Below are 115,343 nucleotides of genomic sequence, written 5' to 3' on the forward strand. Positions count from 1 at the left end.
AAGATTGGCTCTTTTTGACGCGCTTTGCAAACCAAAATCAACGAATTAGTCAAGCTAACCAACGAGATTGGCAACTGATGTGGTTACCTTGTCAGAAAAAAATCAAATACTATTTAATTTACCAAGGCTTGGTGGTAGCAACACGTGTTGTAACTAAACAAACGTTTCAAAAATATTCATCGCTTGAACTAGCAAAAAAAATCATGCCCAAAAAACCACCGAAAACAATTGAGCATTACTCGAAGCAACAAGTTGATTTTTTAAACATTTTATATGGCTATATCAGCCGCCATCCAGAATGTCACCTAGAAAATTTAACCATCGAAAAAGCCTGAAGAACGCATTTTATGCTACGTTCTTCAGGCTTTTTTTATTCATATTTAGATAAATTGTGATCCGTAACGATCGTATTGACAATTGACATAATTACAGCCATTAGCACCGCTGCCCAAAAACTTGAGAAGCCAAAGTTCATTTCCCCCACAAAAAACGAGGTCATTTGTAAAATCGCTGCATTGACAACAAAGCTAAATAGACCAAACGTTAATAAAGTAAATGGGAGCGACAAGATTGTTAAGACTGGTTTCACCAACATATTTAGGATTGAGAGAACAAAGGCGGCAATAATTGCAGGCATTATGCCTCTCACATGAATCATGCCAGGAAAAACAACTGATAAAGAAATGAATGTCAGTGTATTAACAACCAATCGCTGAAAATATGTCATTAAAAGTCACTCCATTCGTCATCATCAATTTTTTCCGCTTCTTTACGTTGCTTTTTATTGGCAGCATAAGGATTTTCATTGCGAACATTTCTATTATAAGGATTTTGATGGCCGTAGCCGCGATCGCTTCCTGTTCTTCCAGAAGGGATCAAGACTGCTAAGGCAATGTATAAGAGAATGCCTGGAAATCCTGCTGAGAAAAAGCTGAGCAAGACATAAACGACACGAATAATTGTTGGGTCAATTCCTAGCCAATCAGCAATCCCAGCTAAGCTTCCTGTTAAAACCACGTTATTCGGAGATTTTGTTAGTTTTCTTTTCATATGTTTTCACCTCGTCTACTAAATTTTACACTAGAAAGGCTGATTCGTCAGCCCATCTAGCTTAAAATTATTAATTATTTATCCGTATCTTTTAGGAAAATACTTCCCGTTGTTGTAGAAGCATTAATTTGAGCCATTGATTCTTCCAGTACACGTCTAAAATGTAATTGTTGATTGCCGCGATCTTTCTTTTCACGAACAACTTCAATATCTGTTAAACGGCTGTTAATACTACCTAAATTCGTTTTCACTTGCCCTTCAACGCCTAAGTTATTTGGCAAGGCCAACTTGATATTCCCATTTGCAGAGCTTGCTTCAACACGGCGAAGCGTTTTTTCTTTAGCTGTAATGCGGATATCTCCATTAATCAGAGAAACACTTAGACTTTCTGGTGCCGCGGAAATAGACACATCACCATTGACTGTTTCAATAATGTTATCTAAAATCGTTCCTTCTAGGACTTTAATTTCACCATTCACGCCTTCAATTTCTAACATAGTTGCATCAATTTTTTTAAACGTAATCGTCCCATTCGTTGATTTTGTGTAAACATCTTTCGCTGTTAACTCTTCTACTAAGACATTTCCGTTTAATAATTTAACAGATACATGATCGTAAGTGCGTTTTGGTAAATAGAACGTTAAATCTGCTTTCACCCGTTTGTTTGGCACTTGGAAAGAAATTGTTTCATCATCCACATCAATGTCACTTCGTTCTAAGAAAGCTTCCATTGGTGAATCTCCTGCCATTTTACCATATAATTTGATTTTTGCTTCGACTTTCACATCTTCTTGATCCCAAGTTTTGAAAACCACGGTACCATTTGCTACCTTGACATCAATTAAACTTGCTTGTGGATTTGGATAGTTAAACTCATGTTCAAACTTAGTTGTTGCCACACCAGGAACTTTCATTTTAATGTCTTTCCATTCCACATTATCATTCATGGTATCACTGAAAGAATTAAATGTTTTTTTCAAGAATTCTCCCACTTGGCCGCCAACTTCGGCAACTTTACCGCCGACTTGGTTAAAGGTGTCTGTGGCTTGATCTTTCCACTCTTCAGAGAATTGAGAAGAAACTTTTTCTTTTGTATCATTCCATTGACCTTTCCATTGTTCTTTGCGAATATTTTTTAGTTCTTCTTCCAGTGCTGTTTTTTCAGTACTTTGAGTCGCTAATTTTTCTTCTAATTGTGCAAGTAAAACGTGCAAGTCTTTTCGTTGAACTTGTTCATCTTCTGTTAATGCATCTAATTCTTCTTTTGTATCTAATGTTCCAATTTCTTCAGCGACTTCTTTAATTTCTTCTTTGATGCCGGCAATTTCTGCGTTGACTTCGTCCAATTCAGCCGAAGCGCGATTGGCTTTTGTTGCTAACTCATCAAGAATTCTTTCTAAGTTTTCACGATCTTTTTCTGCACTGTCCTGTGTATTTTCTTCAAACGAATCAACAGTAGGTCCTTCTGCTTCGCCTTTTTCTAATGCATCCATTAAATCTGCGACTTGATCTTCTTTATTTGTTGTTCCAATATTTTGTGTATCGACTTTTTCAGCAGCTTTTTCGATTTGTTTTTCATCTTTTTCAGTTGCCATATTTTCTAATAAAATTAACGCTTCTTCTGACGTTAGAATACCTTTTTTCACTAATTCTAATACGCGTTCTCTTTCTTTCATGGATATTGCCTCCTTAGCAAATTTTTCACTCAATAGTGTTTTCCTTACATGCATTATTATGCCTTGTTTTTGATCATTTGTCATAGGACTTAAGAACGATTTCTTCTCATTAGTAAGGACTAGTTTTATAAAATCAGTTCATTTTATGCTAAAAAAACTAGGAATTGGTCTAAAAAAGGCCGTCTCCTAGTTTTTTTTATTTGTTTTTCTTAAAATTGTTCGTCACGATTACTATTCAATTCGGTAATTTTACCAGTTGCCAAGTAAACAATCCACTCACAAATATTTGTGACATAGTCGCCAATTCTTTCCAAGTATTGTGCCACATGTAGATAATCAGTTCCGCTAATGACCGTTTCTGGATTAGCTTTCATTGCTTCTACGGCATGTTTGTAAATACTATCGAAATATTCATTAGTACGATCATCCATTTGTGCAATCATTCGTGCATCTTTTTGATCCGTTTTAACATAGGCGATTAAAACATTATCCACCATTTTTTTCACATAATCAGACATATCTGAAATTTCTTTTTCGATTTCAGGAATACGTGTTTCTCCTTTTAAGCGAATCGTTGATTTAGCAATCGAAACGGCATGGTCCGCCATTCTTTCTAAATCCGAACTAGCTTTCATAACAGTGATAATCATACGTAAGTCTGTTGTCACTGGTTGTTGTAACGCAATCATTTCAAAACTCTTTTTCTCAAGTTTGACTTCCATATCATTGATTTCAATATCGCGATCAATCACTTCTTGAGCTAATTTTTTATCATGATTAATATATGCCTTCACGGATTTATGGACGGCACTACTAACCATCATACCCATTTCATAAAATTGATTGTGCAGATTCAATAGTTCTTCTTCAAATTGTGTCCGTAACATTCTTTTTCCCCCTTTTAACCAAATTTACCAGAAATGTAATCTTCTGTTTGTTTTTCTTTTGGATTTAAAAATACTTTTTTCGTGTCATTAAATTCAATTAAATCACCTTGTAAAAAGAAGGCCGTTTTATCAGAAATCCGTGATGCTTGTGACATATTATGTGTCACCATAATCATGGTATATTTCTCTTTTAATGTTAACAGCATGTTTTCAATTTTACCACTAGAAACTGGGTCCAAGGCGCTAGTTGGTTCATCTAATAAAATAATATCCGGTTCCACAGCTAAAACACGAGCGATACAAACCCGCTGTTGTTGTCCACCAGAAAGTGAAAGTGCACTTTTGTGAAGTTTATCTTTGACATCCTCCCAAACGGCAGCAGCTTTCAAACTGGTTTCAACTGCTTCATCTAAGACTTGCTTGTCTTTGACTCCTTTTAGGCGCAAGCCATAAATCACATTTTCATAAACTGAAAACGGAAATGGATTAGGTTGTTGGAAAACCATCCCAATTTCTTTACGTAATTCAACGTTATCTGTTTTCGGTCCATAAATATCTTTTCCTTTATAGACGACACTTCCAGTAATAGTTACGTCTGGGATTAAATCATTCATACGATTCAAGCAACGTAAATACGTTGACTTCCCGCAACCAGAAGGACCAATCATGGCAGTTAATTCTCCTTGATTAAAAGTTAAATCAATGCCTTTCAATGCTTCTTTTTTCCCGTAATATAAATGTAAATCTTTTGATGAAATAATTTCTTTGCCCATCTTGCTCCTCCTAACCAAAATGTCCTGAAACGTAGTCTTCCGTTGCTTGAATTTTTGGTCGTGTAAAGATTTTTCTTGTATGGTCGTATTCAATGACTTTACCCATATAGAAGAAAGCTGTATAGTCACTAATCCGCGCCGCTTGTTGCATGTTATGTGTCACAATGATGATCGTGTAATCATCTTTTAAATTCACTAACGTTTCTTCAACCGTTCCTGTTGAAATCGGATCTAACGCGCTTGCCGGTTCATCTAACAACAGAATATCTGGTTTCATCGCAATTGCCCGAGCGATACACAAACGTTGTTGTTGCCCACCAGACAGAGCTAAGGCGCTTTTGTTTAAGTTATCTTTCACTTGATCCCAAAGTGCGGCTTGCTTCAAACTTGTTTCAACGATTTCATCTAATTTTTTCTTATCCTTTTCACCATGCTGTTTCAATGCGAATGTGATATTTTCATAGATAGATTTACTAAATGGATTGGGCCGCTGAAAAACCATGCCAATGCGTTTTCTCATTTCGTAGACGTCAACTTCTTTCGTATTGACATCGACATCTTTATACATGATTTTTCCAGTAACACGTGAATTGGCAATGCCATCGTTCATACGATTTAGCGAACGTAAATACGTGGATTTACCGCAACCAGAAGGTCCAATTAAGGCGGTTATTTTGTTCTTTTCAAATTGCAAATCAACACCTTTGATAGCCTCATTGTCCCCGTAAAAGACATGTAAGTCTTCCGTGTGTAACGCAATCGGGTCTTTTTGGCTATCTAGTTGAAGTAAATGGGTATCATTTAAATTGTATTCTTTCATGCTAATTCCCCTAACATTAAGCTGATGTCATTCTCTTATAAAGACGGTTGCCGATAAAACGAGCGCCGAAATTGAAAAGTAAAACTACTAAAATTAACACAGCGGAGGCACCTGCTGAGACCGCAGCGCCATCTGGCATCGTTCCTTCGGTATTAATTTTCCAAATATGCACAGCCAACGTTTCCGCTTGACGGAAAATACTAATCGGACTTGAAACGCTCAACGGATTCCAATTACTGAAATCTAAGGCAGGTGCGCTTTGTCCTGCTGTATAAATTAACGCAGCGGCTTCACCGAAAATCCGACCAGAACTCAAAATAACACCTGTCAAAATTCCTGGTAACGCTTCTGGCAAAATAACTTTTTTAACTGTTTCCCAACGTGAAAGACCTAAGGCTAACCCCGCTTCACGCTGTGTATAATGAATGGCTTTCAAAGATTCCTCAACATTTCTAGTCAATAATGGTAAGTTAAAAAATGTTAATGCTAACGCACCTGATAAGATTGAAAAGCCATATCCGATTTGTACAACGAAAATCAAGAAGCCGAACAGCCCGACAACAACGGAAGGCAATGAACTTAAAATTTCAATCGAGGTACGAATTAAATCAGTTAACCAATTCTTTTTCGCATATTCCGATAAGTAAATTCCAGCACCCAATGAAATTGGAATACTAATAATCATTGTAATCAATAGTAAATATAGTGAGTTAAAAAGCTGAATACCAATCCCACCACCAACTTGATAGGCTCTGGATGGTTGTGTTAAAAATTCCCACGAAATATGTGGAATTCCTCTAGCTAAAATGTAAATCAGTAAGGCCGCCAAAATTAAAACAATGACGCCAGATACGGCATATAAGATACCTGTTGCGATTTTATCTGCTTTTTTTGCATTCATTATTTTAAGGCTCCTCTCTTACCGATAATTCGGATAACAATGTTGAATAGTAAAGACATCAACAATAGAATCAAGGCTAAAGACCAAAGAACGTTGTTTTCAACTGTTCCCATAATTGTATTCCCAATCCCCATTGTCAAAATACTTGTTAGTGTCGAAGCTGGTGTTGTCAAACTAGTTGGCATCACAGCTGCATTTCCGATTACCATTTGGATTGCTAAGGCTTCACCAAACGCACGAGCCATACCAAAGACAACCGCAGTTAAAATACCAGGCACAGCTGCCCGCAAGACAACTTTATAAATCGTTTGCCAACGCGTAGCACCAAGCGCCAACGACGCTTCACGATAATGTCGAGGCACAGCTTTTAATGCATCTACGGTCATCGTAGTAACCGTTGGTAAAATCATGACAAATAGCACAAACGTACCAGCTAAAATACCGAAGCCAGTTCCGCCAAAGATTGAACGGACAAAAGGAACAATGACAGATAAACCAATAAATCCATAAACAACAGAGGGGATCCCTACAAGTAATTCAATAACTGGTTGTAAAAATTTTGCTCCTTTTTTAGGTGAAATTTCTGTCATAAAAACAGCCGCTCCAATCGCAAATGGTGTCGCAACAATCGCTGACAAAAACGTTACAATAAAGGAACCCGCAATCATCGGTAAAGCCCCAACCATGGGTTTACCGTCTGCGCCGATATCACTTGGGTTCCAGTTTGTTCCAAATAAGAAATCAAACACGTTAATCTTATCTTTAAAGAATGTAGCAAGTCCTTTACTTGCAACAAAATAGAAAATTGAAACAACCACTGCTACAATTAAGGCAATACATAGGAAACTAATAAATTTCCCTCGTTGCTCCATCTTGGCTCTTTTCGATTTTGTTAATAATTTTTTCTGTACATCTTCCAAGAATATTTCCTCCTCAAACAATCCAACTTTTACAGATAAAAATAGTGTACCTTTTTTACATCAATTTGTTTTTAATAACATGTAAATTTTATGTTAAGTTTGTAAATTTTGTGTTAAGAGAATTATTTAATGACATTTCCTTGCCAATCCCGTTCAATTTCCATTTTCGAAACAGGAATATACCCTAATTGACCAATCACACGTTCTTGGATATCATCTGACAACATAAAGTCTAAAAACTCTTTGGTTAAATCACTTGGATTTTTACGAGTGTACATGTGTTCATAAGACCAAATAATCCATTTATTGTTCATTACATTTTCATCTGTTGGCTGAACACCATCAATACTTAACGTAGCTACTTCATCAGTAACATATGAAAATGCGGTATAACTAATCGCTCCTGGTGTATCAGAAACAATGGAACGAACCATGCCGCTGGAATCTTGTTCTTGCGCACGAATGGCTGTTTTATCTCCCAAGACCCATTTTTCAAAAGTCGCACGCGTACCACTACCGGCCGCTCTATTCAAAATAACAATTTTTTGGTCTTTCCCGCCAAGTTCTTTCCAGTTTGTTACTTCACCTAAAAAGATTTTCTTTAAATTTTCCATTGAGATATCTTTGACACCGACATTTTTGTTAACGATTGGTGTAATCCCAACGACAGCAACTTTATGATCAATTAAGTCTTCCGCTTTGATGCCCTTTTTCTCTTCTGCAAATAAATCAGAATTACCAATGTCTACCGCGCCAGATTGGACTTGACTCAGACCTGTTCCGCTTCCGCCACCTTGGACATTAATAAATCTTCCCGGATTTTGGCTTTGATATTCCTCACTCGCTGTCTCTACTAATGGTTGTAAAGCTGATGAGCCTACCGCTGTGATGGATTCACCACGATCAATCCATTTTGCACATCCTGTCAAAGTAAGTATACTTGCCAAACCAATAAATAATAGCAATCTTTTTTTCATCGATTCATTATTCCTCCAATTAATTTCAATCTATTCTATTTTACCATTATATGTAGGACTTGAAAATTATAAGTTATCAATTTGTTGGTACAACTGAGAAAACTCTTAAATTAAATAACAAAAAGTATCTGAAGAAGCCAATTTGGCTGTTGCTTCAGATACAAATAATTATGCTAGAAAGATGACTATATTTAAACATTTAGTGGGGATGGCTTTTTTGAAAATTATTTGGGGTATAAAAGCGAGTTTGTACATCCAACCTACTTCCTTATTGTTTTACTGGTAAGAAATTATTGAGAGTACAAAAACTCAAGCCTTGGCTTAGGATTGCCATCTTTAGTTTTACTGATAAGAAATTATTGAGAGTACAAAAACTCGTTGAATAGATAGCAGCGGGCATTTTGCGTTTTACTGATAAGAAATTATTGAGAGTACAAAAACCAACCAACCGATTGACGTCGTTCTAGGTGCGTTTTACTGATAAGAAATTATTGAGAGTACAAAAACTAGCAGGGTTTAAACCACTCTCATGTTCCAGTTTTACTGATAAGAAATTATTGAGAGTACAAAAACAACTGATTACCCACGTCTTTTACTTGTTTTGTTTTACTGATAAGAAATTATTGAGAGTACAAAAACAACTGATTACCCACGTCTTTTACTTGTTTTGTTTTACTGATAAGAAATTATTGAGAGTACAAAAACGGTCTGTGCCATGATGGGAATAAGCGAACTGTTTTACTGATAAGAAATTATTGAGAGTACAAAAACCTTCCGATACTAGTTTAAAGCAATGGAACGGTTTTACTGATAAGAAATTATTGAGAGTACAAAAACCATTATATTCAATGGTATAAGGTATCGTTTGTTTTACTGATAAGAAATTATTGAGAGTACAAAAACCCAGAGCTAACAACCGAAAAAGAGAAAAAGTTTTACTGATAAGAAATTATTGAGAGTACAAAAACTCTCTAAGAAGCCGTTCTTTCTCGTGATTTGTTTTACTGATAAGAAATTATTGAGAGTACAAAAACTATCTTTAATAGTTTCTAAATTTGGTTTTTGTTTTACTGATAAGAAATTATTGAGAGTACAAAAACTGGTTAAAAAGGAAGCCATCAAAGAGACAGTTTTACTGATAAGAAATTATTGAGAGTACAAAAACTGGTTGCCGTCAGCACCATCAAGAGGAACAGTTTTACTGATAAGAAATTATTGAGAGTACAAAAACTTTGAAAGACCAAGAATAACTGGTACATCCGTTTTACTGATAAGAAATTATTGAGAGTACAAAAACTAATAACTCGTTTAGAAGGTATATGAAGTGGTTTTACTGATAAGAAATTATTGAGAGTACAAAAACTTAATTTGGCGAGAAACCGCAGAATAAACAGTTTTACTGATAAGAAATTATTGAGAGTATAAAAACCAAAAAGCGGTTAATGATTATGTGTTTCAAGTTTTACTGATAAGAAATTATTGAGAGTACAAAAACCTCAAATTTAAAATTTGAAATCTCATTAATAATCCTTTTGATAAAAAATATAACTTTACGCGGTTAAAATTCCAGACTCACTCTTTCCGCAATAACCGTTCGCGAAAATATTGTTCTTCCAATACAGTGAGCTTTTCCATCGACGTCTCGACACACTCACTATTGTCGTCTAACAATTCCTTCAACAATTTTAATAATATCATATCTTTAGGTAAAAGATAATTTTTTGTATACTGATCACCAACAAAATGACAGACTCGATAAAAAGCATCAATTAGTTGTTGATTTGTCCAAGAGAGTTGATCTGGATAATGTCGCTCAATACTTTGACGAAAAACATCAAAAACTGGCAACTGCTGATACTTATCATATAACAAAATCGTTTTCTCAACATCTTCCTCCGTATACGGTAAAGGCAAGCTTCTATTACTAAAAATAAAAAACTTCAACTGCTTTGTTTCTTGAGCCAATTTCTTTAGCTGCTGAAAGAGATAATAAATTGATTCCGTCTCCAAAAAACTTTCTGGATTTGTAATAACAAGCCAGACAGGCTGTTCTCTTCGGCTGATACTCCGTTGCAAGAGATAAATAAATTCAGCCAACAATTCCCTTGTATCCATCATTTCTAAAGGCAACGATTGGCCATTTTCTAAATAGTTTAATGACAACGAATACTTCAAAATATCCTGAAAATTCATTTCTAAAAAATGCGGTTCAATATTCGTTAAATAGTTATTTAATTTATCATTCATTAAATTTTCTAGTTTTAACAACTGATCATTTAAATTGCTCATTTGATTTGTAATATCAAAATCATCTTGTAAATAAAGTAATTCCTGGTGAAGTAACGTACCTTTGATAAAATTCATTTGTTGAAAAATACTTGTATTGTCCTCTAAAAAGTAAAAATCAATACTCTTTGCCTTTAACTTTTTTTCTTCTAAAAAAATTTCAATACCGTTATCTCCATAGACTGATTCTTCTAAGTCACTTAACGCTTTTTGTTTCGCAAACCGTTTTAATGTTCGTAATATTTTACGACGCCATTGGTTTTCTCCTCCATAAAAAAATACATAATCTTCCAAAGAGAATTCAATAAATTGTTGATACTGATATTCTAAACGAATTTGTTTCATTAAATCACCACCAATCGGTGAACGCCAACTACTTCTTCTTGATGACTACGACTGCCCGCCAATAATAGCATATCTTGAAACTGAATTTCTGAAACATACAACAATCGAACGTTCCCTGAACGTGGTACTTTTCTCTTTAGAATTGTTTCATATTTTTTTAACGCACTACGATTGGGCAAACTCCGATAATAAATAGAATACTGCAACATAATAAATCCGTTTTCCAGTAAATGTTTTCTAAAAATTCGGTATTCTTTTTGCTCCTGTTTCGTTTCAAAGGGTAAATCAAATAAACACATTAATCGCACGACTCCTAAACTCACTTCCCCTCACACTCCAACATATTGACCAAATGAATTTTCTGAACGTTTTCAAAATCACCTGTTTCCATTGCTTTCACAAAAGCAGCTACATATTCAGACATTGCTTGGTTCATATAAATTTTTTTGTTTTTCACCTTAATCTTTTGATGTAAAAATTCCACTAAGGTTAAACGACTATGATAGGTTAAATACTTTTCATTCTTTTTCAATATCGTTTGATGAATATACCAATCCATTAATGGACGAAAAGGTTCCATTAAGTCATCAATTAGGTTAAACGAATTATATTCATTTTTATGGAAAATCCCTAACATCGGTAATAATCCTAACGCTACCACGCAACGGGCCATTTGTGCACGAATAACTGCATAGCCATAATTCATACAGGCATTTGGTAAGCACTCTTCTTCACGGGTAAAACCCACACCATACAATGAATGAAAATATACTTTTGCAACATGTCCTTCACGATTCGTTGTATCCCCTGGTAAAATTCCTTCACTAAGTTTTTCTAATACTTCCACTCGTTCGGAATCTGTTCCTAAATATTTCGCAACTGCGATTTGATTCTGAATTTTTTGTGTTACAATTTCGCACCACGCTACTTGTTTATGTTCTTCTGTCCAATTACTTTGCCAGATTGCTCGTTTCGCACTGCGATGATACTGTCCAATACCAAGAAAAACACCTACAGGCATGAACGTATTATCACAAATCACGGTATCAATATGATGTTGTGCGAACTTCGCTAGTAACCGTGTAGTGATGAATGTCTGGTCGCCTTCTAAAATTACACTTTCAATATCTGTCAAAGGAATGACATATGTATTCCCTTCTTTTATCACTTCTAAATTATCTAACTTTACTTTTAATTTCTCGCCATTTTTTACGAAAACTGTTCGAAATCCCAACAACATTTCCTCCTTTTTAATAAAAAAACCGCCCTACATATGTAGGGCGGTAAATTCGGCAAAATGCCTTATTTTTGTAGATTCTCAATAATTTCTTATCAGTAAAATTATTAAAGACACGTTTCGTCAAACGCGGTAGTCCGTCGACTACAATTAAAGATTACTACAAAAACGCTAATCATGCAACCCTTTTCTTTTCGTTTCTTCTTTTTTATTTAATAATATTCTTTGGTTCTTTTTCATAATACAGATAATGTTTCTTTCCTAAAATATCTGTATTGAATTTTCGTAACTTTTTGCCTTCTTTGCCATATTTAGCGATATTTAAATTGATGGCTCCATTATTATAAGGTTTTTGCTTAAATTGATTTTCTGCTGGCATCATTTCTTGTTCTAACCCTTTAAAGTTAATACTATTAGCACTTTGGAAATTATAAAAACGCACATCATAGCGTTGGCTATCTTTCCATTCAATTTCCAAACCATCATTTTTTTGTAAAGAAAAACAGAAACGCACCACTTGTCCCTTTGTCTGTTCGGCGACTTTTTTCATGTATTCTTTTTCTGTGATTCCATACTTACCTTCCACAAAACGTAAGTCAGAATAATATAGTTGTACTGTATAATAAGCCTTAGTTTCTAAATCTTGATAAATATCGTAGCGATATGGTTTTAAACTTTGTAGTGTAACTTTGCGACCATTTTTAGTTTTTTCAACAGGTCGTCCTTGTGAATCCTTGGTGATATTAATATGTTTATTCAATTTACCGTCATAATACTTCAAACTACGAATAAGTGGTCCATTGTTTTTTTTCGCATATTTCCGAATCGCTGGAATATCATTTTCTTCACAGTAAACAGCAAACGGTGAACGTTTAACACGCTTTACCTTACCATTTTTTTCTTCCACTTCTTGAAAATCAGGAGTTGTTTCTGCAATAGACAACAATCGTTCATAGGTCTTTTCGTCAAGATCTTTCATTAAAAGTTTATCTTGTTTTTTCTTGAAGGCTTCCCAACCATCTACCGTGTAAATGTCTTTGATTTTACCGATTGTGTACTCGTCAGTCGTTATTTTTTGTTTACCACTTTTCAGCGTTTTGACTTCCGTTTTCTCTCGAACAGAATAAATAGTGGCATCACTGAGTTTGCGGTTAGCTTTACGATCCACTTGGTGAGAAAATTTAATTCTTGGATGGAGGTTTACTGGCTTCAATTGCTCACGAAAATTAGGCCATTTTACCTGATAGGTTTTTCGTTCATACTTCTTTGATTTTTTGAATTCCTGGTAAGACATTTCATCGACAATTTCACCAGTTTCGAAATCGATTTCACGCATGACTTTTTCACCAGTTTCTTCCTTCACTGCATAGTGATAACGACTAACCTTGACAAACGGAGTGACTGCACACAATGTTGCATCAACGGCATGATGATGATGTGTTTCACGAGTTTTATCTAAGTCGGCACCCCATTTTTTACGTAAAGTATGAGTAAAACTGCCGTTCACTACTCGAACTTTCGTTTCCTGATTCGCAAAAAAACTCTGTAAGGTATTTAAAACTAAACGACTGGCATAACGCGTATCATTCAGATTTCTAGCTAAAAATTTTTCGACTTGCTCACTGTCAAAAATATTCCGCGTTTCCAATAAATTATTTTCTTTTTTATGACTAAAATGGCGACTTTCCACCCATTTTTGATAGTCATCCCAGTTGCTAAATTTCCCGTTAGTTTTTTTGAAAGAACCGTCCATCCATGCATCATATGGTGTTTGTTGTCCTTTGACTTGATTAGCTTTACTTAAAACCAGTACTTTATTATTAATAGAATCATCTAAGCTAATCGAAATTGGAATAATATGATCAATTTCTGTTGAATCACTAACCAATAATTCAGGAGAAATAGACAGTCCTGTATAGGCACATATGCCATCTTGTTCGTAATAGTATAATAACTTAGCTAAAAAACGACGATTTTTTTGAATGGTCGTTTGAAATTTTTCTTGGCTCCATCCAGACTTTTGCATAAAATAACTTTGGCTGTCATTCTTTCGTTGACTATTCTTTGCATGTAATTCTTTTATTCGTTTTTTTTCATCTTCTTCGTTATCGTCCCTAGGCATTTCAATAGTGATGTAACGAATTTGCTCTTTGCCATATTTTTCCAACAAAGCATCCATAACTTTGAAGGCTTGACTCACTGTTTTGTTCACCGTTGGATTATAAATTTCTGCCAAGACATCTTTTGTTGGTAATTTATTATATTCACTATACCGTGTTCTAACACCTGACTTTAACTGAAACTGTTCTAAGAGTGTATTTTGTTCTGAGGTAGCGTTCATTAGTTCTGGAATTAATAAGTGTAATGTTTTTAAAGAAAAACGATGCCACGCTTGCGTGCTAATGCTTTGGCTTAATTCTTTGTAATGATCTAAAACTAGTGACTTTACTGGTTCTGCTAACTTAGGCAGTTCAAAAGCTAATGTATTTTCAATCCCTTCGCGTTCGGTATTTAAGGTTAAAACTTTCGCTAAACAGTCAATCGTTTCTGTTGGTAACGTAGCCAAATCGATCCCTGCTTCAGCAAAAATTTTCCGCCAATTGCGATAGGCTTTTAATGTATGAATTTCTGGTTTACCTTTTTTATCCAAACGCCAACCACTTAATCGTTCTTTTTTTACACCCAGCAATTTAACCACATCATTAACGCCAAAACGAGTAAATTCTTTGGTCATTAATTCTGCTAAAATGTATTCTTTTTGTTCTAGCGAAAGTGGTATTTCTCCATCAATTTTTAAATTGGTTAAATCATTGAGTAAATTATATTGTTGTGCAGATAGACTTAAGCCGCTTGCTCGTAGTTCACCTTGAAAGTCTTTGCCAATCAATTTATCAAAAATATTTGTTGCTGGTTGGCCTGTTTTTTTAAAATCAGACCAACGACCATAAGGACTGTTATTGGCTTCATTTCCTGGTCCATGATAATACGGTCGTTTGCGATAAATTAATCCAGCTTCCTCTGCAATACCAGGCTGTACAAATAATGCAATCCAATCATCTGTCAATTCGTTAGGATAAAAGGCTTGTTGGGTTTTAAGAATGGTTGCCAATTCATTTGCATAAGCAGAAACTTTAAAAACATTTAACTGATAATTACCTTGAGCATTGATTCCTGTTTTCACTCGATTATTTTCTTTCAGCCGCTGTAATTGGATTTGACCCGGCGTATATTTTGTTAACAACTGAGCATTTTCCCTAACTTGTTCCTTATAATCTTGACTTTCTTTCGCTGCTTCCGTATCATCTTCGTCTAAGTAACTAATTCCACGTTTTTTTAAAATGTGAAGAGTCACTTTATAAATTTCTCCTTTGCTTAATGGTTCTGTCAATCCTTTTACTCTTAATTGGTACGGGCAACTATTTTTTAATGATTTATCTTCATAAAATCCAACAGCCGCAAGTATTTTTTTTGCATCTTTTAAGCGATTCGTTTTCCGTCTAATTAAACGACGTCCACCTCGATTTGTGCGTCGTTCTAAATTTTTTTCACTATTTTTCGCACTAAATAAACGGACACCTAAATCAATAACATTGCCTGTCCGTTCATCAATTACTGACCAACCAACACTACTAATCCCTAAATCTAAACCTATACTGTACATGAGAACCTCCTTTAAGCAATGACAATTAATAATTTAATTATACAATATTTTTTGTAAAGGGATACAATTTTCAATAAATAATTTTCAGAAATTTATGATAACTATTACCCCTTTAATTTATCATGATTTAGAAAGAAAAAATAACAATTTCCACAATTTTAATCTACGGTTATCTGCTTATGCTTAAATAATATATACGTTTTAAGCATATGGCAATAAATTTTACCATCAGATAGGTCCTCCCGTATACAAAATCTACTACAGATTTTCCGATGGATTGGTGTGTTGATTATTAACTAAAAAATGACACATAAGTCGAGTCAACTTATGTGTCATTTTTTAACTTTTAAGATAGCCTACTGAACAAAAACATTTCTCTCATCTTAGCAATCTCTATGTGATAAATCACTTAGATGGCAAGGTTTTTGTCCGCAAAATTATACTTTTTTAAATTTTCAAGAAACGACGCATTGAAATAACTGAACCTAGTGATCCAATAATCATTCCTGTTGCAATCATTAATAGATTAACTTTCCAGATAAAATCTTCTGGACGAATTAATGAATAATTCGAACGCAATAACTGCGGGTTAAACATGTTATAAACTTGATGGTAGCCTAACGTCATAATGATGACTGGCACGATTGCGCCAATCAACCCAATCCAAGCACCTTCTAAGAAGAACGGCCAACGAATGAAACTGTTTTTCGCTCCTACAAGACGCATAATTTGGATTTCTTTTTGACGAGATAAAATCGTAATCCGAATGGTGTTGGAAATTAAGAACACTGCAACGAATAAAAGTAATGCAGCAGCTGCTAAGCCCCAAGTTCGAACGGTTTGAGCGATTTTAAAGATTTTGTCTGAGTTTACACCACCATAATCGGCTTTAAAAACACTTGGGAATTTAGCTGCTTGTTTCGCAATATCTTTCGTGTCTTCTGGTGTTTTCGCACGGACATAATACACATCGTATAATGGGTTACTATCGCCTTCGAAAAGATTCCAGGCATCCCCCATTTGTTCTTGGATTTTTTTCAATTGTTGATCTTTGTTTGAATAAGAAATATCTTCAACATTGTCTAATCCTTTAAGTTGTTTTTCTAATGTTTTCATTTCATTTTGTTTTGTACCAATATCGACAAAAACAGACACTGTCACGTTTTTTTCGACATCATCAGCAAGTTTCGTTGCATTAAAAATAACGCCCATAAAAATACCAACTAAAACTAATGTAATTGTAACCGCACTTGCTGAGGCAACAGTCATCCAACCGTTCCGTTTTAAACTTTTGATACTTTCAAATAAATGAGAAAAGAATGTTCTAATCATCGTAGCCGTATTCTCCTTCCACTTGGTCACGGATAATGCGACCATTTTCAATGGCAATAACACGGTGACGAATCGTATTTACAATTGTACTATTATGCGTTGCCATCACGACTGTTGTTCCTTGTGCGTTAATCCGGTCCAACAATTTCATGATTTCCCATGAATTCTCTGGATCTAAGTTCCCAGTTGGTTCATCGGCAATTAAAACTTTCGGTGTATTTACGATTGCTCGTGCAATGGATACCCGTTGCTGTTCCCCACCAGAAAGTTCGCTTGGAAAAACACGTACCTTATGTTTTAGACCGACTAAATCTAAAACTTCCATCACGCGTTTTTTGATTTCGCGAGGACGTCGTCCGATAACTTGCATCGCATAGGCCACGTTCTCATACACAGTTTTCTTTGGTAATAGTTTATAGTCTTGGAAAACGATGCCGATTTCACGACGTAAATAAGGAACTTCTTTATTTTTTATTTTCATTAAATCATGACCTGCAACTGTCAAATTACCTTTTGTTGCTTTTTCTTCACGATACATTAATCTAATAAAGGTTGATTTCCCTGCACCTGAGGGACCAACCACATAGACGAACTCGCCTTGGTCAATCTCTACTGAAATATTTCGAATCGCTGTTGTACCATTCGAATATTTCTTCATTACATCTTTCATTTCAATCATGGCGTTCTCTCCATCTCTTTTTTCTTCAATCCTACTTATTATAACATGTGAATATTGCAAACTTCTTGCATTAAGTTACATTTTTATTTCAATTTAATGAAGAGCTTAACTTAAGCGCTGTTTTAAGTAGGCATCAATGAAACCATCAAGGTCTCCATCCATCACAGCTTGTACATTGCCGGTTTCGTAATTTGTCCGATGGTCTTTGACCATTGAATACGGATGGAACACGTAAGAACGGATTTGTGAGCCCCAGCCAATTTCCATTTGTTCACCACGTAAACTTGCTGCTTCTTGAGCTTTCTTTTCCATTTCCAATTGATATAATTTGGCTTTTAACATACTCATTGCTTGCTCACGGTTTTTTAATTGAGAACGTTGTGCTTGGCTTGCGACAACGGTACCTGTTGGAATATGTGTGATTCGAACAGCCGATTCTGTTTTATTAATATGCTGACCACCAGCACCACTTGCTCGATAGGTATCAATTTTTAAGTCATCTGGATTGATCGCAATTTCTATTGTGTCGTCTAATTCAGGCATTACATCAACTGAACAAAACGAAGTATGACGGCGTTTAGCGGAATCAAAGGGCGAAATCCGCACAAGACGATGGACACCTTTTTCTGATTTTAGGTAGCCATAAGCATTGTAGCCTTTGATTAATAAGGTGACACTTTTAATCCCTGCTTCATCTCCAGCTTGGTAATCCAACGTTTCAACTTGGAAACCGTGACTTTCTGCCCAACGTGTATACATTCGTAAAAGCATACTTCCCCAATCTTGTGATTCAGTACCACCGGCACCAGGGTGTAATTCAATTAGGGCGTTATTATGATCATATGGCTCATTTAGTAGTAAGGATAGCTCATACGTTGTTAAACGTTCTTGCAAGAGATGAATTCTTTCTTCTAATTCTTCTTGAATCTCTGCATCATATTCTTCTTGTTGTAATTCAAACATCACCGTTAATTCGTCAAGTTCCTCAGAGAGCTGATGAAATTGTTGATATTTTTCTTTCAAACTATTGGTTTCGTTAATTAGCTTTTGAGCCGTTTCTGTGTTGTCCCAAAAACCAGGTTCTCCCATCCGATTTTCCGCCTCGGCAATGTCTTCTTCTAACTGGTCTAAGTCAAAGAGACCTCCTGAAGCTAGTAATTTTTTGTGTCATTTCGTCTAATAATGTACGAATTTCTGGGTTTTCCAAAATGATTCCTTCTTTCTCTTTATTGTAAAAAGAGCAAAGGCGGGACAAATTGCCCCACCCTGCGTTTTTTCTTTAATTAAGCGTTTCTTCCATGACAATTTTTGAATTTTTTGCCACTTCCGCATGGGCATAAATCATTACGGCCCACTTTTTTATCTACACGCACAGGTTGACGCTTCGCACTTGTGTTGCTTTGTGCAGCTGCATCTTGTTCTGTTTCTGGATGTTCCGCTTGTCCTTGAGCTACTTGCTCACGTTGGACATTTTGGCGAATTTCCGATTTCATGAATAAACGTGTTACTTCATATTCGATTGAACCCACCATATTGTTATACATAGAATAACCTTCTGTTTGATATTCTACTAATGGGTTGTTTTGACCGTACGCACGTAAGCCGACAGATTGGCGTAATTGATCCATTGCATCAATGTGATCTGTCCATTTAGTATCGACAACACGCAAGATGACTACTTTTTCAAATTCTAGCAATTGTTCTTGGCCATTCAATTGTTGAGATTTTTCTTCAAATACTTCTTGCGCACGTGCCACTAAGTAGTCTTTGATTTCTTCAGCTGATTTATTTTCTAAATCTTTTTTAGAAATCGTATCTTCATGGACAAGTGTTGAGGCTGCAAAATCGACAATCCCATCTAAATTCCATTCTTCTTTTTCTAATTGTGTATGGCTATCCACCACTCGGCCAATCGTCCGTTTTACCATGCCCATCAATACATCAGACAAGTCATTTTCTTCCATAATTACTTCTTGTCGTTGCGCATAAATAACTTCACGTTGCTCGCGCATCACGTCATCGTATTGTAAGACATTTTTACGTGTGTCATAGTTATTTCCTTCCACACGTTTTTGAGCAGACTCTACTTGGCGAGTAAACATTTTACTTTGAATAACTGCATCTTCTTCTTGCACATTCATTCGTTCTAAGAATGTTTTAATTCGTTCTGAACCAAAGCGTTTCATTAAGTCATCTTCTAAAGATAAATAAAATTGTGAAACCCCTGGATCCCCTTGACGTCCTGCACGTCCACGCAACTGATTATCAATACGACGTGACTCATGACGTTCTGTCCCGATAACTGCTAGACCACCTAGTTCAAGTACACCTAAACCAAGTTTAATATCCGTTCCACGACCAGCCATATTTGTTGCAATTGTAACTGCGCCTTTTTGACCGGCATTCATAATGATTTCGGCTTCTTTAAAGTGATTTTTCGCATTTAATACTTCATGAGGAATTTTAGCTGCGTTTAATTTATCAGAAAGTAATTCTGACGTTTCTACCGCAACAGTCCCCACCAACACTGGTTGCCCTTTGTGGTAACGTTCTTTAATATCTTCCACCACTGCATTAAATTTACTTTCTAAGGTTGGATAAAGTAAATCTGGACGATCGTCACGGATAATTGGACGATTGGTTGGGATTTGAATGACTTGAATATTGTAAATTTCACGGAATTCTTCTTCTTCTGTTTTAGCAGTACCAGTCATCCCGGCTAGTTTTTTGTACATCCGGAAGTAGTTTTGGAACGTAATCGTCGCCATTGTTTTTGTTTCATCTTCAATTTCGACGCCTTCTTTTGCTTCAATCGCTTGATGCAAGCCATCAGAATAACGACGACCATCCATGATACGACCAGTAAATTGGTCAACAATTAAGACTTTATTGTCTTGAACCACGTAATCAATGTCTAATAACATGATATAGTTTGCCCGTAACGCTTGATCTAAATGGTGCGTTAATGCTGTATTTTCAATATCGTAAAGGTTATCCAATCCGAAAGTTTGTTCAGCTTTTTCAATACCTGCTTCTGTTAAACCAATTGTTTTAGACTGAATATCAATTTTGTAATCTTCGTCTTCTTTTAAGCGTTTGACAAAATTATCGGCACGCGTATAGAGTGCTGTCGATTTTTCAGCTTGTCCAGAAATAATTAATGGGGTTCTTGCTTCATCAATTAAGATTGAATCCACTTCATCGACAATTGCATAGTTTAATGGACGTTGAACCATTTGGCTGCGATAAACAACCATGTTATCACGCAAATAGTCAAATCCTAATTCGTTATTTGTACTATAAGTGATATCACAGTTATACGCTTCACGTTTTTCATCAGAAGATTTAGAGTTAATGTTTAAGCCAACGCTTAAGCCTAAGAAATTATATAATTCTCCCATTTCGTTAGAGTCACGGGTTGCTAAGTATTCATTAACTGTAACAACGTGTACTCCTTCGCCAGATAGTGCATTCAAGTATACAGGCATTGTGGCAGTCAAGGTTTTCCCTTCACCTGTTCTCATTTCAGGGATGTTCCCGTCATGAAGCACAATCCCACCCATTAATTGGACACGGTATGGGAATAAACCTAGTACTCGTTTAGCAGCTTCACGGACAACCGCAAACGCTTCTGGTAATAGTTCGTCTAAGGTTTCCCCTTTTTGATAACGGGCTTTAAATTCATCTGTTTTTTCACGTAATTGTTCATCGCTTAGTTGTTCCATTGCACTTGCATGTGCATCAATTTTATCGGCGATTTTTTCTAATCGTCTTAATTCTTTTTTATCGTTTTCAATCATTTTTTTCAAAAAATTTGCCATTGGTATCTGTGTTCCTTTCAATTACCTCTTTTTATTTTTGTATCCTTTTTGTACAAGAAGCACAATCTATCCGTTTTATTTTATCATTACTTGACGAGAAAGAAAACCATTTCTCTCTATTTTACAGACATTTTCCTTTAAAAGAGGAACTTTTAAAGTTATTTTATGTATTTCTTTATTTTTTCTTTACTCCGTGCTTTAAAGATGTTTAAAGAGCTGAAATGCACGAAGGCATTTCAGCTCTTATTTTAAGCTTTAGTCTGTTTCAATCAAGCCATATTTGCCATCTTTACGACGGTAAACAATGCTTGTTCCATTTGTTTCAGCATCTTCAAAAATGAAGAAGTTGTGTCCTAACATGTTCATTTGTAAAACAGCTTCTTCACTGTCCATCGGTTTTAATGATAGACGTTTTGTACGAACGATGTCTAATTCTGAAGGTGTTTCTTCTGTTTCTTCACCAACTAAGAAGACAGCGGCTTTTGTATTGTTACGTCCTGTTTCACGAGATTTTCTGTTGATTTTTGTTTTAAATTTACGAATTTGTCGTTCTAATTTATCGACAACCAAATCAATACTTGCGTATAAATCAGGTGACGTTTCTTCAGCTCGTAAAACTAGATAAGGAAGAGGAATAGTAACCTCGACTTTGGCTGTTTTTTCAGTGTACACTTTCAAATTCACGTGAACCGTTGCTTCAGGTGAATCGCTGAAATATCTTTCTAATTTACCGACTTTTTTCTCAACATAGTCTCGAATCGCTTCGGTTACCTCGATATTTTCTCCACGTACATTATATCTAAACATAACAATTACCCCTTTCATCTACCAGTAAAGAAAAGATTAAAGGACCACTCTTTAATTCCCTTCTTCTTAATTTCATTATATCGAATAATCTGGGTTTTGCCAACAAAATAGTCATCAAATTTATGAATTCTTTTCTTTTTACCGCGCGAGAGTAAACGTATTCAAACTTTTAGGATAACAGTCATTGATAACAGCAGCTGCGTGGAAAAGAGTTCGTCCAGTGGTATAGATGTCATCCACCAAAATAACAGAACAATTTTTTAATTTTTTTTGGTTTTCTTTTTGGATGGCAAATGGTTGTTGCAACTGCATCCTTTCCTTTCTAGTTTTCTTAGATTGCGGAACATTTTCCTCTTTTCTAATTAAAAAAGGGCTGTACGGAACATCAGCCGCTTCTAGTAAGCCAATTACTTGGTTGAAGCCTCGTTCTTGCATTCGCTTTTCGGATAAGGGCACCGGAATAATATAGTCCGCAGATTGTTGCTGAAAGTAAAAGTTGATTTCCTCGTTAAAACACATTCTTAAGCGATAGTCTCCTTGAAATTTATAGCGTTCCATCCACTCTTGCATTCCTTCATCATAATGAAACAACGCTGCATTATGAAAAGAATACTCTGGATAAAGCAGCTGCCACCTTTGACAATCAAAACAATAATGCTCTTGGCTGACGCGACTACAACCAAAACAAGTGCCTGTCATTGGCAGTTTCTGGAACTTTGCTTGGCAGTGCTGGCAAAGTGAAGGGCTCATCCATTTGTTAAAACGTAAGAGCATTTTTAATGTTATCTCCAAACGAATGGGGCTTGCGCAATTTTTACAATCCATCTAACATCCCTCGTTTGCTAGCCAAGCGATTCATTTGCTTTATTTGCCGAATTGCCTCTTTCATGTCTCTTGTTTCCCCATCATGTAAAAATAAAACTTCGCCGTAATTGAATTCTTGTCTTCGATCGACTCGGCCCGCAATTTGGACAAGTGTTGAAGAAGTGAAGACTCGATGATTGGCACCATAAACAATAACTGAGACTGCATCAAAAGTCACACCACGTTCTAAAATGGTTGTAGTGATCAAAATATCCGTTTTCTGCTGACGCATTGCTTGAACTTTTTCCAGGCGAAGCTCATCACTACCATAAACGGCGACAACTTCTTTGTCGGAAAATCGCTCAGCTATTAATGCATGCAATTGGTGAATTAATGAAATGCTTGGGCAAAATAGTAAAACTGAATTACGCACCAATAAACGTTTCAAATGATGTGCAATGATTTTAATATTTTTGCTAGAAAGACGTTGCCACGACTGAACCCAAAATCGGCGTGGCACAGGTAATGGCCTACGGTGATATCTTGCTGGCAAAATACTGGCTGCTAACTTCTTTTGCTGTAAAAGCTTCCGCAATTCTTTCGTAGGCGTTGCTGTTAAGTACACCAAGCTACTTCTTTTTTTTCGTGCGTTACGCACTCCATAATAAAGATGCTCGTTATTAACAAAAGGAAAAGAGTCGACTTCATCAACGATAAGTAAATCAAATGCTTGATGGAATTTCAATAATTGATGGGTGGTGCAAATCACTAGTTTCGTATAACGATACGGTTCTTGACTGTTTCCATGAAGTAAAGCAATTGCTTCATGAGGAAAAACCGCTTGGATTCTGGGAAACAGTTCTAAGCAAACATCGACACGCGGCGAAGCCAGCGCAATCCGCCCCCCTTCTTGTAAGGTTTGGTGTAAAACAGCAAATAACATTTCTGTTTTGCCTGCACCTGTAACTGCCCACACTAAGCGATTCTCTCTTATTTTTGCTGTCTCACAAAGTTCAACCGAGATCGCTTGCTGTCCCTTTGTTAATTGTCCAGACCACTCAAAAAAGACAGTTCTTGGGCTATTGGGCCTTTCTGGTAAATGACAAAATTTTTGACAAGAAGTCACACGGCCTAATTGAATGCATGCATGACAGTAGTATACATTTGTCGCCAGTCTGTTTTCTTTTTTGGATACGACTTCCCCGCACCGCTGACATTGAATTGTTAGGGGTGAACGCTCTAACATTGTTGGTAAATAAACCAGTTTTGTCTGTATTGAACGTTCTGTTTCTTCAATAATTATTTTACGTCCATGCAAATCTTCCATGTTAACCACCTCATTTATAAAATACGCATTTCTCTAGCTTTTTTGCGAAAAAGGAAATCTCCCACCGTTATCTTTCTATTCTTATCTAGTCGTTACCTACTAAACAAACTCTTGATACGCTTTATTGTTTACACGAATCTTCCACTTTCGACTTACCTATATGCAGATTTTTTATAACAAATTTATCTACCTTTAAAGAAAAATTAATGTTAAAGTATATCTAGTAATTCAAGCTTTAATTTGAAAAGACTAGAGAGGAGCAAGCTTTATCATGGAAAATATTTTTTTAAAAAGACTAGAACTCAAAGCTTTTGAAGAAGATTCTGTTTTTTCAAAAATTGAAGGGCTGAATAAATTTAATTCACTAAATTTTAAAAAACCTATTACTTTTTTTTCAGGTGAAAATGGAACTGGAAAATCCACTTTATTAGAAGCAATCGCAGTCAATTGGGGATTTAATCCTGAAGGCGGTAGTATTAATTTTAATTTCTCTACAAACGATACTCACTTGGATTTACATAATTATTTAACTGTTGGAAAAAGTGTAAAGCGTGCTACGGATGGCTTCTTTTTAAGAGCTGAAAGTTTCTACAATGTTGCTACATATGCAGAAAATATAGACTTAGATTTTTCTGAATATGGCGATAAATCCCTACATCATCAATCACACGGCGAAAGTTTTTTGAATCTGGTGAACCATCGGTTTAGAGGAAATGGTCTGTACCTGTTAGATGAACCTGAAGCGGCTCTCTCACCTCAACGCCAACTAGCCTTAATGATATCTATAAAAAAACTAATTGATGAGGGGTCTCAGTTTATTATTGTCTCTCATTCACCTATATTACTTGCAATGCCTGACTCACAAATTATTTCTTTTGATAAAGATAGTCCTTTAGAAATCACGTATGAAGAAAGTATGCCTTATGAAATAACCTCATTATTTTTAAACAACAAAAACAGAATTCTCTCTCATTTATTTGCTGAATAAGTCTGTTATTCGAATTGCTTATGCCATACTGTAATGACTTGTATATAATAATATTGTTAATCATTCTTTGAATTACTACTTTCAGACTACGGAAAAAGGCGTTCATTATTCAGAAAATAGATTGTTAAGTATGTTTTTTTAGTATCTAGATTAAAGTAAAAAATTAAAGACAGTTGTCTTTCTCTAGCTCACAGGACTAATTTCGGCTCTATAATTTATGGAACTGATAAACCAGAATGACTGCTTCAGCTCAATTCCAATTAACTAAAGTCATAAAAAAAGACAAGTTGCTTTTTCGAAGATTCTCGAAAAAACAACTTGTTTTTACTCTTTTTTATCTGCTTGTGCTAACAAATCCAAGGCTTGTTCCAACACTTTTTCCCCGTTCATTAAGCCGTAATCAGACATGCTAATGACATCTGTTGGGATACCTTTTGGTGATAGACGCTTTTCAAAATCACTCTTCATATAACGAACTTGTGGACCTAACAATAACACATCGACTGGATTATTTTCTAAATTTGTGTCTGCTTCCGATGCAGAAGCCGCAAATATATGGGCATCTAAGCCTTGATTAAATGCTGCTTTTTGCATTTTTGTAACAAGTAAACTAGTACTCATTCCTGCGGAGCAAACTAACATAATTGTTTTTTTTGACATTTTAACAGCCCCTTTTACCATTGCCTTTTTCAATTTTCAACATTATCTATTAAAAATATTATAGTGTAAAGTTAATTTTTGTCAATCATTCTTGTTTTTTAAAGCGGATACAATCTTGGTTTAAACGTACCATGCTGATTTCAGTAATTTATTAAATACCACATATTCTTTTTCCAAATTCACTTGAACTACTTGATAACTCGCATTCAACCAACCATAAGCGCCCTTTTCTGGATGCTTATAATCGTTTGCCCACCAATCGACATCTGTCTTAGCAGTTTTTGGTAAACCAGAATGAGGGAATAACAATTCATCAAACTGAGTAAAGGTCAAAGTAACTTGGGAACCGCCATTCGTTTTCAAATAATGAGTAATTGTATCATATTTTTTCTGTCGTGTATGTACCATTTTCCAGCGCCTCCCTTTTCTCTATCATACCTTATTATAACGTTTTTTTCCAAAAATCTCACAAAAAAGATGAGAGAAAAAGTTGCTATTCAGTTGATTCTTTTTTATACTGACTTTATTACGAGAGAAAAGGATACCCATATGTTAGAAAGCTATATTACAGTCAAACAAGATGGTTTCAGCGAGATTGAAATCAAGAAATCGCGGTTTATCTGTTCTGTAAAGCGCGTAACATCAGAAGAAGAAGCAAAAGCCTTTATCGCCGCAATAAAAAAAGAACATTGGAAAGCCAATCATAATTGTAGTGCTTTTGTGATCGGCGAAAAAAATGACATTCAGCGGAGCAGCGATGACGGCGAACCTAGTGGCACTGCTGGTGTTCCAATGCTGGAAGTCTTAAAGAAAAAAGAGTTAATCAACGTAGTGGCTGTTGTCACTCGTTATTTTGGCGGAATAAAATTAGGCACTGGTGGTTTAATCCGAGCATATAGTCATGCTCTTTCCCACACTTTAGATGAAATTGGTTTAGTCATTGGCAAATTACAACAAGAACTATTGATTACGATCGCCTATCCTTTATTAGGAAAAGTCCAAGCCTTTTTGGAACATAGTCCCTACACGCTTAAAGAAACTATTTACACAGAGTCTATTCAGTTAATTTGTTTAGTAGATGAACAAGCAACAGAAACATTTATAGCTGAAATGACGGATCTACTTAACGGCCAGTTGACAATTGAAAAAGGCGCAACAAGCTATCACGAACTACCATTTAACGAAAAAGGAGCACAAGCAAATGACATTTGAAGAAGTATTGCCACAGATTAAAGCAGGAAAAAAAGCCGTACGTAAAGGCTGGAGCGGTTTTGAACTTTTTATTGAATTACGTGATGAAATTGGCACCTCCGAAGGTGAATTTTTACAAGTTACCCCGTATTTTTTAATCAAAACTTCTGATGAAGGCTACAGCATGTTTTCACCAACACCTTGTGATGTCTTAGCAGAAGATTGGGTGATTGTTGAAGCATAACTACACACATAAGGTCTGGCAGATTACGGCGATTGCTCGTTCTTCCAGACCTTAATTTTTAAATGTTTAAAGGAGTTTTTCTTATGCCAAAAGAATTTGAAACAAAACGGGTGCTTGTAACCGGTGCAGCTTCAGGGATTGGCCAAGCACAAGCAATTGCCTTTGCTGAGCAAGGTGCTGAAGTTATTGGCATCGACCTAGACGAAACGGGGTTAAAGCAGACAGCCGCACTGGTTAACCTAGATTCTACTAAGCCATTTACTTATTTTGTCGGTGATGTGTCTTCTCCCTCATTTGTGCAAGCCACGATGAAACAAATTGTGAAAGACAACGGCCAAATTGATATTTTATTAAATACGGCAGGTATTTTAGATGATTATCGTCCTTCTCTAGAAACTTCGGAAGCTTTATGGGATCAAATTTTAGCAACCAATTTAAAAAGTGTCTTTTTAGTGACCAATGCTCTATTACCTTATTTCCTCCAACAAAAAAAAGGAGTAATCGTTAACATGGCATCTATCGCTGGCTTAGTAGCTGGGGGCGGCGGCGCAGCGTACACTGCCTCTAAACACGCAATCATCGGGTATACAAAACAACTTTCCTACGATTATGCCAAATTAGGCATTCGAGCAAATGCGATTGCGCCAGGTGCCATCCAAACACCCATGAACGCAGCTGATTTTGCAGGAGAAGGTGAAATGGCTACTTGGGTAGCACGTGAAACACCCGCGGGCCGTTGGGCACAGCCACAAGAGGTAGCAAAACTTTCATTATTTCTAGCTAGTGATGACGCTGATTATATCCATGGCACAGTTATGACCATTGATGGTGGTTGGACCATGAAATAAAAAGACTTTACAGAGTGTCTGTTCTTCAGTAACATGTAACACAGTGAGGCAACTCACACCATAACACTTCAGTTGGCTTTGCTGCCCTTCCTTTGGTTATGGTTATCACTAAAACACGTCGTTGTTTTATAAAGGAGAATCTTAAATGAATCATTCATCAAATCCACAAACCAGTACGTGGTCAGCTACGGCTTTGGCTAAAATGGCGCTGGTTACCGCTTTGTATGTCGTTGTCACTGTACTTCTCGCTCCGCTTAGTTTTGGTCCGATACAGCTTCGTCTTGCCGAATTATTTAATTATTTAGGCGTTTTTAACAAGCGATATATCTGGTCCATTACGTTAGGGGTTGCGATTGCCAACGCCGCTTCGCCTCTTGGTATCATCGATATAGTCATCGGTAGCGCTGGAACGTGCGCAGTCTTATGGATTGCCTATTTTGCGACAAAAAATCAGCAAAATTTATTGATTAAACTAATGCTGACGGCCATTCTTTTTGCTTTGTCCATGTTCACTGTCGCCGGACCCTTAACGTTCTTTTATCAGTTACCTTTTTGGTACACATGGTTGACCGTTGGACTTGGTGAACTTCTTTCAATGACCGTCGGCGGTATTCTGATTTACGTATTAAATAAAAAAATACAGCTTGTAAAACGCATCGAAGAATAAAAAAGCGCTTGGGGTTTAAACCCCAAGCGCTTTTTAGCACTATCCTTTAGGTTGAATGAAGTCTGCTTGCCATTTTCCAAGAGATGGATTGTAATCAAAATACCAAAGTTGTGAAAAATATTGTTTTTGATGCTTGTATCCCGATAAAACACGACCGCTTTGAGTATCTTCCTCGTAGTCAATACAAGAAAAATGAAGCATCAGTGAAAAACTGGTTTCACTAATAGGATGATAATTCGAAGCTGGCGCTACTTTCACTTTTTTTACATGATTTCTGATGCCCGCTTGTTGATTTGCTTGTAATACTGCAAGATGTTTTTGATAAAGTTTTTCTGTATAGTTATCTTTGACTACAGACAAATTTTCTTGATCCCACGCTTGTTGTATTTCTTTTAAGAGTGCCTTTTTTTCTTTTGATGTTCCAGGTAATGCTGCCCACATTTCTTGAAAAGCACCTTCATCGACTGGTTGATTTCTACGGCGTCTTTGCCAAATCATCGCGCCCCCAAAAAGAACAAAAAACACTGTTGAAATTAAGCCTTCCAGTGGCGTTGTGTTGCTGGTCCCGGTCTCGTTATGATGAACATAACTTCTTGATCCATCACCGCTTGGCGAAAAACCATTCGAGGGATTACCTCCGCTAGGACTTTCTACACGTCCGCCGCCATAGCCACCAGCTACAGCCGCCGCTTGATTAGGCCATAAACAAAAGGCCATGGCACAGCCCACAAAAACCAAAATTAACTTTCTCATTCTCTCACCTTTCGACCCCTTCAAACCAACAAATGAATAAATAGACGCAGAATACTAAACAAAGCGCCAAGATTAACAATGATTAATAATACCTTCAGCCATCTGCCATATGGTTGTACTGATTGATAACTTCGTTGATAAATACTCAAGCCAAACAGGACCGCTGGCCACATAAATATACTAGATCTTGGGCCAAACGAATTACCCTCGCCCAAAAAATTCACATGAATGGGCACATGAGCTGGTAAATCAGGATAAACCACCACACTTAATAACAGTAAACTGACTGCCAAGACACTTGTAACAATAAACAACCGTTGACTAACTTTTTCAATCTGCTTGTTTCTCATTATCTTAGTTTTCTCCTCTATTTAATGATAGATATACTTTCAGTTTATGCCTCCCTATCTGAATTTGCAATAAAAAAAAGACAAGGAAACATTCGATTAAATGTCCTTGCCTCTGTTTTTAAAAACCTTAAATCAAGCCTTTCACACCTATATCTTTTCGATAGTACATTCCAGGAAATGAGTAATTATCCAATGTTTGATAAACTTTTTTGCGGGCTTCTTCAAGAGTCGAAGCAGTTGCTTCTGCTAAAAAGATTCGTCCGCCAGCCGAAACCAGAGCCTGTTCTGAACGAGTTACCCCTGCATAATAGATGGTTTCACCAGACATTTCTGGCAATGGTAGATTTGTCTTGTATTGATTAGGATAGCCTTCTGCTGCTACAACAACACCAACACTCGCTAACTCATTCCATGCAATCGTTGGTTGCTCTTTCACCAGCAATGAAGAAATTATTTCTGAAAGGGGACTCTCTAAACGTGCCAACACAACTTGTGTTTCTGGATCCCCAAATCGAGCATTAAATTCAATAACCTTGGGGCCAGTTGCTGTTTGGATTAAACCAGCATATAAAATCCCTTGAAACGGACGTTTTTCAGCCACCATTCCTTTAGCAGTCGGTTTCAGGACTTGGCTAATGGCTTGCTGAACCGCTTCTTCTGGGATCTGAGGCACTGGTGTGTAAGCACCCATCCCCCCTGTATTCGGACCAGCATCCCCATCGAAAATCCGCTTATGATCTTGAGCAATCACCATCGGATATACCTTCTCATTAGAAACAAAAGCCATTAAGGAAAATTCTTCTCCTTGCAAAAATTCTTCGATTACAACCGTTTGACCGCTTACTCCAAATTGTTGATCCTCCATCATCGCAACTAGCGCCCGTTTTGCGGCTGTTTTTGTTTCGGCAACTACTACTCCTTTTCCAGCTGCCAAACCATCCGCCTTAATAACAATTGGTACTCCTTGCTGTTCAATATATTCTAAGGCAGGTGCCAAACGTCGAAAGACCCGATATTCCGCCGTTGGAATCTGGTATTTTTGCATAAAATCTTTCGCAAAACTTTTTGAACCTTCAATTATTGCAGCTGCTTTTGTCGGGCCAAAAATCAGTAATCCCGCTGCTTGAAAGGCATCTACAATCCCTTCAATTAATGGCGTTTCTGGTCCGACGAATGTCCAATCAATCTGATTATCCTTCGCAAATTGAATTAGTTCCGTTTGCTGCTCTTCACTGATAGGTACGGTCCGAATATTATCACCACTCATACCAGGATTACCTGGTGCACAATAAACAGTCTTGACTTTGTCTTCTCGCTGTAATTTTTTGGCGATTGCATGTTCACGACCACCACGCCCAATCACTAATATATTCATCGGTTTCTCCTTTAAAAATTAATGTTTGAAATGACGAGTCCCAGTAAAAATCATCGCAATACCATAATGATTCGCTAGATCAATTGATGCTTGGTCTTTAATGCTCCCGCCTGGCTGAATAATTGCTTGAATGCCATGTTGTGCAGCATATTCCACGCTATCTGCCATGGGGAAAAAGGCATCACTTGCTAAGACGGCCCCTTGTAATTTTCCAGCTGCTTGGGCTTGATCAACTGCAATTTTTACTGACCCAATTCGATTCATTTGACCAGCACCAATCCCCACCGTTTGGCTTTCATTGGCTAAAACAATAGCGTTTGATTTTACATGCTTGACTGCTTTCCAAGCAAAGTTCAATGCGTCTCTTTCAGCTGGTGTGGGTTGGCGCTCTGTAACAACTTGCCATGCTTGGTCATTTTCAACAACTGTATCCTGTTCTTGAATTAATAACCCGCCCATAACAGAAACTAATTCCACCGCTTTTTTTTCTTGAGCATGAAAATCTAACGTTAACAAACGAAGATTCTTTTTCTGAGATAACAGTGCCAAAGCTTCTTCCTCAAAACTAGGCGCAATAATTATCTCTAAAAAGATTTGATGCATTTCAGCCGCAGTCGCTTGGTCCACTGGACGATTCAAAACAACAATGCCACCAAAAATTGAAACTGGATCTGCTTCAAATGCCTGACGATAGGCTGCCAAAATCGTTTTTCCTGTTCCAATTCCACATGGGTTCATATGTTTAACAGCGACGACCGTAGGTTCTGTAAACTCGCTAGCAATCCGGAGTGCTGCATCAGCATCTCGAATATTGTTATATGACAGTTCTTTGCCATGAAGTTGTCGAGCGGAAGCAACGGATAATGATACAGGTACAACGGATTGATAAAAGGTGGCCTGTTGATGGCTATTTTCGCCATAGCGCAATGTTTGCTTACGTTCATAAGTAAGCGTCTGTTTCTCTGGTTCAGATTCACCCACTTGCGTCGTTAAATAGTCAGCGATAAGCGCGTCATAAGCAGCGGTATGACGAAAGACTTTTGCTGCTAATCTTTTTCTAGTGGCTAACTGGCTAGTTCCAGTGCTGCTAATTTCACTTAATACCTGTTCATAATCACTAGGATCAACCACTGCTGTTACGTCTTGATAATTTTTTGCCGCTGAACGTAACATGCTAGGACCGCCAATATCAATCATTTCAATCGCTTCTGCTTCAGAGATCGCTGGTTTTAAAATTGTTTCTTTAAATGGATAAAGATTCACTACTACAAGGTCAATAAATTGAATGCCTTGTTCAGTCAGTGCTTTTTGATGCGCTTGGTTTCCCCTTTTTGCCAAAAGTCCGCCATGGATATTCGGATGTAACGTTTTGACACGACCATCTAACATTTCTGGAAAGCCAGTGATGTCGTCAATAGCAAGTGTCGGTACCCCCGCTTCTTCTAAGACACCCCTTGTACCCCCAGTGGAGATAATTTCAAAGCCATTTGCAACTAAGCCTGCTGCAAATGTTGTCACTCCTGTTTTGTCTGAAACGCTAATCAATGCTCTTTTGGTCATTTCATTGTCTCCTTTACAATTTGTGAAATTATTTTTGGGTACCATTCGTGCTCAAGAGCATGAATTTTCTCTGCTAATGTGTCCAATGTATCTTCAGTATCAATCTTGGTGGTTGTTTGGAAAATAATCGGTCCTGTATCAACCCCAGAGTCAACATAATGGATAGTGATTCCTGTTATTTTCACTCCATAATGAAATGCCTCTTCAATTCCGTGAAGACCTGGAAAACTAGGTAACAGAGAAGGATGAATATTGACGATTCTCTTTGGATAAGCCTCCAGTAAAGTCTTGCCGATAATTCTCAAATAACCAGCTAACACGATTAAATCGATCTGATGCTCTTTTAAATGTTTCAATACTTGTTCTTCATACTGCCCACGAGATGGAAAATCAGATGGTGAAAAGCAAACAACGGGAATCTTGCGTTTTTTGGCACGGGTCAATACATAGGCTTCAGGCTGGTCACAAAAGACTAAGCTCAACTGCCCTGCGATTTTTTTCTGGGAAAAAGCTGCAGCAATCGCCTCAAAATTGCTACCATTGCCAGATGCAAAAACAGCTATCTTCATAAGGCTTCCTTAAAAATAACGGCTTTCGTTTTCCTAGGTACCAAACGACCAATTTCAAAAGCTTCTGGCAAAAGCTCCTGAACTTTTTCAACATGCTCTGGACTCACCGCTAAAATCATCCCTAAGCCCATATTGAAAATTTCATACATTTCTTCAGGTGGAATTTCACCGTATTTTTGAATCAATTTAAAAATTGGTAGCACTGGCCAACTATTTAATTGAATCTCTGCAGCTAATGAGGAAGAAAACATTCTTGGTAGATTTTCTAAAAACCCGCCGCCAGTAATATGCGCAGCCCCATGCACGAGTCCTGCTTTTAACAATGGCAATAATTCCTTCACATAAATTTTTGTTGGTGTTAATAATTCTTCCCCTAACGTTTTGGGTGCCAATTCTGGAAGCTTGTCCGTTGTTTTAAACGAATGTTTCTTAAAAAAAACATTTCTTACTAAAGAGTAACCATTAGAATGAAGACCACTTGAAGGAAGACCAATCAAGAAATCGCCTTCTTTTACGTTACTTGGAGTCAAGAGTTGACTTTTCTCAGCAATACCCACGGCAAAACCAGCCACGTCATAAGCATCTGCTTCATACATATCAGGCATTTCAGCTGTTTCGCCCCCAATTAAGGCTGCATTCGCCTCACAACAGCCAGTCGCAACACCCGCAACAATTGCTTCAACTTTAGCTGGATTAACGGTCCCTAACGCTAAATAATCTAAAAAATATAACGGTTCGGCGCCTTGTGCGACGACATCATTGACACACATTGCTACACAATCAATTCCGATTGTCTCGTGTTTCTGTTCTTCAATTGCCAAGAGTAACTTTGTGCCTACGCCATCCGTTCCTGATACCAAAACTGGTTCTTTAAGCTTGTAACTACTTAAATCAAAACAACCACCAAAACCACCAAGCATGCCCAACGTTCCCGTCCGTTGTGTCTTTTGGCTATGCTTTTGAATTCGTTCCACTACTTCGTATCCTGCCTCAACATTTACGCCAGCTTTTGAATAGGCATTTTCCATGTCAATTCCTCCTAGTTTCTTTTTTCAAGGATGCTTGATATTGTTCTTCATAATCATACAAAGGCGTTGGATAGTCTCCATTAAAGTAAGCCATACACAGCCCAGAATAAGGAGCATCGTAATTTAATTGAATCCCATCAATCAGCCCTGCTTCACTCAAAAAAGCCAGCGAATCTGCGCCAATCTGCTCTTTGATTTCTTCAATTGAATAGTTTGCCGCAATTAGTTCGTCCCGCGTCTGTATATCAATGCCATAAAAACACGGATATTTTAATGGTGGTGAAGCAATTCTGACATGAACTTCTTGCGCTTCTGCTTCTTTTAATAAATGGATAATGCGCCGAATAGTGGTCCCGCGAACAATCGAATCATCTACTAAAACGACTTTTTTTCCTTTGACCACGCCACGAACTGCTGATAGTTTCATACGGACACCTTGTTCTCTTAATTCTTGTGTCGGCTGGATGAACGTTCGAGCGACATATTGATTTTTTACTAAACCTAGTTCGTAAGGTATCTGTGCTTCTTCTGCATAGCCGCTAGCTGCAGACAATGACGAGTTCGGTACCCCAATTACCATATCAGCTGCGACTGGACTTTCGATTGCCAAGTTCTTCCCCATCCTTTTACGAGCTGTATGCACATTAACTCCAGCAATATTTGAATCTGGCCGTGCAAAATAAATATATTCCATTGCACAAATTGCCGGTTGGACTTCCGTAGTGAAAACCTCTATTTTCAAGCCTTCATCAGAAATGATGACTACTTCACCAGGCGCCACATCTTGAATAAAGCGAGCCCCAACTGTTTCTAATGCACACGTTTCGGATGCCACAACGTACGCCCCATTGTTCATTTGTCCGATGGAGAGAGGGCGAAAGCCGTTGGGATCCAGTGCAGCAATCATCATCGTTTCTGTTAATAAAAGATAAGCAAAGCCACCCTTAACCAAATTCAAGCTCTCTTTTAGTTTATCGAGAAACGAGGCAGCAGTGCTTTTTCGAATCAAGTGCATTAAAATTTCAGTGTCTGAATTGGAATGAAAAATAGCGCCTTCTCTTTCTAGTTGTTTTCGTAAACGCTTGGCATTTGTCAAATTGCCATTGTGTGCTAACCCAATTTGACTATCATAAAATTTAAATAAAAATGGCTGAATATTATCCACGCTACCCGTACCAGCGGTTGCATAGCGTACATGACCAATAGCCGCCGTTCCTTCTAACGCATTCAGTTGTTCTTGCTTTTGGAATACTTCTGCTAACAAACCTAAATCACGGTGGCCATCTAATTTCCCAGAATTGTTCGCCACAATTCCCGCGCCTTCTTGGCCTCGATGCTGCAAGCTGTGTAAGCCAAAATAGGTCACTTGTGCCGCATCAGGATGACCCCAAATACCGAAAATACCACACTCTTCATTTAAGCTTTTTGCTTCATAAGACATGGAATCGCATCCTCCCATAAGGCTTTGGCTTCTTTTGTTGAGCAATTGATCACATCATCTAACGCATGAATGACCAAACCAGTTTCAGTCACTTTCCCAATATGTTGAGCTTTTCTTCCGATAAGTGTTTCAAATGCTTCTTGATGCTGGGGACTAACTGAAAGAATAAAACGGGATTGCGTCTCCGCAAATAGATATTCTTTTTTTAATGGCAGTGTCACCTGTAACCCCAGTTCGTTAGCAAAAGCCGACTCGGCTAAAGCAACGGCAACGCCGCCTTCAGCGCAATCATGCGCGCTAGCAACTAGGCCTGCTTGAATTGCTTTTAAAACTAATTCTTGGTTTGCTTTTTCCTCTTTTAAATCAAATGAGCGTAATTGCCCTTCAATTCGACCCAGTTGCATTTTTTGAATTTCTGAGCCGTTAAAATCTGCGTGGGTTTCACCGATGAGATAAATTAAGTCATCCACTTGTTTAAACGCTTGTGTGGTAATTTGTGAAACATCTTCAATCACGCCCACCATGCCGATCATTGGCGTTGGATAAATGGCTTGACCATCTGTTTCATTGTAAAGAGAGACGTTCCCTGAAATCACGGGTGTTCCTAGCTGACGGCAGGCTGCGGCGATTCCATCCGCTGACGTCCATAATTCCCAAAAACTTTCTGGTTTATCAGGGGAACCATAATTCAAACAATCAGTGATAGCCAAAGGTTGTGCTCCACTTGCTACAATATTACGGGCTGCTTCTGCAACCGCAATTTGCCCACCTATTTCAGGATTTAAATACAAATAACGGCTATTACAATCTGTCGTCATCGCTAAGGCTTTATTGGTGCCCCGCACTCTTAAAACAGCTGCATCACTTCCTGGTTGCACCACTGTATTCGTTTGTACTTGACTATCATAGGTTTCGTAAACTGATTTTTTTGATGCAATCGTTGGCTGTTGCAATAGGCGTTTTAATAATTCCGTACTATTCGTAATTTCTGGAATGAAGGGCGCTAATTTTTTAAAAGTACGCATCCGTTCTGGTTCTTGATAGGCTTTCTGGTAGACAGGGGCTTCTTCTGCCAAAGCATCTACTGGTACATCTGCGACTATTTTGCCACCGTGAAAGACACGATACTGTCCATCATCCGTTACGGATCCAATCGCTACCGCTTCTAAGTCATACGTTTGAAACAATTCACAAACTTGCTGTTCTGCTCCTTTTTCCACACAGATTAACATCCGCTCTTGGGACTCAGACAAGAGCATTTCATAGGGGCTCATCTGCGTCTCTCTCTGTGGAACTTTATCCAGCTCTAGAATCAAGCCTGAACCTGCTTTTGATGCCATTTCAGCACTTGAAGAAACCAAGCCAGCCGCCCCCATATCTTGGATGCCGATTAAAATATCTTGATGATTTTTAATTAAATCAAGACAAGCTTCCAATAATAATTTTTCCATAAACGGATCACCTACTTGTACCGCAGATCGTTGCTGTTCTTCACCTTCACTAAATTCTTCTGAAGCAAAGGTCGCACCATGAATTCCATCTCGTCCTGTTTTCGCACCTACGTAAAGAATACTATTTCCGACGCCTTTTGCTTGGCCTTTTTGAATCTCATCATGACGAATCAATCCCACACACATAGCATTGACAAGTGGGTTTCCTTGATAACATGGCTCAAAAGCAATTTCGCCGCCAACGGTTGGAATACCAATACAATTTCCATAACCGCTAATCCCCGCCACAACTTCTTGAAACAAATAACGTGTTCGTGCATCCGTCAGTTCGCCAAATCTTAGCGAATCCAGTAAAGCAATCGGCCGCGCCCCCATACTGAAAATATCGCGAATAATTCCACCAACGCCTGTAGCTGCTCCTTCGTAAGGTTCTACTGCAGAAGGATGATTATGGCTCTCTGCTTTAAAAACAACAGCTAATCCGTCACCAATATCGACAATCCCAGCTCCTTCACCAGGGCCTTGAAGCACTTGTGGCCCTTCCGTCGGAAACTTTTTTAAAACGGGCTTGGAATTTTTGTAAGAGCAATGTTCACTCCACATCACGGAGAATAAGCCAGTTTCTGTATAATTAGGTTCTCTTTGCAAAATGGTCTCAATCTGATGATATTCTTCATCTGTTAGTCCCCATTCTGCATACAACCGTGTCTCCTTGATTTCTTTTGGTGTTGGTTCATTCATCATTGGCTTAATTCCTTTCCAAAGTTTTTAATGATTGAAGCAAAAAAGCTGCGTCCATCTGTTGAACCTAACAATTCTTCCATCGCTCGTTCCGGATGAGGCATCATTCCTAGAACATTGCCCTGTTCATTACAAATACCAGCAATATTCGCAAGACTACCGTTCACCTTTTCTTGATACGTAAAAACAATTTGGTTCTTTTCTTTCAGCTCTTGCAACGTTTTTTCATCACAATAGTAATTCCCTTCGCCATGTGCTACTGGTAAATGTATCGAAACATTTTCAGGATACTCGCTTGTAAACTTTGTGTGCGTATTCACTTTCAATGGGACACTTTTACAAATAAAACGAAGCGAATCATTTCTTAGCAACGTGCCAGGAAGTAAGCCAATTTCTGTTAAAATTTGAAAGCCATTACAAGTACCAAAAACCATTTTGCCTTCTGTAGCAAAGCGAATCACCTCATTGATAATTGGCGAAAACCGAGCAATTGCACCACAACGTAAGTAATCGCCATAAGAAAAACCACCAGGCAACAATACGCCATCAAATTTTGCTAAAGAAGTGGCATCGTGTCGGACAAATTCTGCATCGACGCCCATCACCTCTTTGACAGCCCACAATAAGTCTGCATCACAATTAGATCCTGGAAAAACAATCACTGCCAATTTCATTTAAATTTCCTCCAAAGATAAAATTTCAAAACGATAGGATTCCATATTTACATTGGCTAATAGTTGATCACAAATTTGTTCAATTTTCTCTTCAATTGCTTCTGTCTGCTGGACGTGCATTTCAAAATACTTACCGACACGGATTTCGGCTACTTCTGTAAAACCAAGCCGATGGACTGCTTCCTTAACCGCTTCACCTTGGGGATCCAAAATTGATTCTTTATACGTAACATAGACTTTGACAAAATACATACGCGCTTCCTCCTCAATTAGCTGTTAGTAAACGTTGTAAAACTTCTTCATATACAGGAACTATTTCTCCTAATTCACGGCGATAAACATCTTTATCCAGATGTTCGTTTGTGTTTAAATCCCATAAACGACAGGTGTCTGGAGAAATTTCATCTGCCAGTAACAATTGATTGGCCTTCGTCCGACCAATCTCGATTTTAAAATCGATCAAACAAATATTGAGGCGTTGAAAGAGTTGACTAAGCGCCTGATTAATTTGTAAAGCCAATGTTTTGATCTCCACAATTTCAGCAGGAGTGGCTACTTTTAGAAATTGAATATGGTCTTCGTTAATAAAAGGATCATCCAGACGATCTTCTTTGTAATAAAATTCAATAATGGGCGTCACTAATTTAGTGCCCTCTTCAATCGCTAAACGCTTTGAAAAACTTCCTGCCGCATAATTACGTACGACAACTTCCAAAGGAATCATTTCTACGGCCTGAATTAATTGTTCGTGTTCAGATACTTTTTTGATAAAATGATTGGGAATCTTCTGTTGCTGTAAATGTTCAAAAATTAGACTAGTGATTTGATTATTTAAAGCGCCTTTCCCAAGAACTTTGTCTTTTTTTTGACCATTTAAAGCTGTTGCTTGATCAAGATATTCCACAAAAAGAACCGCTGCATTTTCTGTTTGATACAACTTCTTCGCTTTTCCTGTATACACAAGTGCTTTCTTTTCCATTCTTTCCCTCTTCTCGTTAGCTTCATGAACCCTATTCTTTCTAAGCCAGCTGATTTACATCAGTTAAAAACTTACATTAGTTACAAAAAAACAATAATCGTTCGTGTTTGTCGAATGTAAAAATAAAAAACTTGCTTGGAGCAAGCATTTATTAAGTTACGTTCCAAATACCAACAGTCTCAATTTCCTTTAACGTTTCTGATAAGCAAGGTGTTGTAATGGTGACGTGGCCCATTTTTCTGCCAACTTTTGATTCGGCTTTTCCATAGTAATGGACTTGCCAAGTGGGTTTTGACGTGCATAACTTGTAGCTTTTTTCTAAGTGTTCGCCTAAGAGATTCACCATAACTACTGGTTGAAGTAACTGGGGTAACCCAATGCCCCAATTGCTAATCCCTCGAATATGCGCATCAAATTGACTAAATGAGCAAGCTTCAATAGAGTAATGACCTGAGTTATGAGGCCGTGGCGCTAATTCATTGACGTACAACTCTTCTGAATCCGTTAAAAACAGTTCGATAGCTAAAACCCCAGATAAATTTAATTCCTCAGCAATGTGTTGCGCCAATTCCGCTGCTTTTTGTTGCACATTCTCAGAAATTCGAGCGGGCACAATTGATTCATGCAAGATATTCTTTCGATGAATGTTTTCAGATGCAGGAAAGCTTTGGTAACCATGCTTATTCCCTGCAACGATGATTGAAAGTTCTTTAGTGAAAGGCACCCACTTTTCTAATTCACAAGTGGCGTTAGCTAATAATTTAGTCGCTTGGGAGAAATCCTCTTCGCATTTTAAGACGACCTGTCCTTTTCCATCGTATCCACCTTGAATAGTTTTTAAGACACATGGAAAACCAATCTTTTCTGTTGCTTGTGGCAGCTCTTTCTGACTTTTCACTTCCGCAAAAGGGGCAATCTTACAGCCAATCGATTGAAGAAACGTTTTTTCAAGCAATCGATTTTGAGTAATTTTTAACAATTCTGTTCCTTGTGGCAACTTTTCTAGTGGAATGGCCTTTTCTAGGGAGGCCACTTCAATATTTTCAAATTCATAGGTGATCACATCGCATAACTCTGCTAGTTCAGTTAAAGCAGATATCTGATCAAAGGCTGCCACAATTTGACGGTCAGCTACTTGACCAGCTGGACTATTGAGCGTCGGGTCCAACACAATCATTTGGAAACCCATTTTTTTACCACTCATGACTAGCATTCGCCCTAACTGTCCCCCACCTATAATGCCAATAGTTGCTCCGACTTTTAAAGGTTTATTCAAGTTGTTCCCCACTTTCCATAACCGCTTTTTCCACTGATTGTCGTCTTGTTTGGATTCTTTCTGCTAACTGTAAATCATCAATACTTAGTATTTCTGCAGCTAATAACCCGGCATTGGTAGCACCTGCTGAGCCAATCGCAGTTGTTGCTACAGGAACTCCCCCTGGCATCTGCACAATAGACAACAGTGAATCAACACCGTTTAATGTTCGTGTTTTAACTGGAACACCAATGACAGGTAAGGTTGTCTTTGCAGCCACCATTCCTGGTAAATGAGCCGCTCCGCCTGCGCCAGCAATAATAACCTTCAATCCTTTTGTTCGTGATTCCTCTGCAAAACGAAACATCAAATCAGGGGTCCTATGTGCTGATATCACTCGTTTTTCATAAGGAATTCCCAACTCTTCCAACACAAGACAAGCAGCTTTCATCGTTGCCCAGTCTGAGGTACTTCCCATAATCACAGCGACTAATGGTTTCATGAATGTAATAACTCCTTCCGCCTTTTTTCACTGTTATTCTAACAATGAGAAAAAGAGATGTCAAAGAAAAACCGAAATATTATAGATTAAAATTATATAATGTTCGTCTTTATCAAAAAAAGAGTCATCGGAAAGATGACTCTTTTTTTGATATTTTTAATGTTGTTTCCTCTTTAAGAAGAAACGTCGCCTGTATTAATAACTGGTTGTGTGCCCTTATCAGTAATGATTGAGACTAGTAAATTATTAATAAGTTGTACTTTTCGTTCGTCGGTAAAATTAATTTCTTGCCCTTCTTCGATCTGTTCTAAGGCCATTTGTGTCATGCTTACCGCACCTTCAACAATTGTTTGTCGAGCCGCTAAGATTGCTTTTGCTTGCTGTCTTTGCAACATGGAGCTAGCTATTTCAGTTGCATAAGCTAAATGATTCAACCGTGTTTCGATAACCTCTACACCAGCCACCGCTAAGCGTTCTTGCAATTCTTTGGTTAACTCCTCGGAAATTTGTTCGGTATTTCCTCGCAGAGTTACATCATTATCTGAAAAAGTGTCATAAGGATATTGTGTTGCTACATGCCGGATTGCCGTTTCGCTTTGAATTTCCACAAAGTCTTGATAATAATCGACATTAAATAACGCCTTAGCTGTATCGACTACCCGAAAAACGATGACCGCAGAGATTTCGATTGGATTCCCGTCAGAGTCATTGACTTTTAATAGAGAACTATTGAAATTTCGTACTTTCAAAGAAATGTTCATTTTTTGCGTAAATGGAATGGTAATAAACAACCCATTTTCTTTAATCGTACCTAAGTAACGACCAAAAAATAAAATCGCTTTCGCCTGGTTGGGACTAACAATAGTTAAGGAACTTAAAAATAAAATAGCCCCAACTAACAAAATAATACCTAAAACAACAAGAACTCCATTGGTATGACTTGCTCCATAAATAAATAAACCAATTCCCGCAATTAAAATAACTAATAAGCTCGCAATTCCTACGTAGCCACTCATATAAAATGTTTTTTTCTCTTCCATCTGTTTCACTCTCCTAACTCATTTATCTGGTCCTTATTATACACCTCATTGCCTTCAATAGAGTAACTTTTAACATTAAATAAACTGATTTTTTCGGGGCTCTTGTAGTATACTGAGAACAAAGAAATCCCAAGAAAAGGAGTGATAGAATGCGCTATTTAAGCAAGGACATTTTAGAGGAAGTCATCACTCAACGCCCCTCCGACTCTTATAAAAGCAATTTTGGGCGTGTCGTATTAATCGGAGGAAACCGTCAATACGGCGGAGCCATCATCATGAGTACCGAAGCGTGTATCAATAGTGGCGCTGGTCTCACCACTGTGATTACTGATGTTAAAAATCACGGGCCTTTACATGCAAGATGCCCAGAAGCGATGGTCGTGGGCTTTGAAGAAACAGCCCTTCTGACGGACGTCGTAGAGCAAGCGGAGGTTATTTTAATTGGTCCAGGTTTAGGCTTAGATGCTACTGCACAACAAATATTAAAGATGGTACTCGCCCAACATCAAAAACAACAATGGTTAATTATCGATGGCTCAGCAATTACCCTGTTTAGCCAAGGTAATTTTTCCCTTACCTATCCTGAAAAAGTTGTTTTCACACCTCATCAAATGGAATGGCAACGTTTGAGTCACTTACCTATCGAGCAACAAACACTGGCAAATAACCAGCGCCAACAAGCAAAATTAGGCAGTACGATTGTTTTAAAAAGTCATCACACCACAATTTTCCACGCAGGAGAACCTTTTCAAAATACAGGCGGCAACCCTGGGATGGCTACTGGCGGAACTGGGGATACCTTGGCTGGCATCATTGCTGGTTTTTTAGCTCAGTTTAAGCCGACAATTGAAACCATTGCTGGCGCCGTCTACTTACACAGTCTCATTGGTGATTATTTGGCCAAAACCGACTATGTTGTTTTACCAACGAAGATTAGTCAAGCCTTGCCGACATATATGAAAAAATATGCCCAGCCACACACTGCACCTGATTCTGAACTATTAGAACAGAAGCGTTCGAGATAAAACCCGAAAAGGCTAAATGGTGACAAATTTTGGGTTAAAAAGCAGGATTTAAGCCTGGGCCGAAAATCAAAAGCGATTTTCAGCCCAGGCTCTCTTTTTATTTTTCCTTATAAACATTTTTTAACGTTAATGGAGCGCCAAAGGTATGAAAATTCAAGCCTTTGACTTTATCATTTTGCAGGACTGTTTGTTCATTTTGGCTAAGTGGAATCATGCCAGCAGTCGTTTCAATCACTTCTTTTTCAGCCGCAATCAGTGTCGCCCATCTTTTTTCTGGCTCTAAGGCATAGGTTGTGGCTGCTTCATCTAATAATTTGTCATAGACAGGGTTCTGATAATTGCGATCATTGCCCTTGTATAAAGTCATCAGGGTAGAAATAGGATCTTGATAGTCTGGTGTCCAGTAAATTAAGAATAAATCATAGTCACTTTCTCGCCCAAAGTTCAATGCAGCTTCGGTCGGCAATGCGGTTAGCTCTATTGTCAAACCAGGAAACAGTTCTTGTAGCGAGCCTTGCAAACTTTCACCAATTTTTTTGTAAGAACCATCATCTGTTACCATCAATTCAACGTTAACCTTTTCTCCTAATTCTGCTTGTGCTTTTTTCCAATAACTTTGCGCTTTTTCTTTGTTATAAACCATTAAATTACCTGCTTCTTGACGAAAATCGAGGCCCGTTGTGGGATTCGCCACAAAGCCTTCCGTAATCGCACCATGTAGCGCTTTAGAACCATCTGCAATAATATTATTGACTAGATTTTCTTTATCTATACCTAAAGCCAACGCTTTACGCAGGTTTTCGTTTGCAAGCGGCGTTGCTTGCCCTTTCCGTTTTTGATTTAAGCGCAAATAGTTCATTGTCGCTGTTGGATACGAATGATACAACGTATTATTTTTATTCTGTTGCGCCAGTTCACCACTTAGTGTAGCCACATCTAATTGTCCATCTTCAAAAAGATTCAATGCGGTAGATGTTTCTTTGATAACCGTATAATTGATAATGTCTGAGCGCACGTTCTGGCGATCCCAATAGCGATTATTCTTTGCTAGTTGCCAGTCCATCTTTGTTTGCTGCCAATCTTTTACCACGAACGGACCATTATAGACGACTTTATCACTAGCAGTTCCATAGTCCGCACCAAATTGTTCGACTACTTTTTGATTTTGCGGGAAAAATGTCGGAAAAGCTAACAAGGACGTAAAGTACAGTTTTGGCTCTTTGAGCGTCACTTTTAATGTATAATCATCCACAGCTGTGACACCAAGTTCATTGGGAGCTAATTTCCCCGCTGAGATTTCTGCCCCATTTTGAATTGTTTCAACGATGAGGAAGCTATAAACAAAGCCGTTTTTATGATCAATCATTTTTTTCCAAGCATATTCAAAATCATGTGCTGTGACAGGATCATCGTTACTCCAAACCGCTTCTTTTCTCAAAGAAATCGTGTAGGTTTTTCCATCTTCTGAAATCGTCGGCAATGCTTTTGCTACAGCTGGTACCAATTGGTCTTGTTCATCTAAACTATATAACCCTTCAAACGCTGCTGTTTGGACAATAGCATCTGGAAAATCCAATAATACAGAGGTGTTGAGCGTTGTTAATTCCGAGGGTGACATCAGTTGAACAGCTTCTTTGGTATTTTTCTGTTTCTTTTTATTTTCATTTTTATTGGTACACCCAGCTAAAAATCCTACCAATAAAATACAAACCATTATGATTTTTAAATACTTTTTCATCTTCTTTCTCCTATAACTCTTCATTTTTTATGCTTTTACTTACAGAAAGACAGCTCCCCTTTTATTCTGTCCTTTCCACAAGCATCCAGACAACGACCGCTGGCTCCAACCCATCATTATAATTAATGTGCCCCTCACCAGCTTCAATTAATTGGGCTTGTCCAGCTTTTCCGACTAAGTCTTGACCATCTTCTAAAATCGTATGTGCTTCGCCAGAAATCACATAAGAATATTCATCCTGTTCATGGCGAGCATATCCAGCTAAAGGCCGTTTTTCACCAGGTTGTAATGTAATAATGCCCATTTGAACTTGTGCATTTGGTTGGTTTTCTTTATCAAAAAAAATCGTCATTTCTTCTGATTCTGCTGATTTAATAAGCAATAGCTTCCCCTCCTTTTTTAAATCTTGTATCTTCCATTATTCCTTTAAATAGTATTAAAGTCAATCTTTTTATAGAAAATTCTGAATATTCTACACAAAAAAAAGAGAGCATGAATTCTCTCTTTTTTGTCTCTTTAAACTTTTACAATCCAACCTTCTGGCGCTTCTTTGTCACCAAACTGTATGCCAACCAGTTCATCATATAGTTGCTTAGTCACTGGTCCAACTTCCGTTTCACTATAAAATACATGGAAATCTGTGCCGTTTTGAATCCCACCAATAGGAGAAATAATCGCCGCTGTGCCACAAGCACCCGCTTCGGAGAAGTCCGCTAATCGATCAATGTAAACGTCTCCTTCAAGCGCCGTCATCCCTAAACGTTCTTTTGCTAGCGTCAATAATGAATATTTAGTAATACTTGGTAAAATAGACGCTGATTTCGGCGTAATAAAAGTACCATCTTTGGTTATGCCAAAGAAATTGGCTGCACCAACTTCTTCAATTTTCGTATGCGTATACGGATCTAAATAAATGCAATCACTAAATTCTTTCTCATGTGCTTCTGCACCTGGTAAAAGACTAGCTGCATAATTGCCCCCCACTTTAGCGGCCCCAGTTCCTCGGCCCGCCGCTCGATCATAGTCAGAAACAATAAAGTTGGTTGGTGCTAAACCATTTTTAAAATACGAACCAACCGGCACGCAAAAAATAGAAAAAATGTATTCTTTGGCAGGTGCTACGCCAATATTATCGCCGACACCAATCATATAAGGGCGAAGATACAACGTACCGCCCGTTCCATATGGCGGTAAATAAGCAAGGTTGGCTTTCACCACTTCTTGACATGCAGAAACAAAGGTTTCTACTGGTACTTGTGGCATCAGTAGACGCGCACAACTTTTTTGTAGCCGTTTGGCATTTTCATCTGGACGAAACAAATTGACAGAACCATCTGCACATTGATACGCTTTTAATCCTTCAAAACATTGTTGGCCATAATGTAGAGCAGGCGAACCTTCACTAATCGTTAACTGATTGTTATCTGTTAGCGTGCCTTCTTCCCACTTGCCATCTCGCCAATAACTAATATAACGAAAGGGCGTTTTAATGTAAGAAAATCCTAAATTATTCCAATCAAGATTGGCTTTTTCCATTGTCGTAGCACCTCAATTATTTTGATTTTTTATCTTAATTAGTGTAATTGTACCCACCAAAAACTAGAAAAGCAAGCCTTATTCTCATTCTTAACTTTCTTAACTTTTGTTATTTTTTCTTACTTGTCCATTTCTCCCTCGCAAAAAAACCTTGATAGCCGTTTCTTGAATTGCAACGGAATATCAAGGTTTCGAAAAATTATTCAGTATATTCTTTGGTTTCTTGTAACGTACCATCTTGCTTATAGATTTTCAGCTTTGTTTGCTTATTCCGAGCAATTTCTTGAGCTCGTTCAACCGCCTCTTGTTTGTGGGTAAATGTATTACTTGCTTTTTCAGCGCTGTCTGAAATCACCAACCATTGGCCGTCTTTATATTTAACGTTGACAGCCGCCGTTAATAATTTTCCCGCATGTTTATCCTGTTTATGCGAATCTTGTTTCGTAGGATTTGCTTCTTGTTCGAAGGCTTTTTTGTCTGCTTCACTTGCCTCTTGATACCATTTCTCCGCTTGACTAATCGCAATTGGAATGGCGCGATCATCAGGGTAGCCATCCGCAAGCAACGCATTGCCAATATCTATCGCTTTTTTCCGAATCAAAGGTGCTAAATTTTTCATTGATGTAGGATAATCATTCATATTCCAAGGCATCAAAATCTCCTCCTTAAATTCTGTCTATTACTAGCTTACTACAGAAAAGGAACATTTGAAAAAGAAATGATTACTTTGAATATTTCCTGGACCTTCTTGAGAGAATAATCCTAATTTCCCGTTGGCCAAACTTCTCAATCTTTGAGTGTATGATTACTCATTTCCCTTTGAATCAGTTATGATAAAGGAAGAAATAAATAAATTTTTTGGAGGGATTTTCATGAAAATGTCTAAAGTACTCACCACTGTTTTGACGGCAACTGCTGCTCTTGTGCTGCTTAGTGCTTGTTCATCTGATAAAAAAACAGATAGTAGTTCTAGTAGCAAAGAAACAGCTAATTCAAGTACAGAAGTAGTCTCTGGTGCTTCAATTAGTGCCAAGCCTGAAGAGCTCGAAATGGCGTTAAGTGATAAAGGAAATTGGATTGTCGCAGCTACTGACAATGTCACTTTTGATAACGAGGTAACAGTTGCTGGTACTTTCCATGATAAGGGGAAAGATTCCAACGATGTCTATCGTAAATTAGCGCTTTATTCTCAAGATGATAATAAAAAAGTAACTGCTGAATATGAAATCACGGTTCCTAAGCTAATCGTTTCTTCTGAAAATTTCAACATCGTTCATGGGACTGTCAAAGGTGATATTGAGGTGAAAGCAAATGGCTTTACTTTAAATGGTACCAAAGTTAATGGCAATATTACTTTTGATAAACAAGAATACAAAGATTCTGCTGACTTAGAAAAAGATGGTGCCACTGTTACTGGTGAAGTCACCGTAGCCAATAATTAAGTTATTACCAGACAATTTTAACTAGTAAAAAACCAATGACAAATGTTCAATCAAATTTGTCATTGGTTTTAGTTTGTAAACACAGTGCCAGCATTGGTAGATAATTACAAAATGAACTCACTCTTTGCCATAAGCCTAAATAATTAAATGGTTTTACCTGTTGTAGCTGTGGAATCCTTGCTAAGCCATATAAGCCGGCTGCAAGCATACATAAAATAAACAAAAAGCCAAAAAAGTTTTTATTTTTTTGCGAACCGTATTTACTATAGATAATGGTTAAGACGCCTGATAACAACAAAAAGCCTGTATAACCGACTGCTGATCCTCCGTTATGAAGCGCGGCAGCAACTGTGCCAGCGCTTGAAGTGTCTACGCTGAAGAGCCCACTGAAAATACAATCAAATAAACCATAAGCGCCAATCATTGCCACTACTAACCAAGCACCTTTTTTCGTTTTTCTGGAAAAAATAGCATATATCCTAGGTAAACTTGCTAACATCAACATTCCCGCAATGATAGTTAACCGATTAAAGTTTTCCCTAACTGGACTATTCACATCACCTAATAAGCTAATTACTTCTGTCAATTGATTGTAACCTTGATCTTTGAATCCGACATAATAAGGTGTAAAAAAATCAAGTAAGACCCCTAAAACTAAAAAATAGCCGCCATATTTTTTTAAAAACTGCATCTATTCACCTCAATTTTTATTTTCTATTTACTTTAAGTATAGCATATCAAAAATTCCGAATAATTAAACTTTCTTTCTCACTAAAAAACTTTTCGTCAGCGCGAGACGAAAAGTTTTACTTTAGGATTCAATAGAATCTACAATCTTATCATTTTCTTTTGATTCATTTAGCCACTCCGAGACAATAATTTTAATGATTGCAGCAACAGGAACTGCTAAAAACATCCCTAAGACGCCGAAGTACGCTCCCCCAATCGTGATTGAAACAATAATTAAAATCGGATTGACATTTAGGGCATCTCCCATAATTCGAGGACCAATAATATTGCCGTCAATTTGTTGTAAAATTAATAAAACTAGTAACACCGTAATTGCTTGAGTAACACCACCTGTGAAAAGCGTAATCACACCAGCAACAATTGACGCAAAAATCGAACCAAAATAAGGAATCATATTACAAATACCTAATAAAATCCCCAAAGTCACAGCAAATTTCACATTCAAAATACTTAACAAAATCGTTGATGAAACGCCAATTATACAAGCATCAAGAAATTGGCAACTGATAAATTTATAGAAAATTTTATTCGTTGTATTTAACCAGGTTTGTGTTTGCTTGTACACTTTTTCAGACAGCAATTTGTGGGCAGCCTTTTCAACAAATGTCAAAATAGATTGCTTAAATACCAGCGCATATATTGAGATAATCAACGTTAAAAATGCATTTAAAAAGAATGAGGAAACATTTTTAGTCAACGTTCCTAATGAAAATAACGCTTGTGTCCATTGATTTAAAAAACGTTCCGGCGACAAATCTTTAAGGACACTATTTAAATATTTTTCAATCGCGGCTGTTTTTAAAATCCCTTTATCTTCTAAACTCATCACAAACTGAACCATGTGATCATAAAAAGTAGGTAAAGAGTTTGCTAAATCTACTAAATTACTAATGAGTAGCGGAACAATATAGTTTAATGTCAAGACAAAAATAAACAAAATAATCAGGTATAAAAGGAGTACACTCAAGCCGTGTTTCGCTTTTTTAACGACTGGTAAAGGTACTCTTTCTAGTAATCCCTCGATTTTTTTCTGACTTCCACTCAATAAATAAGCAATCACGAACCCAGTAATGAATGGGGATAAGATGCCTAACAAACCCGAAACGCTATGGACAAAGTGCTGATAATTCGTGATTAATAAATAGCCAACAATCAGCGCCATTACAAATAAAAAGCGGACAACCCAGTAATTCCAATCAACATTGTATTTCTTCAATCACTTCACCTCTAAATAAATTATGCCTATCATTGTAATTGTAAACGATTTGTGGCAAAAGGCAAGTTTGTCCATTCGTTCTTGATGAAATACACAAAGAAGCCTGACACTTTAAAAATGTGTCTGTTTATTCTGCAGTATAAAAATGAGGCACTAGGCCTTGCTTCTTTTCATAAAAGAAGCAACTTGGGCTACAAGTACGTTTAACTTGTAGCCCAAGTTGCTTAGATAAACTAAATTTATTTTTTCGATTCCACTGTGACCGTAAAGTTATCCATAATGAAATCTTTATCGGCACCTGTTGTAAAAATACCAAACGTAGTGTTTCCTGAAGCATCCCCAATTATTTCTGCTTCATAATGCTTGGTTTGACCATCTGCTGCTGTCGAAGTCAACTCACCGACTGGCTTAAAGTCATTGTTATTTTTCAACTCCCCATTAATGGTCCCAGCAGTAAAGACATTTTCACCATCAGTTTGATAATCAAATTGGACCGTATATTTCTTGTTCGGTTCAAATTTAATATTTTGCGGAATTGTTTGAAGCATCAAACCTGCTCCTTGTTTATGGGCTTTCAAGGACCAGTTGCCTTCTAATACATCTGAAACAAGGTTTCCATTCCAACCATATTGTGTGTAAGGTTCATTTCTTTCTGATAAATGAATCCGTGGATCTTCTACACCACCAGCTGAGCCTTTAACAAACGGATATAACCCAACTGCTTGTGTGTCTTCAAAATCTTGCTTAATAACTGTTTGTTTGTCTGGGTTCATGATATCCGTTTGACGCTCAACAATTCGTAAATCATCAAATTTTGTAACGGAATTGCCTTTATCAACCGCTAATGTCACCGAGCCTTTTTTGGCATTATCTGGGATTTCAAAATCAATTCGCATATTTTGCATATACTGCGGATTTTTCCTGCTTGTATGGTTAATATCTGCCTGAATGTAGTTTTGGGCAACCGAATTATTCACTGTCCGCGTATATTTTTTACCACCAATTTTAACAGTTACTGTGGCTTTGCGATCATGTGTTTCTGTGTTTAAATACAAACTATATTTTCCTGGTTTAGGAAGATTGATGTCTTGTTTGATTTCGGTTCTTTCTTTTTCTGAACTAAAGACATAATCACCGTTAGCATCTTTTTTAACCTCTCCATCACCTCGGAAAACTTTCCAGTTATTTTTTAAGGTATTGGCTTCATTAAATCCAGGATCTTTAAATGGTGTTCCTGTTCCGAATGTCATCGGTTCAATACTGTCAGGTTCAGCAATGACATACGGTGTATTAGCCTCGGCTTGGATGGTCACTTGGTTATTTGTAGTGGCAATTGCGCCTTTGTCAATACGCCCTTGATCTGTTAATTCATATAAATGTAAATTCGTTTTTCCTTGCAGTTTCTTATCCAATGACCAAGTGCTGGTACCGCCTTTTGGATTCCAGTGATATAGTTTGTCTTGACCATTGACATTCCAAGGCAGTAGATACGCATCACCTTTTAGAACTTCTGTCTCATTTAACGTAATGCTTCTTGGCGAATTAGCATCTGCTTGAGTAACGGTCACTTTTTCAGCACCGTTCGCTAATTTAATTGTGCCATAGATTTGACCATCTGCTGCTGTTGTAGTTTCCCAGTTTGTAATTTGGTAATGTTGTAAGAACTTAGTTGGGACATTAATGGCAAAAGTTTTTTGGCGATAGGTATTAAAATTGGTTTTACCCACCCAACCTTCATAGGCTTCAAATTCAGCTCCACCTAACAAAGGGTTGTCGGAAATAATCCAAGTGTCTTTTTGGTGATTCCGAATAAAACGAACGATTGTACTGTTAAAGCCTTTCGTTGTTGTACCGCCGTAATCTTTTTCTGCAGACCAATGGTTCCAAACCGAGTCATACTCTAAAGCATTCGGAAATTCATTGGTTGTAAACCAACCGAGTGAATTAATTTCTTTACTTAGTTGACGACTTGCCCAACCTGATTCGCCTTGGTTGCCCCAAACATCAACATAAATATAATCTAGATTCGGTGCTTTTTGTTTTAATTCTTTAAAGCGCTCATAGCGACGACCACTCAATGCATCGGGTCTTTGTTTAATAAAATAAGACGGATCTAACCAATCCCAGCCACGCTTCGTTGGATCAACTAATTCCTCATTAAATCCTTTTGCTTCTGGGTAAGACTCGGTGTCATTAATATGCACACCGAAAACGGCATTTAATTTATGGCCTTCATCAATTAATTGATTCAACGCTTGTTCCCCGCCAGGTCGCTGACCAATAGCACCGTAATCTGGATGCGCAGAATCATGTCCTTCATTTTGATACCCTTTTAGTAAATTCATTTGTCCTAATCCATCTGTTAAATTGTAAATGCGTTTTGATTCGTCTAACGTCACTAAGAATGGGTTTGTCGCCTGACTAGCAAAGTTAAAAGGAATCCGTTGGTTGACTAATTCAGGGACTTTTTCCGCGCCCATTGGGTTATTCATAATTGAACGGAACCCAATTGCCGCATCTTGCCAATCCACCCGATTGTCGTCGTTGCTATCTTTTGAGAATTTAACTTTCACTTCTGGTGTTTCTCCAGTTGTGTAATCTTCCGGTGCATCAAATGGTCGATAGGTCCATGCCCCACTTGACAAGGTTGTTACAAAACCAGTCGCCGCTTCTTTTGTTTGTTTATGGATTCGATTGTTGTCACTACCATCGACAGAGCCGTCTCCATAGGCGTTCGTCCAAAAACTTGCAGCATAATTCGCCGTATTTAAGAAACCATACATATATTTTTTCGTTTCTTCTTGGCTTGTTGTAGTTAAATCTTGGATAGTATCACCATTTTTATTTCCGTTATTTGCATTTGTCCCAGTATTCATCACAACGCCAGCAAAAGTCGCCCCTTCATCTGTACTATTGACAGAAATCAAGCCTTGATTTGGAATTGAAATTGTGTGTATTTTGGTTCCTTCTTCACGAATATCTGAGAGTTTCATAGCTAATTCTTGGCCTTCGGAAACAGTCAATGTCGTTGTGAAACGCAGGCCAATTTCTGGGACAGCTACGTTATAAACGGCTTGATTTGCTTCACTCTTTTGTTTTTCAGCAGTTGCTTTATATGCTTTGCCATCAATCATTACTTGGTCAATTTTCTCGTGTTGGCCATTAAAAATCACTTGATTACTCTGAGGGTCTTCGTAGCGAATAATTCGTGGAAATTGTGGATCAACCACGGCTGTTAAATCTGCGGAAGAGATTTTGTCGCCTTTTTCAGCTTCATTGTCTTTAGCAACAACAATGCTGGCTTTTGCTTTGATGTTTGTATTTTCCAAAGTACCGTCGACTTCAAAAGTCCCTGGTTCTTTGTATGCAGCAGGATCGATTTCATCCCAACGGACTGCTTCATTGGCTTCTTTACCAGTATTATAGGTCACTTTTACTTGTTTCGGTAATTTTGGTGCGACACCAATTTTTGTAAAAACTTTGACTGGCGCAATTTGGGTCACTTCTGGCACAATTTCAGGAATGCTATCTACGGGGCCATTTTTAAAATAGTCATAATTGACAATTTTTTTGTCGTACCACAAACGGACACCCACATGTCCGGCTTCTGTTGGAATTTTGTCTCCGTTGGCCAAAACAGGTTCTCCTTCGTAAATCAACGTGGTGTTAAGCCAGATAGTAATTTTTTCACCAACATAACGTACTTTCAACAAATAATTCGTATCTTCATTTAACGTTGGCCCAGAAATTGAATCATTCCACGAATTAGGGCTTTCAACTAACCATTTGCCATTCGCGTTATAGCCTACAAAAACCCAGCTATCTTTGGTATTACCACGAATAATCACACCCGTTCGACCGCTTCCAGCAGTGTATTTAAACTTTGTTTCTACTTCACCATCAGCTAATTTAGGGGAATCTAAATTTAAAGATACGGCATTATTACCTGCTGCTGCATCTCGTGAAATCGCCAATGACTCTCCTGCTAATTCTCGATTTGTTTTACCAATCACATCTTGCCACTCACCAATTTTCCCTCCTGGAAAATCAGATTGCCACAATTTTTCTTCTGTTGCGGTAGGTTCCACCATTGATGAGCTTGTTTCAGTGCTGCTGTTTGTTGTTTCTTCTGCAGACGTACTTAATGGTACTAAAATCGTTGCGCTTGCCAATAGTGTCAATGTACTAAATCGTTTTATTTTTCCATGTTTCATCTGATAAATCAGCCCCCTAACATTTTTGAACACGCTTTCATTATTAACAATTAAAGGGGCGTTCCAAAAATAAATTCTTTTATTTTTGGAACGTCCATCTCTAAATCATTCTCTTAAAAACTTTAATTACTTACGACAACAAGTCAGAATTATTCATCCTCGTCATCTACTGCAACATTTAGCAGCAATTCGTTGACTTTCACAATACTTTCTGCTGATTCCTTAACATAGTCACCTTCGATTGCTAATAAACTTGCATTTACATAGCTGATAACCATCGGTAAATTCATCCCAGTATATAAGTCAAACGAAGCACCTTGCATAATTTTTTTCGATAAAATATTACAAGGTGTCCCCCCTAATAGATCAGCAAAGACAACAAAATCTTCTAACGATTCCGTAATCGCTTCAAATTTTTCTAAAAAGTCAGCTTCACCTTCTTCTGGTAATAAAGCAACAGTGGAAATTGTTTCTTGCGGTCCCATAATCATCTCCGCACTTTTTTTCAATTCCTCGCAAAAACGGCCATGACTTACTAAAACTAAATGTTCACTCATCGATTTTCTCCTGTCTTACTTATTTTGAAATAACACCTAACGCAGACAATGCGACACAGACAATTAATACGATAAAAATGGCTTTAGTAGACGTCATATTCTTTTTACCTAGCATCCAATAAACGCCACCGACAATTCCTGCAGGAAGTAGACGTGGTAAAATCATATCCAAGTTATTTTGCATGTTAAGTGTTACATCCCCAATACTTGGTGCCCATGATAGTTTGACATTAACCATTGTTGCCACTAAAGCGCCAACCATGAAGACCCCTAGTAAAGTTGCAGCGTCTGTTAAGGCAGTTAAGCGGTGTTGCATAGTTGTTACCAAAGAAATTCCTTCGCGATACGCAAATTCCAATTGTTTCCAACGGAAGACCATCACGGCAATTTGAGCAACAATCCAGATAAAGATACCAGTTGGGTTGCCATTAATCGCCATGTTGGCAGCTAGCGCCCCAAAAATAGTTGGAATTAAAGCTGCGAAAATTGAATCCCCAATTGCTGCAAACGGTCCCATTAAACCAGTTTTCAAACCTGAAACTGTTTGTTTTCCAGCAATGCCTTCTTTTTCTTCAATGGCCAAATCGATCCCTGTAATAATCGTATTAAAGAAGTTTGAAGTATTGAAAAATTGCGTGTGTGTTTTCATCACTTCTTTTAATTCAGGCGTATCATCCCCATAAATTTTACGCAATTGTGGCAAAATCGTATACAAGTAACCTGATCCTTGCATTCTTTCGTAGTTCCAACCTAATTGGAAAGTAAACAAGCTTCTGCGATTAATTTGTTTAAAATCTTCTTTCGTCAATTTATAATTAGATTTCGTCATCTTCAATCTCTCCTTCGTCTGAATCATTCGCTGCATGTTCTTTTTTGGCTGCTGGTCCACTCGGAATCATTTGGCCATTTTTGTAGCTAATTGCGGCTAAAGCGAAACCAATTAAAGCGACTGCTAACATTGGTAGTGCGTTAAATACACCACTGAAGTCTTTCACAACGCTCGCAACAGATGTTCCTAAAAGTTGCATGTTTGTAAAGATTGTTCCTAGTAAAGCAGTTACAGTGAAACCAAGAATTAAATAAGGGAAATGTTTTTTCACTGGTAAGTAACGTAGTAAAATTGCAAAACCGACCGCTGGTAAGACCGCCCCAGCAACAGACAAGCCATCACCTAACCATTTCAAATCGCCATTTAGGACAGATACAACTTTTTGTACTAAACCACCACCAAAAGCAAGTGCTAAGAAGACTGGAATCATTCGAGAAAGAGACCAAGGTAAGGCACCCATTAAGAAGTTACGTTCAATTCCTTTGTAGTTCATATCTTCGACCATTTTATCAATTCGATGTGCAAAGTAGGTATTCGCAAAACGAGCCAAAATGTCTAATTGAATCATTAAACTAGCAACTGGTACTGCAATAGCAGCGATTGCTTGTTCAGGGTTCATTCCTAAAGACACAGAAAATGCTGTGGCAAGAATCGTGCCTGAGTTAGCATCAATTTTGGAGGCACCCCCGAAAGTCCCAACTCCTAATACAGTTAATTGCATACTTCCACCAATAATAAGTCCTGCTTTAATATCCCCCATCACTAATCCTGCAAAAAGACCTGCAAACACTGGCGCACTTAATGAAGAATAAATTTGTAATTCATCTAAAATTTGGTATCCTGCGTATAATGTTAATAATAAGATCTGCCACCATAAGATATTCATTTTTTGTTCCCTCCTATTTTGTTATCAAACTCATAAAGTCTTCCGCTTTGTCACTTGGCACCATTTGAGCAATCAGATGGACACCTTTAGCATTTAACTCTTTAAAAACCTCAATATCTTGATCGACCACATTGATTGACTTAGTAATCGACCGTGTTTCGTTTGTTTGTGACATGTTCCCAACATTGATTTCTTTAATCGGCACCCCAAGTTCTACTAGTTTTAATAAACGATCTGGTTTCCGTACCACAATTAATAAACGTTGTGAGTCGTATTTTCCTGCTAAAATATTTTGAGCAGCTTTTTCAACTGGTAACACGCTTAGTTTCACGCCAGCTGGTGTTGCTAATTTCAAGCCACTTTTTTCAATGGCATTCCCTGCAACTTCATCATCAACGACCATAATTCTGGAAATATTCAATTTTGTCGCCCATAAATTTGCCACTTGTCCATGAATCAAACGTCCATCAATTCTTACGCCAATAATACTCATTGTAATCCCTCTTTCATTTCTTTATATAGTGGTTCTTTTACTAACTGAATTTCTGGTTGGTACGTTCCTTCCGTTTCAAAAATGACGATCTCATTTTGCCCTTCTTTTAATAATCCTTTGGGAATATATAAGGAAAGCGTCGGACCAACATTCCAGAAACGACCAAGATTGGTTTGGTTAACAAAAACAATTCCTTTGCCGAATTTAGAAACATCAATAAATGTATCTTTCACTTCTGCTAACTCCATATGATACTGGTAAAAGCTTGGTTGATCAGGTTGCCATTCTCTTGAATAGTCTACCTGTTCACAGCTTGTCATAGGTAAACAATATTGTTGCCATTGTGTCATAAAATGTAAATCTGCCATGACACCCGTTCGAATCCCTTTTTTCTGAGTATCTGCAAATAGTTTGTGCCCGTAATTGACACGACCCATATTTTCCATTAAAACATCGATTTGATTATTCTCTTGCGGCAGTGTAACGTAAATATCTTCGCCAATTTCCGTTTGATATTGCGTTGCTTGATGTACCTGATTGACAAATAATTGCAGACGATCACGACCGTCAATCACTCTTAGCTTTTCTTCTGCAGCATCTTTTTCAATGCTTGTTCGGTAAAGAAGATAGCCGGTATTTTGTCCTAATTGTTCCATGGTTTGCGGATAAACGCTGACCACTGGCTGACTAATCGTTTCTAAAGTCGCAAACAAACTCACTTTGTTTGTTAAAGGAATTGCTGTTTGCGCAAAAGAATCTTTTACTAATGGTTCAGCTTGTGGTAACGCAGGGTACTCTTCGTGAAGCATTTTTTGTAACGCAAAATACTTTTCGGTTGGGTTCCCTTGTTCATCAAGTGGCGCATCATAATCATAGGAAGTGATTTGTGGTAAATCAATGGTTCCTCGTGCGGAGCAGCCATTCATAAACCCAAAATTGGTGCCGCCATGAAACATATATAAGTTGATACTGCCTAATGCTAATGCTTCTCTAACTGATTCAGCCAATTCTTGCGGATCTCGTTTAATAATTGGCTCTTTCCAACGATTAAACCAGCCATCCCAAAATTCCATACACATTAGCGGCCATTTTTTACCATGTTCTTCAAAAAAGGCTTGCATCATACCGAAATTTTCTTTGGCTTTTGAGCCAAAATTCCCAGTTACTAAAATATCATCTTCAATCATGCTGCCTGCCCGCAATGTTGCGCGCCATGGCCCGTCAGAAGTAAAAAATGGTGCTGTCACGCCACGTGCAATCATCAAATCGCGAATCGCCCGTAAATACGCTTTTTCTTCGCCAAATGAACCATATTCGTTTTCGATTTGAATCATTAAAATATTGCCACCGTTAGCAAGTTGATGCGGAACAATTTTTTCCATTAAAACATCATAATATTCCGCAACATGCTTCAGATAGGTTGGATTATTCGAACGCATCCGTCCTGGTTCATTTAATAGCCAGGCTGGAAAACCGCCAAACTCCCATTCTGCACAAATATAAGGAGACGGCCGCACAATCGCATATAGTCCAAGTTCTTGTGCTAATTTTAAAAAGCGCTCCAAATCTAATATTCCCTCAAAATGAAATGTTCCTTTTTGCGGTTCATGTAAATTCCATGGTACATATGTCTCAACTGTATTGAAGCCTAAAGCTTTCAAGTTATAAAGTGAATGATGCCAATCTGAGGGATCTACACGAAAATAATGAATGGCGCCTGATAAAATTTTAAATGGTTGACCATTTAAAAGAAACTCCTCTTTAATTTCAAATCTTTCCACATTGCCACCCTTTCTAGTAAACGCTTTCAATCACTGGATAATTGCTAAATAAAGAAAGCTTTTTATTTAGCAATTTCGACTACTTGGATGTTCATAAGATGTTTCTTCACGTTCTCTACGTCTACATGCCCAGTCGTTCTTTCTTGGGCATTAGCCATTCCAGCCGCCATGCCCCATTTTAGCAGTTCGGCCGCTGGAGCATCCTTGGCTAGTCCATATGCAAGACCAGCAATGGTTGCATCTCCTGAACCAACAGGATTTTTAGCTTGAATCGTTGGAATTTTTACACGATAGAATTGATCTTGATGTTTGACAATTGCACCATCTTTTCCTAAAGATACGACAATCCATTCAATTCCAGCAAACATTGGTTTTGTTAAAGCTGTTTGTACAGCTGCTAATGGATTTTCTGAAAAATCTTGCTCTAGCAATCCTTCTAGTTCCTCTAAATTAGGTTTAATTAAATACGGTTTCCATGGTCCTTGAAGAACTTGCCTTAAACTATCACCAGAAGTATCTAGTAGCACTTTAACCTCTTGTGCTTGAGCTTTTTGAACTAATTCTTGATAAAAATCTGATGGTAATCCTTTCGCTAAACTGCCAGAAATTGTGACAATTTCTGCTTGCTTAATTAATTGATCGAAATTTTCAAGGAAGTTACTGATTTCTTCTGGGGAAACAGTTGGTCCAGCTTCTAAAATTTCAGTTTGATTCCCCTCGTGCAAAATCGCAATCGAATCACGTGTTTCTTCTTTGATTGACGTAAATGCTTGGGGGATGTTTGCTTTCTTTAACTCATTTGCAATAAACGCCCCATGAAAACCACCAAGAACGCCGGTAGCGATAACATCTCCACCTAAATCATGAATAACGCGAGTGACATTTAGTCCTTTGCCACCAGGGGTTTTGGTCACCTGACTGGTCCGATTAACGGTATCAAGCTTTAGATGATCTAATAGGTAGGAGATGTCAATTGACGGATTCATTGTTACTGTTACTATCACAGCTATGCCTCCCAATTACCCTTCGTTTACTTGAACTTTCGCATGCCAAGAGCTGGCGGTTGCTGCGATGACTTCATTTAAACTTTCAATGTTTTCTCGGCCTTCTGTTTTTAACCAATCACAAGCCGCAGTTTCTCCTGCTTCAACGAAAGGTTTCACGCCATTTTTCCACGTAGCACGGCCACATAAAACACCATTAAATGTTGAACCAGCTTCTTTAGCGAAACGTAGTGTTTCTTGGAATAGCTCTGTTGAGACACCGGCACTTAAAAAGATAAATGGTAAATCAGTGGCTTGACTTTGTTCTAAGAAATAATTCGCCGCTTCCTCTTTTGTATACGCTGTTTCAGCCGGCGCAAAACCTTCTACAAAATTCATATTAACTGGAACTTCCACTTTCAATACATCTACTTTATATTGGGGTTTAGAAAATTCTTTCATCATTTCATTCACTTTATGCGGTTTAACTTTTGCATATTCTAAAGAAGTCGCATCTGCTATTTGTGCATCATAAGAAACTAATTCTAAGTAAAATGGTAGGTCTTCTTCTGCACATTCACTTCCTAAGCGTTCAATGAATACATGTTTTTGATGATTGATTTCTGGATCCTCATCCACATCATAGTATAGTAAAAATTTAATCGCATCTGCGCCTTCTTCTTTCAAGCGTAAAACAGACCAATCTGCTAGTAAATCAGGCAATCGTCCCGGAGTTGTTGCATCATAGCCCGTTTTTTCATAAGCGAGTAACAATCCAGCCTCGGTATCGCGTGCTTTTGCAGCAGGCAATCCATATTCTGGATCCAATAAAATGGCAGACGCATAAGGTGTCAATTCTTTCGAGACTAATTCTTTAAACGTTTCAATTTGTGCATCAGTTGGCTCTACATCTAGCGCTTTGATCATTTTTTTCAAGGCACCTCGTTGATCAATGGCTAATGCGCTAATGATTCCTTCTTGGGTTGACAAACGATCCATTGCCGCTTTTTTTCCAGCTGTTAACGTAAGCATAGTTCCTCCTCCAAATATTGTATTATTTATAGTCATAAATCGTTACGCCTTTAACCACACGATTCACTGTACCTGTCGGTGAAGGGGTATCCGGTTTATTTCCAACTTTAATAGATGTTAAAAGTGCGACTGTTTGGGCTACCATGATATCTGCTAATGCTAAATAGCCATCAGGTAATAGAGCAGTTTCTGCGGAATATTCAATAGTTGAACCTGAGAAATTACGTTTGCCAGGTTGAGCAATCGCAAAAACACCCGCCGCAATTTCGTCACCGTGAACTTCTTCTAAGATATCCAAGTCATAATCTCTTGTGTATGGTGTATTATTAACAAAACCAAACATTATTGTTTTTTCATTAATAAATGATTTTGGTCCATGACGGAAGCCCATAGAAGAGTCAAAAATTGTGGCAACTTTGCCGGCTGTTAGTTCTAAAATTTTCAATTGCGCTTCTCTTGTCAAACCAGCTAAACTTCCAGAACCAACATAAACAATTCGTTCAAAATCAAGGTTAACAATTTCATTTAATTCTTCTTCACGGGATAGCACTTCTTCACCTAATTTAATTAGAGCGGTTACATAATCTTGTTTTTGCTCAAAGGCTGTTTGATCAAAGAGTAGTAATGTACCCAAAGTCATGCAAGAAAAGCTACCAGTCATCGCAAAACCACCATCATTGGAACGTGTTGGCATTAAGAATAAAAAGCTGTTTTCTTCTTTTTGGCTTATTTGTGCCAGTTGTCCTTCTTCGGCACAAGTAATCGCTAAATGATGAATTGTTTCAACCACTTGATTAGCTACTTCAACTGCCGCTAAACTTTCAGGACTATTTCCACTTCTTGCAAACGAAACTAACAATGTTGGTTCGTCTTTAATCAGATAATCTTCTGGTTTGGCCACAATATCCGTTGTCCCAATACTTTCGAATGAAAAGGCTTGTGTGTCGCCGTGTGCTCGGAGATAAGGTACAACAGTATCACCGACATATTGCGAAGTCCCTGCTCCTGTAAAAATTACTCTTGTGCGTTTTCCTTGCGCTTTGGCCTGGACTTCTTTTAAAAAGTTTTCCAAAGCTGTTTGATTTTCATGATAAAGTGTCACGGTTTCTTGCCAAAGCTCAGGTTGCTGACGAATTTCACGTGTCGTGATTTCCGCTCCTAGTTGTTCTAGTTCTTCTTTTTCTGCTGTAAACATACTTAACTCTCCTAACTATTCCGAATATGGCGTATCTGATAATGAAATTGATCTGCTCGCGCCACACTCAACGTAAATTCAATAATTTCATTTTTCATGTTATATGTCTGGCGTGCTAAATGAAGGACTGGCGCTCCTTCTGGAATCATCAATAATTTGGCATCTTCTTTTGAAGCAATGCTAGCGTATAATTCTTCATCAGCTAAACGAACGGTTTGCTTAAAATCTTCCGAAAATAGATCATATAATGGCTTGCTACGTAGTAATTGATCCGTGAGTGATAAGAAAAATTTCACAGGCAAGTATGTGTCTTCAACCATTAATGGCTCGTTATCAGCAATCCGCAACCGACTTAATTTAAAAACTGCCTCTCCTAACGAAAGATTCAAATGCTGACAAATAAATTTATCCGCTTCCAATTTTTCGAAGGATAATATACGGGTATGTGGTTTTCGACCCAGCCCTTTCATTTGTTCTGTAAAACTATATGCGCCAGCTAAATCAGCGGCCTCTTTTTTTATATCTGAAACAAATGTTCCTTTGCCATGACGACGATAGATGGAACCTCTATTTTCTAGTTCTTGTAGCGCTAACCGGACCGTCGTCCGACTCACTCCATATTGTGCAGTCAATTCACGTTCAGAGGGCAACTTGTCATGAGGAATCATGCATGTTTCGATTCGTTCCTGCAGCAAATCAACAAGTTGATGATACAAAGCTTTGTTTTTAAAGGCATTTTCCATAACTTTCTCCTTTACCCTAACTGGTTATAACCACAAACCAATAGTACGGTGGTTTTTTTTATTTTGTCAATAAAAAGTATTAATAAATATCTTCATACCGCTATAACCTTGAAATGATAACGTTTACATTTTTTTATTTTTCTTTATTGTAATATTTTTTTCCTAAAGAAATCATTTTTTTATAAAAAACCATCCTTAAATATGATACCAGTTGCTGGCTTTATTTTAAATAGACAAAAAAGAGTATGAGACAAAAATCACTTTAGATTTTTGTCTCATACTCAAAATCTGAAAAACAGTTCGATCCCGACTTCTTCGTTTCTATTGTTTGGTTCTGGCAACAACTAACAAGTAACTAATTTTACGAAATCCATGACAATATTCATTATTGAGCATATTCAATCCTTCTACTAATTTTCGTATAAGATAAATATTGATTGAATGTGTTGACACAACGAAAGGCCGTCCTATTCGCATATTGATCATAATAACGCTTGGTATACCACTGAAATTCTTTCGTCCAAGGTTTGACATGGCCAGTAAAGTGGATAATGGATGGTGCTCTTCTCGTTTCTTCATATTGTCTTTCTCCATAAATAGTCGGATGTTTTTTCGCTTTTGACAGAATATAACCTTGGGCGTTCCACTTAGGATGCAACAGGGTCCAACGGTCGTGTAAAACCGCATTCAATGCATCTTGATCATGGAAACGTAATTTATCTGGATTTTCTTCAATAAATCTTAAGACTTTAGTGGTTACATCTAAATTCAACCATTTTTTAACATCGATTAGCAACAAGCCTGAGTTAAAATAACACATAGATTCTGCAGGAATCGCCATTTTTTCCAAACGTTGATGGAACCCTGCATCTTCCACAGCGGCGATGATATTTTCACCTAAATCAACTGTCCATAATTTTGCGACATCATCTAAGGCAATCATGTCACAATCCATATACAACAGCCGTTCGATCTGGCTTCCTCTAAACAGCTCTGGAATAGCAATCCTGTAGTAAGCTGTTTTGGGAATTCGTTCACTGGTTACAACATTTTTGAAAAAATGGGGGTTGATTTTTAAAAATGTTAACTCTGCATTGATTTGGGTATGTTTAATCGTAAAATACAGTAGTTGCTTGCTTTCAAAATTGATATTGTCATCAATCACATAAAAATGAACAGCTGCCGCTGAAGGACTATTTTCTAAAATTGAAACAAACATAGCAGCAAGATGCGGCACAAAGTTGGTATTGCAACAGGAGACAATCGCTAATTCTTTTCTATTTTCCATTTCTTGCACCTACTTTCTTTAACTTGTTTAGATAAAGAGCTGTATAAGGATGATTTTCTAACGTATTCCAGGGTTTATCGTGTCCAGTAAAATGAATAATCGCTGGCTCTTGATTTCCCGCTGTATATAATTTTTGATAGGCTTCATTAGGCGCTTCATGACGATTAAAAACTAAAGACGTCTGCATATTCCATCTTGGTTCTAGAGCTAGCCAATCTTCATAAAGAACAGCGTTTAAAGCATCTTGATCATGATAAACTATGCGGTCCCCATTTTCTTCTAGATACTGAATTGTTTTTCGGGTGATTGCTTTCTCGTTCCATCGGTCAATATCAATAATCATAACTCCTGAATTAAAATAATAATCGGAGGAATGGATGCCCAAACGTTTCAAGGCATATGCTTGACCAGGATCAATAACCGCGCCAATCGTTTGGTTCACTAATGGCGTATCATACAACTGGACAATATCATCTAAAACAAGCGTATCTGCATCTAAATAAAGAACCTTTTTATAGCTATATTTTTGTAAAAGTGACGGTAAAGAAATGCGTAAGTAAGCGGTCGTTGTAATATGATCACTCACTAAAAAATTTTGATAAACTTCTTTGTCTGCTGTTAGAAATTCAACAGTCGCACTTTGTGAGTTACTACTAACCGTTTCTCGGAGTGCTTTTTTGCTAGATAGCGACAGCCCATCATCAATCACATAAAAATGAACAGGTCTCTCCGCATGACAATTTTCTAAAACAGTTGTCATCATTACATTCAAATAAGGAGCATAATTTTCGTCTGAAGCTGTCACAATTGGCACAATCTTCTGATTTTTCCTCATCAAAACCACTCTCCTCTTTTATTTTTATAGCTAAGTTCCTATTCAGAATAGGCCCTGAAAAACTTATCTGCAAATCATATGCTCATTATTTTATAATATAATTATAATAAAAATATATTTTATGGCTATAAAATAATTTTATTTTCCGTTAACAACTATTAAAAAACAACATTTCTCTTACTTTATCCTCAAAAATACTATTTATTTAATACTTGTTTTACTAATTTTTTTATCTAAAAATTCGCCTGTTGTATTTTCTGTTGATGGTAATTTTAAAATGTACAGCGAAACTTAATATAAATTCTAAACTGACTTCTTACTCAATAAAAGAGCGAAAGAGCCTGGGACAAAAATCACTTTGGATTTTTGTTCCAGGCTCAAAACCTGATAAATGGCGAGAACAGAACCAATTCCTTCGAAAATAAACGGTTCTGTCCTGACCTCCTTCACTTCATATATGATTCTCTTTCCCTTCCAAAAGTTATCCTTCTTAAATGATCTATGGCGTAGTCGGATAATTTTGGACTGTCGTTTGATTGCCATTTTGACTAAACAAGCTAGTTGATTGTGCATTTTTTTGTTTTTCTACTTCTAAGACTTTGTTTTTTTCAAAAGCTACATCATAGTTGTAGTCCTTTGGTTGCACTTCTTGGAATCCTTGTGGTTTATAAAAACGTAAAAGGTTTTCCTGATTTAATTTGTCAGATAAACTTAACGATTTTTTCACCCAATCGTTATCTTTCGTGACTTCTGCTTTTAAATCTGCTGGAACTTGGTCTAATTTTTTTCCTTGATTATTGTAGATTTCCCCACCTAGATACGAAAATTGAGGCGTTACAAAATCGCCATTTCTAAAAGGAACCACTTGTTTATATTGAGGAGATAAAAGGTCCGTGCCAAAATGGATATAATTTTTATCATCGACACCTAAAAGATGGTACAGTGTCGGTAAAACGTCAATTTCCCCACCATATTCGTGCATGATTTTCCCTTGCGTATAGCCTGGCATGTAAAACATCAAAGGTACTCTTTGCAATTGCGCATTGTCATAGTTTGTCCACGTTTTTGGATCGCGGTTGAAGGCTTTACATAAGTCCTTGTTGTTCGCATCTGAAATACCGAAGTGGTCACCATAAATAACAAAAATAGAATGATTGTATAAACTTGTTGTTTGCAAGTAATGGAAAAATTGTTCTAGCGATTGATCCAAATAGTGCGCTGTTCGAACATAATCATCCACAATCGAATTGCCTGTGTTCAATTTAGGAAACGGGAAGTTTTGGTCATCCGTATAATAAGGGGTATGATTGGTCACAGTTAAAAACTTCGCATAGAATGGCTGCTGTAAATGCTCAAGCTCACTAGCTGATTCACGCAACAATTGTTTATCTAAAATACCGTAACCTAGCATTTTGTCATCTTTTGAAAAATATGACCGATCAAAAAAGTATTGATAACCTAAGTTTTTATACACATGGTCCCGATTCCAAAAACTCCCCACATTTCCATGGAAAACAGCGGTTGTATAGCCTTTTTGTCCTAAAACTGCGGGAGCCGCTTCGAAAGTATTGTCTGATCCTAATTGTGTAAAAAGAGAGCCTTGCGGGAGCCCGAATGTTCCTGTTTCCAACATATTCTCCGCATCACTCGTTTTTCCTTGCCCTACTTCATGAAAGAAATTATCAAAACTGATTGTCGCTTTGTTTTGATAGAGCTGATTTAAAAACGGTGTAACCTCTTGGCCTTGGACTTTCATATTAATCAAAAATTGTTGAAAACTTTCTAAATGAATCACAAATACATTTTTTCCTTTGGCAATCCCGGCATACTGTGGATTAAGCGGTAAATTGTTTTGCTTGGTAAATTTCATGATTTCAGGTAATTCGTTTGAACTAGCTTCTGCTCTTACCTCATTTGACATGGCTGTTTTGACACCATCGATGGCTGTGAATGCATCCAAGCCAAGATATTTTACAATATAATTACGGTCAAAAATTCTTTGAAGCAATTGAGGACGATCGGTTTCGCTTAAAAATAAGTTAACCGAAAAGAGCAAGACACTTAAACAACTAATTGAGATCGCCAATCTTCTGTTGATAGGTTTGGTCACAAAGACTTGATGATTCCGTCGCTGTTTAAAAGAGTAAAATACCAAAACGAGCAGCACTAAAGTATCTAGCCAATAAAAGACATCGTGGACTCTCATTAAAGCAAGTAAATCACCAGAAATCCCTTCTGAAACTTTTGAAAAGCCAAAAACAGATTGGATGGTAATAAAGTCAGTGAATTCACGATAAAAAATAATATTCAAATATAAAATTAATGTATTTAAAACATTTAAAAGAGTTAAGCTAAGCATAAATGTTTTATGCTTTTTAAAATACAAACTAAAACCAAATAATAACAGCGTAGTAGCAACTGGATTGAACCATAAAATTTCTCGTTGGAGACTGCCCTTAACGCCCAATGAGAAATCTAGGTAATACGCCAGAATCGTTTTTGCCCAAAAGAGTAAAACAAAAAATAAAAAGAGTCCTAATCGGTTATTTATTTTTTTCATCTAAGTTTGTCTTCCTTTCCCTTCAAAAAAATCTTGATTTGTTAAAAATAAAACCTAACTCTGCGCAATGACTTTTTCGCTAGCGGAGAATTGGATAAATAACTTAAAAAGATAATCGCAATGGCGCAACATCCAAATAAAAGCCATACGTTTGTAAAAGGTGTTCGAGTAAGCGAACTAGTAATAGGCTTTGTAATTAAAAGACTTGGTAGCGCCACCCCTAAAGAATTGCCAATTTGCTTACATGTCACCGCAATGGCTGCTGCAGTTCCTGACTGAGAAAGTGGCATTCCTTCAATCGCTGTAATGGTAATCGGTGAATTTAACATCCCAAACCCAATGCCTAAAAAGATATAAATAATAAATAAAATAATCATAGGCGTTGTTTTAGTTACAAATAATTGTAAAAAGCTAACAGCCAACATTGAAATACCACAAAGCATAATAGGACGTTTCGTCCCTATTCTCCCTACCATTTCGCCGGCTCTCGGTGCAACAAGAAAACTAACAAAAGCCAAAGGAATGGTTGATAAGCCAGCTTCCAACGGGCTGAAGCCTCTCATCTCTTGCAAATATAGCGTGTTTAAAAATAAATAGCCGTTATATATGATAAAGCCAAAAATAGCTAAAAAAGAAGCCGATGTAAATGGAATAGATAAAAAGAAACGCGGGTTGATTAACGGATTGTCAATGTTATATTCATAAATAAAGAAAATGACAATGGCTAAACAGCCGATTATCCCAGTACTTAAAATATCTGGCGCGAAAAGCCCTTTTCTAGGTAGTCCGATAATGGAATAGATAGAACTAAATAGAAAAAGAATCATCAATGCTTGACCAACAAAATCATTTTTCGCCGTTTTCTCTACTTTTGACTCAGGTACAAACTTTTGTGTAAGGATGATTGCCGCAGCAATGATCGGTACATTTACAAAAAAGACATACCGCCAGCTAAAATAAGAAACAATCAGTCCGCCAATAATTGGGCCCATGCCTAAGGAAATCCCTGTAACAGAGCCCCACAAGCCAATTGCTTTCGCTCGTTCTAACTTTTCGGTAAATACCTGTGTAATAATAGACATTGCTACCGGATTTAACATAGAACCACCAATCCCTTGCAACATGCGAAACGCAATCAATTGCCCTGGGGTTTGCGAAATCCCACATAGGAAAGACGCTAAACCAAAACAGGCTAAGCCCAATTGAAGGACTCGTTTACGGCCAATTCGGTCTGCTGTAGACCCAGATAACAATAATAAGGATGCTACCATTAAAGTGTAGCCATCTGTTACCCACTGTAATGTAGACAGATTCGTGTGAAAATCACTTTGAATGGATGGTAACGCCACATTGACAACCGTAACATCCATGGTCACTACAAACAAACTCATGCAACAAGTATACAAAATAACTTTTTTTCTATCGATCATAAAAACAGTCCTTTCTAGCAACTACATAAAACAGGAAAAGCAACAATGACACTTAAACTTCTAACGACACAGTTATCGCAAGTACTCACGTATCAACAGTTCTTTATATTCCTTGCCATTTAGTTATTTTATACTTAAAAAAATAAATCTTTAGATAGCCAAACTATACACCAGAACCCCTTTAAATTGAACCGTAATAGATACGATTTATCGATTCTTAAGTTATTAAATAATTGAACATTCTGTTCAGAAATATCGAACAGCCCCATAATTGAGCATCTCTTTTAAACAATGAACAACAAAAATAGCCTTATCCGCAGCAAAAGTAAATCTAAGCGAATAAAGCTATTTTTGGTAACTATTCCAAAGTAATTTTAATGGCTAAGTCTCTAGCAACTTTTGTAAAGTTGCCTTGATTTGACCAGGTTGGACAAAAACCGAACTGGAAACATTTCGGTATAAATAAAATTTTTGTTTTCGTTCAATCGGTAAAAAGAAGAGTTTAGAATCAATTTCCTGCAGTTGTTCTTTCCGAAGAGAGATTACCGCATAAACTCCTTTACTTTTTTCAATGAGACGAGTAAGCATCAATGTATCGTAGCAACAAACAAGCGGACTTGTTAATTGCAACATTTCTAGCACACTCTTGGTAGCTTCTAAATGATCTAAGTGATGAGGCAAAAATAGAAATGGATAGTTGGTCAAACAGCTGAAGCCTTCTTCCTCAATTTCTTGTTTAATTTCTCTTGAAACACAAAGATACATTTTTAGTTCAATTAATTGTTCTTTCTTTAAAACTGGACTATTCACATCTGCAGAAGTAATCACAAAATCCAACTCATGATTCTCCAATTTATTCAATAACTCAAACGATGAACCATGGTAACATTCCCAAAAACGATTCAGTTGATCCTCATTTTCTGTCACTTTATACATCAAGGACGTATTTCCAAAACCTAAACGCATCACTGGATTCTCAATCATTTCATGCAAATTAAGTTTCATTTTCTTGGCCTCGTTTAAAATGATATATACAGATTGGACGATTTTATCACCATAGGAATTTAACGTCAAAGAATTCCCGTTACGGTCAAAAAGTAAATGGCCCAATTCACTTTCCAAATCTTTTAATGACGCACTTAAGGTTGATTTACTAACATGGAGTTCAGAGGCTGCTTTGGAAATACTATTATATTTTGCAATGGTATAAAAATATTCTAATTTTTCAATAGTCATCTTTTGTCATCCCTTTTATTCAAATTCATTTGCCCACGCAACCTGTTCAAAACACGCCTCACTCTTTATCAATAGCGTAGTTATTTTTGCTCTAATAAGCTATGTCCATCTTGTTATTTTTCTATAACTAATAGCAGATGGATATGAAAGTGCCTTTGGTAAAACTTTTTTTCGGAAATAGTACGAGCATTCGCAGTAAATTCAGCTTATCAAAAAAGGCGTCTAGCTTTTTCTATTTTACGCATATTTACTTAAGAAATTCCATTTCAATTCTTCTCTAAAAAAGGTAAGATGGACACAACAAATGTTTCAGTTTCCATGCCCATTTACTTTAAGGTTCAGCGTTATCTACTAAGTATGAAGAATGTCAAAGAAAGGTTAGGTACTCCCAATGAAAATCAACTATTTAGGTACGGGTGCAGCAGAACGGATTCCAGGAATTTTTTGTAATTGTAAATTATGTAAGTACGCTCGAGAGAAAAAAGGACGAGAAATTCGTACACAAACTCAATTAATTATTGATGATGTCCTGCTGATTGATTTTCCAGGGGATTCTTATTTACACTTGTTGCAGTATGACTTGTGTTTTGCAGACTTTGACTCTTTACTAATCTCTCATTGGCATTCCGATCATTTTTACGGCGAGGATTTGGCTTATCGAATGTCTGGTTATGCATTAGATATTCCCAATCGTTTAACTGTTTACGGAAATGAAGCAGTTAAGACGTTTTATCAGCGCGCCTTTGATTTAGAAGGTCGTCAAGACGATACCCGATTACATTATCAGGTTATTCAGCCCTACAAATGTTTTACTATTGCGAACTATACGATTTATCCCCTTCCTGCACAACATGGAAATTTCAGTGAAGATTGTTTTATTTTCGTTATTGACGATGGTAAAGATGCTTTTTTATCCACCCATGATACAGGTTACTTTACGTCAGAAATGTTTGAATATCTTGAAAAGAGCCACTTACTTCTTAGTATTGTTTCTTTAGATTGTACTAGTCAAACAAACGAAACTGGCAATAGTCATATGAATTGGGAAGAAAATTTAAAATTAATTGCAGAATTAAAAGAAAGAAAACTCGTCACAGATAAAACGATTTACGTTGCCAACCATTTTTCTCACAATGGCGGCTTGTCTTATGCGGAGATGGCGGCTTTATCTCAAAAGCATGAAATCATTACGAGTTATGATGGTTTAGAAATACTAACTTAATCGGATTATTTGCCTTCTTTTCAGCACTATTATATGCTTTTAACCGATAATTACAAGGTACTTTTATCGTAACTTACACTATCTTAAAAAACAAAAATACTCGGAATTTCCCGTGATTCTGGAAATTCCGAGTATTTTTATGGTTCTTTACGCTGCTGGCACAGCGGATAAACGTTTATTTTCTTCTTCATTCACTCGATTGACAATAAAGTTATAATTCACTTCATTTAGTCTTTGACCATGGTTTCCTGTTTGCTTAATGCCGCCATTGGAATGAACACCAACTACTTCAAACTGAGCATTATAGATTGGTGAACCAGATTGACCACCTGTTGTATCGATATCATAAAATAGTAATGGATTTTCTAAGTCTGTAAAGTTAGATGTAAACAAATCATTTTCATGAGACCATTGTGTGTGGTTTTTCTCACCTGGATAGCCTGATATTGTTACATGGGTATCTGAAGATTCAAACTTTTTCAAAACAAATGGCGTTAAAATTTCTCCCAACTCTGGGCCATCTGGACGATCGTTTTGTTTGCCGACAGTCACTACCGCAATATCCGCATTCGGGGAAAAAGCTACATCAATCACTTTGAATTTGCCAAATGGTGTCGCACTGCCATCTCGACCTGGATAAAACCAAGCATCATCTTTAGCATTCGGATTTAATACTTTGGCATTCTTAAAACTTTCAGCCACATGATTATTGGTGACAATTGTATTGGTTCCAACAACAAAGCCTGTTCCTAAAGAAATATAGCCTGGTTTACTGGCAGGGGAAATGATTCTTCCGATTGACGCAAAAGGCGCTTCGGTTGTATCTGCCACTTCTTGTCTTCTGTCTTCAGGGTCCAGTAACGATCTTTTTTGTCGTGAATGACTTTCGGCAGGAACGATATACTCTTCTGCATTTGCAGACAAGCTAAAACCGGCGATCAAAGTTACTAAAATCAGAAACAAAAAACCAGCACTAATTTTTCGTATGGAGAACTTTTTCATAAGATTATGCCACTCCTTATCCATTTTTATTTAATTGGGGAATTTTTTTCATTCATTGACCAGAACAGATTCACTTGGTTGATTTACTTGAATATCCTCTTTAGCTCCGATTCCAGCAGAGTTAAAGGCTGCTGACACCACTGAAGCTGCTTCATCGCCATATTGAACTTTTGCAGCAGCAAGCATCGCATCACGAGCATCACTGAATTGTGCTTTAGGTGTTAAGTAATTTACTAATGAGCTGTAGAAAATAGTCTGTGCTTTTTCAATGCCTAAGTTCTGGATAATGGTGTAACCAATCCGATTAATAATTCCACTGTTATAATGAACACCGCCTTGATCATAATAAGGCGTTCCTTTATACCGTGCTCGATCGTCGTATTGAGCCATGGTTTCTGGTTGTCCGTGTTTACTTGGCGTTTGTAAATTTCTAATACCTGTTTTTCGGTCAACACTCTGAGTATCCGCACCAATTTCTGGATTAGATGCACCCGAAATAATATAACCCATCAAATCAGAATAAGATTCATTCAACGCACCTGATTGTCCTAAATATTCTAAACCGGCAGTATGTTCCGTCACACCATGTGTCATTTCATGACCAACTACATCTAAAGAGGAAGCATACGTTTTTCCTGTTGGTGTACTTGTTTCACCATAACGCATTGCTTTTCCATCCCAAAAAGCATTGTCATAAGCATCTGGATGTTGTTCATCAACAACTGACAAGATGGGCATCCCTCGATCATCAATACTGTGTCGTTGGAAATGATCTTCATAATATGTTTTCACAAATTTTCCATGCGTATAGGCATCAACAGCATTCTGATTTAATGCTACTAGTGATGGTGCTTGAATAATAGAATAATTATTTTTGCCATCAACTACTGCATGGTAAACCCCTGTGTTATCCGTTCCGTGTAAAGCAATTCCCGTATTGCTTTTTTCAACTGGTACATTAAACGTTACTTGAAAAGAGTTTTTTAACGTTACTTCACTACCGACATGTTCCGTTAAATCTTGTTTTTCCATAATTGTTCCATCTGTAGCATTTACTTTATAAACCAATGATACGGGGTCACCAGTTGGCGAAGAAGTTACTCTGACTTTATAAAATAATTGCCCTTCATTATTTACACGTTTGTCAATAGCTAAAAAGACAAGATCTTTAGTTTCTGGATTATCAGAAGCAATAATTTTTTTAACTCCTTCTTCACCGATTGCATCAACCGATTGAATTTTCACAACTTGATCAACTGGATTTCCTGTAACACTTGTTACTGCACCGTTTTTATCTAAATGAATAATCACATTATCTGAATCAACAGTAACGCCTTCCGTTTGCTTTTCTAACTTAAGATGCTTCATCCCCCACGCATCTTCTTTTCGATCTACAACCGTATATTGTTCAGCAGCTGCCTCAGAAATTGCCTCCTTTTCCAACTTCGATAAAACTGTTGAAACTTCACTTTCTGAATAAACTTGTTCTTCTGCGGCTACAAAAAGTGAAGAAAATAGACATGAGCTTCCAACAAAGATGCCTGTACCTAAAATGTATAAAATTTTATTTCCCTTCATCAAACAATTAACTCCTTCCCCAGTTTCCTTTTATTTCTTTTCCCAACAAAAGTATTACTTTATCCTCCCTAATCTTTCCCGTTAAACGACCGCCCCTTTCCCTGCGTAAATATTTGTTGCTATTTTCATTATAGACAACTACCTAACCGGCACTATCTAAATTCCTTAATCAGCCGACATTTTTCCCTGTATTGCCCCTCATAACTCAATACCATAGCAAAAAAGTTGTTAACAAATTCATTCGTTAACAACTTTTTTACTATTATGATTTTTTTCAATAATTAAATGTTGAGTAACCGATCCTTCATTGAAGGACGTTTGCAAATCAAATTGATCTGAAAAATCAACAATTTCTTTTACATATAACAATCCCCAACCGTGCTCTTCTGGGTTACTTTTAGAACTAAATTTGGTTTTCTTCATAACCTTAAAATCAAATTCGGCTTGGACACTATTTGTTATCACAAACTCTTGTGTTTCATTTTTATTGAAAATTGAGATAGCGAACATTTTCAATTCTGATTTTGCACTGTTTTCAATCGCGTTATCTAATAGAATAGCCAACAAACGAATCACAACCACTAAGTCGATTGATGTATCAAGAATAAATACTTCTGGCACATCAACAATCACTTTTAGTTTTGCTTGCTTTGCGGTATTAATTTTCATACTTATGAGTGCCTTAAGTTCCATATTTTTCAAACGATTTAACTTCATAAGTTCAAATTCTTCATTATCAATAATTTTTTTGGTTGGTGCAATCGTTTCTTCATAAATTCTTTTGATTTCCAGAATATCTTCGTATGAAATAGCAATTTGTAAACTATACAATAAATTTTTATAATCATGACGAAACATCGCTAGCTCTTCGTTAATGGATTCTATTTTTTCAGTATAAATCGTTAAATTATTCAATAATTGAGTGTTGATACGTTGTTCTTCCAAATAAGCTTCAATGACTAAGCCAATCAGAATTAAAAATAAACCTACACTTATTAATAACTCCAATTTAGAACTATTTACCGTGACAAATCCTCGCATAAAGTCAGGTGAAATCTCTGGCGAAATCAAAAACACAAAAAGTAACAACAGAATCAACAATAAAAGTAAACAACCAAAAAAAATTCGGCTATTTTCTAACACACGATTTAATCTTAAAAAAACACTATTGGGAATTTTTAAAGCAATCCAGATATTTATAAGCAACAGAATAACATTTGAGGCAATCCATAATAATTTATTTTGATAAATCTGTTGAAAAAAAACACTTAAAATCGTTTGCTCCGTGTAATTGATAAACGAAACCATAAGCAATGTAAAAACAGACAAAAATATCGCTTTAAAAATTGAGAACCTCTTTTTGTGAATGAGTAAAAATCCTGTAAAAATAACGACTGTCAGCGCATAAATCAACCAAGAGCAACCCAACATTAATGCCGCAAACGAACAAAGATTAATGACAATAAGCAATGAAAGTAACGGTATTTTACATTCAATCTTGATCAATGTTACTCGTAAAAAGACAAAAACGATAAAGCTAGATACAAGCAAAACGTTAGTAGCTAATAACGACAAAATCATTTTTCAATATTCTTTTTAGGTTTTTCAGTTTGTCCCATCCATTGTCCAAATATATTGGGCGAATTTTGATTTAATCTAGGCTTAGTTCCCACACCATCACTAACTTTTGCAACTCTTTTTTCAATAACATTTTTAATTATTTTTTTACCAAATTTCATAAAAACACTTCCTTCAATTAAATTTTTTGTTACAGGGAGTATCATCAGACCTTGGATGACGAGACCGTAGAGTATTACTGAAGCAATCTTTTCTTTGACAAACAGACTACATAAAATAAGTAAACACACCCTTATAAGGCTTTGCTTTTTGAGCACGTTTAAATCAGATGGCTGAACAGGTTCGATTGCTGTTCCTTGTGGCGCATACCAATAAAATAATACGACTAAGAGGCAAATCAATAAAATTTTATAAATAAACGGTAAGCTCACAGAAGAATTTTTCAATACAAATGGTATGGCAACATAGATAACAATACTTTCTAGACGACAGAGCCATTTAGTTTTTGCATGCCAGCCACCTGCGACAGGCCGTAAAAAAATCAGTACGACGTATACAATAAAGGTTTCGCTTAACGTCCCAAATAAAACTGATAAAATCAGAATCATCAGAAAATTAAATAAGCCAGAAAAATAAACGGTTAGATAATACTTTGTCCATTGTGTTTTTCCTGATTGATCTTCCTGATCCATATCCATAATATTTTTTAGAATCCAATCGATTAGCATATCGCCCTCCTCTTCAAGTATTGCACTAAATTATAACGAATATAGCGACTAATAGATAGATAATTCCTTAATTAGTCATTATCCCTCCCTAAGTAAGAAATAGTGCCTTGACCTGAGTATAATATCTTCTTGAGACTGGTACTTCCGTTCCGTCTCTCATAGTTAAAAGATGCGTTTTATAATTTAATTTTGACGCATATTTTTTATTGATGATGATTGATTGATGGACTCTAATCAAATCTGGATGCAGTTGTTCAATTTTTGATAACGTTCCATAAAATTCTCTTTTAAAATTTTTACCAACCATTGACACACGATGATCGTATTCCGTTTGAAAGAAATAAATATCATTAATATCCATTTTTATAGAAGACGCTTTTAAGTTAATGATAATATATTCACTTTTTGTCTTTATATTTTCTTTTTGTTGAATATATGCATCGACACATGTTTCGACCTCTTTTTGGAAATCTAGAAAATCCACGTTCTTTTGAATAAATTGAAGAGCTGAAACCATATATTTGTAGGAAGTTAAAACTAATTCTGTGTGAGTAGAAATAAATACAATCAGACTTTCACTGTCTGTTTTTCTGATTTCTTTAGCAACCTCAAATCCTGCCTGGATATGATTGTTCATTTGAATATCTAGGAAAAAGATATTTAGTTGGGCGTCCTGGTGTGCCACTTGTAATAATTCATCTGAACGTGAAAATAAATGGATTGTTTCATTATAAATATTTCTTGAATGTAGGATATTTGTTACCAATGCTTCTAACGCTTTTGCTTGAATAATTTGGTCTTCTAATATATAAATAGCCATTTGTTCACTCATCCCTTTCTCAAGAAGATATAAAATTACACAACAAAAGACAAATGATTATAATGTTCAATCAATTTATACACCAATAAAAGAGATAAAAAATTGATTGTCTGTTAGTATATTCACATAAATTTAGTATAGCGATTTCAGTAGTTTCCTGCAAACAAAAACATAAAATAACAAAGCATCAAGAAAGAGTACTTTGGACTATTCATCTTTTTCTAACGAATCATGAGGACTATTGTCTCTTCGTTGATGAAAAACAAAGAATCAACCACCAAACTGTTCTTGTCATTTTATACATGACAAAATCAATTCATTGGTCGATTCTGGTTATTTTAATTTGTTAGTTCACACATGGATCATTGTGCTAATTTTTTACTTAAACATCCACACTTCTTCCTGTTGAATGAGTCGATTAAGCGCCAATGTAGGTCACGCCACTACTATAAGCAATTACATTAGGTAAGACACGATACGAAATCGTTTGATCATTGATGACATTGCTTTCAGAAATAATGATTCCATCAGAAGTGACCGCTTCAACAAAAGCAACATGTCCATATTGATTATCTGCGCCAGCAACTCCTGGTTGGAAACTAATCGCACGACCAGCTTTAGGCAATGAACTAACTTGATAGCCTAATGCACGTCCTTTTCTTCCCCAGTCACTGCCATTTCCCATAAATTCATCCACAGAAGTGCCTAACTGTTTGAAACGATTATAGACATACCACGTACACTGGCCCACGGGATAGCTACCACTTCGATTATAATTGATCCCATCATAGACTGGAAAATGCATTTGTTGCTGTTCCGCTTCCGACAGCTTATTTTTAGATTGGATAATCAAACCGTCCACTGTTTTTGGTAAATCAAATTGCGTTAAGTTATAAACCGCAATTAACGAATTTAATTTATTATCGTATTGCTTGTCTGTTGCATATTTACCTGTTAAAAAACGCGTTGCTTGAAGGTAGTTTTTGGCTTCCGAACGCCACGCTGGTTTATAAAAATCTTGATTTCCGTCAATCCCTTGTCGGAGTAATTGAACATAATCTTGCAGTGAGTCATTATAGCCACCGTAATCGCGAAACCCAGCGGAAATTGTATAAAGTTGGCCCCTCTGATCAGCCTCTTTTGTTGAAAAGCTAACACTATTTCCTTGGAACGAACCTTTCACGCCAAAGAGATTATAATAAGGTTCTTTGGCTAGTTGACTTTCGCCAGAGCCACTTTCTAAAATAGCCTGAGCTATCATCACTGATGCAAAAACATCGTATTTTTCGCCAAGTTCTCTGGCTGTCTCACCAATTTTTTTAATAAACGCTGTGGTTTGTTCTGACTTCTGCATTTCAAATGACGCACCATATGTTGCTAAAACTTCTTTGCCATACTCCGTTAATATGAACTCCTTAAAAGGATTAGTCACTACCAAGCGTTTTTCCTCTTTTGAGTCTGGTTGTTGTTTGGCAGTATAGATATTCTCTAACTGAGCGATTACTTCTGGTTTCTCTTTAGAATCCGCTTCCGCTGCGGCAATTAAATATTTTCCTTGGCCAAGATAAACACCATTTTGAAGCGTTTTTCCTTCAGCTGTTTGCCAAAAAATCAGATCACCAGGTTCTGCCTCCTCTATAGAACGAACTTTACCAAATGTCATTTGTTCTTGCGGTGTACTGCCAATGTCTATTTTAAATAATTGTTGGTAAATTTTTTGGGCAAGGAAACTACTGGTCAATGCTTGCTCCGTCAAATTAAATTCTTTTTTTGTTTTCCCAATGTGTCTTAATGCTTCAGCCACCACGACTGCCCGTTTCTTTTCGCCAAAAGACGACAACAGTGGCAGTTCGTAGCCTTTTAAATTTGAAGAAGCTATTTCATCTACTTTGAGGGACGGATTTAACGATACAGCCTGATTTTCTTCAACAACGTTATTGGTGGCTTCAGGAACTTGAATAGGTTCTTCAGGTTCTTGCTTGGTCACAGGAACTTGTGGTGGTTGAACTTGTGGTGGTTGCGATTGTTCAATAGGCTGCGTGATTTCTGATGATACCGTTGGCTCTGTAGGTTCTTTTTTTGTTTCAGAACTAGTATTTGTGGTTGTCGTTTCTGTCGTTGAATGACTCGTTGATTCGGTAGTCGTATCGGTAGAACTATTTGATTCAGATGACGAACTACTAGTGGACGTTGTCGATGTAGCAACAGTTGTTTCAGTTGTTTCGGTTGTTTCGGTTGTTTCAATTACTTTTTCTTCCGAAGTAATTGTCGTTTCCGAGGACAGAGCTGTTTGTAGCGAGCTACTTGGTAATTCTGCAGCCAACGTAACAACTGGAGCGACTTCCAAACTCAGAAGAACGAGAATACTTGTTAAAACAAGTAGTTGATTCTTGATTTTCTTTCTTTTCATTCGTAAAAATCCTCTCCTATTACTTACTTGCGCATTTGCACACTGTTTTTGTACAAATGCGCCTTGTAAGTTAATGATACGCTAATTTTGGTCTTTTTTATTTTTGAAGAATAATTTTCCTAAACCAATACTTACTATCAATAGAAAACCACTGATTGACCAGATTGGCGAAACAACTTCATTTGCTTTTGGCAAAGTACCAGAAGTGGTGGTTTTTGTTGTCGTTCCACCTGCTGCTGTGCCCTTTCCTGGACTGGTTACGCTACCAGTCCCGCTAACCGTGCCATGATTTCTATTGTTGCCTGTAGAGTTGCTACTGATTGGCTCTTCTGCCATTGCTTCAATGGCTTGTGCTAAAATACTTAAACATTTGTCCACAGCTTCTTGCGTCGCACTTGGGTCCTCAACAAGTGCTTTTGCTTGTTTAATTGCTTCAGCTAAAGCTTCTTGCGATGCTTTTGTAAATTGTTTTCCTGCTTTAGGTTTCAAGGTTTCTGCTTTTTGAAGCAGTTCTCTCAACTTTGTTTTATCCGCTTGAAGGACTTGTTCCTCTAAACTATCCAAAGCAGTTTTTACATTTTTTTCAGCAGTATCAATTTGTTCTTGCCGAGCATTTTTATCAGCTAAAATCCCTTCCGCTTGGTCAATTGCTTCAGTTAAGCGCGCTTTAGACTCGCTGGTAAATTCTTTTCCGGCAGATGGTTTGATTGCTTTTGCTTTGGCTATCATTGCCTCTAAGGCTTTTTTATCTGTAACTAACGCTTCTTCTTGTAACCCATCGATGGCACTAGTTAATTCAGCAACCGCTTCATCAATCATTTTTTGATTAGCTGCTGGGTTTTCCAATGTGTTTTTAGCTGCTAAAAGCGCTTTTTGTAAATCTTGTAACGAGGAGGCAGTAAATTGGTGCCCTTCACTTGGAGTGACTTGCTGCGCTCGTTTGACTACTTCTTGTAATTGGTCTTTATTTACAAGGGGTACTTCTTTTAATTGAGCCATTGCAGTTTCCAATGCGTTTAGAGCCTCAGAGACTTCTTCTTTTGTCGCCGTTTCTTTCGCTACGATTGCTTCAGCCGCTTGAATTGCTTCTTGCAATTGTTTTTCTGTTTCTTTTGTAAATTGGTATCCTTCTTCCGGCTTTCTTCCTCGAGCTTGAGCGATTTTCTCTTTTAAGGTTTCCTTATCAACGGCGACGGGTTGTTCTTTTAATTGTGCAATTGCTTCACGCAATGTTTTAGTCGCTTGGTCTATTTCTTCTTGGGTAACTTTTTCTTGAGCAAATACTTTTTGAGCTGCTGCTAATGAGTCTTCGAGAACTTTTTTAGTTTCTTCGGTGAATTCTTGCCCATCACTTGGTTTCTTCGCCAGCCCCTCTTGAATTGCTTTTTCTAAATCAGCTTTATTCGCTACATCAGGCATTTTTTCCAACTGACTTGCAGCCTTTTCTAGGTTTTCCACAGCAGCAGAAACGTCTGTCTGTGTGGCTTGTTCATTGGCTAGAACAGCTACTGCCTCATCTAAGACTGGTTTAAAAATTGCCCAAGTTTCAGGCGTATATTCTTTTTCGACACGTGCTTGATTTAGCGTAATTAGCGCTTGTAATAACTCTTTATCTACTAGCTCTGTGGGCTTCACTGTTACAGAAAAATCTGAAAGTGTGGCTTGTTGGAATCCTTGGCCTACTAATAAGCCTTGACTCATATCAAATTGTAATGGCTGCTCAACAGTTGTCGCACGTTTTACGCGAGTTGTTTCTTTTACTTTAACTTTAAAGGTAACTAAGTCCATTGAACCATTTAACAATTGTTTATTTCCTTGATTACTAAGAACTAAATACAGATTCTCCACATCATTTGAATGTTTCCGATATTTAGAATAATTTTCCATTTGTTTTGTATTATTCGTGGTTGCAGGCTGACCGACAAGTTCAAATTTGCTAGAATCAAAGGACATTTTTGTGCTTAACGCATTAATGTTTTTTAAGTCTTGACCTTTAAGTGTAAAGGTTAATGTATCGCCAGGAAGATAGGTATCCTTGCCATTTTCATTAACCACAGCAAGGGATAAACCGCCCGCAATTTCTTCGACATCAGGTATCTCAATCCCACCATCTAATTGTCGTAAAACATAACTGATATCATAAGCATCAATTACCCCATTTTTATTTAAATCGCCTTTTTCAACATAGCCATTAAAGTCACTGTCCACAGATTCTAAGCCTGTATAGTTTCGATAACTCATTGCATCATTTTCATCAATCGTTCCATCATTAGTAATGTCTCCATGTAAGATTCCTTCTGTTCCTGGTTGTTTGTAAAAGAGCATCTCACGACCAGAGCCAAAATTACCCACCGATTTTAATACCTTCATTTCAACAAAACGATACGCTTGCTCCTTCGTTTCAATGGTTTTTGTCAAAGCATCTTGCTTCCAGTTAATAGGTTCTGAAAACTCTGTCCAATTAGCTCCATCTTTCGACGTCCGATACTGGAGTTGCAAAATATTTCCGTTGCCGGCATTGTCTCTTGGCAAGTATTCAATTTTATCCATTTGATACTCCGCACCAAGATCAAATTTTAAAGACAAGAAATTTCCATCACTTGGATTAGCGATGCCGGTTGACCAGTTCGTATGCCAACCTGTACTCAAATCTTTATCTGTTAATTTCTTCAATTCTGCGCCTGGTTGTTCTGGTAAATTACTTGTTGCTTTGACTTGATTAATTGTTTCTTTATAGGGATCATCTTGTGTTTTTCCTTTAATCGGTTCACTCCATTCAGAGACCCCGTTTTTTCCAACAGCTCGAACTCGAAAAGTATGTTCGCTTAGGAAGGAAAATCCATCAAATGTTGCTGTATTCGTTTGAATATTTCCGAAAACAGTTCCGTCACGCTCTACTTCATAGCTTGTTGCCTCAGTTACTTGATCCCATTGAAGAGTCAAAGAAGATGGCGTTGTTTTTTCTTCATTGATTGCGACATTTGCCGGAATAGTTAACTGGTCATCGACCGTTGTATTTCCTCCGTCAACCGTTCCTTTATTAATGAAACCTTTGACAGTTATTTGAACATCTTTGGCGGTCACAGATTGTTTCGCTAGTTTTACTGATAACGCTGATTGGTTCAGTTTTTCTCCTGAAGCTTCAGAAAGATACTGATTCACTTGGAATTCTTTATCAAAATAATATAGATTTGTGCCAGCTAAAAATTCTTCTTTATTAGCTGCTTGTTTCAAGGTTACTTCTGTTCCCCCCACCATTGCTGTTACGCTTTCGGGCGCTTCTGAAGCTAACAAATCAAGCGTGGTGCTTCGTTCATCAACAAAGCCTTTATAACTTCCTTTTGTCGGTTCGATAGTAACGGTCAGATCCCCTTTTTCGTTTGATTTAGGGCCTTGACTATTTATTTTAGTCGTAGCTGATTGCCCAGCTTCATAACTAGTTGAAATTCCGTCATCTTCATACATATTAAAAGAAGTGGTGCCATTTGGATAAATCAAGAAAGATCGTTGATCTCGTTGGATTTCCTTTGGATTGTTGTTTGGATTCGTCATTGGGATAATACTGCCATCTTTGACGAAAACGGGCACCTTCCACAGCGGTGTTTTTACTCCATTTAAGACACGGCCACCTTGATATTTTTCGCCTGTAAATAAGTCAACCCAGACTTGTTTTTCATCTGGTAAGTAGATTCCATCACGGATTGAATTTCCTGCCTCATCTTGATTGCCATTATAAATTGGGGCAACGAGTAAATTGGGTCCCCACATATATTGGTATTGAGAATCTTTTGTATATGCTGTTCCTTCATTAGGAAATTCTAAAGCCATGGCCCGTACCATTGGTAGTCCATCAACTGATTCCTTGGCAATACTGTAGTTATAAGGCATCATCATTGATTTTAATTTTAGATACGCTCGGTTCAAATCTGTGGCTTCTTGATCAAAAGCAAATGGCGTTTTTGGATTGGAGCCCCAGCCGTCCATATTTAGCTGCACTGGTGTAAAAGTTTTCCATTGGAAATCACGTATGTTGACCTCTTTATTTTTTCCACCAAAAATTCCATCCATATCTGAACCGACATTTGGTTGTCCAGACAACGAAGTCCCGATATATGTTGGGATATGGAAGCGAATATATTCCCATTGACCACCCGTTTGATCGCCTGTCCAAATACCAGCGTGCCGTTGGGTTCCGGCCCAACCATCTAATGAAACAATCATCGGACGAACTGCGCCGTCTGTTTCTTTTACAAAAACATTCGCGGCATCTTCTACACCATTTAAGCCAAAGGAATACCCATACCCGACCCACGCCACGTCAGTTTTGAGAGCTTTAACACCAGCGACACTAACTTCTTTCGCAATATCCCGTTCTCCTTTTTTAGGATTTTTAGGATCCGCTGGATGGAGATTAGATTGAGTCCACAGCCCCACTTCAACACCATTGGCTTGAGCATACTCTGTAAATCCTTTTAAGTTTTGTACATCGCCGTCCAATGAATCTGTTTGGCCATAGCCAGCACCGTAGCCGTCATTTGGCAAGAACCACCCTAACGGCATATCGTTTTTCTTATATCGATCAATAACTGCGCGTGCAGAAAATTGATAATTCTCTTTTTCTCCATTTAAAGATTCTAGCGTGCCATTTAAGTTTCCTAGATCGCCTGGTTGGTATTCTTTGTAAAAATTACCATCTTCAAACTTAACTGCTCCCGCGGTTCCTTCTGCTACTTTCACCCAATAGTCCCGATTATACGCGTTTAAATGTGCTTCATAGAACCCGTATTCTGGCATCAAAGCTGGTTTCCCGGTTAATTCATAGTAATCTTTTAAAATACCTGCTGAGGAATCATTAAAGAAATAAAAAGCATCAAAATCTGTTCCTTCGTGCGTTGTTGTGGTTGTTTGTGGATCATGACTTCCAAAATCATAGTTGCCAGGTTTCCATGTATTTCGAACAACGCCATACCCTGCAGTTGACCAATAAAATGGGTTAGGCGATGCTACTCCGCCATCTACCCAATTGTTCGTATTGACAATCTGGATAGCTGTTCCTTTATGCGTAAATCGACCATTTTGAGTTCCTCCGCCAAAATAATTTTCTTGACTACTTTGTTTTAACGTTTGTGTAGCTTTATCATTTTTAAAGGATAGCGGAGCGGTTTCTTCTAAAATAACTTGATTCTTTTTCTTGTCTAGAATCTTCATTAAAGCGCTTTCTTTTTCGAATATAATTTTTAAACCATTATTTTCTAGAATAAATTGGTTTCCTGAATCTGTGACGTTCGTTTGCTCAAAGGCTTGTGTGCCATAGTCGGCCATTGTTTTAGCCGTAATTTTCGCAACATGCTTTGGATCATTTGGCGTTGGATATTCTTCAAATTTACCAGTTGGATCTAGATGATAGCGAAAAAGATGGTCGTTTAAAATACTAATTTGTGCTTTTTTTCCAGAAGCATACGTAATGACAAAGTTTTTCTCCGCTTTTTCAATCGACACAATTGCTCCGACTGACGTTGCTGAATCAGCTACGTCTTCTTTTGCTGTTTGCTCTTGCGCATCAACCACTTGAGAATCCATCGTAACAAACGAATGGAACGCCAATACAGACGAACTCACTAATAAAAATGTCAACCAGTGCTTTTTACCGTAAATTTTTTTACCCTGATACTCTTTGTTCATTTTTTCCTCCTTAAAATTGCTCCCCATAGAATAGTTCCGACACAATTACTCACAAAATCCAAAACCCAACAAAGTTTTATCCAGATGAAAAGTCATAACGATTTTCTTAGTTTACTGAGACTGTAAGCAAGTCAGTTTCAGTAACCCCTTCATAAACACATCCTTTCAATAAAATATTAAATGAAAACAATCCATTTTCATCTTATATAAAAATTTTAGTACAGAATCACAATTTCCTAATGAATGCGTTTTCATTTGTTGACTACCAATTTTTCACTTTTTTAATAACATAATTATCGTATGATGGTTTTTTTGTGTTTGTCAACGGTTAATTATAGCAGCCACCATTAACAAGTATTAACCCTTGATAAACCTGTTAATTCACTTAAAATGATGATTTTATTGCGAAAATATCTACATCAGAAAAAGAAAGACTTTTTCAAAAATCTAATACCTGTTACTCAAATTTAGTCTATTTAAAAATAATCAACACCCTCCTGCTCGGCAAGAGGGTGTTGATTACTCGTTTTTTAGTGATTGATTTGACTTGCTGGTGTGAAAAGCAAACTAATGATGATGCCAACTATCAGTACCGCTAGCAATATAAAAATTAACTTTCCAAACCGATGATAGGGATTGATCGAAAGCCCAATTCCATAAACTTTCGGAACCCACAAAGGAGGCGTTGGATTATCTTTTTGATCTTTATAGGCTATCTTTAAAATCTGCCACGCAAAATACAACAATGGTAAAACCATAATTACCCCAACTATACCTAGCCATTTTGCTAATAAGTCACTAGTATGCAAAAGACTGATTGTCAGAATTGGTACAAACAAAAGAATAAAGCTAATTGTGGCTCCCAATTGTGCTTGTTTAAGCAGTCGTCTCTCACGGAGAGTAAGATTCGCAAACATTCCATCCATCCTTTCATGGTATTCAGATTAAATCAACGAATCACTAAAAAACTAAATTAACTGCGAAAATCAATGACCATGCGCCCGCGAATTTTTCCTTGTTCCATTTCTTCAAAAATAGCATTAATTTCTTCTGGTTGACGTGTTTGACAAACAGGAACAACTTTTCCTTCTGCACCGAATTGGAAAGCTTCTCTTAAATCTTGACGGGTTCCAACTAACGATCCGACTACGTGAATGCCATCAAGAACAAGACGTGGAATAGATAAATCCATTGTCTCAACAGGCAATCCAACGGCGACAACCGTTCCTCCCGCACGGACTGCATCGACTGCGCCATTAAATGCTGATTTAGCTACCGCAGTGACTACTGCTGCATGGACACCGCCAATTTCTTTTTGAAGTTGTGCAGCAAAATCAGGATCTTTAACTGGATTAATTAAAAGATCAGCACCCATTTCTTTCGCAAAAGTTAACTGATTATCATTCACATCAACAGCTACTACTTTTGCATTAAAGACATGCTTGGCATATTGTAAAGCTAGATTACCTAGCCCACCTAATCCTGAAATCATTAGCCATTGACCTGGACGAATCCCAGATTCTTTTATCGCTTTGTAGGTTGTTACCCCTGCACAAGTAATAGAGGAAGCTGGCTCTGATGCTAAATTTTCTGGCACTTTCACTGCATAACCGTCTGTGACGATGCATTCTTCGGCCATGGCACCATCAACTGTATATCCAGCATTTTTTACTGAACGACAAAGCGTTTCTCGACCAGAAGTACAATATTCGCAATGCCCGCAGCCTTCATAAAACCATGCAACAGATGCACGATCACCAATCTTTAAACTAGTAACGTCTTTTCCAACCTCCGTCACAATCCCAATTCCTTCGTGACCTAAGGTACAACCGCTAACATCGCCAAAATCTGCATTCTTAACGTGTAAATCCGTATGACAGACACCACAGACTTCCATTTTCAACCGCGCTTCATTATCTTTCAATGGACGCGATTCTTTTTCAACAATTTTTGTTGTTTTTCCTTTTGCTGCGACAATTGCTTTATACATGGTTCTTTCCTCCTTGTTTCTATTGTGAATCATTGAACAATAATAGTATAATACTACTTTCCAAAATAAGGAACACCAATGACTTGCGTAAATTAACGCTAATTTGACAGTTTATCCTTGCTAGACAGCCCTTCTTCCCTTATGTCATAGATAATTCATACTGGCATGATTTTTTCTGCATAATTGTCAACTATTTTAAAGGCAGGTTTTACAACCTCGTTTTTCCCTTCTTTTTTCCCAAGATATAGCAGACGGTACCTAAAATAACTAGAATTAAAAAGGCCATGAGGTACTTAAGCCAGTGAAGGTTTTTGGCTTTATGATCAACAGAATGCTTATTATACTGATCAGCTTGCTTCTTGTTTATCGTGAAATCTTTTGAGAACGTCCAGCTCCCCTCATGGTTTTTCAGCTTAATGATATAGGTATAGTCTCCAGGTTTAAACGAATCTTTCAGTAAAATAGGTAGGTCAAACCTTGTGTTTGGTGCAAAACTAAGATTATTTTTCTTTTCGTGAATGATCGTTTTGTTTGTTCCTTTTTCTTTAACAAAAAAATCTCCTTCGACTTTTGACAATAACTTCCGCTGTGGATTTTTAATTTCCATCGAAACAGTATTGTGGCGGTTAATTTGCCCAATTTTAACAGAACCACTTTCCAATTTTGCAGGTATGGTCTCTGCTGTTTCATTCACCCGAATAGCAATCGTATGCATATAAACATTTTGAATCCCACCCTTGCTTTGGTCCCCAGCTATCTCTACAGGTCGAATCGTCACTCCACCTAATAAAATTCCTGAGAATAACTTTTCTGGCATCGTTATTTGAAAATCAATCGTTTGTGATTGTTTACCAGGAACACTAATGTCCTTCCTATTGGGACTAATCAAATCACTAAGTACCAAACTCATCGATGGATCTTTTTCAAAGCTACTTTTTGTATAGTCAACTATCCCATTACTATTTGTTGTTGCTGTATTTACCTGAACTTTAAATTTTTGAGGGTTCGGCGTAGTATTGGTTATCGTTAATTTGAATGTATCTTTTTGTTTCGGAGTTAATGTCATATCAAAAAAATTACTGGTTTTGTTATTTTGAGTTGCTCCGAAAACGGGTGTGACTGTATACGCATTCGCATTGTCAATTGTTGCTGAACTATTGGTATTAGACGGCTCTGCCCAGGCACGCATCGCTCCACCTAAACAGAGAATAGTCAATATAAAAAGTATCTTTAAAATTCTTTTCAATTTATCTGCCTCGTTTTCTTACATCGTTTTATGTTAAATTCTTAGGCGGGTGCTCCATCGATGGCATTCCAGACGATGGTCCCAGAGTAGGTATTTGCAGCAATACTTTTAGGTATATTTAACGTTGCATTTAAATCGGCTGTCGTGACAGTGTCTGATAAACGGATATCACTTTTATCTAGCGAAATAATGGTTGAAGCATCTGTGGTTAAATCAACGCCCGTAAAGGTACCTTTTTCAGAAGATCCGTCAGGTTTTTTAGTGTCTAAATGAAGTGTCATTCCGTCTAAGCCAGTGACACCTTTTCCTTTATCTTCTAAATTCGCTGTCAGATACCAACCTGTATTCGTTGTCCCACGATTATCATTAATGATAAGTTGCGACTTGCTTTGATCTGGTTGCGTATGATCTTGGCCGTCTTTTGTCACCGTCCCAAAGTTAATTTGTGCTAATGGTGTAATGGTTAATCCGCCACCCAAAACCGACACATTCGCTGTGGTATTGGTATTATCAGCCGCATTTACAGTTTGTTGACCAATTAAAAAAATCCCCGTTCCTAAAGTGACAGTTAAACCAATTATTTTTTTATTCATTATTTTTCCTCTTTTCTTTATAAAGTCCGACGATTAATGTACTTACGAGTACCACGATTCCTAAAATCGTCTCTTGAGACGTAATCTCGTTTGTTTTTGGTAAAAAATTAGGTTGTCCTCGTGAAGTTGGCATATCGTTAGTCTGCGGTATAAGCTCATTGGGATGTGGAACAATATCCTCACTCTCTTTCACTATTACCATGACTTTTGTGCCAGCTTGTGCGTCAGCTGTCTTGTCTTCAGCTTGTGCTTGAATTGGCAAACCGAGAATAAAGGCAACAAACAATAAATCATAGATAAACCATTTCACAGCTATTCCCTCTTCCCTTACGGTGTTGCTTCTAAGTTCCAAATTAACTGAGCTTCATATTTATCAGCAGGTGTGACTTTTGAAATAGTTAATGTGGGCAATAATTGTAATTTCGTCAAAACTTTTTTATTTTTGATAGATTGGTTACTTACGCCAGCTACTAATTGTTGCTCATCGTTAACCATGATATTTTGCTCAGTTGTTACATAATCGACTGACTTTGGATTTAGCGTGAGATCAAGCCCTGCGTCTTTCCACGCTTGTGTTTTCTGATCATTTAAATTATAGACTACTTCAAGCTGCCAGCCAGTTGTCCGATTAGGATCCCCCGTATCTTCAATGTTCATCTCACAACTTTTTAATGTCTGTGTTTGATCTTGGCCATTAAATTTTACGTTCTCAAAAGGCATTAGTTGTTCAGATAAGTGATAAAAGTCTAGACGATTAGAGTAATAGTAGGTCCAATCAACAGTAACACTTTTACTAAAACCTACTATTTTAGAGATATCATAAGTAATTCTATAGATGCCCGCTACTTCATCGTTTACCTGCTTAGGCGTATAGCGAATCGTTATCTTACTATAAGGAATGGACTGTCCATCATTATCTGTTGCACTATCAAAAAGACGTTTTGGATCGAAGGGCGTCCCCACAGAAAAGCTGCCGTTATGTGCACCAATATGAGCTGAAGAGGGAATGACTTCTAGTGCAGTCTGCGCCTCTAATCCTAGGTAGTTATAATCAATTTCATATTTACCAACCACTTTTGTATCCACCGCATCTACTGGGACCTTTTGCTCTCCGTCCAGTTTATATATGGTGACACTTACGTCTCGAAAATCACCTTTTTTACCATCTGGTGTTTGTAGGCTAGTCACTTCACTTTCTGGTTGCCATTGAGTATATTGATAAACCGTATCTTGAGATTTAACTTTAATTTGCGCTTGATCAATGTGCACAGCTAAACTTTTCTCATTTGAGTAGCTTTTAGATGTATCATCAACATCAAGAATTCTAAATGTTAATGTGTAATCTCCTGAAGTTGGTAAAGCATCTGCTAAACAGTTAAAACTAACGCAATCATCTGTGACTGGTAAATTTTTTAAATCTTGCTCCCCAATTTTATGAAAATCAGTTTGGACAGCACCTGAAATTTTTTCTTCAATCTGAACTTTTCTAGTTGTCGGAGCCTTAACGGTTAGTTCTACTGGTATCTTTTGTTGCGGGTGAAATGTTGTTTGACCTTTAACAAAAGCTGCCTTTTCTAAACTTGGCACTTGGTATGGATCTGTTGTGACGCGCATATATGTTTTATCTGTGGGCTCTGAAGAATCCGTTCCTGGCGGATTGACTAACGGCAGCCCACAACCATCTTTGCCACTAAACAAATAAGTTGTTAACCCGTTTTGCTGTTGTGAAGAGACATTCACATTGGCCTTAGGATCAACTGTGTGAGTATGAAAATTAACTACGCGCGCAAACCGTTGAGCAACATACCCATCTGTCCAATTAAGCGGATTGTCTTGTCTTTGGTTCATCGTAAACTTTGGTGATAAAAAATCCCCTGGTAACATCGTTTTGCTTTCAGGTATTTCAGGATATTTAGAGGCATCTTGGGTATTGTAATTGGATAATGGATTGTCTTTATCGCCGCTGTCCCATGGCGAGATATAAGAAGACCAAGTAGCCACTTTTCCAGTGATTCCAGTGATAATTTGATGATTCAAATTATTTGGATCTTGCTTTGCTGCTGCCGCTAAACTTGTCGCACGTAACCACATGTCCGGACTAAGCAATATCCAATTATGATTAACCGTATTCGTTGTATCTGATTCGTAAGTTCGACCAAAAAAATCTGCCGACAACGAAAATTGATCACTTTCAGTGCCATCCGACAAAACATTTGATACTGGTAAGCGATGTTTCGTTAAATTTTTATTGAGGGAATAATCCTTTGAATCGCCATCCTTCATTAAAGTAGCTACATCTAAATCAAAATGAAGTTCAAATTTTATGGCCGATTTGTCAGGTTCATGTCGCCAAATTTCATAAAGTTTAGTAAAAGAAAAATTAATAGTGTCCCCCCGTTCACAAAACATCACCTGATGCTCAGTATCAATTCCGCTATAATCTTGATCAGGATCACCCCATCCCGGTGAACCATCTTCTGAAGAACCGTTAAACGTCCGCATTCCTTTTGTGTTAACAATTGGTATTTGTGTGTTTTTTTGTCCACTAATTGAATAAAAATTTTCTGGATTATCCGCAAAAGCCTTGTCATAAGCCGCTTTAAAATTATCTGCACTTATATTTTCTGGCAAATGAAACATCAGTCCATATTGCATTCCTACAGTACCAAAAGAAAGAAACTTCAATGCTTCTGTATGAGAAGTGTCCACTGTTCCGTATAATTTTACGTGTAATTTTCCTCCAAATGATCCATCAGGACCACCACCACCGTCATGGCTTATCTCCATTCCATAAGGTAAATCAGTTCTCAAATCAATGGCTATCCCTCCCGCTTGATAGAGTGAAGCTGCCTTGCATTCTTGAAAGTGCAAGCTCAAAAAACAAGAAATCGTTACCAATAGTAGACAAGAGTAAAAGAAATAAGCAATGCTTTTTTTTCTTTTGTAGATTGGCATTTTCATTTTTAATTGTTCGTTGATTTTTTTCATTGCTTACTCACCTTGACCTTTTTTGGAATTAGAAACTAAATAATAATTATTCTAACTACTGCTAGCTTATCAACATTGAAATTGCTTTGCCACACACAATTAATGTATAAGGCTGTACATTAATTGTGATGGCCGCTTCTTATTGCGCTTGTGTTAACATATCAATACAAAAATTTAAAGAAAGTAGACTACAATGAACCTAAATTTTACTTTTGGAGGTCCATAACATGTTTCCATCCTACCTAACGAATGAGCTAGAAATTTTATTTTATATAGTCAAGCGAGCTCATACGTCATTAAATGAAATTTCTTCCAATTTAAAAATTTCAAAAAGAACGGTCAAGGAAAATCTGATAAAAATAAATCAAGAATTCGAGGATACTTATCAAATCCAACATTTTATTGTCTCTAACAATAATGGCATTGTTTGTGTAAATCCAGCGTACCGAAAAAGCGCGGTCGAATACGCCTACACGTTAAAACTCAATCTTTTAAAAAACAATGTACAATTTAATTATTGCGTACAATTGGTCACACATTCTTCCATTGATAAAAACGAATTAATTAAAGTTTTATATATTTCTGAACATTATCTGGTAAAAATCACGAAACAACTGAATAACTTTTTTAAAATTTTTGATATAGTAATCGTTAGTATTAAGGGTATTTATCAATTAACTGGCAATGAATTATCGATTCGAGTGTTTTCTTTCATTTTCCTACAAGATTCCTTTCAAGAATTGGCTTGGCCTTTTTCTAAAATAAGTCTTGAAGAAATAAAAAAAAGTCTACCCGATGAACTTCTTGAACGATCCTATAAAAATGTCCGAATGAAGAAAAGAGCGTTTTATATTTTATATGCGATATTTAAAACTAGAACAAGTGCACAAAACTTCTTAAAGATGCCGCACTCTAAAAACCTGCATTCTTTTTTTATTCTGATCAATCAATACAGTCATGTGACTTTATTTTTTCTTGAACACTCTTTCGCTGACATTCAATGCGAAACAAGAAAAACTGAAATTTTATACTTTAATTTTTTATCTCGCATTTTTATCCCTTATATCTTTTCGGAAAAGCAAACGAAACAAATAGAAAAATTATTTATAGAATCTAACCATCCTTATTGTGTCTTATCAAAAAAATTGTTTAAGCAAGTAGCCTACTTACTGACAAATCAGCATGATTATCAATACGTTTACTATCTTTCTATTTTTAATGCTTGGTACTTTTTAACGGAGGGCAATTATTATACTTTTTTAACACTTTATCTACCGCAGCCAGAAATTTGTACTCCGTCAGATGTGGCATACTTTAATCGAATAAAACGAACGGTGGCAAAATTAGTTCACCAAGAAACGCATTTAGAGTTACTCAGTCAACTGCTTTACACATTGTCTGTGTCCGAAAAAAAAGTACAAGTGAGAATCTATTTACAAATTATCAAAGATTTTTATGCAAGTTATTTTATTAAAACACGGTTATCCTCCTTATATAATACAAACGCAATCTCTATTACCGAAGACTTCACAAATGCGGATATCATCATCACAGATTCCTTCGAAAAAGCTACTTCTAATCAAGATATTTTCTACTTAGATTCCATTGAAAATGAAGAAAGTTGGCATGAGCTTACAGAATTTATTCAACAAAAATATATGGCTAAACTTAATGTTGGCTTATAATTGTGAGTTTTCTTAAAAAGAGCAAATTTGAAAAAAAATTTTAGAGGTGTATACTAGCAGAGGAATAATTTTTTAGCTTCTAATAAATTTTTAAAGAAGGAATGTTTTGTGAAATTATCTATCAAAAAATTTTTTGAGGTCTTCTTAGAATCGTCTTGGGCGTATAGTCGTCCTATACTAACTTTTGATACAAGACAGAACTGGTTTGCTCTTGTTCTTAGTATCATTATTGCAAATGCTGTTGGTGCTGTTCTAACAATAGTCTTTCCTTTCGCTTTTGTTTTAGTAAATGTTGGTAGCTTTTTGGGCACTGTAATTTGTGTCTTACCACGATATAGCTCTCCACAAAGAAGTGCCATAGATGGTATTTTAATGATTTTTCTTGGTGCCAGTCTGGGGATACTTTTACAGTCGTCAAGTATATTCATTATTTTATTATTCGTCCTTGGTTTGTATTTTTCAGGGATTGTAAGAAACTTTAGTATTGGTCTGTATATTCGATGTCTCTTTGGGACCATTTCTTTACTAGCTGGTGCGCAATTAAAAGGCAATTTGTCTATTGGTCAAACTTTTGAAGGTCTGGGTGCAATAATTTTAGGTATGTCCATCCTTTGTTTGTTCTATTGTCTTTATTCTAAGCCGCAAAATAATGAAGCACGAAAATTAGTAGCCGATTTATATGAGCAATTATATTTATTAGCACAAGGAAAACCCGCACGCTATGTCCATTTCAGAATAAAAGTACGTGAATCTGTTGAAACGATGCCATGGGTCAATCATCAAAAAACACCATGGATTTATCCCTTGGTTTCACAAGCAGATGCAATTGCAGGCTCGTTAGATTCAACCAATGCAGCTGAAAATCTTCCTGCTTTAAAAGCAATTCTACTCTTTTTAAAAGGAGAACAATTAACCCTGCCTCTTCAAGAATTTGCTTCAGCAAACACCGAAATAAAATCAGCAATCCTTTTGATACAAAACGAACAATCCTTTAAAAAAATCTCATTTAAATCTTTCTTACCCACAAAAGAAGGACTTGCAGAAGCCACAGAGATCCTTCATTCTTACAAAGGCAGCTCTGCTAGATTCGCAATTCGTTTAGCTTTAACAGGTTTAGTGTGTCATTTTTGTTCGCTTATACTTAATTACATGTACCCTTTGCCTTTAGCTAATCACGAATTCTGGGTAGTTATTTCTGGTTGTTTGATGGTTATGCCAGGTTATCATGGTACACTCGGCAAAATCACTTCAAGAACTATTGGTTCTATTTTAGGTGGTTGTTTAGGCATCTTTTTGTCTCAATTAATTGCTAACTTAACAAACCTAAATCCTTTATGGCCAATGCTATTGTCTTGTTTGCTAGTTATATTGTATGAAACCGTCCGTAAATTAAGTCAAGCATTTCTAATGCTAAGTGTGACCACTTGGTTAACTTTCACATTAGGTGGTAGTTCTGCAGGCTATACAAGAGTTTTTGATGTAATTATTGGTGCGCTGATTGCTTTTGTTATGTTTTTTATTTTCCCAACATGGCATAGTCAAGTATTACGTAAAAATATCAATAGTTGGTCAAAAACGATCAGCTCTATTTTGCTAGCGTTAATCAATGAAGAGACCACGTTACCAAGTGATGCTTGGGTACTAGCTTATCGAGTACAACGTAGAGTAAACTATTCTATTCAAGAAATTGTTCTTGAATCTCCTATTTATAGTAACGATGCCTCTGCTGAAAGCTTAATGCAACAAAAACAACTAAATGATCAACTGTTGGAAATGCAAACTGCTATGGAAGAGCTTCTTTTAGAACTTATGAAAACACAACACTACTTAAAAAAATTAGCACCAGTTAAGCCGGATACACTAAACACTGAGTTATTTAACTATTCACAGCAAATACTTTCACTCACGAATCCCCAAAATAATCGACTAATCAACCAGTCCAAACAATCCATTTATTTTCCTCAAATTGAACAATCACTGGTAATCTTAAAAAATTCTACAGCTAATTTCTTTTTAGCAAATATCAAATGATTAAATAGACAAAAAGCCTAGGAAAAATCCAAAGGGAATTTTTCCTAGGCTTAAAAGTTAATAAACTACTGGCAGAGTAATCAATGAAAACAACCGACCTAATCGAGCAGAAAACTTGGTTTTTGTAACGGAATACCCCTGTCCTGACTCCGTTACACCGACTCAATTTTATAAACTTATCTGTCTAACATTCACAAAAAACTTTTTTTCAGTTTCTGTGAGGATATCATTCATTCGACCAGATTTAAATCCTTCTAAGTCAAAAGTTACATAATTAAATCCTTGTTTTTTAAGATAATCTGCAATTTTTCCTCTGTTTTCTAATAACAGAGAAAGTTTGTCTTCTGGAATTTCAATCCGTGCTAAATCATGATGTGCTCTGACACGGACAATTGGAAAACCTATTTCCCGTAAATATTTTTCACTAGCAAATACTTGATCAATAGCTGAGCGTGTTAACTTAATGCCATAAGGAATTCTTGAAGCAATGCTACATGAGGCAACTTTACTCCAATTGGAAATACCTGCGTCTTTAGCAAGTTGACGTATTTCAATTTTATATAATTTAGCTTGTTGTAGCGGACTGATGACCCCTTCTTGATCTCTTGCTCTTAATCCAGGACGAAAGTCAGTATTATCATCCATAATCATCCCATCGGCCAGAACATCAAATCCCTCTTTCTGAATAGCCGAACGAATAGTTTTATATAATAATTTTTTACTGTAGAACCAGCTATTAGGGTTATTTGCAACAATTCTATCATCCGCTAATTCGCTCATTTCAAGGCCTAACACATTTGCTCCCAATCCATTAGCTAAATCGACCGCTTTATCAAACTCATCATCAGAAAATAATTCTGAATTTACAACAACCGCAAGTACATTTTCAGCACCTAAAGTGTCCAAAGCTTTTTTTAGCAAGTAAGAGCTATCAATTCCACCTGAATATGCAACAGCCAACTTATCCATTTTTTGTAACTCGCGAACTAAATTTTGTTCTTTCGTTTTCATGACAGACATTTAAACCATCTCCTATTGATTTTCTTTTACATAATTAATTATAGACATCTCCACATTAGAAAAAATCACGATTCATAGTATCAATTATTGTCAATATTTGTACACTTAATACCGTTTTAAATGTTGTAACAAGTTAGCATTGGCTTCTATCTCTTCCTTTGAGTACCTTGTGACAGCCGAATCAAACAATAAAATGGAATCAGCTTCCTCGCAAATACTCAAATAGTCATGGGTGGAAAGGATAATTGTTTTACCAAGTTGATGCAGATTTTTTATTATCTTTTTAAATAATTTTTCCGATTCTTTTGTCAACCCAGCAAACGGCTCATCTAATAAATACACGTCTGGATTCATTACTAACAGACTAGCAAAAGCCACTTTTTTCTTTTCTCCTCCCGATAATTGATAAGGCACTTGATTGCTTAAATGGGTAATTTTTAATAAATTCAAACAATCATTAATTCTTTTTGCTGTTTCATGCTCGGATAGTTGGAGCTGTCTAGGGCCAAATGCCAATTCGTCATAAACTGTTGCATTAAATAATTGTGTGTCCGTCTCTTGAAATAATATACCCAAATGAGCATAATACTTTTTTTTATGAATAGGGTCTTTTTTCCAGGCCGTTAATGATTGTTCCATAAAATAAATCGTTCCCTCGGAAGGTTTTAAAAAACCTGCGAGCAAATTTAAAAAAGTGGATTTTCCACTGCCGTTATCTCCCATCAAAACCAGATATTCTCCTCTGGCTATTTCCAAATTACAAGGCGAAAAGACAGGCTTCGTTTGATAGCGATAAACCAAATGATTTACTCGATACATATTAGTTCCTCCCTAAATAAAGCAACCCCCCGAAAAATAAAAGATAGGCAATACTAACCAAAAAATCTTTCGTTTTTAATGGTTGCTTTACTCGATAATATTGACCAGTATATCCTCTTGCTTCCATCACCATGTCCAACTTTTTCCCATACGTAAAAGATTTTAAAGAGATAAGACTGATTAAATTACTACCCGTACTCAACTGGATATTCCCACCAACTGCTCTAGCTTCTACAGCGGCAAGCAGTTGGATTAAGAGATTTCCAAAGAAAAAGATATATTTAATCGTAATATCTAATTGTAAAAGTATTATATTCGGAAAATGAAAGATTTTTAATGCTACTATAAATTGATTCATGTTGGTTGTTTCCATATATTGACTAATCACTATAGCTAAAAAAAACAAATGAACAATAAATAATAAACTAAATTGACCTAAAAAAAAGATCGGTAAATAGATAATCAGCGGCATCAAAATGAGGATACTAGCTTTTTTGACAATGTTTCGTAGAATAGTTGGTTTTTCAACTAAAAGTAACATGCCTAGGTAGATGCCTACGAGCCACAAAACAAGAACTTTTTGTGTTGTGCTGATTAAAACAATTAGTAAAAAAGTACTGATCAGTTGAATTGCTGGGTGTATATCACTGAGAATAGTCTTATTGCGTTTCCCGCTCACCTGAAATTTATTTAATAAAAAAAGGATTCCTTTTCGATTTTTAAGCATAAAGGTTTCTTTTTTATTAGGTTCAAAGGACGTGGAAGATTCTTTCATCCATTCAGGCATCAACTTTGCCTTCTTCCATTAAATAAACGAAAAATGAGTAAAAAAACGATTATGGCTGTTACGCCACTTAAAATATAGCCAAGTGCTAATGGCAGTCCTGGAATAAAGTAATCACTGAAAAGTGCATGAAATGAAAAACCATTCACCATACCTTTTGGTTGTACCGCAGGCAAATGATTCTGTTTTAAATTCTTGACTAATTCAGATAAATCCCATTCACCCCAAGCGGTGGCATGATCAATCAAACCTAATGGACATAAAATTACCATGACCAATAACAGTCTCTTTAATCGCAACAACGGAGTCCTTTTCTTCTTTTCTTCGATAAAAATTGCATCTTTTGACACACTTTTTACAAAATTATAGACACACACGGTGAAGAGACCTTCAACAATCCCTATTACTAACAGATGGACACTCATCATTGCTGGTATAGTTATAGAAAGACCATATGGGTTATAAAGTGGCGTACCATTCGCTTCATGGAATAGTAAGGGTTGGATACCTAATAATACAGAAGTAGAAAATGCCGCCACATTTACACCAAGATACCCAGCTAAGAAAAGACCCATTGTTTCAAATTTTTTTACACGCGTAACTAGCTTATAAACTCCATATCCCACGAATGGCATCACAAACGCCATAGAAAAGGCGTTTGCACCAAAAGCTAATATACCACCATCACCAAATAAACAAGCCTGTAATAGTAAAGCCACCGAAACAGACAGCGTCGCGGCCCAAGGTCCCATCAATAATGCGATGAGAACAGCCCCAACAGCGTGCGCAGTTGTTCCACCAGGTACTGGCAAATTAAACATCATTATTAAAAATGACAAGGAGGAGGAAATCCCTAACATGGTCCCTGTATCTTTTTTTAATTTAATTTGAACGTCAACTTTTTTTACCGCGCGGTACCAGACAGGTACCATAATCGCGCCCATCACTGCGCAAGTTTGTGGGCTTAAATAATTTTCTGGAATATGCATGTTCGTCAGACTCCTATCTTATCGATCAATATAATCAGCTAAATAACTTTGATCGTAAATCACAATTTTTTGTTTTTTGATATCGATGACTTTTTCCTCTTTTAAATCATGGATAATTCGGTTTACGCTATTTCTCGTTGAAATCCCGCAAAACCCCGCAATATCCTCATTAGTTACTTGAAAATCAATTAATATTCCTTCCTCTGTCTGTACACCAAACAAATCAATTAATTGGTAAATAAAAGTACAAACAGCCCCTTTCTTACCATTCATTGTCATATTCTGTAAGGAACTAATACTCTCCGATAATTTTGCTCGGTAGTAATCCCGTACATAATCTTGAAGAACAGCATCTTCTTTAACATATTCCCAAAATACAGTCCTTGGTATCCGATAAAAGCTAGCCTCTTCCGACTCAATGCGGATATTAAAAGGAGCAGATGTATAATTTGATACTTCATCACGTAACAATGAAATAATGTCAGGAGACACAATATACGACAGATTAAATTCTCGTCCATCCTTTAAAATAATACTCGTCTTAACGACCCCTTTCTTTAATACATAGGTGTACGCTTCCTCCAATCCATGATAAGCGAGATAAGTATGGCGTTTTTTTTTGATAATCGGTGTCTTCTTTCTATCTAAGAAAGCTGTAAGATAATCTGACTCCATAATTGTCACTCCTTTGACTAAGTTTCTGTTTGATTCGTTAACTATTATAAACACTCTCACCAACCTTTTGTTAGCAAATGTTACCCACAATAAGGACTGTGTGATTCCTAAATTTCATTATACTTAGTCTCGTAAAATATTACTTAGGAGATGATTGCTATGGTAGAAATTAACCTACCTTATGACAAGAAAATGATTACTGCAAGAATTCCCGATAAAAATTTTATTGGGCTTCTCGAATCAAAAGCTGAACATTTTTCAAATCCATATACTGAGAAAGAAACAGTCGAAAAATCGCTGGACAATCCTATTGGAAGCCTTCCATTAGAAGAATTAGCTAAGGGTAAAAAAGACATTGTCCTCATTAGTTCCGATCACACACGTCCCGTTCCTTCACATATTATCACCCCAATTATTTTGCGTAGAATTCGTTCAGTGAACAAAACAGCTAGAATCCGGATTTTAGTTGCTACAGGCTTTCATCGCCCTTCTACACGAGAAGAACTGATTAGCAAATATGGTAAAGCGATTGTAGAGAATGAAGAAATCGTTATGCATATCTCTACTGATGATTCCTCAATGGTCAAAATCGGTCAACTACCTTCAGGGGGCGATTGTATCATTAATCGCATTGCAGCAGAAGCAGATTTACTGCTAGCCGAAGGATTTATTGAATCACACTTTTTTGCAGGATTTTCTGGTGGACGTAAATCTGTTTTACCTGGAATTGCTTCTTATAAAACCATCATGGCTAACCATTCTGGAGAATTTATTGATTCCTCCAACTCACGGACAGGAAATTTAACGGATAATCCGATTCATAATGATATGGTCTACGCTGCCGCTAAAGCGAATCTAGCTTTTATTGTTAATGTCGTTTTAGATGGTGACAAAAAAATTATTGGTTCCTTTGCAGGCGATATGGTTGAAGCGCATAAAGTTGGTTGTAACTTTGTAAAAGAAATTGCCCGTGTCAAAAAAATACCTTGCGACATTGCGGTTTCAACGAATGGCGGATTTCCACTTGATCAAAACATTTATCAAGCAGTTAAAGGGATGACCGCTGCAGAAGCAACCAATAAAGACGGCGGTGTCATTATTATGGTCGCTGGGTGTCGTGATGGTCACGGTGGTGAAGGTTTTTATGAAAATATTGCCAATGTTAAAAATCCAAACGAATTTTTAGAAGCAGCCATCCATACACCACGATTAGAAACCGTGCCAGATCAATGGACTTCGCAAATTTTAGCGCGAATTTTAGTTCATCATCATATAATTTTTGTTTCAGATCTTGTTGATCCTGAGCTTATCACTTCGATGCATATGGAAATAGCAAAAACGTTTGATGAAGCGTTAGAGCGAGCATTTGAAAGAGAAGGTCTAAATGCAAAAGTGACTGTGATTCGAGATGGCTTGTCTGTCATTGTAGAATAATGATCCTTGAGAAATCAGGAATAAGGAGCGTTGTATTATGCAACCGAAAGAAATTTTAGGAGCTTTTAAAGAGGGAAAATTATCTTTAGAAGAAGCAACAAACAAATTAAATGGCTTTTGCGAATTAGACTTTGCAAAAATTGATACGCAGCGTAAAGAAAGAACTGGTTATCCAGAAGTCGTTTATGGGGAAGGGAAAACAATTGAGCAACTCATCAAAATTATCAATAGCTTAAGAAAAGAAAACAATACAATTTTAGTTACTCGCGTTTCACAACAAAAAGCCCAGCCTTTAGAGTCGAACTTTCCTCATGGAACCTACTATGAACTTGCACGTTGTTTCGTTATCAACCAAATGGAGACTACAACAAAAAACTATATTGCGATAGTTACTGCTGGAACGTCAGACATGTCCGTTGCTGAAGAAGCAGCAATCACTGCAGAAACTTTCGGGAATCAAATAAAACGTATCTATGATGTAGGCGTTTCTGGCATTCATCGTTTGTTCGCTCACCTAGATGAGATTCAACAGGCTTCGGTGGTTATTGTGATTGCAGGTATGGAAGGCGCACTGGTGTCCGTGCTAGGCGGACTAGTTAGCGTGCCAGTGATTGCCGTCCCTACTAGCATAGGCTACGGCAGCAATTTCCAAGGACTGACTGCTCTTTTAGGAATGCTAAATAGTTGTTCCTCTGGCGTTAGTGTAGTCAACATAGATAACGGGTTTGGTGCCGCTTATAATGCAAGTATGATTAATCAAATAAAGGAGTCTTCACTATGAAAAGCTTATTTTTAGAACCATTTTCTGGTCTTAGTGGTGATATGTTAAATGGATTGTTGCTTGACTTAGGCGGGGATTTAAACAAACTGTTAATCGAATTAAAAAAACTTCCCATCAATGAGTTCACCATTCAAGCCCAACGAATTGCTAAAAGTTGTATTTACGGAACAGATTTCGATGTTCTCCTACAACATGGAAAAAAGGATTACGGTATAAAACACAGTCTCTCTCCTCACCACGAAAATGAACATCATGAAACGAAAGAACATGCACATCATCATAGCCATTCTAGAAATTTAAAAGATATTTATACATTAATTGAAAAAAGCGACTTGTCCAATTTTGTAAAAAAACATAGTAAAAATGTTTTCTATGACATTGCAAAAGCTGAAGCTGCTGTTCATCAACAAACAATTGACACTATTCATTTTCATGAAGTCGGAGCAATTGATTCAATTGTTGACATCGTTGGCTTTTTTATCCTATGGGAACAGTTAGAGATTGAACAAGTCTATTCAACGCCAATTACAGATGGAAGTGGCACTATCACAATTGCCCATGGAGTCATGCCAATACCAGTTCCCGCTGTGATGGAATTACGTAAAGAAACGAATTTAATCATTCAACAAGACTTTGAGATAAAAACTGAACTTGTCACACCGACTGGCTTAGCTATTTTTAAAGAACTTAGTCCTCTATTTGTCGCACCAGAACAACGATTAATTGAAAAAATAGGTTACGGATTTGGCAAACGGGAAACAGGCAAGTTCAATGCCCTCAGAGGATCAATCTTTACTGAAACACATAGTAAAAAAAAGAGTACAGAACACCATGACCAAGTTTTAAAAATTGAAACAAATATAGACAATCAAACACCTGAACAGTTAGGTTACGTAATGGATCTATTATTGGAGCATGGTGCTCTAGATGTTTTTTTCACGCCCATTCATATGAAAAAAAACCGAAGTGCCATTCTATTAACGGTTTTAACAACAACAGAGGAAAAAGAATATTTTACAGAACTACTCTTTAAACATACTTCTACAATTGGTATGCGTTTTCAAACAATGGAACGTAGTGTGATGGACCGTTCTTTCAAAATCTTGGAAACACCTTTTGGTAAGGTCCATATTAAAAAAAATCATTATCATGGCCTATTGAAAGAGTCTATTGAATACCAAGATTGTGAACGAATTGCTAAACAATATAATTTTACAATCGAGGAAGTCTATCGCCTCGTCCAAATATTAAATAACAAAACTATTGATTAAAGGAGCTTTATCTTATGTTTCATCATATCTTATCAGAATTTATGGGAACTGCATTAATGATCGTATTTGGGGTAGGTGTTCACTGCGACGATGTCCTAAAACGAACAAAATACGCTGGTTCTGGTCACATGTTTGCAATCACTACTTGGGCTTTTGGAATCTCTGTTGTTCTGTTCGTCTTTGGAGGAGTCTGTATTAATCCAGCAATGGCCCTCGCTCAAGCTATTTTAGGAATGATTCCATGGTCTTACTTCATTCCCTATGTCATCGCTGAAATGTTAGGCGGCATTTGTGGCGCCGTCATTGTTTATATTATGTATGCTGATCATTTCAAGCTATCCGCCGATAGTGTCGATCCAATCGCCATTCGTAATATTTTTTCTACAAATCCGAACCAACGAAATTTACCAAGAAACTATTTTGTTGAAACTTTTGCAACATTCATTTTTTTAACATCTATTTTAGCGATTGCACATTCCTACGAAACACAACTACCCATTGCTGTTGGCTTGCTTGTTTGGGCAATCGGCATGGGGCTAGGTGGTACTACAGGATTCGCAATGAATCAAGCACGTGATTTAGGTCCTCGTATCGCCTATCAACTTTTACCAATCAAAAATAAAACCAATAATGATTGGCAATATGGGTTGATTGTTCCCGGAACTGCACCGTTTTTAGGAGCCATTTTTGCGACACTTTTCGTAAAATTTTTCCTAAAATTCTAATAAACCAACTAAATTTCTAAAACAAAAAAATATATAAAATAGAAGCTAGTCTCTAAATTTCTTCTATTTTATATATTTTTATTTTAATCACAAGATTTTTTCTGTGTCTTAGAGAGTAAGAATTTAATTTATTAGCTTTTTCGTCATCGGTTTTATGCAAAAGTCAGTTTGCTCTAACAGCTAGAGTCCTTTTTGGTGATTGTTCAGTAAGTTAATCCTGGATTGAAAACACCTAATAAAACGCCAACGAGAGAAATAACAACTAAAATAAGCATCGTCCAAATAGCGGAAACATGTTTTTTGGACATTAACCACCAACAAAGCAAGGTAACAAGTATCGTTAATAATCCTGGATAAATACTGTCAATTTTATCTTGCAGTTTAAGGAAAACTTTTCCGTCAGCACCTATTAATTTAAGAGAAGTAGTTACATTTACCCAAGATGCAAGGACCCCACCAACAACCATACTACCGATAACTCCGATAGCAACTCTAACGGCGGCTCCTTCTTTCCCAACTAAGAAACTTACTGCTTTATCGCCAAAATGATAGCCTCTAAAATACAAAAAGCGTTGGCCAAAATAGGAAATTAACGTCCAAACAATAATATAAAATATGGCACCAATTGGCGAACCGCCCGTGGACATTCCTAAGGAAATTCCTAACAAGATAGGAATTAAGGTACCATCAACTAATGAATCACCAATCCCTGCAATTGGCCCCATTAATCCTGCCCTCATATCATTAATGGTTTCTCCATCAATTTCATTCTTACTTGCTCTAGCCTCTTCCATACTAGCAGTCACACCAACAATGACCGTTCCAAGCATTGGATTTGTGTTAAAAAAAGCTGTATATGCTTGAATGGCTTTCACTTGGTCTTCATGTTTTGGATAAAGTTTTTTGATAATAGGAAGCATTGAAGAAAGATAGCCGAAGGTTTGCATATGCTGTTGTGAAAAACAAGTTAACGCTCCCCAAAACCATAAATGAAAAGAATGCTTTAACGTTTTTTGGTCTAATTTATTTGCTTTCAACTCTTCCATCTCATATGTCCTCCTCTTCATCATCATTCGTCAGACTTCCTGTTGAATCAACCAGTTTAGTATTGTTTTTAATCAAAGCAATTTTATAAAAAATTACAGCAAAAAGAAGCGCAATAATCGTTATTGAGACTAAATTGAGTTTTAATGAAGCAGCTAATGTGAACCCTACAAAAAAAGGTACAAAATCAATGTTCTTATTAACAATTTGACGTAACAAAATTGCAATTCCCACACACGGAAGCATGCCACCTACAGTAAAAAGCGTTTTCATTGCAAGACCATCCATAGGTAATGCATCTCTCATTGCTGTAACAGCCGTAGCCCCAAAATAGGTTAAAATCACGGTTGGCAAAAAGGAAAAAAGTAGATGAGAAATCCACGGCCAACCAAAATTAATGGCATATAAATGATCAAGCTTGCCTTTTTTTATATCTTTCCAACCAAACGATTGCCAAACTAAATTTAACGCAGCAACAGAATAAAATAATACCGTTCCGATCGTTCCAACTAATGTGCCGACCGATTTAGCCAGGTCGGCTGCAGAGCCGCCAAGTGGATCTAACCCTTTGGTCGAAATCGCCACCATCGCCAAAGGAATCCCGATATATGAAATTGCCCGCACATCAGCAGACACTGTGCCTCCAGGTGTGACCAAAGCAATGTAAACTAATTGCATTGCTACGCCACAAGCGATTCCTAATTTTAAATCTCCTAAAATAATGCCACAAACTAATCCGCCGACTAAAGGACGCCCAATCGTATAATTTCCCACCGCTTGTCCAGCCATACAAGAATTTGAACACAGACAAGCAAATAGGCCTAAAATAGCCGCTTGTATCCAGTTGATTGTCATAATACTACTCTCCTCTTTTCAAAACTTCTAGAATCAGTAACCAAATTTAGCTTTAAAATGCGCCCAAGAACCAATTCGTTGATCAGGTAACAAGGCAAAATCCACTTTGTAACCAGCCTTTTCAATTTCTTCAAAAGCCGCTGCTTCTTCTGCTGTAAAGGATTGGTTATCCCCTAATTTAATTGTCCCTTCGCGATCATTCCCCGGCCCAACATTAATCATTTTTACTTCACTTGGAACAAAATGCCAATCTACCAAAATTTTTTTCATATCCAAAGGGCTCTTTGTAATCAAAAAGTATTTTGACTTAGACGATAATACTTTATCCTTTACATCAAAAAAATGCGCCATTGTCCAAATAAAGGTTTTTTTATCTTGTGCAGCTGCTTTATATGCTTCCTTTAAAATAGGGTTACTTGCTGCTTTGTCATTCACAGCTATAATGCCATCACAAGGCATTTCTTTAGTCCAACGTAAAGTAATTAAGCCATGAATCATTCGATCATCGATTCGAACAAAAGAAATTGACATGTTCATCTTCTCCTTTAGATATCCTCTTCAGTTATATCGTTTTCAGTTACATCGTCTTCAGTTACAGTTAACTCTCTAATGCCATGACAAGCATCTGCTACTATCATTTTTTTCAAATCAGATAATTCACTAGTTTCTTTCAATAGAAGCGCATTTAAAGCCATTGGAAAATTCACTCCTCCAACAATCAGAGAATTTTCTAGCATTTTTTGCTTATCTAATACTTTACAAATAGTAGCAAGTGGACTCCCGCCTACAATATCAGCCAAAACGATTAGCCTCGTTTCCTGCGGTAATTTTTCAACTTCATAAAGAAACCGCTTACCAAAATTATCGGTAGATTCACCAGGTTGTAAGCCAAACACTCTGACTGTCTCTATCTCATCGCTAGCAAACATCCCTAATGAATTTTTTAACCCTCTAGCAAAATCGCCATGACTGACCAGAACTAAATAAGTCATTTCCTCTCTCCTTTCTTAACATTTCCACTTCAAAATTTTTTAAATCACCTCTTTTTAAGAGTCCATAATACAACTTTTATAAAATGAAAATATTTGCTTCGTTCGCCTCACACTCCTTTGATAGCATGAATGTTTAACAACAGTACCTTTCTAAAATTAAAGTCATTCACTAAAAAGTTCTAATGAATTTGGTTGTTGTAGCTTGGTGACAAGGAACAATGACTTTCTTTATCCATAAAAACATTTAGTTGATTACGCTTAAAAAAATAAATAATATAGCAATTCCCAAAAAAGTTGCTTTTGAATAGTCCCTTTTCTAAATTTATTGATTCATTTTTTCAACTATTAGGTTAGCAAAGTCCCAACACACATTCCACCCACAATAGGTGTACATAGTTGTACATTATTCGGAGTTAATCAACTCATTTAAGCTATGGTAAAATAACTATATATCACTCCAATTTTCTAATTATATAGGTCATTCCAGGTCATGCTCTTTTGGATACAACAAAATGAACTTATATCGAATCTATGGTTTTATGCTCTTAATAAATTAAAAAGTAAAGTAGGGATATTTGTATGTCAGCAAAAGAAAAAACGATGAAATATGGATTGGTAGGCTTCTTTTTGGGGATATTGTTATTAGCTCATCTAAATTTATTAGCTGAAAATCTTAGTTATCTTCTCTTAGGATTATTACTTTTACTTGTTGCATATCTAATCTTGGTAAAAAAATTTTATTTTTTCTCAAACTTGATTCCTAAAAATACTACTGATATAAATTTAGGTAAAAAATATGGTACGGCTTCTGGCATCGGCAGTTTAGTTATCGGGATTATTTTAATAATTCTGGGACTATTTTTATAGAAAAATAATTACTAAAATAAAACAAGCAGCGAAACCATAAAAAGTACACGAGTTCTTTTCTCGTGTACTTTTTATGGTTACCTGTATAGCCTTCAATTTGTTCCTTTGTTACTTCTTTTTCTTAATAATGCTCTTTACAGTGCCACATTAAAACAGCAATAAAAATTAATGAAGGGGAATTTAACTCAAATACCAATGATTATTATTTAAGACCGCTTTCTCAAATAACCCTCATTGATTACGTACTAATCGTGATAGACTCCTCGTTGCCATTTATCTAAAAATTCATCGAAAAAGTGCGCATCTTGTTGTTCTGGATGTTGTTTTTCAACTTGATTAATTTTTTCAATTAGTTGTTCGTTGTCTTCTGTTGGATGATAGTGTGCTTCAATAAAGGCAGCAGCGATATCACAGATCAATAATTCTCCTGTTATTTTCCCACCGAAACCAATAACATTTGCGTTCAATTCCTCTTTCGCATACAACGCTGTAGTCATATCGCGAACTAAAGCAGAACGGATACCCGGCACTTTGTTAACCGCATTGTTAATTCCAACGCCTGTTCCGCAAATACATATACCCAAATCAGCCTGATTGCTCATTACGGCTTCTCCCACTTTTTTTCCGAAAATAGGATAGTGAGTTCGAGTAAAATCATACGTGCCTACATCTAAAATTTCATATCCCTTTGCTTTCAAAAAATCAGAAACTGCTATTTTGGTATCCGTCACAATATGATCACAACCAATGGCAATTTTCATAAAAACACTTCCTTTCTATTATTTGTTAAGCCATTTTATTTAACATATCTACACGTATTTGATGACGCCCGCCTGCATAATGACCTGTTAAGAATTCTTTTATTATGTTTTTGGCTAGTTCCGTTCCAACAATTTTTGCGCCCACCGTGATCATCCGAGCATTGTTGTGTTCTCGCGCCATATATGCAGAACGCTCATCTGACAACTCAGCGACAATCATTCCTTTAATTTTAGCAGCAGTCATAAAACTACCTGCCCCATAACCATCAAAAACGATTCCTAAACTTTCAGTATCCTTTAAAACTTCATGAGCAACAGCAAGCGTTGCTTCTATAAAGTCTTCCGAAGCACTTTCACTTTTATCGATTACCTCAACTTTTTCTTGCAATAAGTATTGTTTCATTTCTGCTTTTAATTTTATTCCATCTAAATCTGAACCAAGTATGACACGCATTTTGTTTTCCTCCTTACCTCGTGTATCTACTATTAAAATTCTGTCCCTTTCTTTAAACTCAAATCCCCTTCTCGAAAACATAATAAAACAATATCGAACTTTATTCAACATTTATTTTCTTTTTTGTTTATTATTGTTTAATATTGTGTTGACATCTTTTTGAAAGCGTTTTATATTATACTTGTAAATAAATAATAATATATTAAAGAAACGAGGGGTTCTATGGTTATTAAAACATCGATTTTTTCATTAGATACTACCTATATTTCAAACAAAAAAACACAAGAAGAAGTTTTTGAAGAAGTTTATTTAGACTTGTTAAAAAAGAAATTAGTTACACCTGATTTTCTAACTAATTTATTGGAACGAGAACACAACTATCCGACTGGTTTAAGTTTAACACCGATTGATCCTGCACTACCGAATATCGCCATTCCGCATACCGAAAGTACCTTTGTACGCACGACAAGAATTATCCCGATTAAATTGAAACAATCCTTATCATTTCATAACATGATTATCCCAGATGAAACGCTCTCTGTTTCCTTTCTTTTCATGATTTTAAATGAAAACGGTATTGAACAAACGGGTCTTTTAGCGACTATCATGGATTTTATTAACACGACAGACCGTTCATCACTATTGGCTTTTTTTCAATGTGAAGATAAAGAAGAAGTTTATCGTTTTTTACAAAAAAATTTTAAAGGAGAGATTTAACATGATTAAAATTTTAGCTGCATGTGGGGCTGGGGTAAACTCTAGCCATCAAATCAAATCTGCATTAGAAACAGAATTATCAAAAAGAGGCTACCAAGTTTCTTGCGATGCCGTAATGATTAAAGATATCAATCAAGAGATGCTATCCCATTATGATATTTTCGCCCAAATCGCCAAAACAGATTTGGGTTTCCCAATCACGATTCCTGTAGTTGATGCAGGCGCAATTCTTTATCGAATTCCAGCAATGGCTGAACCTGTTTATCAACAAATGGAAAGTATCATTCACTCTTTAAACAAATGATTTCCTTTTCAGACTAATTACTTACGCTTCACTGTCAACACTAACAAAACTAAGATAAAAATTTTGTTATCTTAGCTTATGAAGGAGAAAATAAATGAATACGATTATTGACCTAGCAAATACAATTTTTAAACCTTTAATTGATTTAGGTGCTGCTCCTTTAATGACTATTGTTTTAACACTGATTGCCCTTTGTTTTAAGGTAAAACCCACTCGCGCATTAGAAGGTGGTCTTAAACTAGGAATCGCTTTAACTGGTATCAGTGCTATTATAGGAATTTTAACTACTGCTTTCTCAGATGCAATGGCCTCTTTCGTAGAACGTACAGGAATTTCTTTAAATATTACCGATGTTGGTTGGGCACCTTTAGCCACCATCACTTGGGGATCTCCTTACACCCTTTACTTTCTTTTAATTATGGTGATTGTCAATGTCATTATGTTAATTCTAAACAAAACAAACACATTAGATGTGGATATTTTCGACATTTGGCATCTATCGATTGTTGGTTTATTTGCTATTTTTTGTGGCGCAAACTTAATAATTGCAACAATCTTAGTTATTTTCATAGGTGTTTTAAAAATTATCAATTCTGACTTAATGAAACCAACGTTTAACGATTTACTTAACGCCCCAGATACCAATCCTATGACTACCACGCATATGAACTATATGATGAACCCAATCATTATGGTTTTTGATAAAATTTTTGATAAGCTTTTCCCTTGGTTAGATAAATACGATTTTGACGCTGCCAAATTGAATAGTAAAATTGGCTTTTGGGGATCAAAATTTGCCATCGGGATTTACTTAGGGATTTTTGTGGGTCTTTTAGCTGGCCAAACACCCACGCAAATTTTTTCTCTATCCTTTACGGCTGCAGTCTGTTTGGAACTATTCTCTTTAATTGGAACTTGGTTTATCGCTGCAGTTGAGCCTTTATCCCAAGGGATTACTGATTTTGCTTCGAATAAATTAAAAGGGCGTACACTTAATATTGGTTTAGATTGGCCTTTCTTAGCTGGTCGTGCTGAAATCTGGGCAGCAGCTAACGTATTGGCTCCAATTATGCTATTAGAAGCCATTGTCCTACCTGGCAATAAACTTTTACCACTTGGCGGAATTATTGCAATGGGTGTAACCCCTGCTCTACTAGTAGTAACAAGAGGTAAACTCATCCGAATGATTATCATTGGAGCAATCGAATTACCTTTGTTCTTATGGTCTGGTACCCTAATTGCACCGTTCGTTACCGAAACCGCAAAAAAAGTTGGCGCTTTCCCAGCGGGTCTAAATAATAATACTTTAATTTCACATACTACCATGGAAGGGCCAATGGAAAAATTCTTAGGATACTTAGTCGGCAATGCATCACAAGGTCAACTCGAATTTATTTTATACGCATGTCTGGCGCTAGTCGCCTATCTACTGATTTTCATTTGGTATGCAAAACAAATGAAGAAGCGAAATATTATTTATGCTCAAAAAGCTCAATAAGGGGAACTAAAAAGAAGAGGTGCAGATGCACCTCTTCTTTTTAGTAGATCACCCTGACAACTTTTTCCAATACTTTAGATGTGTCAAATTTATCTTTATTTGTAACTACCGCTGTCACTTCTTCTAATTGATAAAAAGAATAAAAATCCTGTTTCTCTACTTTAGAAGTATCCATTAACAAATATTTTTCTATTGAGTTATCTAATGCAATAGCTTGTGTTTGTCCTTCTTCAATAGTGGCTGTCATAATTTTATTATCTTTTAACGCATTACAACTAAAAAATGCTTTATGGAAATGCATTTCTTCTAATGCTTTATTAGCGATTTCACCAAAAAAAGATTTAGTTAAAAGTCGCATTTCTCCACCAACCAAATAAATGGTCAACGCATTCTTTTTTTTACTTAACGTTTCAAACACAGGCAAACAGTTTGTTACTACTCTTAAATGTTTAAATTCCATTGCCTCGGCCAAAAGTTCAATAGTTGTTCCTGGTCCTAGGAAGATAGTTTCTTCTTCGTGAATTAAACTTAATGCTTTTTGGACAATTTCTTTTTTTTCAACACTATTAATAATTTGTTTATCAGCATGAGACAATTCATGTGGACGATATGTATTTAAACTGCTAGCTCCTCCATGTACTCGTTTTAAACGCCCCGCTGCTTCTAATTCTGTCAAATCTCTACGAACAGTCATATCCGAAACATTTAATCGTTCCATAATTTCAGTAACTTTGATTGCCCCTTTTTGATCTACTAGAGAGACTATCGCATTTAATCTTTCTTCTTTTAGCATTTTCATCGCTCCATTGTTAGTATATCTTTTATTCTACGATAAAATACTTACTATGAATACTAAAACATTTCTCCATTTATTTTAACATGAACGACGATTTTTAAAAAATTGACGATTTAGCCTATCTTTATATAAACAGATATCACTCCAACGATTGATTTAGATCTATTTGAGCCTAGTCAAATAGAGATCTAGCATAAAAACTTCCCAGAAAAACATCCCCTACTCTGAGCACCTCTATCCAAAAAAATAGCACATAGGCAAAGGCAGGTTACTTATAAAATGGTAAGCACCCCGCCTTTGCCTATGTTTAAGTAAGCGACGTATTTCCCCTATTACTGATTCAAAGTCCTTAAAACTTTATAATCACTGTTTTTCACGAGTAAAACGCTACTTGGGTTATCGGGATAAGCAGCATTGCCATCAAATGATACAACAACAGTATTCGTACCAACTTTCGTGAATTGTGTGTATGAGCCCCCAGCACCGCCCACGTTGGCAAAATGTAATGTCAACGTGTCGCCTTTTGTTTCTACCTCGCGCCAATTTGCCCGCTGATAGTTATGCCAGTCAATTTGAGTTGAAATTTCGTTTGCCGTGTTTTTATACATTCCTTCGTAAAAATCAATCGCTTCCTCTTTTGAAGACCACGGATTGACTGAAATATTTGGGATTTGTTCTTTAGTAATTGACGGGGCACCTACAATTTTTTCAAAGCCAGCCCTCAACTCTGCATTATCTGTTGCTCCAAAATACAGATAGCCATAAGGATCTCCTTGATTTTGCATCGTCACTAAAACTAAGGGATGATTGTTAACGATGGTGAATAAATACAAATGCTTTTGCATTTCTGGTTGCGTTTCTGCATCAGAGTAAACAGCAACTAACGCATATCCATCCTTCACTTGTCCATTTTCAGACCATTCTAAATAAATGGGATGCTGACCAATCGCTGGTTGCATAGTAACATTTCCTACTAGACCATCAGGCGCTTGGACGCCATTAAAATTGATTGAATTTCCTGGTGTATATTCTTTATACGTTTGGTTCATCCGTTGCCCCCAATCAGCCATAAATTGTTGTAGTTGTGCCTTTTTTTGCGCAGACCACAACTGATTTTCAGCTTTACTAGAAGCAGAAGAATTACTTTGAGTCGTACTAGATTTTGACTCCGTGCTCATTTGACTTGCTTGGCTGTTGTTAACGGTAACAGGTGCTTTCATTTCTGATGTTGCTGTCGGCTTGCTTGCAGTGCTATCACCACTTTTGTTGGAAGAACATCCTGATAAAATACTCAATAAAAGACCTATCAAGATTATTTTTTTCATTGGGAATCCCTTCTTTCTGACAAGAATACTGTACTACTTTTCCACTTTTCTCACCAGCAAAACTCGACTAAAAACGGCTATGTTTATTTGTTATTTAATTATCAAATTAAGTTGATTGTAAGCATCCCATAACCAAGGATGCACAACTTTAATATCGTGTTTCAAAATATAATCAATATAGAAATATGCGGCATTTTCTAAAGAACAATTTAAAGCTTGTAATAAACCATCTAAGTATGGTGGTTTACCTTCTTGATCCCACTTTATTTTATCAGCGACAAACAAAACTAAATCTATGTCCGAATAGTTTTTCTTCAATGTTGTATGGCATTCAATAGCTGATAAAATTTCATTGTCTTCAATACCAAAATCCATTTTCACAATAGACTTAGAAATTTTTTGATGAATTATCATTGGAAAGGCCATTTCTGTTTCGTTTAATTCAATCCCATATTTTTGTGCGACACTAATTCTCTGATTATTTGGATAAACCGCAGAGATATCATGTAAATATCCTGCAATACTTACTTTTTCTGGACTAGTTAAATATTTTTCACCGAGTTGATAGGCATACTCTCCAACTTCCATACAATGATAATACGTCTTCTCACAGTTTTTACTCACTAAATATTGTTTAATTTCATTTTTCAACACCTGTTGATGATCCATTTCCACAGCCCTTTCTCATTCCGATTACTCTTCTAGATAAATAAATTATACTCCTTTCATCCTCTAGCAACCTTTTATTTTTTATTAAATAAACAACTAACTAAATTGAAAAAAATGAAACTTTTTGGTCCTCAAATTCGTCTATAACTAATAGGACGTTCAATTTTGTATAACGTGGAGGTGTATTTTTTAACTTTTTCATTAACCAAAGAGGAGTGAAAGTATGCGACATAAGAAAAGAAAATTCAAAATAAACGGGTATGTATTATTTAGTGCGTTAATCCTCATTGTTCTTGTTTTCATTCAAACGTTCCTATTAACTCAACCCAAGATAACAAGTAAAAATGATGATACTACGCAGACATCGACTAAAAATTCAACTGCAAAAAAAGATTCCCCGACCAAGTTAGAAAAGGAATCAACACACATGACTATTTCATCAAAAAAATATGCTTACTCAGCAGACAAAATCAGAAAATATATAACTGGAGAAGAACCTTACAAAGGTGAAAAATTAGTATTCTTAACCTTTGATGATGGCGTTAATAATCAAATAACCCCACAAGTCCTAGATACATTAAAAAAGTATAACGTCCACGCAACTTTTTTTCTTGTAGGAAAT

General features: G+C 36.8%; 103 protein-coding genes, 1 pseudogene and 1 CRISPR repeat array (2 of these 105 running past the window's edge). Of the genes and pseudogenes, 20 read left to right on the forward strand and 84 right to left on the reverse strand.

Annotated features, from left to right (window positions below; genetic code table 11):
• Positions 1-335, forward strand: partial view of a GIY-YIG nuclease family protein gene (locus IGL42_RS07060; RefSeq protein ID WP_185776371.1) — the 3' portion only. Its footprint begins 631 nt before the window's first position; only the last 335 of its 966 coding nucleotides appear in the window; its start codon lies off the left edge, out of view; its stop codon occupies positions 333-335.
• Positions 336-370: 35 nt separating this feature from the next.
• On the opposite strand, the gene IGL42_RS07065 is transcribed toward IGL42_RS07060, so the two are convergent.
• The 20 genes from IGL42_RS07065 to IGL42_RS07160 form a co-directional block, all read right to left on the reverse strand.
• Positions 371-727 (reverse strand): phage holin family protein, encoded by a 357-nt coding sequence (locus IGL42_RS07065; RefSeq protein ID WP_002357307.1) that lies wholly within the window; start codon positions 725-727, stop codon positions 371-373.
• A complete protein-coding gene (locus IGL42_RS07070) occupies positions 727-1,050 on the reverse strand; it encodes a PspC domain-containing protein (protein ID WP_002357306.1) in 324 nt (107 codons plus the stop codon). Before IGL42_RS07070 ends, IGL42_RS07065 begins: the two co-directional genes overlap by 1 nt.
• 74 nt (positions 1,051-1,124) lie before the next feature.
• The gene (liaX, locus tag IGL42_RS07075; RefSeq protein ID WP_002371914.1) at positions 1,125-2,726 is read right to left on the reverse strand and encodes a daptomycin-sensing surface protein LiaX; all 1,602 of its coding nucleotides are present in this window, start codon (positions 2,724-2,726) and stop codon (positions 1,125-1,127) included.
• 209 nt (positions 2,727-2,935) lie between these two features.
• A complete protein-coding gene (gene phoU / locus IGL42_RS07080) occupies positions 2,936-3,613 on the reverse strand; it encodes a phosphate signaling complex protein PhoU (RefSeq protein ID WP_002357304.1) in 678 nt (225 codons plus the stop codon).
• Between the two features lie 14 nt (positions 3,614-3,627).
• Positions 3,628-4,386: a phosphate ABC transporter ATP-binding protein PstB gene (gene pstB / locus IGL42_RS07085; RefSeq protein WP_002357303.1), complete on the reverse strand. Its 759-nt coding sequence runs from the start codon at positions 4,384-4,386 to the stop codon at positions 3,628-3,630.
• A 10-nt stretch (positions 4,387-4,396) separates the two neighbouring features.
• Positions 4,397-5,206, reverse strand: coding sequence for a phosphate ABC transporter ATP-binding protein PstB (gene pstB, locus IGL42_RS07090; RefSeq protein WP_002357302.1), 810 nt, complete (start codon positions 5,204-5,206; stop codon positions 4,397-4,399).
• Positions 5,207-5,222: 16 nt separating this feature from the next.
• Positions 5,223-6,107, reverse strand: coding sequence for a phosphate ABC transporter permease PstA (gene pstA, locus IGL42_RS07095; protein ID WP_002357300.1), 885 nt, complete (start codon positions 6,105-6,107; stop codon positions 5,223-5,225).
• Positions 6,107-7,027: a phosphate ABC transporter permease subunit PstC gene (gene pstC, locus IGL42_RS07100; RefSeq protein ID WP_002357299.1), complete on the reverse strand. Its 921-nt coding sequence runs from the start codon at positions 7,025-7,027 to the stop codon at positions 6,107-6,109. Before pstC ends, pstA begins: the two co-directional genes overlap by 1 nt.
• Positions 7,028-7,149: 122 nt before the next feature.
• Positions 7,150-8,004 (reverse strand): phosphate ABC transporter substrate-binding protein PstS, encoded by an 855-nt coding sequence (locus tag IGL42_RS07105; RefSeq protein WP_002357298.1) that lies wholly within the window; start codon positions 8,002-8,004, stop codon positions 7,150-7,152.
• Positions 8,005-8,277: 273 nt separating this feature from the next.
• Positions 8,278-9,499: direct repeats of the CRISPR family, unit length 36 nt; unit sequence GTTTTACTGATAAGAAATTATTGAGAGTACAAAAAC.
• Between the two features lie 77 nt (positions 9,500-9,576).
• Positions 9,577-10,635, reverse strand: a complete 1,059-nt coding sequence (csn2-St, locus tag IGL42_RS07110) for a CRISPR-associated protein Csn2-St (protein ID WP_002379508.1) — start codon at positions 10,633-10,635, stop codon at positions 9,577-9,579.
• Positions 10,635-10,934, reverse strand: a complete 300-nt coding sequence (gene cas2 / locus IGL42_RS07115) for a CRISPR-associated endonuclease Cas2 (protein WP_002397366.1) — start codon at positions 10,932-10,934, stop codon at positions 10,635-10,637. Before cas2 ends, csn2-St begins: the two co-directional genes overlap by 1 nt.
• Before the next feature lie 20 nt (positions 10,935-10,954).
• Positions 10,955-11,875 carry a type II CRISPR-associated endonuclease Cas1 gene (cas1, locus tag IGL42_RS07120; protein ID WP_104842621.1) on the reverse strand — a complete coding sequence of 307 codons (921 nt, stop codon included), beginning with the start codon at positions 11,873-11,875 and terminating at the stop codon, positions 10,955-10,957.
• 205 nt (positions 11,876-12,080) lie between these two features.
• Positions 12,081-15,533, reverse strand: a complete 3,453-nt coding sequence (cas9, locus tag IGL42_RS07125) for a type II CRISPR RNA-guided endonuclease Cas9 (protein ID WP_010710291.1) — start codon at positions 15,531-15,533, stop codon at positions 12,081-12,083.
• A gap of 447 nt (positions 15,534-15,980) precedes the next feature.
• On the reverse strand, positions 15,981-16,865 hold the full coding sequence (ftsX, locus tag IGL42_RS07130) for a permease-like cell division protein FtsX (RefSeq protein ID WP_002360154.1): 885 nt from the start codon (positions 16,863-16,865) through the stop codon (positions 15,981-15,983).
• On the reverse strand, positions 16,858-17,544 hold the full coding sequence (gene ftsE / locus IGL42_RS07135; protein ID WP_002361935.1) for a cell division ATP-binding protein FtsE: 687 nt from the start codon (positions 17,542-17,544) through the stop codon (positions 16,858-16,860). The genes ftsX and ftsE overlap by 8 nt, the downstream gene beginning before the upstream one ends.
• 105 nt (positions 17,545-17,649) lie before the next feature.
• Positions 17,650-18,751, reverse strand: a protein-coding gene (gene prfB / locus IGL42_RS07140) for a peptide chain release factor 2 (RefSeq protein WP_111997025.1) whose coding sequence is annotated in 2 segments (ribosomal slippage) — positions 17,650-18,678 and positions 18,680-18,751 — 1,101 coding nt in all. Because the reading frame shifts where the segments join, the coding sequence is not laid out codon by codon here.
• Positions 18,752-18,827: 76 nt separating this feature from the next.
• On the reverse strand, positions 18,828-21,365 hold the full coding sequence (gene secA, locus IGL42_RS07145; protein WP_002381826.1) for a preprotein translocase subunit SecA: 2,538 nt from the start codon (positions 21,363-21,365) through the stop codon (positions 18,828-18,830).
• A gap of 255 nt (positions 21,366-21,620) precedes the next feature.
• The gene (hpf, locus tag IGL42_RS07150; RefSeq protein ID WP_002357293.1) at positions 21,621-22,172 is read right to left on the reverse strand and encodes a ribosome hibernation-promoting factor, HPF/YfiA family; all 552 of its coding nucleotides are present in this window, start codon (positions 22,170-22,172) and stop codon (positions 21,621-21,623) included.
• Positions 22,173-22,310: 138 nt separating this feature from the next.
• Positions 22,311-22,997: a ComF family protein gene (locus tag IGL42_RS07155; RefSeq protein ID WP_002394508.1), complete on the reverse strand. Its 687-nt coding sequence runs from the start codon at positions 22,995-22,997 to the stop codon at positions 22,311-22,313.
• Entirely contained in the window at positions 22,987-24,303 is a 1,317-nt protein-coding gene (locus IGL42_RS07160) for a DEAD/DEAH box helicase (protein WP_002391282.1), read from the reverse strand. The genes IGL42_RS07155 and IGL42_RS07160 overlap by 11 nt, the downstream gene beginning before the upstream one ends.
• A 271-nt stretch (positions 24,304-24,574) precedes the next feature.
• On the opposite strand from IGL42_RS07160, the gene IGL42_RS07165 reads away from it, so the two are divergent.
• Positions 24,575-25,291 carry an AAA family ATPase gene (locus IGL42_RS07165; protein WP_010710290.1) on the forward strand — a complete coding sequence of 239 codons (717 nt, stop codon included), beginning with the start codon at positions 24,575-24,577 and terminating at the stop codon, positions 25,289-25,291.
• Between the two features lie 324 nt (positions 25,292-25,615).
• Here the strand turns inward: IGL42_RS07165 and IGL42_RS07170 are convergent, their stop codons facing one another.
• Both IGL42_RS07170 and IGL42_RS07175 read right to left on the reverse strand, forming a co-directional pair.
• Positions 25,616-25,951, reverse strand: a complete 336-nt coding sequence (locus tag IGL42_RS07170) for a PTS sugar transporter subunit IIB (protein ID WP_002364074.1) — start codon at positions 25,949-25,951, stop codon at positions 25,616-25,618.
• 120 nt (positions 25,952-26,071) lie between these two features.
• On the reverse strand, positions 26,072-26,359 hold the full coding sequence (locus tag IGL42_RS07175; RefSeq protein ID WP_002357286.1) for a DUF7662 domain-containing protein: 288 nt from the start codon (positions 26,357-26,359) through the stop codon (positions 26,072-26,074).
• A 69-nt stretch (positions 26,360-26,428) separates the two neighbouring features.
• Between IGL42_RS07175 and IGL42_RS07180 the strand changes: the two genes are divergently transcribed.
• The 4 genes from IGL42_RS07180 (at position 26,429) to IGL42_RS07195 (ending at position 28,901) form a co-directional block, all read left to right on the forward strand.
• Positions 26,429-27,163, forward strand: coding sequence for a YigZ family protein (locus IGL42_RS07180; RefSeq protein WP_025191816.1), 735 nt, complete (start codon positions 26,429-26,431; stop codon positions 27,161-27,163).
• Positions 27,153-27,386, forward strand: coding sequence for a DUF2829 domain-containing protein (locus IGL42_RS07185; protein ID WP_002357284.1), 234 nt, complete (start codon positions 27,153-27,155; stop codon positions 27,384-27,386). Before IGL42_RS07180 ends, IGL42_RS07185 begins: the two co-directional genes overlap by 11 nt.
• Positions 27,387-27,448: 62 nt before the next feature.
• Positions 27,449-28,234 (forward strand): 3-oxoacyl-ACP reductase, encoded by a 786-nt coding sequence (locus tag IGL42_RS07190; protein WP_002398350.1) that lies wholly within the window; start codon positions 27,449-27,451, stop codon positions 28,232-28,234.
• Positions 28,235-28,379: 145 nt separating this feature from the next.
• The gene (locus IGL42_RS07195) at positions 28,380-28,901 is read left to right on the forward strand and encodes a QueT transporter family protein (RefSeq protein ID WP_002364076.1); all 522 of its coding nucleotides are present in this window, start codon (positions 28,380-28,382) and stop codon (positions 28,899-28,901) included.
• A 39-nt stretch (positions 28,902-28,940) separates the two neighbouring features.
• Here the strand turns inward: IGL42_RS07195 and IGL42_RS07200 are convergent, their stop codons facing one another.
• From IGL42_RS07200 to IGL42_RS07265, 14 genes are all read right to left on the reverse strand, one after another.
• The gene (locus IGL42_RS07200) at positions 28,941-29,654 is read right to left on the reverse strand and encodes a hypothetical protein (protein WP_010710286.1); all 714 of its coding nucleotides are present in this window, start codon (positions 29,652-29,654) and stop codon (positions 28,941-28,943) included.
• A 20-nt stretch (positions 29,655-29,674) separates the two neighbouring features.
• Positions 29,675-30,004, reverse strand: a complete 330-nt coding sequence (locus IGL42_RS07205) for a DUF1648 domain-containing protein (RefSeq protein WP_002357280.1) — start codon at positions 30,002-30,004, stop codon at positions 29,675-29,677.
• Positions 30,005-30,131: 127 nt separating this feature from the next.
• Positions 30,132-31,379: a phosphoribosylamine--glycine ligase gene (gene purD / locus IGL42_RS07210; protein ID WP_002357279.1), complete on the reverse strand. Its 1,248-nt coding sequence runs from the start codon at positions 31,377-31,379 to the stop codon at positions 30,132-30,134.
• Positions 31,380-31,397: 18 nt separating this feature from the next.
• The gene (gene purH, locus IGL42_RS07215) at positions 31,398-32,984 is read right to left on the reverse strand and encodes a bifunctional phosphoribosylaminoimidazolecarboxamide formyltransferase/IMP cyclohydrolase (protein ID WP_002385864.1); all 1,587 of its coding nucleotides are present in this window, start codon (positions 32,982-32,984) and stop codon (positions 31,398-31,400) included.
• Positions 32,936-33,508: a phosphoribosylglycinamide formyltransferase gene (gene purN, locus IGL42_RS07220; protein ID WP_002357276.1), complete on the reverse strand. Its 573-nt coding sequence runs from the start codon at positions 33,506-33,508 to the stop codon at positions 32,936-32,938. Before purN ends, purH begins: the two co-directional genes overlap by 49 nt.
• A complete protein-coding gene (gene purM, locus IGL42_RS07225; RefSeq protein WP_002357275.1) occupies positions 33,505-34,536 on the reverse strand; it encodes a phosphoribosylformylglycinamidine cyclo-ligase in 1,032 nt (343 codons plus the stop codon). Before purM ends, purN begins: the two co-directional genes overlap by 4 nt.
• Position 34,537: 1 nt before the next feature.
• Positions 34,538-35,977, reverse strand: coding sequence for an amidophosphoribosyltransferase (gene purF, locus IGL42_RS07230; protein WP_002394511.1), 1,440 nt, complete (start codon positions 35,975-35,977; stop codon positions 34,538-34,540).
• Positions 35,953-38,172 carry a phosphoribosylformylglycinamidine synthase subunit PurL gene (gene purL, locus IGL42_RS07235; protein WP_010710285.1) on the reverse strand — a complete coding sequence of 740 codons (2,220 nt, stop codon included), beginning with the start codon at positions 38,170-38,172 and terminating at the stop codon, positions 35,953-35,955. Before purL ends, purF begins: the two co-directional genes overlap by 25 nt.
• Positions 38,169-38,843, reverse strand: coding sequence for a phosphoribosylformylglycinamidine synthase subunit PurQ (gene purQ / locus IGL42_RS07240; RefSeq protein ID WP_002357272.1), 675 nt, complete (start codon positions 38,841-38,843; stop codon positions 38,169-38,171). Before purQ ends, purL begins: the two co-directional genes overlap by 4 nt.
• Positions 38,844-39,095 carry a phosphoribosylformylglycinamidine synthase subunit PurS gene (purS, locus tag IGL42_RS07245; RefSeq protein ID WP_002357271.1) on the reverse strand — a complete coding sequence of 84 codons (252 nt, stop codon included), beginning with the start codon at positions 39,093-39,095 and terminating at the stop codon, positions 38,844-38,846. It abuts the gene before it with no gap.
• Between the two features lie 13 nt (positions 39,096-39,108).
• Entirely contained in the window at positions 39,109-39,822 is a 714-nt protein-coding gene (purC, locus tag IGL42_RS07250; RefSeq protein WP_002408881.1) for a phosphoribosylaminoimidazolesuccinocarboxamide synthase, read from the reverse strand.
• 151 nt (positions 39,823-39,973) lie between these two features.
• The gene (purK, locus tag IGL42_RS07255) at positions 39,974-41,098 is read right to left on the reverse strand and encodes a 5-(carboxyamino)imidazole ribonucleotide synthase (RefSeq protein WP_010710284.1); all 1,125 of its coding nucleotides are present in this window, start codon (positions 41,096-41,098) and stop codon (positions 39,974-39,976) included.
• Complete coding sequence (gene purE, locus IGL42_RS07260) at positions 41,091-41,579, reverse strand: 5-(carboxyamino)imidazole ribonucleotide mutase (RefSeq protein ID WP_010710283.1); 489 nt, start codon at positions 41,577-41,579, stop codon at positions 41,091-41,093. Before purE ends, purK begins: the two co-directional genes overlap by 8 nt.
• A 173-nt stretch (positions 41,580-41,752) precedes the next feature.
• Entirely contained in the window at positions 41,753-42,619 is an 867-nt protein-coding gene (locus IGL42_RS07265) for an SPFH domain-containing protein (RefSeq protein ID WP_002357267.1), read from the reverse strand.
• A gap of 149 nt (positions 42,620-42,768) precedes the next feature.
• On the opposite strand from IGL42_RS07265, the gene IGL42_RS07270 reads away from it, so the two are divergent.
• Positions 42,769-43,644, forward strand: a complete 876-nt coding sequence (locus IGL42_RS07270) for an NAD(P)H-hydrate dehydratase (protein ID WP_002394515.1) — start codon at positions 42,769-42,771, stop codon at positions 43,642-43,644.
• Between the two features lie 97 nt (positions 43,645-43,741).
• Here IGL42_RS07270 and IGL42_RS07275 read toward each other — a convergent pair whose 3' ends face one another.
• From IGL42_RS07275 to IGL42_RS07290, 4 genes are all read right to left on the reverse strand, one after another.
• The gene (locus IGL42_RS07275) at positions 43,742-45,382 is read right to left on the reverse strand and encodes a peptide ABC transporter substrate-binding protein (RefSeq protein ID WP_104842576.1); all 1,641 of its coding nucleotides are present in this window, start codon (positions 45,380-45,382) and stop codon (positions 43,742-43,744) included.
• Between the two features lie 61 nt (positions 45,383-45,443).
• The gene (locus tag IGL42_RS07280; RefSeq protein WP_002357264.1) at positions 45,444-45,764 is read right to left on the reverse strand and encodes a cupin domain-containing protein; all 321 of its coding nucleotides are present in this window, start codon (positions 45,762-45,764) and stop codon (positions 45,444-45,446) included.
• A gap of 134 nt (positions 45,765-45,898) precedes the next feature.
• Positions 45,899-46,918 carry a branched-chain amino acid aminotransferase gene (locus IGL42_RS07285; RefSeq protein WP_002366823.1) on the reverse strand — a complete coding sequence of 340 codons (1,020 nt, stop codon included), beginning with the start codon at positions 46,916-46,918 and terminating at the stop codon, positions 45,899-45,901.
• 199 nt (positions 46,919-47,117) lie between these two features.
• Positions 47,118-47,570, reverse strand: a complete 453-nt coding sequence (locus IGL42_RS07290) for a DUF2188 domain-containing protein (RefSeq protein ID WP_010710281.1) — start codon at positions 47,568-47,570, stop codon at positions 47,118-47,120.
• Between the two features lie 178 nt (positions 47,571-47,748).
• On the opposite strand from IGL42_RS07290, the gene IGL42_RS07295 reads away from it, so the two are divergent.
• Positions 47,749-48,360: a hypothetical protein gene (locus tag IGL42_RS07295; protein WP_002381806.1), complete on the forward strand. Its 612-nt coding sequence runs from the start codon at positions 47,749-47,751 to the stop codon at positions 48,358-48,360.
• Positions 48,361-48,406: 46 nt separating this feature from the next.
• Here IGL42_RS07295 and IGL42_RS07300 read toward each other — a convergent pair whose 3' ends face one another.
• The 17 genes from IGL42_RS07300 to IGL42_RS07380 form a co-directional block, all read right to left on the reverse strand.
• Entirely contained in the window at positions 48,407-49,051 is a 645-nt protein-coding gene (locus IGL42_RS07300) for a DUF998 domain-containing protein (protein WP_010710280.1), read from the reverse strand.
• Positions 49,052-49,171: 120 nt separating this feature from the next.
• Positions 49,172-50,326: an AI-2E family transporter gene (locus IGL42_RS07305; protein WP_002386882.1), complete on the reverse strand. Its 1,155-nt coding sequence runs from the start codon at positions 50,324-50,326 to the stop codon at positions 49,172-49,174.
• Positions 50,327-50,565: 239 nt separating this feature from the next.
• Positions 50,566-54,540 carry an endo-alpha-N-acetylgalactosaminidase family protein gene (locus IGL42_RS07310; RefSeq protein WP_010710279.1) on the reverse strand — a complete coding sequence of 1,325 codons (3,975 nt, stop codon included), beginning with the start codon at positions 54,538-54,540 and terminating at the stop codon, positions 50,566-50,568.
• A 149-nt stretch (positions 54,541-54,689) separates the two neighbouring features.
• Positions 54,690-55,097: a PTS sugar transporter subunit IIA gene (locus IGL42_RS07315; protein WP_002361967.1), complete on the reverse strand. Its 408-nt coding sequence runs from the start codon at positions 55,095-55,097 to the stop codon at positions 54,690-54,692.
• 19 nt (positions 55,098-55,116) lie between these two features.
• Positions 55,117-55,926 carry a PTS system mannose/fructose/sorbose family transporter subunit IID gene (locus tag IGL42_RS07320; RefSeq protein ID WP_002357254.1) on the reverse strand — a complete coding sequence of 270 codons (810 nt, stop codon included), beginning with the start codon at positions 55,924-55,926 and terminating at the stop codon, positions 55,117-55,119.
• The gene (locus IGL42_RS07325; protein ID WP_002357253.1) at positions 55,913-56,812 is read right to left on the reverse strand and encodes a PTS mannose/fructose/sorbose/N-acetylgalactosamine transporter subunit IIC; all 900 of its coding nucleotides are present in this window, start codon (positions 56,810-56,812) and stop codon (positions 55,913-55,915) included. The genes IGL42_RS07320 and IGL42_RS07325 overlap by 14 nt, the downstream gene beginning before the upstream one ends.
• A gap of 13 nt (positions 56,813-56,825) precedes the next feature.
• Complete coding sequence (locus IGL42_RS07330) at positions 56,826-57,305, reverse strand: PTS system mannose/fructose/N-acetylgalactosamine-transporter subunit IIB (protein ID WP_002361968.1); 480 nt, start codon at positions 57,303-57,305, stop codon at positions 56,826-56,828.
• A complete protein-coding gene (locus IGL42_RS07335; RefSeq protein ID WP_002385857.1) occupies positions 57,302-59,116 on the reverse strand; it encodes a glycoside hydrolase family 35 protein in 1,815 nt (604 codons plus the stop codon). The genes IGL42_RS07330 and IGL42_RS07335 overlap by 4 nt, the downstream gene beginning before the upstream one ends.
• 32 nt (positions 59,117-59,148) lie before the next feature.
• Positions 59,149-60,090: a hexose kinase gene (locus tag IGL42_RS07340; RefSeq protein ID WP_002381804.1), complete on the reverse strand. Its 942-nt coding sequence runs from the start codon at positions 60,088-60,090 to the stop codon at positions 59,149-59,151.
• Positions 60,091-60,105: 15 nt separating this feature from the next.
• The gene (lacD, locus tag IGL42_RS07345) at positions 60,106-61,101 is read right to left on the reverse strand and encodes a tagatose-bisphosphate aldolase (RefSeq protein ID WP_002357245.1); all 996 of its coding nucleotides are present in this window, start codon (positions 61,099-61,101) and stop codon (positions 60,106-60,108) included.
• 22 nt (positions 61,102-61,123) lie between these two features.
• On the reverse strand, positions 61,124-62,296 hold the full coding sequence (agaS, locus tag IGL42_RS07350; RefSeq protein ID WP_002357242.1) for an SIS domain-containing protein: 1,173 nt from the start codon (positions 62,294-62,296) through the stop codon (positions 61,124-61,126).
• An 11-nt stretch (positions 62,297-62,307) separates the two neighbouring features.
• Positions 62,308-63,039, reverse strand: coding sequence for a GntR family transcriptional regulator (locus tag IGL42_RS07355; protein WP_002360115.1), 732 nt, complete (start codon positions 63,037-63,039; stop codon positions 62,308-62,310).
• A 385-nt stretch (positions 63,040-63,424) separates the two neighbouring features.
• Complete coding sequence (locus IGL42_RS07360) at positions 63,425-64,327, reverse strand: glycosyltransferase family 8 protein (RefSeq protein ID WP_010710277.1); 903 nt, start codon at positions 64,325-64,327, stop codon at positions 63,425-63,427.
• The gene (locus IGL42_RS07365) at positions 64,317-65,162 is read right to left on the reverse strand and encodes a glycosyltransferase family 8 protein (RefSeq protein ID WP_010710276.1); all 846 of its coding nucleotides are present in this window, start codon (positions 65,160-65,162) and stop codon (positions 64,317-64,319) included. The genes IGL42_RS07360 and IGL42_RS07365 overlap by 11 nt, the downstream gene beginning before the upstream one ends.
• Before the next feature lie 499 nt (positions 65,163-65,661).
• The gene (locus tag IGL42_RS07370; RefSeq protein WP_002361977.1) at positions 65,662-67,722 is read right to left on the reverse strand and encodes an LTA synthase family protein; all 2,061 of its coding nucleotides are present in this window, start codon (positions 67,720-67,722) and stop codon (positions 65,662-65,664) included.
• A gap of 41 nt (positions 67,723-67,763) precedes the next feature.
• On the reverse strand, positions 67,764-69,152 hold the full coding sequence (locus tag IGL42_RS07375; protein ID WP_002391405.1) for an MFS transporter: 1,389 nt from the start codon (positions 69,150-69,152) through the stop codon (positions 67,764-67,766).
• 381 nt (positions 69,153-69,533) lie between these two features.
• A complete protein-coding gene (locus IGL42_RS07380; RefSeq protein WP_002361978.1) occupies positions 69,534-70,388 on the reverse strand; it encodes a LysR family transcriptional regulator in 855 nt (284 codons plus the stop codon).
• Between the two features lie 391 nt (positions 70,389-70,779).
• Between IGL42_RS07380 and IGL42_RS07385 the strand changes: the two genes are divergently transcribed.
• The gene (locus IGL42_RS07385) at positions 70,780-71,610 is read left to right on the forward strand and encodes an MBL fold metallo-hydrolase (protein WP_002369253.1); all 831 of its coding nucleotides are present in this window, start codon (positions 70,780-70,782) and stop codon (positions 71,608-71,610) included.
• A gap of 147 nt (positions 71,611-71,757) precedes the next feature.
• Here IGL42_RS07385 and sprE read toward each other — a convergent pair whose 3' ends face one another.
• The 13 genes from sprE to IGL42_RS07450 all read right to left on the reverse strand — a co-directional run bounded on the left by sprE (position 71,758) and on the right by IGL42_RS07450 (position 92,225).
• Positions 71,758-72,612, reverse strand: a complete 855-nt coding sequence (gene sprE, locus IGL42_RS07390) for a serine proteinase SprE (protein WP_002364098.1) — start codon at positions 72,610-72,612, stop codon at positions 71,758-71,760.
• A 48-nt stretch (positions 72,613-72,660) separates the two neighbouring features.
• Positions 72,661-74,193 (reverse strand): M4 family metallopeptidase coccolysin, encoded by a 1,533-nt coding sequence (gelE, locus tag IGL42_RS07395; protein WP_104680765.1) that lies wholly within the window; start codon positions 74,191-74,193, stop codon positions 72,661-72,663.
• Between the two features lie 234 nt (positions 74,194-74,427).
• Positions 74,428-75,771, reverse strand: coding sequence for a sensor histidine kinase FsrC (gene fsrC / locus IGL42_RS07400; RefSeq protein WP_010710273.1), 1,344 nt, complete (start codon positions 75,769-75,771; stop codon positions 74,428-74,430).
• Entirely contained in the window at positions 75,768-76,496 is a 729-nt protein-coding gene (locus IGL42_RS07405) for an accessory gene regulator AgrB (protein WP_002377181.1), read from the reverse strand. Before IGL42_RS07405 ends, fsrC begins: the two co-directional genes overlap by 4 nt.
• Positions 76,497-76,584: 88 nt before the next feature.
• The gene (gene fsrA, locus IGL42_RS07410; protein ID WP_073340375.1) at positions 76,585-77,316 is read right to left on the reverse strand and encodes a response regulator FsrA; all 732 of its coding nucleotides are present in this window, start codon (positions 77,314-77,316) and stop codon (positions 76,585-76,587) included.
• Between the two features lie 418 nt (positions 77,317-77,734).
• A complete protein-coding gene (locus tag IGL42_RS07415; protein WP_010710272.1) occupies positions 77,735-79,726 on the reverse strand; it encodes an amidase domain-containing protein in 1,992 nt (663 codons plus the stop codon).
• A gap of 81 nt (positions 79,727-79,807) precedes the next feature.
• Positions 79,808-85,435 carry a TIM-barrel domain-containing protein gene (locus IGL42_RS07420; RefSeq protein ID WP_185776370.1) on the reverse strand — a complete coding sequence of 1,876 codons (5,628 nt, stop codon included), beginning with the start codon at positions 85,433-85,435 and terminating at the stop codon, positions 79,808-79,810.
• A 503-nt stretch (positions 85,436-85,938) separates the two neighbouring features.
• Complete coding sequence (locus tag IGL42_RS07425) at positions 85,939-86,334, reverse strand: hypothetical protein (RefSeq protein WP_025191811.1); 396 nt, start codon at positions 86,332-86,334, stop codon at positions 85,939-85,941.
• A gap of 47 nt (positions 86,335-86,381) precedes the next feature.
• Complete coding sequence (gene adhP / locus IGL42_RS07430; RefSeq protein ID WP_002361987.1) at positions 86,382-87,398, reverse strand: alcohol dehydrogenase AdhP; 1,017 nt, start codon at positions 87,396-87,398, stop codon at positions 86,382-86,384.
• A 208-nt stretch (positions 87,399-87,606) separates the two neighbouring features.
• Positions 87,607-88,587, reverse strand: coding sequence for a DUF916 and DUF3324 domain-containing protein (locus IGL42_RS07435; RefSeq protein WP_025191810.1), 981 nt, complete (start codon positions 88,585-88,587; stop codon positions 87,607-87,609).
• Between the two features lie 98 nt (positions 88,588-88,685).
• Positions 88,686-89,237, reverse strand: a complete 552-nt coding sequence (locus tag IGL42_RS07440; RefSeq protein ID WP_002357217.1) for a hypothetical protein — start codon at positions 89,235-89,237, stop codon at positions 88,686-88,688.
• Positions 89,230-89,589 (reverse strand): hypothetical protein, encoded by a 360-nt coding sequence (locus IGL42_RS07445; protein ID WP_002357216.1) that lies wholly within the window; start codon positions 89,587-89,589, stop codon positions 89,230-89,232. The genes IGL42_RS07440 and IGL42_RS07445 overlap by 8 nt, the downstream gene beginning before the upstream one ends.
• The gene (locus tag IGL42_RS07450) at positions 89,565-92,225 is read right to left on the reverse strand and encodes a bacterial Ig-like domain-containing protein (protein ID WP_010710267.1); all 2,661 of its coding nucleotides are present in this window, start codon (positions 92,223-92,225) and stop codon (positions 89,565-89,567) included. Before IGL42_RS07450 ends, IGL42_RS07445 begins: the two co-directional genes overlap by 25 nt.
• A 227-nt stretch (positions 92,226-92,452) precedes the next feature.
• On the opposite strand from IGL42_RS07450, the gene IGL42_RS07455 reads away from it, so the two are divergent.
• Together IGL42_RS07455 and IGL42_RS07460 are read left to right on the forward strand one after the other, a co-directional pair.
• Positions 92,453-93,910, forward strand: a complete 1,458-nt coding sequence (locus IGL42_RS07455; RefSeq protein ID WP_010710266.1) for a helix-turn-helix domain-containing protein — start codon at positions 92,453-92,455, stop codon at positions 93,908-93,910.
• A 108-nt stretch (positions 93,911-94,018) separates the two neighbouring features.
• Positions 94,019-95,941 (forward strand): FUSC family protein, encoded by a 1,923-nt coding sequence (locus tag IGL42_RS07460; protein WP_010710265.1) that lies wholly within the window; start codon positions 94,019-94,021, stop codon positions 95,939-95,941.
• A gap of 184 nt (positions 95,942-96,125) precedes the next feature.
• Here IGL42_RS07460 and larE read toward each other — a convergent pair.
• From larE to IGL42_RS07485, 5 genes and pseudogenes are all read right to left on the reverse strand, one after another.
• Positions 96,126-96,961, reverse strand: a pseudogene (gene larE / locus IGL42_RS07465) (ATP-dependent sacrificial sulfur transferase LarE).
• A gap of 105 nt (positions 96,962-97,066) precedes the next feature.
• Positions 97,067-97,780 carry an ABC transporter ATP-binding protein gene (locus IGL42_RS07470; RefSeq protein WP_002361995.1) on the reverse strand — a complete coding sequence of 238 codons (714 nt, stop codon included), beginning with the start codon at positions 97,778-97,780 and terminating at the stop codon, positions 97,067-97,069.
• Position 97,781: 1 nt separating this feature from the next.
• Positions 97,782-98,567 (reverse strand): energy-coupling factor transporter transmembrane component T family protein, encoded by a 786-nt coding sequence (locus tag IGL42_RS07475; protein WP_010710263.1) that lies wholly within the window; start codon positions 98,565-98,567, stop codon positions 97,782-97,784.
• On the reverse strand, positions 98,567-99,553 hold the full coding sequence (cbiM, locus tag IGL42_RS07480) for a cobalt transporter CbiM (RefSeq protein ID WP_002361997.1): 987 nt from the start codon (positions 99,551-99,553) through the stop codon (positions 98,567-98,569). The genes IGL42_RS07475 and cbiM overlap by 1 nt, the downstream gene beginning before the upstream one ends.
• Positions 99,554-99,571: 18 nt before the next feature.
• Positions 99,572-100,228, reverse strand: coding sequence for a Crp/Fnr family transcriptional regulator (locus tag IGL42_RS07485; RefSeq protein ID WP_010710262.1), 657 nt, complete (start codon positions 100,226-100,228; stop codon positions 99,572-99,574).
• A gap of 159 nt (positions 100,229-100,387) precedes the next feature.
• On the opposite strand from IGL42_RS07485, the gene larA reads away from it, so the two are divergent.
• From larA to larD, 4 genes are read left to right on the forward strand one after another with little or no spacing between them, the layout of a single operon-like run.
• On the forward strand, positions 100,388-101,662 hold the full coding sequence (gene larA / locus IGL42_RS07490; RefSeq protein WP_002361999.1) for a nickel-dependent lactate racemase: 1,275 nt from the start codon (positions 100,388-100,390) through the stop codon (positions 101,660-101,662).
• Positions 101,663-101,699: 37 nt separating this feature from the next.
• Entirely contained in the window at positions 101,700-102,443 is a 744-nt protein-coding gene (gene larB, locus IGL42_RS07495; protein WP_002379543.1) for a nickel pincer cofactor biosynthesis protein LarB, read from the forward strand.
• Positions 102,440-103,714 (forward strand): nickel pincer cofactor biosynthesis protein LarC, encoded by a 1,275-nt coding sequence (larC, locus tag IGL42_RS07500; protein WP_010710261.1) that lies wholly within the window; start codon positions 102,440-102,442, stop codon positions 103,712-103,714. Before larB ends, larC begins: the two co-directional genes overlap by 4 nt.
• Before the next feature lie 14 nt (positions 103,715-103,728).
• Positions 103,729-104,439, forward strand: a complete 711-nt coding sequence (larD, locus tag IGL42_RS07505) for a D/L-lactic acid transporter LarD (protein ID WP_002357197.1) — start codon at positions 103,729-103,731, stop codon at positions 104,437-104,439.
• A gap of 203 nt (positions 104,440-104,642) precedes the next feature.
• Here larD and IGL42_RS07510 read toward each other — a convergent pair whose 3' ends face one another.
• Genes IGL42_RS07510 through IGL42_RS07525 form a run of 4 tightly spaced genes read right to left on the reverse strand, consistent with a single transcriptional unit; the run spans position 104,643 to position 107,330 of the window.
• Entirely contained in the window at positions 104,643-105,512 is an 870-nt protein-coding gene (locus IGL42_RS07510) for a PTS system mannose/fructose/sorbose family transporter subunit IID (RefSeq protein ID WP_025191809.1), read from the reverse strand.
• Positions 105,487-106,338 (reverse strand): PTS mannose/fructose/sorbose/N-acetylgalactosamine transporter subunit IIC, encoded by an 852-nt coding sequence (locus IGL42_RS07515; RefSeq protein WP_002357194.1) that lies wholly within the window; start codon positions 106,336-106,338, stop codon positions 105,487-105,489. Before IGL42_RS07515 ends, IGL42_RS07510 begins: the two co-directional genes overlap by 26 nt.
• Positions 106,339-106,371: 33 nt before the next feature.
• Positions 106,372-106,869 (reverse strand): PTS system mannose/fructose/N-acetylgalactosamine-transporter subunit IIB, encoded by a 498-nt coding sequence (locus tag IGL42_RS07520; protein WP_010710259.1) that lies wholly within the window; start codon positions 106,867-106,869, stop codon positions 106,372-106,374.
• 14 nt (positions 106,870-106,883) lie between these two features.
• A complete protein-coding gene (locus tag IGL42_RS07525; RefSeq protein WP_010710258.1) occupies positions 106,884-107,330 on the reverse strand; it encodes a PTS sugar transporter subunit IIA in 447 nt (148 codons plus the stop codon).
• A 579-nt stretch (positions 107,331-107,909) separates the two neighbouring features.
• On the opposite strand from IGL42_RS07525, the gene IGL42_RS07530 reads away from it, so the two are divergent.
• On the forward strand, positions 107,910-108,197 hold the full coding sequence (locus IGL42_RS07530; protein WP_002362004.1) for a hypothetical protein: 288 nt from the start codon (positions 107,910-107,912) through the stop codon (positions 108,195-108,197).
• A gap of 245 nt (positions 108,198-108,442) precedes the next feature.
• On the opposite strand, the gene lacB is transcribed toward IGL42_RS07530, so the two are convergent.
• Together lacB and lacA are read right to left on the reverse strand one after the other, a co-directional pair.
• Positions 108,443-108,958, reverse strand: a complete 516-nt coding sequence (gene lacB / locus IGL42_RS07535) for a galactose-6-phosphate isomerase subunit LacB (RefSeq protein WP_010710257.1) — start codon at positions 108,956-108,958, stop codon at positions 108,443-108,445.
• A gap of 25 nt (positions 108,959-108,983) precedes the next feature.
• Positions 108,984-109,412 carry a galactose-6-phosphate isomerase subunit LacA gene (gene lacA, locus IGL42_RS07540; protein WP_002357188.1) on the reverse strand — a complete coding sequence of 143 codons (429 nt, stop codon included), beginning with the start codon at positions 109,410-109,412 and terminating at the stop codon, positions 108,984-108,986.
• A 222-nt stretch (positions 109,413-109,634) separates the two neighbouring features.
• Here lacA and IGL42_RS07545 point away from each other — a divergent pair, with 222 nt between their 5' ends.
• From IGL42_RS07545 to IGL42_RS07555, 3 genes are all read left to right on the forward strand, one after another.
• A complete protein-coding gene (locus IGL42_RS07545; protein WP_002357187.1) occupies positions 109,635-110,129 on the forward strand; it encodes a PTS sugar transporter subunit IIA in 495 nt (164 codons plus the stop codon).
• Position 110,130: 1 nt separating this feature from the next.
• Positions 110,131-110,433: a PTS fructose transporter subunit IIB gene (locus tag IGL42_RS07550; protein WP_002357185.1), complete on the forward strand. Its 303-nt coding sequence runs from the start codon at positions 110,131-110,133 to the stop codon at positions 110,431-110,433.
• A 94-nt stretch (positions 110,434-110,527) separates the two neighbouring features.
• A complete protein-coding gene (locus tag IGL42_RS07555) occupies positions 110,528-111,931 on the forward strand; it encodes a PTS galactitol transporter subunit IIC (protein ID WP_002357183.1) in 1,404 nt (467 codons plus the stop codon).
• Between the two features lie 40 nt (positions 111,932-111,971).
• Here IGL42_RS07555 and IGL42_RS07560 read toward each other — a convergent pair whose 3' ends face one another.
• The 3 genes from IGL42_RS07560 to yqeK all read right to left on the reverse strand — a co-directional run bounded on the left by IGL42_RS07560 (position 111,972) and on the right by yqeK (position 114,721).
• Positions 111,972-112,724: a DeoR/GlpR family DNA-binding transcription regulator gene (locus IGL42_RS07560; protein ID WP_002369238.1), complete on the reverse strand. Its 753-nt coding sequence runs from the start codon at positions 112,722-112,724 to the stop codon at positions 111,972-111,974.
• A 335-nt stretch (positions 112,725-113,059) separates the two neighbouring features.
• A complete protein-coding gene (locus tag IGL42_RS07565) occupies positions 113,060-114,052 on the reverse strand; it encodes a DUF4767 domain-containing protein (protein ID WP_002357179.1) in 993 nt (330 codons plus the stop codon).
• Between the two features lie 90 nt (positions 114,053-114,142).
• Positions 114,143-114,721: a bis(5'-nucleosyl)-tetraphosphatase (symmetrical) YqeK gene (gene yqeK, locus IGL42_RS07570; RefSeq protein ID WP_010710256.1), complete on the reverse strand. Its 579-nt coding sequence runs from the start codon at positions 114,719-114,721 to the stop codon at positions 114,143-114,145.
• A gap of 223 nt (positions 114,722-114,944) precedes the next feature.
• Between yqeK and IGL42_RS07575 the strand changes: the two genes are divergently transcribed.
• Positions 114,945-115,343, forward strand: partial view of a polysaccharide deacetylase family protein gene (locus IGL42_RS07575; protein ID WP_002379548.1) — the 5' end (the start) only. 507 nt of this gene lie beyond the right edge of the window; only the first 399 of its 906 coding nucleotides appear in the window; it begins with the start codon at positions 114,945-114,947; its stop codon lies beyond the right edge, outside the window.

Origin of the sequence: Enterococcus sp. DIV0712, from assembly GCF_050554855.1 — a bacterium.
Classification (GTDB): domain Bacteria; phylum Bacillota; class Bacilli; order Lactobacillales; family Enterococcaceae; genus Enterococcus; species Enterococcus faecalis.

What these genes read in the sequence shown, in the direction of transcription:
- IGL42_RS07065 (WP_002357307.1), bottom strand. Translation starts at nt 727, where the DNA reads ATGACATATTTTCAGCGATTGGTTGTTAATACACTGACATTCATTTCT.
- IGL42_RS07070 (WP_002357306.1), bottom strand. Translation starts at nt 1,050, where the DNA reads ATGAAAAGAAAACTAACAAAATCTCCGAATAACGTGGTTTTAACAGGA.
- liaX (WP_002371914.1), bottom strand. Translation starts at nt 2,726, where the DNA reads ATGAAAGAAAGAGAACGCGTATTAGAATTAGTGAAAAAAGGTATTCTA.
- phoU (WP_002357304.1), bottom strand. Translation starts at nt 3,613, where the DNA reads ATGTTACGGACACAATTTGAAGAAGAACTATTGAATCTGCACAATCAA.
- pstB (WP_002357303.1), bottom strand. Translation starts at nt 4,386, where the DNA reads ATGGGCAAAGAAATTATTTCATCAAAAGATTTACATTTATATTACGGG.
- pstB (WP_002357302.1), bottom strand. Translation starts at nt 5,206, where the DNA reads ATGAAAGAATACAATTTAAATGATACCCATTTACTTCAACTAGATAGC.
- pstA (WP_002357300.1), bottom strand. Translation starts at nt 6,107, where the DNA reads ATGAATGCAAAAAAAGCAGATAAAATCGCAACAGGTATCTTATATGCC.
- IGL42_RS07105 (WP_002357298.1), bottom strand. Translation starts at nt 8,004, where the DNA reads ATGAAAAAAAGATTGCTATTATTTATTGGTTTGGCAAGTATACTTACT.
- csn2-St (WP_002379508.1), bottom strand. Translation starts at nt 10,635, where the DNA reads ATGAAACAAATTCGTTTAGAATATCAGTATCAACAATTTATTGAATTC.
- cas2 (WP_002397366.1), bottom strand. Translation starts at nt 10,934, where the DNA reads ATGTGTTTATTTGATTTACCCTTTGAAACGAAACAGGAGCAAAAAGAA.
- cas1 (WP_104842621.1), bottom strand. Translation starts at nt 11,875, where the DNA reads ATGTTGTTGGGATTTCGAACAGTTTTCGTAAAAAATGGCGAGAAATTA.
- cas9 (WP_010710291.1), bottom strand. Translation starts at nt 15,533, where the DNA reads ATGTACAGTATAGGTTTAGATTTAGGGATTAGTAGTGTTGGTTGGTCA.
- ftsX (WP_002360154.1), bottom strand. Translation starts at nt 16,865, where the DNA reads ATGATTAGAACATTCTTTTCTCATTTATTTGAAAGTATCAAAAGTTTA.
- ftsE (WP_002361935.1), bottom strand. Translation starts at nt 17,544, where the DNA reads ATGATTGAAATGAAAGATGTAATGAAGAAATATTCGAATGGTACAACA.
- secA (WP_002381826.1), bottom strand. Translation starts at nt 21,365, where the DNA reads ATGGCAAATTTTTTGAAAAAAATGATTGAAAACGATAAAAAAGAATTA.
- hpf (WP_002357293.1), bottom strand. Translation starts at nt 22,172, where the DNA reads ATGTTTAGATATAATGTACGTGGAGAAAATATCGAGGTAACCGAAGCG.
- IGL42_RS07155 (WP_002394508.1), bottom strand. Translation starts at nt 22,997, where the DNA reads ATGGATTGTAAAAATTGCGCAAGCCCCATTCGTTTGGAGATAACATTA.
- IGL42_RS07160 (WP_002391282.1), bottom strand. Translation starts at nt 24,303, where the DNA reads ATGGAAGATTTGCATGGACGTAAAATAATTATTGAAGAAACAGAACGT.
- IGL42_RS07165 (WP_010710290.1), top strand. Translation starts at nt 24,575, where the DNA reads ATGGAAAATATTTTTTTAAAAAGACTAGAACTCAAAGCTTTTGAAGAA.
- IGL42_RS07170 (WP_002364074.1), bottom strand. Translation starts at nt 25,951, where the DNA reads ATGTCAAAAAAAACAATTATGTTAGTTTGCTCCGCAGGAATGAGTACT.
- IGL42_RS07175 (WP_002357286.1), bottom strand. Translation starts at nt 26,359, where the DNA reads ATGGTACATACACGACAGAAAAAATATGATACAATTACTCATTATTTG.
- IGL42_RS07180 (WP_025191816.1), top strand. Translation starts at nt 26,429, where the DNA reads ATGAGAGAAAAAGTTGCTATTCAGTTGATTCTTTTTTATACTGACTTT.
- IGL42_RS07185 (WP_002357284.1), top strand. Translation starts at nt 27,153, where the DNA reads ATGACATTTGAAGAAGTATTGCCACAGATTAAAGCAGGAAAAAAAGCC.
- IGL42_RS07190 (WP_002398350.1), top strand. Translation starts at nt 27,449, where the DNA reads ATGTTTAAAGGAGTTTTTCTTATGCCAAAAGAATTTGAAACAAAACGG.
- IGL42_RS07195 (WP_002364076.1), top strand. Translation starts at nt 28,380, where the DNA reads ATGAATCATTCATCAAATCCACAAACCAGTACGTGGTCAGCTACGGCT.
- IGL42_RS07200 (WP_010710286.1), bottom strand. Translation starts at nt 29,654, where the DNA reads ATGAGAAAGTTAATTTTGGTTTTTGTGGGCTGTGCCATGGCCTTTTGT.
- IGL42_RS07205 (WP_002357280.1), bottom strand. Translation starts at nt 30,004, where the DNA reads ATGAGAAACAAGCAGATTGAAAAAGTTAGTCAACGGTTGTTTATTGTT.
- purD (WP_002357279.1), bottom strand. Translation starts at nt 31,379, where the DNA reads ATGAATATATTAGTGATTGGGCGTGGTGGTCGTGAACATGCAATCGCC.
- purH (WP_002385864.1), bottom strand. Translation starts at nt 32,984, where the DNA reads ATGGTACCCAAAAATAATTTCACAAATTGTAAAGGAGACAATGAAATG.
- purN (WP_002357276.1), bottom strand. Translation starts at nt 33,508, where the DNA reads ATGAAGATAGCTGTTTTTGCATCTGGCAATGGTAGCAATTTTGAGGCG.
- purM (WP_002357275.1), bottom strand. Translation starts at nt 34,536, where the DNA reads ATGGAAAATGCCTATTCAAAAGCTGGCGTAAATGTTGAGGCAGGATAC.
- purF (WP_002394511.1), bottom strand. Translation starts at nt 35,977, where the DNA reads ATGTCTTATGAAGCAAAAAGCTTAAATGAAGAGTGTGGTATTTTCGGT.
- purL (WP_010710285.1), bottom strand. Translation starts at nt 38,172, where the DNA reads ATGATGAATGAACCAACACCAAAAGAAATCAAGGAGACACGGTTGTAT.
- purQ (WP_002357272.1), bottom strand. Translation starts at nt 38,843, where the DNA reads ATGAAATTGGCAGTGATTGTTTTTCCAGGATCTAATTGTGATGCAGAC.
- purS (WP_002357271.1), bottom strand. Translation starts at nt 39,095, where the DNA reads ATGTATTTTGTCAAAGTCTATGTTACGTATAAAGAATCAATTTTGGAT.
- purC (WP_002408881.1), bottom strand. Translation starts at nt 39,822, where the DNA reads ATGGAAAAGAAAGCACTTGTGTATACAGGAAAAGCGAAGAAGTTGTAT.
- purE (WP_010710283.1), bottom strand. Translation starts at nt 41,579, where the DNA reads ATGAAACCATTAGTCGCTGTGATTATGGGAAGTACCTCAGACTGGGCA.
- IGL42_RS07265 (WP_002357267.1), bottom strand. Translation starts at nt 42,619, where the DNA reads ATGGAAGAGAAAAAAACATTTTATATGAGTGGCTACGTAGGAATTGCG.
- IGL42_RS07270 (WP_002394515.1), top strand. Translation starts at nt 42,769, where the DNA reads ATGCGCTATTTAAGCAAGGACATTTTAGAGGAAGTCATCACTCAACGC.
- IGL42_RS07275 (WP_104842576.1), bottom strand. Translation starts at nt 45,382, where the DNA reads ATGAAAAAGTATTTAAAAATCATAATGGTTTGTATTTTATTGGTAGGA.
- IGL42_RS07285 (WP_002366823.1), bottom strand. Translation starts at nt 46,918, where the DNA reads ATGGAAAAAGCCAATCTTGATTGGAATAATTTAGGATTTTCTTACATT.
- IGL42_RS07290 (WP_010710281.1), bottom strand. Translation starts at nt 47,570, where the DNA reads ATGCCTTGGAATATGAATGATTATCCTACATCAATGAAAAATTTAGCA.
- IGL42_RS07295 (WP_002381806.1), top strand. Translation starts at nt 47,749, where the DNA reads ATGATAAAGGAAGAAATAAATAAATTTTTTGGAGGGATTTTCATGAAA.
- IGL42_RS07300 (WP_010710280.1), bottom strand. Translation starts at nt 49,051, where the DNA reads ATGCAGTTTTTAAAAAAATATGGCGGCTATTTTTTAGTTTTAGGGGTC.
- IGL42_RS07310 (WP_010710279.1), bottom strand. Translation starts at nt 54,540, where the DNA reads ATGAAACATGGAAAAATAAAACGATTTAGTACATTGACACTATTGGCA.
- IGL42_RS07315 (WP_002361967.1), bottom strand. Translation starts at nt 55,097, where the DNA reads ATGAGTGAACATTTAGTTTTAGTAAGTCATGGCCGTTTTTGCGAGGAA.
- IGL42_RS07320 (WP_002357254.1), bottom strand. Translation starts at nt 55,926, where the DNA reads ATGACGAAATCTAATTATAAATTGACGAAAGAAGATTTTAAACAAATT.
- IGL42_RS07325 (WP_002357253.1), bottom strand. Translation starts at nt 56,812, where the DNA reads ATGAATATCTTATGGTGGCAGATCTTATTATTAACATTATACGCAGGA.
- IGL42_RS07330 (WP_002361968.1), bottom strand. Translation starts at nt 57,305, where the DNA reads ATGAGTATTATTGGCGTAAGAATTGATGGACGTTTGATTCATGGACAA.
- lacD (WP_002357245.1), bottom strand. Translation starts at nt 61,101, where the DNA reads ATGCTTACGTTAACAGCTGGAAAAAAAGCGGCAATGGATCGTTTGTCA.
- agaS (WP_002357242.1), bottom strand. Translation starts at nt 62,296, where the DNA reads ATGTTTACAGCAGAAAAAGAAGAACTAGAACAACTAGGAGCGGAAATC.
- IGL42_RS07355 (WP_002360115.1), bottom strand. Translation starts at nt 63,039, where the DNA reads ATGGAAAATGCCTTTAAAAACAAAGCTTTGTATCATCAACTTGTTGAT.
- IGL42_RS07360 (WP_010710277.1), bottom strand. Translation starts at nt 64,327, where the DNA reads ATGGAAAATAGAAAAGAATTAGCGATTGTCTCCTGTTGCAATACCAAC.
- IGL42_RS07365 (WP_010710276.1), bottom strand. Translation starts at nt 65,162, where the DNA reads ATGAGGAAAAATCAGAAGATTGTGCCAATTGTGACAGCTTCAGACGAA.
- IGL42_RS07370 (WP_002361977.1), bottom strand. Translation starts at nt 67,722, where the DNA reads ATGAAAAAAATAAATAACCGATTAGGACTCTTTTTATTTTTTGTTTTA.
- IGL42_RS07375 (WP_002391405.1), bottom strand. Translation starts at nt 69,152, where the DNA reads ATGATCGATAGAAAAAAAGTTATTTTGTATACTTGTTGCATGAGTTTG.
- IGL42_RS07380 (WP_002361978.1), bottom strand. Translation starts at nt 70,388, where the DNA reads ATGACTATTGAAAAATTAGAATATTTTTATACCATTGCAAAATATAAT.
- IGL42_RS07385 (WP_002369253.1), top strand. Translation starts at nt 70,780, where the DNA reads ATGAAAATCAACTATTTAGGTACGGGTGCAGCAGAACGGATTCCAGGA.
- sprE (WP_002364098.1), bottom strand. Translation starts at nt 72,612, where the DNA reads ATGAAAAAGTTCTCCATACGAAAAATTAGTGCTGGTTTTTTGTTTCTG.
- fsrC (WP_010710273.1), bottom strand. Translation starts at nt 75,771, where the DNA reads ATGATTTTGTCGTTATTAGCTACTAACGTTTTGCTTGTATCTAGCTTT.
- IGL42_RS07405 (WP_002377181.1), bottom strand. Translation starts at nt 76,496, where the DNA reads ATGCTAATCGATTGGATTCTAAAAAATATTATGGATATGGATCAGGAA.
- fsrA (WP_073340375.1), bottom strand. Translation starts at nt 77,316, where the DNA reads ATGGCTATTTATATATTAGAAGACCAAATTATTCAAGCAAAAGCGTTA.
- IGL42_RS07415 (WP_010710272.1), bottom strand. Translation starts at nt 79,726, where the DNA reads ATGAAAAGAAAGAAAATCAAGAATCAACTACTTGTTTTAACAAGTATT.
- IGL42_RS07420 (WP_185776370.1), bottom strand. Translation starts at nt 85,435, where the DNA reads ATGGGGAGCAATTTTAAGGAGGAAAAAATGAACAAAGAGTATCAGGGT.
- IGL42_RS07425 (WP_025191811.1), bottom strand. Translation starts at nt 86,334, where the DNA reads ATGGATGGAATGTTTGCGAATCTTACTCTCCGTGAGAGACGACTGCTT.
- adhP (WP_002361987.1), bottom strand. Translation starts at nt 87,398, where the DNA reads ATGTATAAAGCAATTGTCGCAGCAAAAGGAAAAACAACAAAAATTGTT.
- IGL42_RS07435 (WP_025191810.1), bottom strand. Translation starts at nt 88,587, where the DNA reads ATGCGTGCCTGGGCAGAGCCGTCTAATACCAATAGTTCAGCAACAATT.
- IGL42_RS07440 (WP_002357217.1), bottom strand. Translation starts at nt 89,237, where the DNA reads ATGAATAAAAAAATAATTGGTTTAACTGTCACTTTAGGAACGGGGATT.
- IGL42_RS07450 (WP_010710267.1), bottom strand. Translation starts at nt 92,225, where the DNA reads ATGAAAAAAATCAACGAACAATTAAAAATGAAAATGCCAATCTACAAA.
- IGL42_RS07455 (WP_010710266.1), top strand. Translation starts at nt 92,453, where the DNA reads ATGTTTCCATCCTACCTAACGAATGAGCTAGAAATTTTATTTTATATA.
- IGL42_RS07470 (WP_002361995.1), bottom strand. Translation starts at nt 97,780, where the DNA reads ATGTATCGAGTAAATCATTTGGTTTATCGCTATCAAACGAAGCCTGTC.
- IGL42_RS07475 (WP_010710263.1), bottom strand. Translation starts at nt 98,567, where the DNA reads ATGCCTGAATGGATGAAAGAATCTTCCACGTCCTTTGAACCTAATAAA.
- cbiM (WP_002361997.1), bottom strand. Translation starts at nt 99,553, where the DNA reads ATGCATATTCCAGAAAATTATTTAAGCCCACAAACTTGCGCAGTGATG.
- IGL42_RS07485 (WP_010710262.1), bottom strand. Translation starts at nt 100,228, where the DNA reads ATGGAGTCAGATTATCTTACAGCTTTCTTAGATAGAAAGAAGACACCG.
- larA (WP_002361999.1), top strand. Translation starts at nt 100,388, where the DNA reads ATGGTAGAAATTAACCTACCTTATGACAAGAAAATGATTACTGCAAGA.
- larB (WP_002379543.1), top strand. Translation starts at nt 101,700, where the DNA reads ATGCAACCGAAAGAAATTTTAGGAGCTTTTAAAGAGGGAAAATTATCT.
- larC (WP_010710261.1), top strand. Translation starts at nt 102,440, where the DNA reads ATGAAAAGCTTATTTTTAGAACCATTTTCTGGTCTTAGTGGTGATATG.
- larD (WP_002357197.1), top strand. Translation starts at nt 103,729, where the DNA reads ATGTTTCATCATATCTTATCAGAATTTATGGGAACTGCATTAATGATC.
- IGL42_RS07510 (WP_025191809.1), bottom strand. Translation starts at nt 105,512, where the DNA reads ATGATGATGAAGAGGAGGACATATGAGATGGAAGAGTTGAAAGCAAAT.
- IGL42_RS07515 (WP_002357194.1), bottom strand. Translation starts at nt 106,338, where the DNA reads ATGACAATCAACTGGATACAAGCGGCTATTTTAGGCCTATTTGCTTGT.
- IGL42_RS07520 (WP_010710259.1), bottom strand. Translation starts at nt 106,869, where the DNA reads ATGTCAATTTCTTTTGTTCGAATCGATGATCGAATGATTCATGGCTTA.
- IGL42_RS07525 (WP_010710258.1), bottom strand. Translation starts at nt 107,330, where the DNA reads ATGACTTATTTAGTTCTGGTCAGTCATGGCGATTTTGCTAGAGGGTTA.
- IGL42_RS07530 (WP_002362004.1), top strand. Translation starts at nt 107,910, where the DNA reads ATGTCAGCAAAAGAAAAAACGATGAAATATGGATTGGTAGGCTTCTTT.
- lacB (WP_010710257.1), bottom strand. Translation starts at nt 108,958, where the DNA reads ATGAAAATTGCCATTGGTTGTGATCATATTGTGACGGATACCAAAATA.
- lacA (WP_002357188.1), bottom strand. Translation starts at nt 109,412, where the DNA reads ATGCGTGTCATACTTGGTTCAGATTTAGATGGAATAAAATTAAAAGCA.
- IGL42_RS07545 (WP_002357187.1), top strand. Translation starts at nt 109,635, where the DNA reads ATGGTTATTAAAACATCGATTTTTTCATTAGATACTACCTATATTTCA.
- IGL42_RS07550 (WP_002357185.1), top strand. Translation starts at nt 110,131, where the DNA reads ATGATTAAAATTTTAGCTGCATGTGGGGCTGGGGTAAACTCTAGCCAT.
- IGL42_RS07555 (WP_002357183.1), top strand. Translation starts at nt 110,528, where the DNA reads ATGAATACGATTATTGACCTAGCAAATACAATTTTTAAACCTTTAATT.
- IGL42_RS07560 (WP_002369238.1), bottom strand. Translation starts at nt 112,724, where the DNA reads ATGCTAAAAGAAGAAAGATTAAATGCGATAGTCTCTCTAGTAGATCAA.
- IGL42_RS07565 (WP_002357179.1), bottom strand. Translation starts at nt 114,052, where the DNA reads ATGAAAAAAATAATCTTGATAGGTCTTTTATTGAGTATTTTATCAGGA.
- yqeK (WP_010710256.1), bottom strand. Translation starts at nt 114,721, where the DNA reads ATGGATCATCAACAGGTGTTGAAAAATGAAATTAAACAATATTTAGTG.